The sequence below is a fragment of the Bartonella sp. AA83SXKL genome (genome assembly GCF_042196965.1).
Lineage (GTDB): Bacteria > Pseudomonadota > Alphaproteobacteria > Rhizobiales > Rhizobiaceae > Bartonella.
Window position 1 is genome coordinate 1 of sequence record NZ_JBHIRG010000005.1, and the last position, 115343, is coordinate 115343.

The 115343-nt window shown below is 37.4% G+C and carries 93 protein-coding genes, 4 tRNA genes, 2 other RNA genes and 8 pseudogenes (1 of these 107 running past the window's edge); 43 read left to right on the forward strand and 64 right to left on the reverse strand.

What is annotated here, in order from left to right:
• The 4 genes and pseudogenes from ACFINO_RS03620 to rpsL all read right to left on the reverse strand — a co-directional run.
• A pseudogene (locus tag ACFINO_RS03620) lies at window positions 1–76 on the reverse strand (elongation factor Tu); the annotation flags it as partial.
• Between the two features lie 62 nt (window positions 77–138).
• Window positions 139–2223 carry an elongation factor G gene (gene fusA / locus ACFINO_RS03625; protein WP_375655072.1) on the reverse strand — a complete coding sequence of 695 codons (2085 nt, stop codon included), beginning with the start codon at window positions 2221–2223 and terminating at the stop codon, window positions 139–141.
• 24 nt (window positions 2224–2247) lie between these two features.
• Window positions 2248–2718, reverse strand: coding sequence for a 30S ribosomal protein S7 (gene rpsG / locus ACFINO_RS03630; RefSeq protein WP_375632907.1), 471 nt, complete (start codon window positions 2716–2718; stop codon window positions 2248–2250).
• 18 nt (window positions 2719–2736) lie between these two features.
• Window positions 2737–3108, reverse strand: a complete 372-nt coding sequence (rpsL, locus tag ACFINO_RS03635; protein WP_005773262.1) for a 30S ribosomal protein S12 — start codon at window positions 3106–3108, stop codon at window positions 2737–2739.
• A gap of 488 nt (window positions 3109–3596) precedes the next feature.
• Between rpsL and xth the strand changes: the two genes are divergently transcribed.
• The 5 genes from xth (at window position 3597) to ACFINO_RS03660 (ending at window position 7780) form a co-directional block, all read left to right on the forward strand.
• On the forward strand, window positions 3597–4379 hold the full coding sequence (xth, locus tag ACFINO_RS03640; RefSeq protein WP_375655073.1) for an exodeoxyribonuclease III: 783 nt from the start codon (window positions 3597–3599) through the stop codon (window positions 4377–4379).
• 124 nt (window positions 4380–4503) lie between these two features.
• Window positions 4504–5409 carry a transporter substrate-binding domain-containing protein gene (locus ACFINO_RS03645; protein ID WP_375655074.1) on the forward strand — a complete coding sequence of 302 codons (906 nt, stop codon included), beginning with the start codon at window positions 4504–4506 and terminating at the stop codon, window positions 5407–5409.
• A 141-nt stretch (window positions 5410–5550) separates the two neighbouring features.
• Window positions 5551–6303 carry an amino acid ABC transporter permease gene (locus ACFINO_RS03650; protein ID WP_375655075.1) on the forward strand — a complete coding sequence of 251 codons (753 nt, stop codon included), beginning with the start codon at window positions 5551–5553 and terminating at the stop codon, window positions 6301–6303.
• A 2-nt stretch (window positions 6304–6305) separates the two neighbouring features.
• On the forward strand, window positions 6306–7022 hold the full coding sequence (locus ACFINO_RS03655) for an amino acid ABC transporter permease (RefSeq protein WP_375655076.1): 717 nt from the start codon (window positions 6306–6308) through the stop codon (window positions 7020–7022).
• Window positions 7023–7033: 11 nt separating this feature from the next.
• Window positions 7034–7780: an amino acid ABC transporter ATP-binding protein gene (locus ACFINO_RS03660; protein WP_375655077.1), complete on the forward strand. Its 747-nt coding sequence runs from the start codon at window positions 7034–7036 to the stop codon at window positions 7778–7780.
• Window positions 7781–7882: 102 nt separating this feature from the next.
• On the opposite strand, the pseudogene ACFINO_RS03665 reads toward ACFINO_RS03660, so the two are convergent.
• The 6 genes and pseudogenes from ACFINO_RS03665 to ACFINO_RS03690 form a co-directional block, all read right to left on the reverse strand.
• Window positions 7883–8674, reverse strand: a pseudogene (locus tag ACFINO_RS03665) (tetratricopeptide repeat protein).
• A gap of 1144 nt (window positions 8675–9818) precedes the next feature.
• The gene (locus tag ACFINO_RS03670) at window positions 9819–12542 is read right to left on the reverse strand and encodes a valine--tRNA ligase (protein ID WP_375655078.1); all 2724 of its coding nucleotides are present in this window, start codon (window positions 12540–12542) and stop codon (window positions 9819–9821) included.
• A gap of 148 nt (window positions 12543–12690) precedes the next feature.
• A complete protein-coding gene (locus ACFINO_RS03675; RefSeq protein WP_375632919.1) occupies window positions 12691–13245 on the reverse strand; it encodes a DUF2497 domain-containing protein in 555 nt (184 codons plus the stop codon).
• Window positions 13246–13497: 252 nt separating this feature from the next.
• The gene (locus ACFINO_RS03680) at window positions 13498–14790 is read right to left on the reverse strand and encodes a TolC family outer membrane protein (RefSeq protein ID WP_375655079.1); all 1293 of its coding nucleotides are present in this window, start codon (window positions 14788–14790) and stop codon (window positions 13498–13500) included.
• A 66-nt stretch (window positions 14791–14856) separates the two neighbouring features.
• Window positions 14857–15531, reverse strand: a complete 675-nt coding sequence (locus ACFINO_RS03685) for a protein-L-isoaspartate O-methyltransferase (protein WP_375613722.1) — start codon at window positions 15529–15531, stop codon at window positions 14857–14859.
• A 220-nt stretch (window positions 15532–15751) separates the two neighbouring features.
• Window positions 15752–15825: transfer RNA gene (locus ACFINO_RS03690), tRNA-Cys, on the reverse strand.
• A 184-nt stretch (window positions 15826–16009) separates the two neighbouring features.
• Here ACFINO_RS03690 and ACFINO_RS03695 point away from each other — a divergent pair.
• Window positions 16010–16084: transfer RNA gene (locus ACFINO_RS03695), tRNA-Asn, on the forward strand.
• A gap of 1393 nt (window positions 16085–17477) precedes the next feature.
• On the opposite strand, the gene ACFINO_RS03700 is transcribed toward ACFINO_RS03695, so the two are convergent.
• From ACFINO_RS03700 to ilvA, 3 genes are all read right to left on the reverse strand, one after another.
• On the reverse strand, window positions 17478–18860 hold the full coding sequence (locus ACFINO_RS03700) for a DEAD/DEAH box helicase (RefSeq protein ID WP_375655080.1): 1383 nt from the start codon (window positions 18858–18860) through the stop codon (window positions 17478–17480).
• 290 nt (window positions 18861–19150) lie between these two features.
• A complete protein-coding gene (locus ACFINO_RS03705) occupies window positions 19151–19681 on the reverse strand; it encodes a hypothetical protein (RefSeq protein WP_375607472.1) in 531 nt (176 codons plus the stop codon).
• Between the two features lie 35 nt (window positions 19682–19716).
• The gene (gene ilvA / locus ACFINO_RS03710; RefSeq protein ID WP_375655081.1) at window positions 19717–20994 is read right to left on the reverse strand and encodes a threonine ammonia-lyase IlvA; all 1278 of its coding nucleotides are present in this window, start codon (window positions 20992–20994) and stop codon (window positions 19717–19719) included.
• A 146-nt stretch (window positions 20995–21140) separates the two neighbouring features.
• On the opposite strand from ilvA, the gene ACFINO_RS03715 reads away from it, so the two are divergent.
• From ACFINO_RS03715 to ACFINO_RS03765, 11 genes and pseudogenes are all read left to right on the forward strand, one after another.
• Window positions 21141–21226 (forward strand) — tRNA-Leu (locus ACFINO_RS03715).
• Window positions 21227–21448: 222 nt separating this feature from the next.
• Window positions 21449–21727, forward strand: a complete 279-nt coding sequence (locus ACFINO_RS03720; RefSeq protein ID WP_375655082.1) for a hypothetical protein — start codon at window positions 21449–21451, stop codon at window positions 21725–21727.
• Window positions 21728–21753: 26 nt separating this feature from the next.
• Window positions 21754–22068, forward strand: a pseudogene (locus tag ACFINO_RS03725) (hypothetical protein).
• Between the two features lie 676 nt (window positions 22069–22744).
• Window positions 22745–23185 (forward strand): hypothetical protein, encoded by a 441-nt coding sequence (locus ACFINO_RS03730; RefSeq protein ID WP_375655083.1) that lies wholly within the window; start codon window positions 22745–22747, stop codon window positions 23183–23185.
• The gene (locus ACFINO_RS03735; RefSeq protein WP_375632931.1) at window positions 23151–23483 is read left to right on the forward strand and encodes a hypothetical protein; all 333 of its coding nucleotides are present in this window, start codon (window positions 23151–23153) and stop codon (window positions 23481–23483) included. The genes ACFINO_RS03730 and ACFINO_RS03735 overlap by 35 nt, the downstream gene beginning before the upstream one ends.
• A 171-nt stretch (window positions 23484–23654) precedes the next feature.
• Window positions 23655–24041: pseudogene (locus ACFINO_RS03740) on the forward strand (hypothetical protein).
• A 49-nt stretch (window positions 24042–24090) separates the two neighbouring features.
• Window positions 24091–24318: pseudogene (locus ACFINO_RS03745) on the forward strand (antitoxin).
• A gap of 60 nt (window positions 24319–24378) precedes the next feature.
• Window positions 24379–24633 (forward strand): type II toxin-antitoxin system PemK/MazF family toxin, encoded by a 255-nt coding sequence (locus tag ACFINO_RS03750; RefSeq protein ID WP_375632933.1) that lies wholly within the window; start codon window positions 24379–24381, stop codon window positions 24631–24633.
• Window positions 24634–24779: 146 nt separating this feature from the next.
• Window positions 24780–25100 carry a hypothetical protein gene (locus tag ACFINO_RS03755; protein WP_375655084.1) on the forward strand — a complete coding sequence of 107 codons (321 nt, stop codon included), beginning with the start codon at window positions 24780–24782 and terminating at the stop codon, window positions 25098–25100.
• 3 nt (window positions 25101–25103) lie between these two features.
• Window positions 25104–25682, forward strand: a pseudogene (locus ACFINO_RS03760) (hypothetical protein).
• A 586-nt stretch (window positions 25683–26268) separates the two neighbouring features.
• Window positions 26269–26947: pseudogene (locus ACFINO_RS03765) on the forward strand (phage antirepressor KilAC domain-containing protein).
• A gap of 244 nt (window positions 26948–27191) precedes the next feature.
• Here the strand turns inward: ACFINO_RS03765 and ACFINO_RS03770 are convergent.
• From ACFINO_RS03770 to ACFINO_RS03785, 4 genes and pseudogenes are all read right to left on the reverse strand, one after another.
• Complete coding sequence (locus ACFINO_RS03770; RefSeq protein ID WP_375632935.1) at window positions 27192–27722, reverse strand: hypothetical protein; 531 nt, start codon at window positions 27720–27722, stop codon at window positions 27192–27194.
• Window positions 27723–27758: 36 nt separating this feature from the next.
• Window positions 27759–28088, reverse strand: a complete 330-nt coding sequence (locus ACFINO_RS03775; RefSeq protein WP_375655085.1) for a hypothetical protein — start codon at window positions 28086–28088, stop codon at window positions 27759–27761.
• Window positions 28085–28351, reverse strand: coding sequence for a hypothetical protein (locus ACFINO_RS03780; protein WP_375655086.1), 267 nt, complete (start codon window positions 28349–28351; stop codon window positions 28085–28087). Before ACFINO_RS03780 ends, ACFINO_RS03775 begins: the two co-directional genes overlap by 4 nt.
• Window positions 28352–28487: 136 nt before the next feature.
• Window positions 28488–28936, reverse strand: a pseudogene (locus ACFINO_RS03785) (DEAD/DEAH box helicase family protein); the annotation flags it as partial.
• Between the two features lie 594 nt (window positions 28937–29530).
• Here ACFINO_RS03785 and ACFINO_RS03790 point away from each other — a divergent pair.
• Window positions 29531–30139, forward strand: coding sequence for a fumarylacetoacetate hydrolase family protein (locus tag ACFINO_RS03790; protein ID WP_375632937.1), 609 nt, complete (start codon window positions 29531–29533; stop codon window positions 30137–30139).
• A gap of 224 nt (window positions 30140–30363) precedes the next feature.
• Complete coding sequence (locus ACFINO_RS03795) at window positions 30364–30549, forward strand: LysE family transporter (protein WP_375633052.1); 186 nt, start codon at window positions 30364–30366, stop codon at window positions 30547–30549.
• Here the strand turns inward: ACFINO_RS03795 and ACFINO_RS03800 are convergent.
• Entirely contained in the window at window positions 30542–30754 is a 213-nt protein-coding gene (locus ACFINO_RS03800) for a hypothetical protein (protein WP_375632939.1), read from the reverse strand. The two genes, ACFINO_RS03795 and ACFINO_RS03800, sit on opposite strands and share 8 nt — an antisense overlap.
• A gap of 796 nt (window positions 30755–31550) precedes the next feature.
• Between ACFINO_RS03800 and ACFINO_RS03805 the strand changes: the two genes are divergently transcribed.
• Both ACFINO_RS03805 and ACFINO_RS03810 read left to right on the forward strand, forming a co-directional pair.
• Window positions 31551–32951, forward strand: a complete 1401-nt coding sequence (locus ACFINO_RS03805; RefSeq protein ID WP_375632941.1) for an amino acid permease — start codon at window positions 31551–31553, stop codon at window positions 32949–32951.
• Between the two features lie 1001 nt (window positions 32952–33952).
• The gene (locus tag ACFINO_RS03810; RefSeq protein WP_375655087.1) at window positions 33953–35344 is read left to right on the forward strand and encodes an amino acid permease; all 1392 of its coding nucleotides are present in this window, start codon (window positions 33953–33955) and stop codon (window positions 35342–35344) included.
• A gap of 115 nt (window positions 35345–35459) precedes the next feature.
• On the opposite strand, the gene ilvC is transcribed toward ACFINO_RS03810, so the two are convergent.
• The 3 genes from ilvC to ACFINO_RS03825 all read right to left on the reverse strand — a co-directional run bounded on the left by ilvC (window position 35460) and on the right by ACFINO_RS03825 (window position 39486).
• A complete protein-coding gene (gene ilvC, locus ACFINO_RS03815; RefSeq protein ID WP_375632945.1) occupies window positions 35460–36479 on the reverse strand; it encodes a ketol-acid reductoisomerase in 1020 nt (339 codons plus the stop codon).
• Between the two features lie 1065 nt (window positions 36480–37544).
• Complete coding sequence (locus ACFINO_RS03820) at window positions 37545–38279, reverse strand: pyridoxine 5'-phosphate synthase (RefSeq protein ID WP_375642938.1); 735 nt, start codon at window positions 38277–38279, stop codon at window positions 37545–37547.
• 85 nt (window positions 38280–38364) lie between these two features.
• On the reverse strand, window positions 38365–39486 hold the full coding sequence (locus ACFINO_RS03825; protein ID WP_375632949.1) for an ATP-dependent RecD-like DNA helicase: 1122 nt from the start codon (window positions 39484–39486) through the stop codon (window positions 38365–38367).
• A 1117-nt stretch (window positions 39487–40603) separates the two neighbouring features.
• On the opposite strand from ACFINO_RS03825, the gene ACFINO_RS03830 reads away from it, so the two are divergent.
• The 4 genes from ACFINO_RS03830 to ACFINO_RS03845 all read left to right on the forward strand — a co-directional run bounded on the left by ACFINO_RS03830 (window position 40604) and on the right by ACFINO_RS03845 (window position 43915).
• A complete protein-coding gene (locus ACFINO_RS03830) occupies window positions 40604–41446 on the forward strand; it encodes a D-2-hydroxyacid dehydrogenase family protein (RefSeq protein ID WP_375655088.1) in 843 nt (280 codons plus the stop codon).
• Window positions 41447–41677: 231 nt separating this feature from the next.
• Window positions 41678–41803, forward strand: a complete 126-nt coding sequence (locus ACFINO_RS03835) for a hypothetical protein (protein ID WP_375632953.1) — start codon at window positions 41678–41680, stop codon at window positions 41801–41803.
• 34 nt (window positions 41804–41837) lie between these two features.
• Window positions 41838–42887 (forward strand): MFS transporter, encoded by a 1050-nt coding sequence (locus ACFINO_RS03840; protein WP_375655089.1) that lies wholly within the window; start codon window positions 41838–41840, stop codon window positions 42885–42887.
• 200 nt (window positions 42888–43087) lie between these two features.
• The gene (locus tag ACFINO_RS03845) at window positions 43088–43915 is read left to right on the forward strand and encodes a TauD/TfdA family dioxygenase (protein WP_375655090.1); all 828 of its coding nucleotides are present in this window, start codon (window positions 43088–43090) and stop codon (window positions 43913–43915) included.
• Window positions 43916–44571: 656 nt separating this feature from the next.
• On the opposite strand, the gene ACFINO_RS03850 is transcribed toward ACFINO_RS03845, so the two are convergent.
• The 7 genes from ACFINO_RS03850 to ACFINO_RS03880 form a co-directional block, all read right to left on the reverse strand.
• Window positions 44572–46371 carry an acetolactate synthase 3 large subunit gene (locus ACFINO_RS03850; RefSeq protein ID WP_375655091.1) on the reverse strand — a complete coding sequence of 600 codons (1800 nt, stop codon included), beginning with the start codon at window positions 46369–46371 and terminating at the stop codon, window positions 44572–44574.
• A 270-nt stretch (window positions 46372–46641) separates the two neighbouring features.
• Window positions 46642–47514 (reverse strand): tRNA (adenosine(37)-N6)-dimethylallyltransferase MiaA, encoded by an 873-nt coding sequence (gene miaA, locus ACFINO_RS03855; RefSeq protein ID WP_375655092.1) that lies wholly within the window; start codon window positions 47512–47514, stop codon window positions 46642–46644.
• Window positions 47515–48287: 773 nt separating this feature from the next.
• On the reverse strand, window positions 48288–49811 hold the full coding sequence (locus tag ACFINO_RS03860; protein ID WP_375632961.1) for a Do family serine endopeptidase: 1524 nt from the start codon (window positions 49809–49811) through the stop codon (window positions 48288–48290).
• Between the two features lie 151 nt (window positions 49812–49962).
• A complete protein-coding gene (gene hflC, locus ACFINO_RS03865; RefSeq protein ID WP_375628861.1) occupies window positions 49963–50901 on the reverse strand; it encodes a protease modulator HflC in 939 nt (312 codons plus the stop codon).
• A gap of 2 nt (window positions 50902–50903) precedes the next feature.
• Entirely contained in the window at window positions 50904–52043 is a 1140-nt protein-coding gene (gene hflK, locus ACFINO_RS03870) for an FtsH protease activity modulator HflK (RefSeq protein WP_375632963.1), read from the reverse strand.
• A 119-nt stretch (window positions 52044–52162) separates the two neighbouring features.
• Window positions 52163–52672, reverse strand: a complete 510-nt coding sequence (locus tag ACFINO_RS03875; protein WP_375655093.1) for a dihydrofolate reductase — start codon at window positions 52670–52672, stop codon at window positions 52163–52165.
• Window positions 52669–53463 (reverse strand): thymidylate synthase, encoded by a 795-nt coding sequence (locus tag ACFINO_RS03880; protein ID WP_273722957.1) that lies wholly within the window; start codon window positions 53461–53463, stop codon window positions 52669–52671. Before ACFINO_RS03880 ends, ACFINO_RS03875 begins: the two co-directional genes overlap by 4 nt.
• 213 nt (window positions 53464–53676) lie before the next feature.
• Between ACFINO_RS03880 and ACFINO_RS03885 the strand changes: the two genes are divergently transcribed.
• The 3 genes from ACFINO_RS03885 to ACFINO_RS03895 all read left to right on the forward strand — a co-directional run bounded on the left by ACFINO_RS03885 (window position 53677) and on the right by ACFINO_RS03895 (window position 59210).
• Window positions 53677–54984, forward strand: coding sequence for an MFS family transporter (locus ACFINO_RS03885; RefSeq protein ID WP_375655094.1), 1308 nt, complete (start codon window positions 53677–53679; stop codon window positions 54982–54984).
• 955 nt (window positions 54985–55939) lie between these two features.
• Window positions 55940–57250, forward strand: coding sequence for an MFS family transporter (locus ACFINO_RS03890; RefSeq protein WP_375632969.1), 1311 nt, complete (start codon window positions 55940–55942; stop codon window positions 57248–57250).
• Between the two features lie 652 nt (window positions 57251–57902).
• The gene (locus ACFINO_RS03895; RefSeq protein WP_375636794.1) at window positions 57903–59210 is read left to right on the forward strand and encodes an MFS transporter; all 1308 of its coding nucleotides are present in this window, start codon (window positions 57903–57905) and stop codon (window positions 59208–59210) included.
• Window positions 59211–59278: 68 nt separating this feature from the next.
• Here the strand turns inward: ACFINO_RS03895 and ACFINO_RS03900 are convergent, their stop codons facing one another.
• Window positions 59279–59584, reverse strand: a complete 306-nt coding sequence (locus tag ACFINO_RS03900) for a DUF2853 family protein (protein ID WP_375618238.1) — start codon at window positions 59582–59584, stop codon at window positions 59279–59281.
• A 97-nt stretch (window positions 59585–59681) separates the two neighbouring features.
• On the opposite strand from ACFINO_RS03900, the gene ssrA reads away from it, so the two are divergent.
• From ssrA to ACFINO_RS03925, 5 genes are all read left to right on the forward strand, one after another.
• Window positions 59682–60038: a transfer-messenger RNA gene (gene ssrA, locus ACFINO_RS03905) on the forward strand.
• Between the two features lie 179 nt (window positions 60039–60217).
• Window positions 60218–60769 (forward strand): SspB family protein, encoded by a 552-nt coding sequence (locus ACFINO_RS03910; protein WP_375636796.1) that lies wholly within the window; start codon window positions 60218–60220, stop codon window positions 60767–60769.
• An 8-nt stretch (window positions 60770–60777) separates the two neighbouring features.
• A complete protein-coding gene (locus tag ACFINO_RS03915; RefSeq protein ID WP_375612011.1) occupies window positions 60778–60960 on the forward strand; it encodes a DUF4169 family protein in 183 nt (60 codons plus the stop codon).
• Between the two features lie 10 nt (window positions 60961–60970).
• A complete protein-coding gene (locus ACFINO_RS03920) occupies window positions 60971–61222 on the forward strand; it encodes a ribbon-helix-helix domain-containing protein (RefSeq protein WP_273788067.1) in 252 nt (83 codons plus the stop codon).
• A gap of 120 nt (window positions 61223–61342) precedes the next feature.
• Window positions 61343–63682 carry an ATP-dependent helicase gene (locus ACFINO_RS03925; RefSeq protein ID WP_375655095.1) on the forward strand — a complete coding sequence of 780 codons (2340 nt, stop codon included), beginning with the start codon at window positions 61343–61345 and terminating at the stop codon, window positions 63680–63682.
• 56 nt (window positions 63683–63738) lie between these two features.
• Here the strand turns inward: ACFINO_RS03925 and ACFINO_RS03930 are convergent, their stop codons facing one another.
• Complete coding sequence (locus ACFINO_RS03930) at window positions 63739–64368, reverse strand: DapH/DapD/GlmU-related protein (protein ID WP_375655096.1); 630 nt, start codon at window positions 64366–64368, stop codon at window positions 63739–63741.
• Window positions 64369–64504: 136 nt separating this feature from the next.
• Between ACFINO_RS03930 and ACFINO_RS03935 the strand changes: the two genes are divergently transcribed.
• From ACFINO_RS03935 to ACFINO_RS03950, 4 genes are all read left to right on the forward strand, one after another.
• Window positions 64505–65086, forward strand: a complete 582-nt coding sequence (locus tag ACFINO_RS03935; protein ID WP_375632977.1) for an SCO family protein — start codon at window positions 64505–64507, stop codon at window positions 65084–65086.
• A gap of 26 nt (window positions 65087–65112) precedes the next feature.
• The gene (locus ACFINO_RS03940; protein WP_375634617.1) at window positions 65113–65982 is read left to right on the forward strand and encodes a 50S ribosomal protein L11 methyltransferase; all 870 of its coding nucleotides are present in this window, start codon (window positions 65113–65115) and stop codon (window positions 65980–65982) included.
• A 27-nt stretch (window positions 65983–66009) separates the two neighbouring features.
• Window positions 66010–67836 carry an aminopeptidase P family protein gene (locus ACFINO_RS03945; RefSeq protein ID WP_375655097.1) on the forward strand — a complete coding sequence of 609 codons (1827 nt, stop codon included), beginning with the start codon at window positions 66010–66012 and terminating at the stop codon, window positions 67834–67836.
• A 966-nt stretch (window positions 67837–68802) separates the two neighbouring features.
• Window positions 68803–69405, forward strand: a complete 603-nt coding sequence (locus ACFINO_RS03950) for a hypothetical protein (protein ID WP_375655098.1) — start codon at window positions 68803–68805, stop codon at window positions 69403–69405.
• Between the two features lie 447 nt (window positions 69406–69852).
• Here ACFINO_RS03950 and ligA read toward each other — a convergent pair whose 3' ends face one another.
• The 25 genes from ligA to ettA form a co-directional block, all read right to left on the reverse strand.
• Window positions 69853–72012, reverse strand: a complete 2160-nt coding sequence (gene ligA / locus ACFINO_RS03955; RefSeq protein ID WP_375655099.1) for an NAD-dependent DNA ligase LigA — start codon at window positions 72010–72012, stop codon at window positions 69853–69855.
• A gap of 111 nt (window positions 72013–72123) precedes the next feature.
• Window positions 72124–73785, reverse strand: a complete 1662-nt coding sequence (recN, locus tag ACFINO_RS03960; protein ID WP_375655100.1) for a DNA repair protein RecN — start codon at window positions 73783–73785, stop codon at window positions 72124–72126.
• 6 nt (window positions 73786–73791) lie between these two features.
• Window positions 73792–74685 carry an outer membrane protein assembly factor BamD gene (locus ACFINO_RS03965; protein WP_375632987.1) on the reverse strand — a complete coding sequence of 298 codons (894 nt, stop codon included), beginning with the start codon at window positions 74683–74685 and terminating at the stop codon, window positions 73792–73794.
• Window positions 74686–74843: 158 nt separating this feature from the next.
• The gene (gene lpxC / locus ACFINO_RS03970; protein ID WP_375632989.1) at window positions 74844–75728 is read right to left on the reverse strand and encodes a UDP-3-O-acyl-N-acetylglucosamine deacetylase; all 885 of its coding nucleotides are present in this window, start codon (window positions 75726–75728) and stop codon (window positions 74844–74846) included.
• A 211-nt stretch (window positions 75729–75939) separates the two neighbouring features.
• Window positions 75940–77703, reverse strand: a complete 1764-nt coding sequence (gene ftsZ, locus ACFINO_RS03975) for a cell division protein FtsZ (RefSeq protein ID WP_375632991.1) — start codon at window positions 77701–77703, stop codon at window positions 75940–75942.
• A 65-nt stretch (window positions 77704–77768) separates the two neighbouring features.
• Window positions 77769–79070 (reverse strand): cell division protein FtsA, encoded by a 1302-nt coding sequence (gene ftsA / locus ACFINO_RS03980; protein WP_375613372.1) that lies wholly within the window; start codon window positions 79068–79070, stop codon window positions 77769–77771.
• Window positions 79067–79978, reverse strand: coding sequence for a cell division protein FtsQ/DivIB (locus tag ACFINO_RS03985; protein WP_375655101.1), 912 nt, complete (start codon window positions 79976–79978; stop codon window positions 79067–79069). The genes ftsA and ACFINO_RS03985 overlap by 4 nt, the downstream gene beginning before the upstream one ends.
• Entirely contained in the window at window positions 79966–80886 is a 921-nt protein-coding gene (locus ACFINO_RS03990) for a D-alanine--D-alanine ligase (RefSeq protein ID WP_375655102.1), read from the reverse strand. The genes ACFINO_RS03985 and ACFINO_RS03990 overlap by 13 nt, the downstream gene beginning before the upstream one ends.
• A 238-nt stretch (window positions 80887–81124) precedes the next feature.
• Window positions 81125–82102 (reverse strand): UDP-N-acetylmuramate dehydrogenase, encoded by a 978-nt coding sequence (murB, locus tag ACFINO_RS03995; RefSeq protein ID WP_375634623.1) that lies wholly within the window; start codon window positions 82100–82102, stop codon window positions 81125–81127.
• Complete coding sequence (gene murC, locus ACFINO_RS04000) at window positions 82080–83507, reverse strand: UDP-N-acetylmuramate--L-alanine ligase (RefSeq protein WP_375655103.1); 1428 nt, start codon at window positions 83505–83507, stop codon at window positions 82080–82082. Before murC ends, murB begins: the two co-directional genes overlap by 23 nt.
• Window positions 83491–84627 (reverse strand): undecaprenyldiphospho-muramoylpentapeptide beta-N-acetylglucosaminyltransferase, encoded by a 1137-nt coding sequence (gene murG / locus ACFINO_RS04005; protein ID WP_375655104.1) that lies wholly within the window; start codon window positions 84625–84627, stop codon window positions 83491–83493. Before murG ends, murC begins: the two co-directional genes overlap by 17 nt.
• Complete coding sequence (locus ACFINO_RS04010) at window positions 84620–85774, reverse strand: FtsW/RodA/SpoVE family cell cycle protein (protein ID WP_375655105.1); 1155 nt, start codon at window positions 85772–85774, stop codon at window positions 84620–84622. Before ACFINO_RS04010 ends, murG begins: the two co-directional genes overlap by 8 nt.
• A 143-nt stretch (window positions 85775–85917) precedes the next feature.
• Window positions 85918–87312 (reverse strand): UDP-N-acetylmuramoyl-L-alanine--D-glutamate ligase, encoded by a 1395-nt coding sequence (gene murD / locus ACFINO_RS04015; RefSeq protein ID WP_375655106.1) that lies wholly within the window; start codon window positions 87310–87312, stop codon window positions 85918–85920.
• 4 nt (window positions 87313–87316) lie between these two features.
• Window positions 87317–88387, reverse strand: coding sequence for a phospho-N-acetylmuramoyl-pentapeptide-transferase (gene mraY / locus ACFINO_RS04020; protein WP_375633003.1), 1071 nt, complete (start codon window positions 88385–88387; stop codon window positions 87317–87319).
• A 21-nt stretch (window positions 88388–88408) separates the two neighbouring features.
• Complete coding sequence (gene murF / locus ACFINO_RS04025) at window positions 88409–89830, reverse strand: UDP-N-acetylmuramoyl-tripeptide--D-alanyl-D-alanine ligase (protein ID WP_375655107.1); 1422 nt, start codon at window positions 89828–89830, stop codon at window positions 88409–88411.
• The gene (locus ACFINO_RS04030) at window positions 89827–91278 is read right to left on the reverse strand and encodes a UDP-N-acetylmuramoyl-L-alanyl-D-glutamate--2,6-diaminopimelate ligase (RefSeq protein WP_375634626.1); all 1452 of its coding nucleotides are present in this window, start codon (window positions 91276–91278) and stop codon (window positions 89827–89829) included. The genes murF and ACFINO_RS04030 overlap by 4 nt, the downstream gene beginning before the upstream one ends.
• 23 nt (window positions 91279–91301) lie before the next feature.
• Complete coding sequence (locus ACFINO_RS04035; protein WP_375642929.1) at window positions 91302–93044, reverse strand: peptidoglycan D,D-transpeptidase FtsI family protein; 1743 nt, start codon at window positions 93042–93044, stop codon at window positions 91302–91304.
• The gene (locus tag ACFINO_RS04040; protein WP_375634628.1) at window positions 93044–93448 is read right to left on the reverse strand and encodes a hypothetical protein; all 405 of its coding nucleotides are present in this window, start codon (window positions 93446–93448) and stop codon (window positions 93044–93046) included. Before ACFINO_RS04040 ends, ACFINO_RS04035 begins: the two co-directional genes overlap by 1 nt.
• Window positions 93445–94443: a 16S rRNA (cytosine(1402)-N(4))-methyltransferase RsmH gene (gene rsmH / locus ACFINO_RS04045; protein ID WP_375642927.1), complete on the reverse strand. Its 999-nt coding sequence runs from the start codon at window positions 94441–94443 to the stop codon at window positions 93445–93447. Before rsmH ends, ACFINO_RS04040 begins: the two co-directional genes overlap by 4 nt.
• A gap of 264 nt (window positions 94444–94707) precedes the next feature.
• Window positions 94708–95098, reverse strand: an RNA gene (rnpB, locus tag ACFINO_RS04050) — RNase P RNA component class A.
• 83 nt (window positions 95099–95181) lie between these two features.
• Window positions 95182–95691, reverse strand: coding sequence for a lytic transglycosylase domain-containing protein (locus ACFINO_RS04055; protein ID WP_375633015.1), 510 nt, complete (start codon window positions 95689–95691; stop codon window positions 95182–95184).
• Window positions 95692–96998: 1307 nt separating this feature from the next.
• A complete protein-coding gene (locus ACFINO_RS04060) occupies window positions 96999–97376 on the reverse strand; it encodes a hypothetical protein (protein ID WP_375618214.1) in 378 nt (125 codons plus the stop codon).
• Between the two features lie 1578 nt (window positions 97377–98954).
• A complete protein-coding gene (locus ACFINO_RS04065) occupies window positions 98955–99215 on the reverse strand; it encodes a hypothetical protein (RefSeq protein WP_375640432.1) in 261 nt (86 codons plus the stop codon).
• A gap of 650 nt (window positions 99216–99865) precedes the next feature.
• Complete coding sequence (locus ACFINO_RS04070; protein ID WP_375655108.1) at window positions 99866–100804, reverse strand: ArsR/SmtB family transcription factor; 939 nt, start codon at window positions 100802–100804, stop codon at window positions 99866–99868.
• 584 nt (window positions 100805–101388) lie between these two features.
• Complete coding sequence (gene ettA, locus ACFINO_RS04075) at window positions 101389–103038, reverse strand: energy-dependent translational throttle protein EttA (RefSeq protein ID WP_375655109.1); 1650 nt, start codon at window positions 103036–103038, stop codon at window positions 101389–101391.
• A gap of 162 nt (window positions 103039–103200) precedes the next feature.
• On the opposite strand from ettA, the gene ACFINO_RS04080 reads away from it, so the two are divergent.
• Together ACFINO_RS04080 and pncA are read left to right on the forward strand one after the other, a co-directional pair.
• A complete protein-coding gene (locus tag ACFINO_RS04080) occupies window positions 103201–103737 on the forward strand; it encodes a hypothetical protein (protein ID WP_375655110.1) in 537 nt (178 codons plus the stop codon).
• Window positions 103738–103783: 46 nt separating this feature from the next.
• Window positions 103784–104392, forward strand: coding sequence for a bifunctional nicotinamidase/pyrazinamidase (gene pncA / locus ACFINO_RS04085; RefSeq protein WP_375655111.1), 609 nt, complete (start codon window positions 103784–103786; stop codon window positions 104390–104392).
• A gap of 451 nt (window positions 104393–104843) precedes the next feature.
• On the opposite strand, the gene ACFINO_RS04090 is transcribed toward pncA, so the two are convergent.
• Entirely contained in the window at window positions 104844–105896 is a 1053-nt protein-coding gene (locus ACFINO_RS04090; RefSeq protein ID WP_375655112.1) for a DUF475 domain-containing protein, read from the reverse strand.
• 359 nt (window positions 105897–106255) lie between these two features.
• On the opposite strand from ACFINO_RS04090, the gene ACFINO_RS04095 reads away from it, so the two are divergent.
• The gene (locus ACFINO_RS04095; RefSeq protein ID WP_375611979.1) at window positions 106256–106795 is read left to right on the forward strand and encodes a helix-turn-helix domain-containing protein; all 540 of its coding nucleotides are present in this window, start codon (window positions 106256–106258) and stop codon (window positions 106793–106795) included.
• Window positions 106796–107186: 391 nt separating this feature from the next.
• The gene (locus ACFINO_RS04100) at window positions 107187–107366 is read left to right on the forward strand and encodes a DUF1508 domain-containing protein (protein WP_142416545.1); all 180 of its coding nucleotides are present in this window, start codon (window positions 107187–107189) and stop codon (window positions 107364–107366) included.
• A gap of 529 nt (window positions 107367–107895) precedes the next feature.
• Here the strand turns inward: ACFINO_RS04100 and ACFINO_RS04105 are convergent.
• The 4 genes from ACFINO_RS04105 to ACFINO_RS04120 all read right to left on the reverse strand — a co-directional run bounded on the left by ACFINO_RS04105 (window position 107896) and on the right by ACFINO_RS04120 (window position 109132).
• Window positions 107896–108066 carry a hypothetical protein gene (locus ACFINO_RS04105; RefSeq protein WP_375621377.1) on the reverse strand — a complete coding sequence of 57 codons (171 nt, stop codon included), beginning with the start codon at window positions 108064–108066 and terminating at the stop codon, window positions 107896–107898.
• A 52-nt stretch (window positions 108067–108118) separates the two neighbouring features.
• Window positions 108119–108430, reverse strand: a complete 312-nt coding sequence (locus ACFINO_RS04110) for a hypothetical protein (RefSeq protein ID WP_375613354.1) — start codon at window positions 108428–108430, stop codon at window positions 108119–108121.
• A gap of 306 nt (window positions 108431–108736) precedes the next feature.
• A complete protein-coding gene (locus ACFINO_RS04115) occupies window positions 108737–108991 on the reverse strand; it encodes a hypothetical protein (RefSeq protein ID WP_375634632.1) in 255 nt (84 codons plus the stop codon).
• Window positions 108992–109006: 15 nt separating this feature from the next.
• Complete coding sequence (locus tag ACFINO_RS04120; RefSeq protein WP_375613352.1) at window positions 109007–109132, reverse strand: hypothetical protein; 126 nt, start codon at window positions 109130–109132, stop codon at window positions 109007–109009.
• A 609-nt stretch (window positions 109133–109741) separates the two neighbouring features.
• Here ACFINO_RS04120 and ACFINO_RS04125 point away from each other — a divergent pair.
• The gene (locus ACFINO_RS04125) at window positions 109742–110056 is read left to right on the forward strand and encodes a helix-turn-helix domain-containing protein (RefSeq protein ID WP_007347852.1); all 315 of its coding nucleotides are present in this window, start codon (window positions 109742–109744) and stop codon (window positions 110054–110056) included.
• On the opposite strand, the gene ACFINO_RS04130 is transcribed toward ACFINO_RS04125, so the two are convergent.
• Together ACFINO_RS04130 and ACFINO_RS04135 are read right to left on the reverse strand one after the other, a co-directional pair.
• Complete coding sequence (locus ACFINO_RS04130; RefSeq protein WP_375633027.1) at window positions 109980–110171, reverse strand: hypothetical protein; 192 nt, start codon at window positions 110169–110171, stop codon at window positions 109980–109982. The genes ACFINO_RS04125 and ACFINO_RS04130 overlap by 77 nt on opposite strands.
• Before the next feature lie 1698 nt (window positions 110172–111869).
• Window positions 111870–111946, reverse strand: a tRNA-Ile gene (locus ACFINO_RS04135).
• A 170-nt stretch (window positions 111947–112116) separates the two neighbouring features.
• Here ACFINO_RS04135 and ACFINO_RS04140 point away from each other — a divergent pair.
• Window positions 112117–112860 (forward strand): SIMPL domain-containing protein, encoded by a 744-nt coding sequence (locus ACFINO_RS04140; protein WP_375633029.1) that lies wholly within the window; start codon window positions 112117–112119, stop codon window positions 112858–112860.
• Window positions 112861–112889: 29 nt separating this feature from the next.
• Here the strand turns inward: ACFINO_RS04140 and ACFINO_RS04145 are convergent, their stop codons facing one another.
• Together ACFINO_RS04145 and rpoD are read right to left on the reverse strand one after the other, a co-directional pair.
• Window positions 112890–113351 carry a YcgN family cysteine cluster protein gene (locus ACFINO_RS04145; RefSeq protein WP_375634634.1) on the reverse strand — a complete coding sequence of 154 codons (462 nt, stop codon included), beginning with the start codon at window positions 113349–113351 and terminating at the stop codon, window positions 112890–112892.
• A gap of 610 nt (window positions 113352–113961) precedes the next feature.
• Window positions 113962–115343, reverse strand: the 3' portion of a protein-coding gene (gene rpoD / locus ACFINO_RS04150; protein ID WP_375611971.1) for an RNA polymerase sigma factor RpoD. The gene runs 634 nt beyond the window's last position; the window shows 1382 of its 2016 coding nt (coding positions 635–2016); its start codon lies off the right edge, out of view — the gene reads right to left on this strand; its stop codon occupies window positions 113962–113964.

Sequence of the window (115343 nt, forward strand, 5' to 3'; positions counted from 1 at the left end):
TCTTCCCATGATCAACGTGACCAATCGTACCAATATTAACATGCGGTTTTGTTCGTTCAAACTTGCTCTTCGCCATTTGAGCTCTCCATTTTCTGTCCAAGCCAAGGACTAAGTTAAAAATTAATTACCAACCTGAAATTACGCGTATTTCTTTTGAATCTCCAAAGCAACAGCTGAAGGCACAGGCTCGTAATGATCAAACTGCATTGTATACTGCGCACGCCCCTGACTCATAGAGCGAAGAGTATTCACATAACCAAACATATTTGCCAAAGGAACCATTGCATTCACAACCGTTGCAATGCCGCGCGCTTCAGTTCCTGAAATCTGCCCCCGACGAGAATTGAGATCACCAATAACATCACCAACATAATCATCTGGAGTAACAACTTCCACCTTCATGATCGGTTCAAGAAGCTGTGCACCAGCCTTCTTTGCCCCATCACGAAAAGCCGCACGAGCAGCAATCTCAAAAGCCAAAACCGAAGAATCAACATCGTGATAGCCACCATCAATGAGAGTCGCTTTTACACCAAGCATAGGAAAGCCCGCAAGAGGACCTGACCCCATAACACTCTCAATCCCTTTTTGGACACCGGGAATATATTCTTTAGGAACAGCACCACCAACAATCTTTGACTCAAAAATAAAGTCATCACCATCATGAGGCTCAAAAACAATTTTCACACGAGCAAATTGACCTGCACCACCCGATTGTTTCTTATGCGTATAATCAATTTCCGCCATTTTAGTAATTGACTCACGATAAGCAACTTGAGGCTGCCCAACATTTGCTTCAACCTTAAACTCACGCCGCATACGATCAACAATAATATCAAGATGAAGCTCACCCATTCCAGCTATAATAGTCTGACCAGATTCCTCATCCGATTTAACACGAAATGAAGGATCTTCGGCTGCTAGACGGTTAAGAGCAATACCCATTTTTTCTTGATCTGCTTTTGTCTTCGGTTCAATTGCAATCTCAATAACAGGCTCTGGAAATTCCATCCTCTCCAAAATAACAGGCTTCAAAGGATCACAAAGAGTATCCCCTGTTGTCGTCTCCTTAAGTCCTGCAAGAGCAACAATATCACCAGCAAAAGCTTCTTCAATATCCTCACGAGAATTTGAATGCATTTGAAGCATACGCCCCAAACGCTCTTTTTTCTTTTTCACAGTATTCTCAAGAGAAATACCTTTCTGAACTTTACCTGAGTAAATACGACAGAACGTCAATGAACCAACAAAAGGATCATTCATAATTTTAAAAGCAAGCATAGATAACGGAGCATCATCAGAAGATTCGCGTGTCGTCTCAGCCCCATCCTTTACATCAATACCCTTAATCGCCGGAATATCAATTGGAGAAGGAAGATAGGAAACAACAGCATCCAAGAGTGGCTGCACCCCCTTGTTTTTAAAAGCCGTACCACAAAGAACCGGATGAAACTGAACTTCTACTGTCCCCCTACGAATGAGAGAAACAAGCTGCTCGTTGGTTGGCATAACACCTTCCAAATAAGCCTCTGTCGCAGCTTCATCAACCTCCACAGCCATCTCAATCAATTTCTCGCGATATTCTTCAGCTTTCTCCTTTAACTCAGAGGGAATTTCACTTATCACTGCCGAGGCACCAATAGAACCATCCCACTTTAAAGCCTTCATTTCTACAAGATCAACAACTCCTTCAAAGTCATTTTCAGCACCAATCGGCAACTGCAAAACAAGCGCTTTAGCACCTAACCGAGAACCAACCATCTCCACACTACGATAGAAGTCAGCTCCTATTTTGTCCATTTTATTAACAAAAACCATACGAGGCACGCGATACTTCTCAGCTTGCCGCCAAACAGTTTCCGTTTGAGGCTCCACACCAGCATTTGCATCCAACAAGGCTATTGCACCATCAAGAACACGCAAAGAGCGCTCAACTTCAATCGTAAAATCAACGTGCCCTGGCGTATCAATAATATTAAAGCGACGCTTCCGACCATCTTGCCCTTCCCAAAATGTCGTTGTTGCAGCAGACGTAATCGTAATACCACGCTCCTGCTCCTGCTCCATCCAATCCATTGTAGAAGCGCCATCATGGGTCTCGCCAATTTTATGATTCTTACCGGTATAGAACAGAATACGTTCAGTCATCGTAGTTTTACCAGCATCAATATGCGCCATAATACCAAAATTACGATAATCTTCAATTTTATATTCGCGAGCCATTATATTTGCCTTAGTTTAAAACTTCTACCAGCGATAGTGAGAAAAAGCACGATTAGCTTCAGCCATACGATGAACATCTTCACGCTTTTTCACGGCAGAACCACGATTATTAGCCGCATCCATCAATTCACCAGATAAACGCTCAACCATCGTCGTTTCATTTCGACCACGTGCCGCCGCAATCAACCAACGAATAGCAAGAGCCTGACGACGATCAGGACGAACATCAATCGGAACTTGATAAGTAGCGCCACCAACACGGCGTGAACGAACCTCAATATGAGGAGCAATATTCTCTAAAGCTCGATGAAATAGAGCCACAGGATCTGTTTTTACTCTTTTTTCCACAGAATCGAGCGCACCATAAACAATACGCTCTGCAACTGATTTTTTACCATCAAACATAATGGCATTCATAAATTTCATAATAACCAAATCACCAAATTTGGGATCTGGATTAATCTCACGCTTTTCTGCTCTATGACGACGGGACATTAGCTTTGTCTCTCAATATTATTTTGGACGCTTTGCGCCATACTTTGAACGACGCTGTTTACGATTCTTGACACCCTGCGTATCAAGTAAACCACGAATAATGTGATAACGAACTCCTGGCAAATCTTTCACACGACCACCACGAATCATTACAACAGAGTGCTCTTGAAGATTATGTCCCTCTCCAGGAATATAACCAATTACCTCAAATCCATTCGTCAAGCGAATTTTAGCAACTTTACGAAGAGCAGAATTAGGTTTCTTCGGTGTTGTTGTATAAACACGCGTACAGACACCACGCTTCTGCGGATTCGACTGCAGAGCAGGAACCTTATTACGTTTAACTGGCGCCACACGCGGCTTGCGAATCAACTGGTTTACGGTAGGCATGCAACCTTCCTCTTTTCGATCTACATTCGTCTCACCCAATCGGGCTTTTCTATTTTTATTTCTATCCACCCCAACAGAATCGGAACAGATATCTAAGTCTATACACAAAATCGGGCACACCTGCAAAAAACAGTTTACCCGACCATAAGCAGAGAAGGCAATAGCCTTTTGCACTAGCATTTGCTTTTAATCTTCTTAACACCTGTGAATGATCCGGTTCATATCCAAAACACCTGATTACATTCACATCGGTTATATCCATCTCTAATAGCGAGAACACGTACATTCGTCAAGAACTAAACAGCAGAAAGTTTTTAAAAATGAAAATAAATTAAATTTTAAAACTTTAAATTTGCTTTTATTGCTACTCTTGATAAATCAATTTACCATAGTAATATCCCCTATAAATAAAAAAGTAGCGATGTGACTGTAGTAAAACATACATGCAGTAAATTGAATTGCATATTGGATATCTAATGATGAGCGCCATGAAAATAGCAACGTGGAATATTGCCGGGATAAAAGCACGACATGAAACATTATGTCAATGGCTGCAGCAAAGCCAGCCGGACATAGTCTGTTTACAGGAAATTAAAAGTATCGATGAAAGTTTTCCACGCGATGCAATTGAAAGTTTAGGTTACCATATAGAAACACACGGACAAAAAAGTTTTAATGGCGTTGCGATTCTCTCTAAAAAAACACCAGATGAAGTGATCCGTCGATTACCAGGCAATGATAATGATAAACAAACACGTTACATTGAAGCTGTTTATTCAACAAACAAAGGTGTTGTTCGTGTTGCATCTCTCTATTTGCCAAATGGGAATCCTATTGAGAGTGAAAAATATTCCTATAAGATAGAATGGATGGAAAGATTATATACACATGCAAAATCATTACTTACGTATGAAGAACCTCTTATTCTAGCAGGTGATTATAATGTCATCCCCACTCCATTAGATGCAAAAAAACCTCAAGAATGGTATCAAGATGCCTTATTTCTTCAAGAAACAAGAAAAGCATTCCAACGTATTCTTCATTTAGGTCTTTACGATGCTATCCGGAATGTCACCGATACTCCCTCCTTCAGTTTTTGGGATTTTCAGGCAGGTGCCTGGCCTAAGAATAATGGGATTCGCATTGATCATTTATTATTATCACCAGAAGCTGTTGATCAATTAATTTGCGCTCATAGCCAAACAGAAGTAAGGGGATATCAAAAACCATCCGACCACGTTCCTGTTTGGATTCACCTTAATATCAATTAAGAAAGTAAAATCCTCATTTCATGAGACAACAAAAAAATTCCACTCAAAAATAATAACTATGCTACAGCATATAAACAGTATATCTTAAGCAAATAAAATAAAAATAAATGAATGGAGGACATAAATGAAGAAATCATTATTAATGCTTATTGCAGCAACGGCCATTGGATTCTCAAGTTTCGCGCATGCTGAACATGATACTCTTGAAAAAATAAAACAAACAGGTGAAATTACTTTAGGTGTCCGTGAATCATCTGGTTTAGCCTACGCCCTTGGTAATAATAAATATGTAGGTTTTCATACAGAAATGGCAGAACGGATCATTGATGATATCTCAAAAAAAATTGGTAAACCAATTAAAATTCATTATCTTCCCATCACTTCTCAAAATAGAATTCCTCTCTTAAAAAATAAAACCTATGATTTTGAGTGCGGCTCAACAACACATGATATTGCCCGCAGTAAAGAAGCAGCATTTGCTTATACGACATACATTGAAGAGGTTCGGATTGCTGTAAAGAAAAACTCTAACATTAAATCTCTTGAGGATTTAAATGGAAAAACAGTTGCAACGACCACCGGTACAACATCTGTTCAACTTATTCGTAAAAATAAACGTGCAAAAAACATTCAGTTTAAAGTTTTAAAGGGGAAAGATCACGGAGATAGTTTTTTATTATTAGAATCTGGTAAGGCAGATGCTTTTGTCATGGACGCTTCAATTCTTGCTGGACATATTGCTAAATCAAAGAATCCATCTGATTATGTCATTCTTGATACTGTACTTTCAGTCGAACCTATTGCCTGTATGCTCAGATTAAATGACAAAAAATTTGAACAAACAATCAACGATAGTATCGTACGTCAGATTAAAGATGAATCACTGGAAAAGCTTTATAATAAGTGGTTTATGAAACCGATCCCACCTGCTAACACTGTTATGAACCTTCCCTTGTCAAAACAAACAAGATATGCTTGGGATCACCCAAATAATAAGCCTCGAGAAAGCTACGCAGAAAAAGATTTATAGAATTTAATAAAGAAGAACCACACTCTTTTGAAATTGAGTGTAGTTTATATTTTAATTCACTTTTTAATAAATTTGGCCTATGTAGATGCGCTTGGTTTATTGCCCTATTTGTGAATGACTAATTTGAGGGAATATCAATTAATGGACTTTTCTTTCCTTTGTAGAGATGACCTTACTCAAACATTCGTAACAGGATGCTTGGGAACTCCCGGTGTGAGCCATACCTATTTAGATACACTTCTCGATGGCTTTAAAAATACGGTTATATTGTCTATCACTTCACTTATCTTAGCTGTATTGTGTGGTGTTATTATAGGAACAATGCGCACTTTACCCAAAACATCCATAATCAATTATATATTTCGCACTATCGGTACTATTTGGGTAGAGATTATGCGTAATATTCCCCTCCTTGTACAAGTGTTTTTGTGGTATTTTGTTGTTCCGAAGATTTATCCACCAGCGATGAAATTTTCCCCCATTCTCTTAATAACGTGCGCATTGGGATTCTTTACATCTGCACGCATTGCTGAACAGGTTCGTTCAGGCATTGAAGCGATTCCTTCTGGACAACGCTATGCTGCTATGGCAATGGGGTTTACAACTTATCAAAGTTATCGCTATATTATACTACCACGTGCTATACGTGCAATTATGCCACCTCTTACTTCAGAAGCAATGGGGATTGTGAAAAATTCGTCTATAGCATTCGCCGTTTCAATAAATGAGCTCATGCAATTTCAATACCAAGCAATTGAAGAGGTAAGCCATGTTTACGAAAATTATTTACTTGTTACGATCCTTTATATTCTAATAGCCTTATTCGTATTCATTGTGATGACAGTCATTGAACAAATACTCAAAATTCCTAATTTTCAAATAAAGGGAATTTGAATATGATGAATTTCATAAGCTCTCAGTTTGGACTTTATTTTCCTTTCAATTTTTCCGACTTTGATTTTTCCTTTTTTACCTTTGATGTATTTCGTTCTTACATTTTATCAGGTTTACTCTTTAGCGTTTTTCTAACTCTTTTTGCAACGATATTGGGGTTTGTTTTCGGCACACTTTTAGCAATGATGCGCCTTTCTTCCATAAAACTTCTTTCTTGGTTTGCAATCAGTTACATAACAGCTATGCGTTCAATACCACTTGTGATGGTTATCTTATGGTTTTTCGTGCTTCTGCCTTTTTTAACCGGTATATCCATTGGTGCAAATAAATCAGCACTCATTACCTTTACCGCATTTGAAACGGCTTATTTTGCTGAGATTATGCGTGCTGGAATCAATTCAGTTCCGCAAGGACAAAAATATGCAGGACAAGCTCTTGGAATGACATATTGGCAAAGTATGTACATTGTCATTCTTCCTCAAGCCTTTAGAGATATGCTTCCAGTCTTTTTAACACAAGTTATTATCCTTTTTCAGGATACAACCCTTGTTTATGCCATCAGTGGTCATAGCCTTTTGAATGGTTTTGATATTGCTGCTAATAATTTTGGTGTAAAGCAAGAAGCTTATATCTTAGCAGCTATTTTCTATTTTGTTATCTGTTTTACACTGTCACAAATAGTTTTGTATTTACAAAAAAAAGTATCCATTATTCGCTAACAGGAAAAAAAATGTCTAATCATATGATCGAAATAAAAAATGTTTCTAATTGGTATGGCGAAATTAAAGTCCTTAAAAACTGTACAACCAACATTAATAAAGGAGAAGTCGTTGTCGTTTGTGGTCCATCAGGCTCAGGAAAGTCAACACTCATTAAAACTATTAACGCTCTCGTCCCTTTTCAAAAAGGTGAAATTTGGATTAATGGAATACCTGTTCATTCAAAAAAAACGAATCTGCCTAAATTGCGAAGTCAGGTAGGAATGGTGTTTCAACACTTCGAGCTTTTCCCCCATTTATCTGTCACAGAAAATTTGACAATTGCACAAATCAAAGTCCTAAAACGAAGCAAAAAAGAAGCACTTGAACGTGGATTGTTATATCTTGAGCGCGTTGGCCTCATTGAACACAAAGATAAATATCCTGGTCAACTTTCTGGAGGGCAACAACAACGTGTTGCTATTGCACGTGCCTTAACTATGGATCCACTTGTCATGCTTTTTGATGAACCAACATCTGCTCTAGATCCTGAAATGGTAGGTGAAGTACTCGATGTCATGATTAGCTTAGCAGAAGAAGGTATGACGATGATTTGTGTAACCCATGAAATGGGATTTGCACAAAAAGTCTCTGAGCGTGTTATTTTCATAGATCAAGGAACAATTCTTGAAGACTGTTCATCTAAAGAGTTTTTTTCTGATCCGCAAGCAAGAAAACCGAGAACGCAAGAATTTTTGTCTAAAATCCTAAATCATTAGCCATTAGATTATCAAAAAAAGCTATCTTTACTATGAACTTGTATACAAGAAAACAGAGTTTAATATAAGATAAGAGAATGTAAAAATATTACAATCAGATGTTTAAAAACTGTTATTCTTTAAAATCTCAGCAACCAGTGAAATTGCTGTACGTCTCTCAGATTCATTACAAAGAGCAAAAGCCTGTTCTTGCAAAGGATGAATCCAATTTTTGTCTTTTACGTTAGCTTTTTCATAGGCAGCAGTTAACATTACTGCCCCACGGACAATTTTTCCTTCTTGAAGCAGTATATTTCCAAGCATTGCTTGGGCAGAAGGATTTCCTTTTTTTGCTGAAAGTTGAAACCATCGTGTTGCTTGTATAAGATTCTTCTCCCTTCCCTCTCCCTTTAAAAATATTTTTCCTAAATGATACTGAGCTTTAGGATTTCCATAGTTTACCGCAGCCTGCATATAAAGATGAACAGCATAAGAAGGATCAGGTTTCACAGGTGATTGAGGAATACCTTTTTTATATATCTCGCAAGTTTAACCAATGCATCAGAAACATAACTTTCATCCTCTGAACCAAGATCAGCACCTTTTTCAACAATATATGCAAAAAAATTATATGCCTTATAATCATTTTTAGGGACACCATCACCGTTTGCATAGATAGAGCCAAGTTTCCAATTCGCACCAATATGGACTCTCTTAGCAGCACAACGTAATGCTACAATAGCCTGATTTACATGCCCATTTTTATAAGCAGACATGCCACGTTTAAAAAAATAAAACGAACCATCATTCGCTTCTTGCAAGCTATTGACATCTATTACATAAACAGTCGAAAAGAATCCCCCCTAAAATCACAACAATCGTGACTTTTTTCCATATCTGAAACCTATTAACCATTTCCCTCCTATCTCAATTTTAATGATTATATCTGTTACAAATTTCTTTGTAGATATTTAAACTCTTTTTCTTAGTAAGAAGCATACGCGATTTTAAAGTAAAAATTTAAAAAAAAAAGACAAATAGATAAAAATCATCCAAAATGTTCGATAAAATTAAGTATCCATTTTTATATACAACAAATTGATTTTTAAATATAAATCATCATTCTATATTTTGTAACACATCCTTTAACATTCTAAGCTTTATCGATCTTAAAATTTTATACGTATGAGTAAAAATCGTTCAATAAAATAACGTGTATTAAACAGCAACTTGAGAATGAAGAGAATACATGATGAATGGTAAGCGTTTAAATATAAAAAACAATACAAAAGATGGATAAATATAATGATGATAGTTAACTTATAACTTCACGACTGCCTTACCACCTTAAAGATGAAGTTTTTTGTCTCCGTCAATCTATAAACAATACAAGCTTTTTGTTTAACGGATTGCACCTGACATCATTTCACATGGGGTTACTTCATACTTTACACACAAGTTCTACCTCAGAATACTCACCACTACATACAAAAAAATACCACATGTGTAATTTTACATGCCTTATATTGCTACTCTAAATGATGATATTTTACAGAAATAAAACAATGTTTTGATTTATAATGATAATTTACCTTTTTGCATATTGAATGAGGACCTCGAATATCGCAAGATTCTCTCATTCCAAACCTGTTCCATGTTAAATCAATCAAAACCATCCGCTTGCACATTACAAGCAGAGAGAGCTATGTGGATAAAAACTCTGTGTAAGAAAGAACTAAAAATGCCTCTTACGAACGGTTTGAGCTAAGGGTTGTCCGGATATTGGACAGAATGGTGCCCCCCCCCGGCGCTTGTTACTTCACAAGCATAAAGAAGGGGAGCTCAATGGATTTACCGTTATAGCATTCATGATTTCCGTCGTGAAATAGGCTCGAGTACCTTAAAAGATGTTCCTTTAATGATAAACATAAAACAATGGATTTCAGTAGAGATTTTATGATCGTTCATGAAAAACTAACAAAAGAAAAAGTTTCTTTAAAGAAGATCTACACCAGCCCTAATGGTATGAAATCATCCATCAAAAAATAAAAAGTTGAAATCAATCCAACCGCTCTAAAGCAACAAATATCTTCTTCTGCGCTGCACGCAGTTCTACAACCCTGTTCCGTTCACGCTCAACAATTTCTGCTTTTGCATTTGCTATAAATTGGGGATTGTTTAACTTAAGCGATATTTTTTCAATATCTTGTTCAATTTTACTGACATCCTTCCTTAAACGAACACGTTCAGCCTCCAAATCAATCAACTGTCCTAATGGTAAACAAAAAACAGCCTCTCCCAAAATCATTTGTGCCGATACTTCCGGAACTTTATCAGAGAAATCAATAACTTCAATACGCGCTAATTTTTTAAGAAGTGCATCATAACGCTTCACACGCTCTCGCGTTACTTCCCCTCCTTCGACAACAACAAGAGGTGCTTGTGTCGCCACTGGAATATTCATTTCAAAACGTACAGACCGAATCCCCGTGACGACATCAATAAGCCAATTAATATCATCAGCAGCTTCTTCATCTATCAATGTTTCCTCTGGCCATTTTGTCAATGCGAGCATATCCTCACGTTTGATGGCTTGCGTTTCTGTAAGAGACCACAACTCTTCCGTCATATAAGGCATAAAAGGATGAAGAAGTTTATAAACTTCATCTAAAACCCAAGCAGTACAAGCTTGAGCCTCATTTTTAGCATCTTCATTTTCCCCCTGAAAAATAGGTTTGAGAAGCTCCAAATACCAATCACATAATGTATTCCAAATGAAACGGTAAAGAGTGGCAGCTGAATCATTAAATTTATAGTGTTCAATACCAGTCGTAACTGCTGAAATTGTTTTAGATAACTCTGTTAAAATCCAACGATTAAGCGGCAATTTTGCTTGTTCTGGTTTAAAAGTTGGATCATGCTTCACACCATTCATCTGTGCAAATCGGGTAGCATTCCACAATTTCGTAGCAAAATTACGATAACCAGCAATACGGGAAACATCAAGTTTTACATCACGACCTTGTGCTGCCATAATAGCTAAAGTAAACCGAAGTGCATCAGCACTATATTGATCAATAAGCTCTAAGGGATCAATAATATTTCCCTTTGATTTTGACATCTTTGCACCCTTTTGATCCCGTACAAGAGCATGCACATAAACCGTTGGGAAAGGAACGTCACCCATAAAGTGAAGTCCCATCATCATCATACGAGCAACCCAGAAAAAAATAATATCAAATCCTGTCACAGATAAAGATGTTGGGTAAAAAGTAGATAATTCAGTCGTTTTATTTGGCCATCCTAATGTTGAAAAAGGCCAAAGAGCTGATGAAAACCAAGTATCTAAAACATCCGGATCACGGATTAATTCAACAACCTCACCATAATGAGCAAAAGCTGAATCTAAAGCCTCTTTTTCACTTTTTTCAACAAAAACCGTTCCATCAGGACCATACCAAGCAGGAATCTGATGTCCCCACCATAATTGGCGAGAAATGCACCAAGGTTGAATATTTTCCATCCAATTGAAGTACGTCTTTTTCCAGTTATCGGGAACGAACTGCGTTTTGCCTTGTTGAACAGCCTCTATCGCTGGCTTTGCTAATTCAGTAGCATGAACATACCATTGATCCGTCAAAAAAGGCTCAATAGGGACACCACTGCGATCTCCATGAGGAACCATATGGGTATGATCATCAACAGAAGCTAAATATCCCTGTTCTTCCATCAAAGAAACAATCTTCTGGCGAGCAACAAAACGATCAGATTTATCGAGATTTTCTACTAACATTTTTAATTCATCTGATAAAATCAAACCATCGAAAAATGCTTCATTTTCACGAAGAAAAATCTCGGCTTGCTGGGTAAAAGTATTGATCAAGCGTAAATGATTACGCTGTCCTACTTCAAAGTCATTAAAGTCATGAGCTGGTGTGATTTTTACAGCACCACTTCCAGCTTCAGGATCAGCATGGCTATCACCAACAATTAATAACCTACGACCAACAAGCGGCAAAAGAGCATTTTTACCGATAAGATTTTTATAACGCTCATCTTCAGGATTAACAGCAATTCCTGTATCACCAAGCATTGTTTCTGGTCGTGTTGTCGCCACTGTTATAAAAGTTGTCGCATCATTTGGATCAAAAATTTTACCTTCAAGTGGATATCTAAAGTGCCACAAACGTCCTTGAACTTCTTTTTGCTCAACTTCAAGATCTGAAATAGCTGTCAACAATTTAGGATCCCAATTGACGAGGCGCTTATCCCTATATATCAACCCTTGCTTATAAAGCGTGACAAAGACTTCACGAACCGCCTGCGACAACCCCTCATCCATTGTAAACCGCTCACGCGACCAATCACATGAAACCCCAAGGCGACGCAACTGGTTTGCAATAACGCCTCCAGTTTCATAACGCCATTCCCAAATACGCTCAATAAACTTTTCTCTCCCCATTTCTTGACGCGTTGGCTCTTGGCGTTCTGCAAGTTGACGCTCCACTACCATTTGCGTAGCAATCCCAGCATGATCCATACCAGGCTGCCACAACACATTTCTGCCACGCATCCGCTGAAATCTAACTATTATATCTTGAATTGTCGTATTGAGCGCATGCCCCATATGAAGTGAGCCCGTAACATTAGGAGGAGGAAGCATAACGCAAAAAGGTTCTGCACCGCTTTTAGAACCAGCTCCCGCTTTAAAAGCCCCACGAGTCTCCCATCTCTTTGCAACCCGTTGCTCTATAGAGGCAGCATCATAGTTTTTTTCTAACATTCTATCCATCCATAACGCCGCTGAAAAACACAATATATGATCAAAACCTGATCAGAATCTCGTGAATCTCAGCCATTCACTAGAGAGCTCGCAAAATCGCAGACAAAATTCTCATAAAATGAAAAACATAAAAATAATGTAAAAATAATTAAGACGATTTTTTAATCGCCTTCATAATCTCTTCACGCAAAATATCTTCCAGCAAAATAGGCAATTTAGACTGTAACCATTCTGCTATAGCAGGACGCAACACATCCTTTGCAATCTTTTCTGCAGAAGAAATACAATATGCAGACAATTCCACATGACCATCCCTTCCAGCGTCTGACTGTGATTTCCTTATCTCATCTTCATATTCTTTTGCTTTATAAACAGAATTCCGTTCTTCAGAAGAAAGCTTCATCTTTTGCATATCCATACCAACTGTATTATTTTCTGCCTCTATATCCTCTTTCTCTTGCGTTATCTTCCCTCCTTGATTTTCAGAAGAAAGACCAATACGATCAGCTAAAGCTTTCATAGCATCATCAACCGATAAGGTTGTATCATAAATACCCTCGGATGCCACTTCTGAAGCATTCACTGCAACATCTTCATTTAAAAAGTGATCAGATTGAACCGCATTTTCTTCGATTATTTCACGAATAGATGTTAAAATTTCATCCATACTTGGCTCACGTAACACGCTTGAACTCTGTACCATACTTTACAACCTCTCAAAGACGCAACAACAAATAGAATCATATTTTCAGTGTATGCAAAAGAATTATAAGATCAACATGCCTCCTACGATATTTTCAAATATGCTTGTCATAAAGAGGGCGCTACACACAGTTTTCTACACTTATAAAAATAATATCTCGCCGCAATATCTTTCAACATATTCAATTGTTGATTTACTAAGCTTTTAAAAACTAAAATAATTTAATAAGATTCAAAGAGATACTTTTATGTATTATCGGATATATTTAATTGTTTTTAAACCTAAATAACTTGCAGTCAATTTACCAATAGAAGATTGAACACTATAGCTCGCCACAACAGCATTACGCTCTGCCATTGCAAGCGCAATCTGAGCATTAATCAATAGAGTACGAGAATTTAAAACATCCAGCGTCGTTGCTTGCCCTACGCGATTTTCTTGAACACGACCTTTCAGAGCAATTTCAGCAGCACGAACACTTTCACGGTAAGCAATAACAGATGAGCGTGCGCCCTCCAACTGAAACCAAGCAGAAGTAAGTGCTTGTCGCGTATTACTATGCGCCAAATCGAGTTGAAGCTGCGCCTGTCCAAGCTGTTCCCTTGATTGGCGAATTTGCGCAGACGTACGCCCTCCTTCAAAGATTGGGACACTTACTGACAACACTATCGATTTAGAAATGCCATCTTCTCCAACCCCGCTGTAGATTCGATTATAAGATGCAGTTGCAGAAAAATCAACTTTAGGGAGCAATGCCCCTTCTTTCGCCTTTACATTATAAACACTCGCATCGACTAAATATTTAGCATAAAGGATTGCTGGATGCATCACAACGCTCATTTGGTAAGCCATATCAAGGTTGACGGGAAAATCTTTGGCTACAGGTGGGCGTTTTAACTTTTCAGGATCAGAACCAATAACTTGTCGATACACTGCCTCTGCTGCTTTTACATCAGCACGAGCAAGACTCAGCTCTGAAACCGCCACGGAACGTGCAGCTTGAGCTTGAGCAAGATCAACATGCCCTCCTTCACCCACATCAAATTTTGCTTTATTGGAACGAACTTGTTCCTCAAGAGCTGCCAAATTTTCTCTCCGAAGATCGGCAACACGACGTGCGTGATAGACATTAGCATAAGCGGTCACCGCCTCCAGAAACGTATTTTGTTCAACATTACGAAGATATTCACGCTGAGCCTGCAACTTAACTTGAGCTGAAGAAAAGATATTTTGCGTGATAAAACCATCAAATAATCTTTGATTTAATCTCACTCCTATAGATCCAGAAGTGACATAAGGACCTGTAAAAGACTTATTGCGCCCATAGTTCCCAACTCCCTCAACTTGTGGCAATAGCCCCGATCGCGCAATGACAACATCATCACTGGATATACGCACAGCTGCACGTTCACTATTCAACTTAGCATTATATTTATAAGCCTTAGAAAAGGCATCCATCAATGTTTCAGCACAAACAGCCTCTGATAGAAAAACACTCAACACCAGCAATAAACACGCCTGAAACTTCTTGTTTACTCTAAACATAATACACACAATAACAAACCCCAAATAAATTACAAAATTATCTTTTATTCACAAAACAAACAAGCACTAAAACACAAAACCAGGTGTTTTGAAAAAACAAGGAAGAGGCTTTACAGCGAGGTTAAAAGCACGACGAGCCGAGATGATCCCATCTTCTTTTATATAGATTTGTGCAACAGCAGCATTTCCATGCCCTTCAACCACAACAAGACGTCCACAGTCTTTCATTTGATCAAAGATACCTTGAGGAATAAAATCAACAGATCCCTCAATGAAAATCACGTCATAAGGTCCCTCAACGGCATATCCTTTCTCTAATGGACCATGAACGACAACCACATTATCACATTGATTCCGTTCTAAAGCTTCAAGAGCACGTTCAAAGAGAGATTTATCACTTTCCAGCGCAATCACAGACCCTGCAAGTTTTGCAAGCAACGCTGCACAATAACCACTATTTGCACCAATATCTAAAACAACATCTGATGATTTTACAGCGGCAAGCTGTAGTAATTTCGCTAGAGACGCAGGTTTCATCAAATAGCGTGCAGGAACCCCATCTTGCTCTGGACATAGAACAATATCAGTATCAAGATAACTTAACACTTTCATATCTTCCGATACAAAATCTTCACGAGATACCGTTAAAAAGGCTTCAAGAACTGATAAATCCGTTACATCGACTGTACGAATTTGATTGTCAACCATTTTGCGACGAAGCTCAGCAAAATCTGCAACCATAACGAATATTTTCTCCTAACCTACAAAAAACAAACAAAACAGCGACAATAAGGGATAAAGATCTCTTAAACTATGGGCGTTACAAAAAAGGATACTACAGTCAACAATTAGATTTTAACTGTATAATCTCTCATACAAAAGTGTCTTCACAAGAATAGAGGGAAATAATCTATTTTCCTATACCTCATCTCCCTTAAAAGCCGTTTCGTTTAAAATCGGCTGGAGGCCTCGCCCGGAATCGAACCGGGATACAAGGATTTGCAGTCCTCTGCGTAACCATTCCGCCACGAGGCCTCGTCAACAAACATAAAGGTTTCAATAAGGGAAGGCAACGCATCCGTCAAGGTGTAGAAATATTCTCTCGCCTTTTTTCCTCTTATTACACAATTTATCATATTTTTTTAAAAAAAGTAATTTTATCCTTTGCAAATCAGTATTGCTTTGCTATAGCCTTTTCAACGAGATGATTGGGCACCATTCCCCGGTAGCTCAGCGGTAGAGCAACCGGCTGTTAACCGGTTGGTCGCTGGTTCGAATCCGGCCCGGGGAGCCACTTTTCTTTTATTCCACGTAGTTTATTGTTTTTTCTAAAGTTTTTAGACATGAGGGATTCGTTAATAAAAGTAATGGAATAGGATTTTTACAATAAAGTAGAAACGCAATATCCTACGGGATGTGTTTTTTGCAATGAACGCAAAAAACTATTGATTCATTTTAAAATAGCACAAATAAGATTACTTTTCTCAAACCACCGCACCTCTATAAGAGGGCACTGCAATTATTTGCACATTATAAATTATAAATTACGATTTCTTTCATCAAAGATGAATTATTAAGCTCCATCAGCAATGAAACTGTCTCATATTTTTTTTCCAAAGAAAGAATGATTTATACTCAATAAAGAAATTAAACTTAAAAACGTGCTCATGAAGCAATCATTTTGAAAAATGGAAGAAACAATAATCAAGGTCATATATTATCTCCATACACCCCACATAACCTCCTCCCCATCCTAAAAGCAAAAAACATAAAACAAGTCTGTAAACACTCCAACGTCTTATCTAATAGGTTGCCTCCTGCTAGCCACTTCAACGCTTTACAAACAACCTTGCCTTGTTCACCACACTGTCATAAAACATTTAATACATAAAATCTTATAGGCTTTATAGCCCCCAAATACTTTATATCCCCCCAAATAATAGTGTTTTACAGTAAAAACCAAGATAACGAGCTAAATTGTTAAGAATCTTGAGAAAGCCTTCAGAAATCATGACATTCTCGCTATTGTATTATGCAGTCACATGCTTTTTTAAAGAGATATCTCTTAAATCCCCCAAGACTCTTTCACAATGACACCCCCGTAAATGGTATAAAATGAAATCGATTGATCAGCCCCATCTTTATTTATAATAAAAGCCATACCATCATACTATTTTCCAACTCTCAATCTCAGCAATCCCCCATTGCCTTTGAAAGAGTTTATAAAAATTATTTTATTTATTTTTCAAATGTTTATTTATATGACAACTTCACACATAACGTGCAAGCGAATACTTTTGATTGATCCGCATAAATAACTTAAAAATGAAAAAATACGATATAATGAATTATTAAATATATAAAACAATGAGTTATTATTAGACATCAATTTTTAAAATTAAAAGTTATCATTAAAGATAAAACACATCCTTTATAAAAATAGTTTTATATAAATAAAATCTACTTTTATTCCCATTTAAAAAAATAGGAATAAAGCAAATAAATAATTACCTCTACAATAAAGATTTTTAATAAATCCAAAAAGTTAGAAGTTTTCATTTCTAAAAAATGAAAACCTCTAAAGGATCTTCTTACTTTGACAAGAGTATTTTATAGCTCTTTTCAATTGAGAATAAATCAACAAAAGTAAAAAATCTCCAGTACATGATCTTTTTTCAAGACTTTATCTAAGCAGCCCTCTTAACTGATTTTCGAAAACGAAGAGGCTTTGCACGCTTTACTACTGCTTTTGCTTTTTTATGCCTCTCATTTTGAGGTGAAGAATTCTTCCGCTGCAACTGTGCGGTATCATCTTTTCGACCTAAAAACTGTTTTTGACGTTTAGATTTTTTAAAACGGCGTTCCTTATCGTTTTCTTTTTCTTTACTTTCTCGTACAATTGGCTTTTCTGGAAACGCTGCAAATTGTTCTGGAACAGCCTCAGCCACCAATTTCATACGAATCAAGCGCTCTATAGCACGCAAGCGGGACCTTTCTACCTTCTCATCAAAAAGCGTAAGTGCTACACCAGATGCGCCATTACGTCCTGTACGACCAATACGATGTACATAACTTTCAAATTCATCTGGTAAGTCGTAATTAATAACGTGGCTTATCCCTGGTATATCAATACCGCGTGCAGCAATATCTGTTGCCACTAGGATCTGCACAGATCTTTCACGAAAAGCTTTTAAAGCAGACTGGCGAGCACCTTGTGATTTATTTCCATGAATTGTTGCGACTAAATATCCTACCTTTTCTAAACTACGTGTGACAGCATCTGCCCCATGTTTAGTTCGAGTAAAAACAATAACCGAATCAAAAGCTGGATTTGTCAAAAGTTTACTTAAAACACTCTTTTTTTCATTCGTAGGAACACAATATAATTTTTGGCAAATCTCTACAGCCGTAGTACCTTGAGGAACAACTTCAATTTTAACCGGATCATTGAGTAAACATTTTGCAAGCACAGCAATTTCCCTCGGCATTGTTGCAGAAAAGAGTGCTGTCTGACGCTCTTGATGCAAAAGCTTTGCAATTTGCTTAACATCATGAATAAACCCCATATCCAACATACGATCTGCTTCATCCAAAATCAAAAAACGAGATTGGGAAAGATCAACACACTTTTCACGAACAAGATCTCTCAAACGCCCTGGAGTCGCTATCAAAACATCCACACCTGCTTCCATACGTTTAATTTGTTTTAAACGTGATACGCCCCCAAAAATAAGACATGTTGAAAGATGTGCTCCTTTCGCCGCAGTGCGAATCGTTTCATCAATCTGAACAGCAAGTTCACGCGTTGGAGCTAAAATCAAAGCGCGTGCAGTTTTAGGGCAGCGTTTATCACCTAAAGCCAAAATCTGACTTAAAATAGGCAAACTAAATGCCAAGGTTTTTCCAGAACCTGTCTGAGCAACACCTAAAATATCGTGTCCTTTCAACATAACTGGAATAGCTTGTTCTTGTATAGGTTTAGGTTTACTCATCCCAGCAATGAGTAAATTTTTAATCAAAAGAGTAGGCAAACCTAACTTTGTAAAAACATTTTCTTCTTTTATAGGCAAAATAAAATCTTTCCTTAGCTGAAGAACTCAAAAGAAGTAACCATCTGAACTCTCCACTCAAGAATCCGCGCAAGAGAAATCCCTGACATTTTAAATGAAGCAACGCCTAAAAAGCGGCTTGCGCAACTCATGAACACCTTGAAATCAAGATAAAGGCGTATAAACTTCACTTTACAAAAAGCCAACAAACCAGCCTAAATGCCTTCACCTCTATTATCTTTGGATTATGATAAAAAAGCAAGAACTTTACGAAATACATTTATCATGAATAAAAACAATATTTAGATCGTTTACTTTTTGATGATTGTGTCCATCGGTAAATGTACCTTGATAAAATCAGGATAAATCTCGAGAAAAACTGGATTTTGTAAAGTTTTTTGACCGCCATAAATTAAATACCATTGGTTTTTATCAAAAATCGCCAAAGTTTTATATTGAATGATGCGATCTTTCATCTCAAGAACTGTTGGAATTAAAGCATACAAAGTACCGTTATCAGTTTGTAAATACTCTATATTTTCTTTATCTAAATAATAAGCACCAGAAGGCAACCCCTCAAATTTCTTATGCAACTGTTGAAGAAAATCACTACGTAAAGCACTCTCTGTTGTATTCAATCGATGTGCCATCTCTTTATAAAGCCGCTCAGGCATATAACGAGAAATAGGCATAAAATCCCCATTTTTTATAGCATTATTAACATCAACAACGACTCTTGAAAGTTCATCTTTTTGTACTATTGTTGGCTGAGATGCTAAACTCTGTTGATTAACAATCAAAAAGAAAAATAGACTCAGCACCGAATAAAAAATAGGTTTCATCATTATACTTCTTGTTTTAGTAAAATTTCAGTTTCTCAAATAACAAAATCAAATAACGTTTGATCATCAGTAATATCACGATAACGCCAACCTAACGCTTGAAATTTTTCCTCTAAAAGACAAAAATTACCGTATTTTTTTGTTTCAATCGCAACCAATACAGAACCAAAGTTTCTCGCTGACTTTTTAAGATATTCAAAACGTACGATATCATCATCTGATGATAATGTGGAAAGAAAATGACGCAATGCACCAGGATGTTGCGGAAAACTAAAAATAAAATATTTTCTCAGCCCTTGGAAACGTAAAGAACGCTCTTTAATTTCTGGCAAACGCTCAAAATCAAAATTACCTCCTGAAATAACGAGAAGAATTTTTTTCCCCTTTAACTCTTGAGGAGGAATACTGTTAAGCGCATCAATCGATAAAGCACCAGCCGGTTCAAGAACCACACCTTCAACATTAAGCATTTCAACCATCGTAGAACAAACGCGGTTTTCAGGAACCGTAATGACAGAATCAGGGGGAAATTGCTTTAGAATTGTATAGTTTAGAGCACCAATTTCAGCCACAGCAGCACCATCTACAAAAGTGTCAATGCTTTCAAGCTTGACGCGTTTTCCACTCTCCAAACAAGCAAGCAAACTTGCAGCTCTTTGCGGCTCAACAAAACGAAGCTTTGTTTTCCAACCATATTCATGTAAAAACTTGCTCACTCCACTTGCCAAACCACCACCCCCTACCGGCACAATCATCAAATCTGGCTCACTTTCTCCATTGAGTTTTTTCCATTGTAAAGCAGCTTCACAAAGCACTGTTGCCTGCCCTGTAATAATGCGAATATCATCGAAAGGTGGAGCCATTACACCACCGCTCTCTACGACAAAGGATTGCGCAGCTTCATAACATTGATCAAATGTTTCACCAACCAAACGAATATCAATGAATTCTTTACCAAAAATACGTGTTTTTTCAATTTTTTGTTGTGGCGTTGTCATAGGCATGAAAATCACGCCTTTACGTTTAAAATAACGACAAACAAAAGAAACCCCTTGCGCGTGATTCCCCGCTGAAGCACAAACAAATGCAGAATCTGGTGATATACAGCTAAGCATTTCTGAAACAAAATTGAAAGCACCACGAATCTTATAAGACCGCACCGGTGTTAAATCTTCACGCTTTAAATAAATTTCTGCATCATACTTTTGACTAAGAAAATCATTTCTTTGAAGTGGTGTTTCAGCAAACACGTGATGCAATCCCACCATAGCTTTTGTGACGTCTTGAATAAATTGACTCATAACACTAATCATTTCATACTTTATTTACATTATAAAAGCTTTTTCTATCGATAAAGGAAACTATTGTCAGTCAAAATTTCACTAAAAAATGAAAAATGTTTCTTTTGTCATTAATTCTTGATTCAATAAAAGATATAGCTTATGAGAGAACTCACATCGCGGACGTGATGAAAACGGTAAACATAGCAGACTTAAAATCTGCCGGTCGAAGACCTTGCGGGTTCAAGTCCCGCCGTCCGCACCAGATTATCTTAATCTCTCTTATTTTCCAATGATTTATTAAAAGTCAAAAAAAATTAAAGCACCTTCTAAACCACCTTTCGTAACTTTATTATAACGCTATAAGACGGCACCGCGGTGGTACTAAAATACGAATCATTGCTGCTTTTTGAGGTACCTTTTTAGCACTTTGACCTCCTCCTCGTCTTTATAGGATGGAGAGGCAATCAGTATTGCTAATTTGGGATTGGCTTATACTCTTCATGACTCTTGTAAAACGACGCAAAAGCTCAGAAAAGAGATAGATGCAAAAGACAAAATAATAGATAAAGAAGCTGAAAAAATACGTGTACAAAAAGATGTGATTCAAAAACAAGAAGAGTTAATTCGAAAATCAACTGCTTCTAAGATTATTTTTCCTCGAATGGCAGTAAAAAATTGGCCCAAAAGTAGTTTCAAGTACTTTCTCACGACCATTTTTTCAAGACAGGCAATCACAACACGCTCTGTCATAGCGCACATATAAATACGCAACAGCCTTCATGGGGGAAGATGATCATCAATACACAAACCGTTCTCTGCCTTGATCTAGATCTAAGACAGGCTGGGCGATTTCTCGTGTAGACAGCAGTATAACAAGTAGCACTTGTCAATTTTGAATTTTGTCGTTTTAAAGGCGATAGTATGCGCTATTTGCGTTTTCAGCAATGGCTTACAAAAATGAAAATCACAATAGATAAAGTCAATGCCTCACAAGAAGAGATGATTAAGACGGTGTGTGCAAAAGGATACAATCCAAAAGATGACAACGAAGCAAATGCTTTAGCAATTTTATATTTAGTTAAAGAAGGAAATGCGCATGTCTAATGCAATGCCATGGATAAGATTCCTTTTGAATGACTGGAACAGTGAGATCGATGGAATGACATGAGAGCAAAGGGGCATTTATATAACGCTTTTCATTCGCATGTATGACAAAAAAGCACCAATTAAAACAGATTTTGAAATGCTTGCCCGCGCTTGCAATTGCTCGCAAAAAAGTTTGTAACTATTGTCGAATATCTCATAAAGAATGATAAACTTATTGAGAAAGATAATGGTTTGTCGAATACGCGCGTTGAAGAAGAGCTAAAAGATTTTACTGATAAAAAAGTGCACATATCGCAAATTCATAGTGAGGCTGGAAAAAAGGTGCACAATAAAAAACGCTATAAAAACACTTTAATGATTTTGCTGAAGCAAACGCTAAGCAAAACCAAGCTATAAAGAAACAGAATAAGAATATATATAAACTAAAACTATCATTTTAGTTAGCAAAAAAAACTGCTTCTGAAAATTTAGAAACAAACGAACAGGTTGACGAACCAACAGAGGTTGCTGCTGTTGAGACCACATCAGAGCAAATCGAAACGGGTGTAGAAAAACAACCTTCCATTCACGAGCAAGAGAACATTACGAAAAAGCTAAACGGGTTAGAAATGACAGTGGCTGTCGTACCCCTGATGATTTCGAACCTGTTTATGATTTCGCAATCGAAGAGGGATTGCCTCCAGAGCGTGTCAAAGCCGAAATGGCAAAATTTCGAGATTTTTGGAAAGCTAGAACAGGCAAAGATGCACGCAAAACGGATTGGAAAGCAATGTGGCGCAACTGGGTGCAAAAAGCTATCGAGGATTTAGAGAACGGAAAAAACTATGGAAATCACTCTCAAAGGCAAAAAAGTGTAGATGAACGCATCTCAGACAGTATCCTTGATATCGGGCCTCGAGGTCACTTTGAAACACATTCACGAGATGATAACTCCGGAGTTTCCTTTAGTTTTGAAAAGTGGCAAGCATTGACACAACAGCAGGAAGCGATTGCCTTAGAAGCGTGTGATCAACTTCACGAATTGTTTTCAATAAAAGTGAGTAAAGAGGACATAACCAAGGCAATTTGGATGCTTTCGTGTGGTTCAAAAAATTTCGCAACAGGCAGATCATGAAGGTATGGCGCTTACCTATGGAATGGTTTTGGAAAGTGTTTCTGCGTGGTCACTCATAAAAACGGTTAAACGGATTTTATGCGATGAGGTAGAAGGTTTATCGGATACGTTTTTTCCAAACACTCGTGAGTTAGTAAAATTATGTCGTGATTTGGAAAATAGTCTTTTGACAAAAGCCAATCTTGTACACCAGGCTGTTTTGAACACCCGTGAAAAAAGGCTGAAAGAAAAGGCAATGAGAGAGAATTCAAGACCACTCACGTTGGTTGAAAAGCAAGTGAAAAACATTGCAGGTTAGCAAACTAGTGAAAATTGCTGATCATTTTGTGATTGGATGTGCATTTAAATCGACAAAATGGCACCGTACAGAGTGATTTAAAGATTTTATGATAAAAAATCTATCATATAAAACGCTCTGTACGGTCAAATTTGAGGCAAATAGACAAATTTGTAAAATTAGGATTAAAGCATGTTCATTTTAAAACATCTATTCTTAAAAAACCATAAACAACCCATGGAAAGAGGTTTGTTGCAACGGCAGTGGGTATGCCCCATGGGGGATGAGACAGAGGAGTATTTTTACAACCTCTACGAATACGAAGACGGCACAAGAGAGTGTGAAAAGTTTGATGGTGGTCAGTATTACAAAACACCTAAGAATGCGGATTTTAGCACCAAAGCGCAAGTAAAAGCATGGGTTTACGGTGGTGATATTCCGAAAAGCATTCTCAATTACGAACCTCTTATAGACGAGATCAACAGAGAGATAAAAAATATTGACTTTATTCAGAGTATATTGCGTATTGCTCTAAATGCGCTTCTTAAACATTTACACAAAAGCATAAAAAGCTATTGAATCATGGGCTTTATGTTATATTTTTATATAATATTAGAGAGGGCGTTTTATGCATACAACGAAATTACGTAAAGTTGGAGGATCAGTTATGCTCTCTACACCGCCTGCATTGCTTGATGTTCTTCATCTTACTGAAATATGCAAGTGGGTTTGGCTATAGATATCGCAAAATTACACTCTTGAAGAATTGTTAGCCCAATGTAATACTTCGGACGATTTTGCGGATAAAGATGTAGAGTGGTTTGATACTAAGCTTGTTGGGAGAGAGCTCTTGTAATGAAGCGGGGTAAATTTGGTTTGTATCGCTTGACCCAACCTCTGTCTATGAGAAAAATGAATGCATCCTGTACTGATTGTGTCACCGGAGGCGTTTAATCGTTTAACAAAAACACTCATTGTTTTGCCCATTACGAGTGGAGGAAATTTTGCTAGAATAGCAGACTTTGCTGTTTCATTGGTGGGAACAGGGCTGCATACAACAGGTGTGATATGCTGCGACCAACCGCGTTCTTTAGATATAGTAGCGCGTAATGGGCGAAGTCTTAGCAAAGTTATCAACATTTCTTACTTGAATTTTTTCTACAATTTTTAATGTTTAAAAACACCAACTTTAGGTAAAAAGTAAAAAAGCATAAGATCATGATTTTTTCTGTTGACAATCGGCTAATCAATTTTTCACAGAATAAAAATCAATATTTGACTAATGATGTCATTAATTATGACTCAAAAGGAGCCATAATGAAAGCTGTCATCACTAAGCCAATGTGTGTTGTTGGCGACAATAAAAGCACTGTTCGCTTTGAACCATCAACACCCAATAATCCATTTGTTGAAGTTTCTAATCAGATCTACGCACGTCTCAAGCGCGCCAATGCTGCAAAACTTCTTGTTGAGGCCAAGATGGTAGCAAAGCCTGACAAAGCAATTGAACAAATTAAGCAGATAGAACAAGAAGCCACACAAACATCATCTGAACCAATGACTGAAGAAACCTCTCTCGAAAAACCAAAAGCATCTAAGGTCTCTCAATCATCAACACCTACTCTTAAAAAGGCTTAGAAGTTGAAGTTAATCATCTACCCAAAATGGTATCTTCAACAGGTAAAGGATACCTTCACCAGTCTTCAAGCACCACGCCTTAATTGGGCTTTGCGTAATGCTCTAAACACCGCAGTAAAACAGTCGAACGCTTTACTGAAAAGCAAATTGCCGACATCTCATCAGCCCAATCAAAGCGTGTTAAGCAAGGTGTTTATATTAAAGAAAAGGCGACAGCAAGGTTTCTTGAGATAGATATCATTCGTTCTGGAACACCGATACTTCTTAAATTTTTTAAAGCAAAAGAACAAAACGCGGCGTGACTTACACAACTGTTTGGAAAAAAACAAATCTTGCCCATGTTTTTATCAAGGATGGGAGTTTTCCAAAGCGTGTTGATTTAAAAAAGCTGAATGGTAATGTATTTCAAAGAGCGGATGGAGATCAATTCCCCATTGCAAAACAAGAAGGACCTTCAATTGCTAAAGTGATGTCTAAGCCAGAAATTGCAAGTGCTATTGTAAAAAAGCTAATGAGAGATTAATTGCCAATATACAGTGCCAACTTGCTCGTCAAGAATACGCTGCCAACAAGAAAAGCTAAATTATGTTCTTAAGCTTTATCTATCTATTCCATATCCTTATGAGTTATGTATTATACACTTTGATTGCAATTTTAAGAACAGATTATCACTTATGTTTTGTTTTTTCCATAAAAAAGTCAATAAAATCAATTCAAAATGTACTTCCCAGCGGGTTGGCTTCGTTGCGGGGCAGACTAGTGCGAACTATCGCTAACGACAGAATTTTCAATTTGACTGTACATTTTACACTTAGCTCATTGATAAATAATAATTTCAATATGTACACTGTACAATATGTGAAACGTTTTCTTAGCAAAAAGTAATTCTTGTTGCTGGAAAATTCTATAGTAATAGGTATTTTCGAATCAGGTGCCTCAAAAACACCTTAAAACAACTAGCGGATTAGTTGCCGAAATAACTAATCTTCCGCAATTTAAAAGCTTTAACTCATTGTGTGCTACATGCATATAATAGCTTTGTCAGGTGTGGCTATGCCATATACCCCCTTCGGGGAAAGGCGTAACGACGGACTAGATGCCGTGTTTCTTAGTGCCCAGCACTCTTTTAGAATGTCATTAAGGAACGTCTAACATCTAAGAATTCTTTATGAATACCATTATTAAAATTACTGAATTATGTGGCAAAAGGCATGACGATATTATGCGTGACATCAAGAAAACGCTTGAAGAACTTAACGCCCTCAAATTTAAGGAGGTTGATTTTGGTGGGCACTACCTTGATAACAAAGGTGAAAGCCGCCCTTGTTATAACCTGCCAAAGCGTGAATGCTTAATTCTTGTTTCTAGTTACAGCACTGCCTTACGAGCAAAGATAATTGACCGTTGGAAAGAGTTGGAAAGACAAGTAGTTATTCCACAAATTGATTACTCCAAACCCGAAGTATTATTTGGCGCCTTAAATCATCTACAAAATCAAATTAAGCAGAAAAACTATGTTATTTCAGAATTAGCACCAAAAGCAAAAGCTTTAGAAGGCTTAAAACGCTCTGATGGTTTGTTTGGTTTGATTGAAGCCGCGAAGATGTTGGAGATAAGACCAAAGGATTTAACAGATTACTTGCGTAAAAATGATTGGGTGTATCGACGTGCTCCAAGTGGTCCATTGTTACCTTTAATCAGGATAAAATCAAAAAAGGATTCATGGACTGTTCTGCCATCACCATTCAAAAACCGGATGGAACAGAAAAGGTGCTGCCTTCAACAAAAATCACACCTAAAGGATTGGCGGCATGTTTGAGAGAAAAATCCATGGAGGTGTGCAATGAAGGTAAATACTAACTTCTTATGCGATTTATGGATGGCATTATCTCAATTTTCTAGGCATGAAAATATGAGTGATAAGATTGTGCTGCTCTGGTTGAGATCATGAGTTTAGTAGAAAAAGCTTTGATTTTAAAACTTCACGATGAAGTGCCTATCCTTCTTTCGATATCTTTCTCATCTGACGCTCCATAAAAAAAGCCCCACAAAAGTGGGATTGGATAAAATGATGTTCTAATCAATCTCGCGCTAATTATAATAAAGTGGCTCGCTACATCCACGGGCGCCTATTTTTTCATCTTCTACATAACGAGAATGCGCAAAATTCCGTACAAGATGATCATTGTTAGAGCCACCAGTCCAATCGCCTCCTCCCAACATAACATTTATGTCTACACGTAAACTGCTTCCTTGCTCCCCTGTATGCCATTTAGTCACGGGATAACAACCAGACAAATATTGCCAAACATAACCGCAACCATCCTCACAACCGATATGCGAAATCATCCGTCTATTGTTTGTATCAACGTGTCCTCCAGACGTCTTAGGAGAAGGCGCTTGATTGCCGACAATACTGGTTGCTTGATTACTTCCATACATGCATGGCGAAAACTCATCACTCGTCAAAAATCTCTTATTAACAGACCAAAAATCAAAGGCATGATTCGCATAGCTACGATTGCTCGTTATCGGAACACCATATGCCGACTTTGCATTTACACCTGTCCCTGATTGAAGATAAATATCAACCCAAATATTATGCCACGGATTGTAAACCATCCCTTCTGGACTACTACGTGGGCGGTGATTTAAACATCAAACAGAATTGGGCAAAACATCCCCCGCTTGATAACCCGATAAGAGATGACCTTCAATCTCACCAACATCCGCACATAGCGTATGAAATCCACTGATCTTTTCAGAATTATCCTCTGTATAGCCATCAGGAGCCGTTGGATTTTGCGAAAGCTCAAAGGATAGCTCATTCGTCTGATCTTTTAAGATGAGATATATATAATAATCCTTTCCTGCTTCAAGATCTTCGTCAAAAGTCATCCTTCCACGCACTGGAATGCGGTAAAAGATGGACCTATCCCCATTCTCACCACCATGATGAACGCGAAAACATGCCCCTTCATTGATCACAAAAGACCTTTTCTATTTTCCGGATCGGCTTCCAGAAGCCTGTAAAGCTGATCAAAACGCACATCCTCTAAAAAATTAGTGGAAAGAGAACCTACCTTACTTTGAAGTTCAGAAAGACTGTCACTGTTCCTCTGTGCCTTCTCTTGAACTTCTATCAATGCACTCTTCGCTTCTTCCGCTAACACTTTTATCTCAGAGGCGGCTGTATTCGCAGAATTTGTCGTTGCTGTCGCCGTGTCTAATGAACTCTTGACCTCTTTCAAGCCCTTACTTCGTCGTATCAGCTTCTTCTTTTGCTTGCTCCGCAACACTCTTCGCTTCTTCCGCTGTTGTCTTCGCAGTCTCAGCTACTTCCTTGGCTTCTACAACCAAAGGTTCTACTTTATCTGCCTTAACCTGCGCTGCTTCACAAATGATCAGATCAAATTCTGATAAACCGTATTTCTTTTGCGCATCCGCAATCACTTGGATTAATTGGTAAGTAGCAAACACCACGGTCATTGCATTTACTAAGACTTTATTTGCTTTTTTTCAAAGCTTTTGAACATCAGTTGATAGCTGATAGAGCGAGATCTGAGACATCGAGTTCGGCAGCAGCTTCTTTGTTTTTACGACGCTTGCCAACTTATGTATCAGAATACACCACAAAGGAACGAAACGGCACTTCTGTATAGCGTGTCCATTCTCTTATCGTTTTGTGACATCAAAGCCAGAAAAGGCACGAAAAACAAAACACGCTTGCCAGTTCTGGTTATTTGTTGTGCTATCTTAAAGCTGATAAAAATCTTCTCCGTTCCACATGCCACAATAAGTTTTCCACGATCTGCTTCTTTTAAACCATCACAGACTTTCTCATATTTTTGGATTTGTTGAAAAGTTATCCCTAATTGATGCCCTAATTGCTTTTACGACATTCCCAGCATTTTTCTTTGAAAGCGATTTTTTGCCTATAGAAATGCCGTTAAAATGTAGCTTTTTGCTTTTCACTCTTAAGCTCCACCCGCTGGGTGCGAGCACCCTCGCATTAGTATTCCGAGAGCCTGAAAGTATTGAATACGAAACAGATTTTTGCTTTTAGTGCTCATAGCACCTAGACATAGAAAAATATCCCATAATTCCGAGACACCCACAGAGTGGGCTCATTTATGATCGAACTTTAGGACTTTCAGACCCTACTAATCGCTGCGTAGACGAGCAAAATCACTCTTTAAGTAATAAAGTAATTTCAGAAAATTGGCAATCAAAATTAAAATAATCTCAAAGACTATAAGATTGGGCACTCTTCAAAAGAGGATAATGCGAAGAGCTGTCATCGTGGTTAGTCATCAACCCACATAATGCTTCTTTTCCAGAAAACGCAAAACGCGATATAAGAAAAAATGTTGTTTGCAAAGTTTTCTCTTGCCTATACAAAGAGAAAATAAAAAATTTGGAGGGCTCCCATGATAAATGACATCTACTGTGTTGGATACAATTATGTTGAACATGTTCATGAACTAGGCAATGTTGTTGAAGATGAACCCGTTATCTTTAGCAAACCAAAAAGTTCACTCGTTTTAGGTAATGAAATTTATCTCCCTGATTTTTCCAAAGAAATACATTTTGAAACTGAAATTGTGCTCAAAATCTCAAAGGACGCTTTCATGATCATGGAGGCAGAAGCAAAAGAATGCTATGATGCCGTAGCAATAGGTCTTGATCTCACCGCGCGGGATTTGCAAACAAAACTGAAAGGAAAAAGGCTTCCTTGGCTTTTATCGAAAGGATTTAAAGGCGCTGCATACGTCTCTGACTTCATAAACAAGGAAAAAATAAACAACCCAATAACCTTTGCAATGAAGTTGAATAGCGAAACAAGACAAGTTGGCAATACGAAAAATATGATCTTTAGCTTTGAGAAGATAATCTCATTTTTAAGTCACTACATTCAGCTAAGACGTGGTGATCTCATATACACAGGCACTCCACAGGGTGTCGGAAAACTTTCTCAGTTTGACAGAATAGAATTGTATCTCGAAAATCAATTAATTTCAGAGCTAAAAGTAAAATGAATCATCAAATACTGACCTTTTTCATTGTTTCATTTTTTTAGTCATCTCACCGGGGCCGAATATGGCCCTTATCATCGATAATGCAACGAGATTGGGAAGAAAGAACGCATTTGTAAACGTTTTAGGATTGTGTACAGCAACATATGTGCATGGGGCATTTTCCACACCTAGGTGTATCAGCGCTCATTCTCAACAACAAAACGCTGTTTTTTTTAGTAAAACTCATGGGTGGCAGCTATTTATTATACATGGGCTTTAAATCAATTAAATCTGGAATACACAGCTTAAATTCAAAAGAAAGAAGTTCAACGAATGAAAAGCATGCTACGAGTGAAACAAAGCTTTTAACCAGCTATATGGACGGTTTTTTGACACAAATACTAAACCCAAAGTATCTATATTTTACATAGCAACTTTTCCAAAATTCTTAGCTTCTGGTGGTAGCATTAAAAAAGGTTTTGAACTTGTAACCATACATTCTTTCAACATCTTTGCATGGTTTACTTTAATGACCATTTTTATATCATTTGCCAGTACCGCCTTAAAAAAGCAGCGGGTAAAAGGCTCGATTAACATTGCGACAGGAACAGTTTTATCTCTGTTTTCTTTTTTCATTTTCTTTGGATAGTTTTATCTTTTGATAACAAATTGTAAAGTTAATAGAGCAATCTTTTCCTGATTCTGTCTCTCACTATGAATAGCTCAATCTCTAACAGAACTTATACAATCCCCAGTTCTTTTTTTCTTTGTATAACTGAATTACGTTGCATTTCTTTATCATACTCTCAAGGACGTTTGTGTAAACAATGTGAGTTTCTCGCAATATTTTATAAAATGTTACCAATATCTAAACAAAATCCTTATTCATCACTTTAAAAAATAAGCTATGATATTCCTCTTTTCGTTTATGAAACATAAAGTAACTTTTTGATTTATGATAGCACCATACAAACAAAAAAATGATTTTAAAAATCATTTTAATTTTCCATTACAAATTGTTCTTAAACTAAGATGAGAACTCTCGAGTGCTATTTGAGCAAAAATTAAAACTCTCACCATTATGAATAATAATAAATAATGCACTGATTACAAATAATAAGTTTCAAAAAATTATAAAAACTCCTGACAGTTTTCTGAAATAATTTTAAAAGCCCCACGTCTTTTAAAGAACAATTAATTTGTTATTAATAACAATAAAAAGCCCCCTATTCAAATATCTGTTACGTTATTTAAGAGAAAAACATTCTCTTTTTTCAAAACCATATTCCTAAAACATATTCTTTTCTTTATCCACACAAAATCATAAAAAACGTTTTTTTCCTTTACACCTCATTTATATCATGCTTCGATACAGAACAATGCATTTTTAGTGTAATTTAATCTCAAAATAATTAAAGGGAACCCCCAAAAAATGAGCTATAAACAAAATTTAAAAGATGGTCCTCAGATGAAACTACAACGTGGCCTAGATAACCGTCACGTACAACTTATAGCCCTCGGTGGAGCTATTGGAACAGGACTCTTCATGGGATCAGGAAAAACAATTAGTGTAGCAGGCCCTTCCATCGTACTCGTTTATGCTATTATTGGATGTGCCCTATACTTTGTCATGCGTGCTATGGGAGAATTATTGCTTTCTAATTCACAGTACCGGTCCCTTATTGATTTTTCAACCGATATGCTAGGACCGGGAATCGCTTTCTTTGTAGGCTGGAGCTATTGGTTGAGCTGGGTTGTAACTGGAGCTGCAGATATTATTGCCATCATCACTTATATGCACTTTTGGTGGCCAACGCTTAATCCATGGATTGCCGTTTTTTCTTGCATTGGTTTCTTTTTAATTTTTAATCTCTTTGCCGTAAAATTATTTGGTGAACTTGAATTTTGGTTTGGTCTTATCAAAGTCGTAGCAATTTTAGCATTAATTGTTGTTGGTTTTTATATGATCGCTACGAGCTTTACTTCTCCCAATGGTACTGTTGCTTCTCTCAATCACGTATGGAACGATGGAAATATCTTTCCGCGAGGAATGACAGGTTTTTTTGCTGGATTTCAAATTGCCATTTTTTCTTTTGTTGGTATAGAAATTGCAGGAACAACTGCAGCTGAAGTCAAAAATCCTAAAAAAGTTCTACCAAAAGCAATTAATGCAATACCAGTACGTATTGTACTCTTTTACATCTTCTCTCTCATCGTGATTATGTCAGTCACACCTTGGGATCAAATTGTTCCAGATAAAAGCCCCTTTGTTTCGATGTTTTGGCTTGCTGGTATTCCGATAGCTGCTGGTTTGGTAAACTTTGTCGTTCTCACCTCGGCTGCTTCTTCGGCAAATAGTGGTATTTTTTCTACTAGCCGCATGATATATGGGCTTGCAACACAAAAAGGTGCTCCTCCAATTTTAGGTAAGCTTTCCAAATATCATGTTCCAGCCAATGCTCTATTCTTTTCCTGCTTATGTATTTTAATAGGGTATACAATTGCCTCACTCTCTCCAAGCCTCATAAGTGCTTTCACAATTGTGACGAGCATCTCAGCTATTGCATTTTTATTCGTATGGTCTGTAATTTTGGTTAGCTATATTGTATATCGTCGCAATCACCCTCATTTGCATGCTGAATCCGTCTACAAAATGCCAGGAGGAGTTATCGTGTGCGGGATAATTTTAGTTTTCTTTGCTTTCATGCTCTATTTGTTAACGTTAGAAGAAGACACCCTAACAGCTTTAAAATACGGTATATTCTGGTTTATTTGCTTAGGCATAACCTATTTTACATTTGTAAAGAAAAAAATGACTCAAGGTAACAAATAAAGTCTATACATAAAACATCTCAAAAAAGGGTAATTTTAGTTACCCTTTTTCTACTTAACCTCCTCCCCAAACATCAAAAAACGACGATTCCTACCAGCGCCGGTTTGTGAACAATCCAGCTTATTAAGAGGGAATGCTGCTGATCATTTATATGGTTCACCTACATAAGGCTCTATGGGCTAGCCCTGCCCTGAACACTCACCACACATTCTAAAAATACTTAATGTGTAAAATGTTATATGCTTTATATCACTACTCTACACAACAGTATTTTACTGTATAATAGGATAAGAACGAGCTATTCTGTAAAGAATTCTCTATAAACTTCACTGACATTGTTTACTAATAAAACATGAGATTTTATCTAAAACTTCCCCCCTCAAAAAAATTTATATTCAATTTTTTATCAAAATTAAAAATGTAGCTCTAAACAGAATATATCTTAATAGCTATCTGCAATAAAAAAAGATTCTATGAAAATATTTTTCTATTTGTAATAAATTTTAAATATTAATAATTAAATGTAAATTTTAAATATATTTTTTAATTATTTAAATAATAGTTTAACAATTTAAACTTATTTTATTTATAAATAAAGTTTTATATTTAATAAATTTACAATTTTATTTATATTTTTATATATAAAAAATATAAATAAATAAATAATTTTAAATATAAATATATTTATAAATAAAATTACTATAAATAAATATAATTATTATTTATTTACAAATAATAATTATGTATAAAATAAATTATATTATATATAATTATTATTAATTATGTATAAAACATAAAAATTAAAAAAAATATAATACAATTTATCTTTTGTTTCTTATATATAAAATAATTATTCCATTAATGAATAATGTTCTTGCTTTATTCACATATAGTCATAGAAAAAAATTCCTTTACTCCTTAACCATAGCGTGTTCCGATAGAAGGAATTACCTTTTTTAGGGTAATTTTATTTAAAAATAACTAAGGAGAACTCCCCAAAAATGAACAAACAAAATTTAGAAAAAAAACCTAAGAAGAAATTACAACGTGGACTACATAACCGACACATACAACTTATAGCCCTCGGTGGAGCGATTGGAACAGGTCTCTTCATGGGATCAGGAAAAACAATCAGTGTAGCAGGGCCTTCGATTCTACTTGTTTATGCAATTATTGGTTGTGCTCTATACTTTGTCATGCGTGCTATGGGAGAGTTATTGCTTTCTAATACACAATACCGATCTTTTATTGACTTCTCAACCGATCTTCTAGGGCCATGTGCCGGATTCTTTATCGGCTGGACATATTGGTTGTGTTGGATTGTCACTGGAACTGCTGAAATTATTGCTATTGTCACTTATACACACTTTTGGTGGACTGAACTCAATCCGTGGATTCCTGTTATAATTGGTCTTATGTCCTTTTTAATTCTTAACCTCGTCGCAGTAAAACTATTTGGCGAACTTGAGTTTTGGTTTGGTTTTATCAAAATCGTAGCAATTCTAGTCTTAATCGTTGTAGGATTTTATATGATCTTTACCGGTTTTGTCTCTCCAAACGGTACGGTTGCTTCTCTTAGCCATATATGGAACGGTGGGAATATTTTTCCGCGAGGAATTACAGGCTTTTTTGCTGGATTTCAAATTGTTATTTTTGCTTTTGTTGGCATTGAACTCGCTGGAACAGCTGCTGCTGAAGTAAAAGAACCTCAAAAAGCTCTACCACAAGCTGTTAATTCAATACCAATCCGCATTGTATTCTTTTATATATTCTCTCTTCTTGTGATTATGTCTGTGACGCCGTGGGATCAAATCAGTCCAGAAAAAAGCCCATTTGTAACAATGTATGCACTTATTGGTATTCCAACTGCTGCAGGTTTGATGAACTTTGTTGTCCTCACAGCTGCCGCATCTTCAGCAAATAGTGGAATTTTTTCTACCAGCCGTATGATATATGGGCTAGCAACACAAAAAGGTGCTCCTAAATTTTTAGGAAAACTTTCTCGTAACCACGTTCCAGCTAACGCATTATTCTTTTCATGTATATGCATCTTATTTGGTTATGCAATTGTATCGTTATCTCAAACACTCATAGCTGCTTTTACAATTGTTACGACAATTGCCGCAACTTTGTTTATATTTGTATGGTCTATCATTTTGATCAGCTATATCGTCTATCGCCGCAATCGTCCTCTCCAGCATACTGTCTCTCCTTATAAAATGCCTGGAGGTGTTGTTATGTGTTGGGCGCTTCTTATTTTCTTTGCATTCATTATTTATTTATTGTCATTAGAAGCTGACACTGCCATAGCTTTAAAATACACTCCAGCGTGGTTCATATTTTTAGGAATTGTATACTTTCTTTTTGGAAAAAAGAATTATGCAAAAAATTAAAAAATAAAGCTTATGTTTCCAAAAACATATAAAAAAGGGTAACTAAAGTTACCCTTTTTTTGATATTTATCTATAAAATTATAAAAGCTATTGACAAAATATCTCTGTAGAAGCTTCAATTACGCTCTTTATCAACCAAAGCGTTAGATTTTATCCAAGGCATCATAGAACGAAGTTTTTTACCAACTTCTTCAATAGGATGATTATCATTTAAACGCCGCATACTTTTAAAATGAGCAGCACCAGCTTTATATTCTTGAATCCAATTCGATGTAAATTTACCCGTTTGAATATCTTTCAATATACGTTTCATTTCTGCTCTAGTTTCATCCGTAATCACACGTGGACCAGAGATATATTCACCCCATTCAGCTGTATTAGAAATCGAATAATTCATATTTGCAATGCCCCCTTCATACATGAGATCAACAATCAGTTTCACTTCATGTAAACACTCAAAATAAGCCATTTCCGGCGCATAACCTGCCTGTGTTAATGTTTCATAACCTGCTCGAATCAGTTCAACAAGACCTCCACAGAGAACCGCTTGTTCACCAAAAAGATCAGTTTCGCACTCTTCTTTAAATGTTGTTTCAATCACCCCAGCACGTCCACCACCAAGTCCACACGCATAAGATAATGCTACATTATGTGCATGCCCTGAAGCATCTTGCGCCACCGCTATTAAGCAAGGAACACCACAACCCCGTTGGTATTCATGACGAACTGTATGCCCTGGACCTTTAGGAGCAATCATCACAATATCAACGTTTTTTTTAGGTTCAATCAAGCCAAAATGAATGCTCAAACCATGCGCAAAAGCAATCGCTGCCCCATCGTGTAAATGATCATGAATATGTTCCTTATAAATATCAGCTTGCAATTCATCTGGTGTTGCCATCATGATGAGATCTGCCCATTTTGCTGCTTCAGCAACACTCACCACTTCAAAACCATCAGCCATGGCTTTTTTAACTGTTTCCGACCCTGAACGCAAAGCTATTTGCACATTTTTAACACCAGAATCTTTCAAGTTTAAAGCGTGTGCACGCCCTTGAGAACCATAACCAACAATGGCTACTTTTTTCCCTTTAATGAGATTAACATCCGCATCACGATCATAATAAACACGCATAAAAAAATTCCTTCTTTCTCTATTTAAACTGGATTTCAGATTATTTTTATTCAATAAGAAACATTATCTACAGTGCATCACACACTTATAAAGACAAAAAACACCGCTTATAAGAACACAGCAATTGAATAATTTTAAAGTTTACATATTGCATAGAAAAAACTGTAGTCCCCAAACATTCCTAAAACATATACGGATCCCCAAATAAACTTCAACTGCTATTCTACAAAAACAATAATTACACAAAATAAGATTTCTAAAGAAAATTTAGCTAATATTCTACTCTTTTATCGTGCAACAAAACGCTATATTCTAAAAATTAAGATACAACATACAATTTTTAACATGAACCAAATCAATACAGATAGCAAGAAAAATTACAAAATAACAAGTATTGTGTTAATACAACTTTCAAAAGCATATACAACAATATCTTTAGAATAATAAAGAGGATGTTTTTACTTTTTACGTTCTTTAATATCCACGCCTCTCACGCGAAGAAGCCCCCCATACGTCCATTATGTTATCCATTTATGGCGCCTTATAAAAAAATTTTAATATGCTCAAGCCCTTTTCAAGAATTCCCTATAATAGTGTAAGATTTATTGCACATCACTCTCTTTACTTCATAAAGCTACAAGTCGATATCATCATTCTATTTAACAGCTCCTATTGCATTAAGCTTATTCATAAGGAGATTTTACGTTATACTATTTACAGATAACCCAAAAATGAGCTCAAATATCAAGAAAATTTGTGTATTGATCCATTAAAATCCTACGCACTCCTTTATAATGGAAATACTTTCAAAACCCTATTTCTTCTCCATTCAAAGAAATTATAATAAGAAGATTTTAAAACTTCCTCATAATGGATAGTACAAATAAAAAACATCGCATACACTCAAAAACAAAAGATAGAAAGCAACCAATAAATAGAGGAACAATAGAATATTTATAATGCACGATAATAGTGCTATTTATCTAAGCAATATATTGTTTTTTTAAGATAAATTGGCAAACCTCTATAAAAATTTCTTTTCCAATTTTTATAGAGAGAAAAAGATTACGATAATAACCGGATAAAACGCTGAACAGTCTCATGTATTCCATACTCTAATGCATCAGCAATGAGCCCATGGCCAATAGAAACTTCATTAAGCCAAGGAATATTTTTGACAAGAGCAGGAAGATTCATAAGTGTCAGATCATGCCCTGCGTTTATACCTAACTGCAACTCTTTTGCTCTTCTTGCTGCTAAAACAAGTTTATTGAGCTCTTGATCTTGTTTTGTTTTATCCTGAAATGCACCACCGTAAGGTCCCGTGTAAAATTCCACACGATCAGCGCCCATTGCTTTAGCAATATCAAGACCATCGACAGTAGGATTAGCAAAAAGGGATACACGAATCTTTCTGTTTTTTAAATTCTGAATAATAGGTGCTAAAAATTCTGCATCATGAGCAAAATTCCAACCATGATCAGACGTTGACTGATCTGGATCATCAGGAACAAGGGTGATCTGATCCGCATAGTTTTCAGCGATATCCAAAAATTGATCACTGGGATAACCTTCAATATTAAACTCAGCTGTAGGAAAAGTGTTCTTGATTAAACAGTATATATCTGGCAAATCCGCAAAACGAATATGCCTTTCATCAGGGCGTGGATGAACCGTCAAACCTGCTGCTCCAGCAGCAAGCGCTATATGCCCAATATTCGTTATACTTGGCCACGGAAGATTACGTCGATTACGCAAAACAGCAACAGCATTAAGATTAACCGAAAGTTTTACCGCCATGCCCATTTCCATTTTTTTATAGTATGTAACAAGATAGAAAAAAGGCATTTTTCATCTGAAACTTAGATGATATACACATTTTTTTCTATCGAACAATCGTTAAACGCTCTGCTGCGCGCGTAATTCCCGTATAAAGCCAGCGCGCATACATATCACGAAATGCAAAACTTTCATCAAACAAAACGACATTATTCCATTGAGAACCTTGCGCCTTATGAACCGTTAATGCATACCCATAATCAAAATCATCATATCGCTTTTTTAATTGCCATGAAATTTCTTGATCAGGGTTTTCAAACGCTGCTTTTAAAAGTTTAATCTTTGCTACCCCACGCTCACTTTCTTCTGGTTTCACAAGAAGATTAATACTTGGTTTAACGGTCTCCTTCTGTGAAGTCATCACCTTCCATAAAGAGCCATTCAACAAACCTTTAATAGGATCGTTTCGCAAACACACCAGCTTATCTCCCGCTTGCGGATAATCTGCTGTAAATCCCTTTAACACACGCAAACGCTGATTATAAAGGTGGCGTGTACGATTAACCCCTACCAAGACCTGATCAGCATCCAAAACCAATTGTTGATTGACCTCTTTACGTGTCACAACGCGCGCTTCTCCATAGTCACCATAAGCAATATCGCGTCCTTCACGTACATCCATAGCAAGACGTATAATCGGATTGTCGCGCGCTTGCCGATGAATTTCTGAAAGAAGAAAATCTGGTTTCCCATTAGAAAAAAAGCCCCCACCAGATATAGGAGGCAATTGACCTGGATCACCAAGAACAAGAATTGGCGTTCGAAAGCTCATTAAATCACGCGCCAATTGTTCATCAACCATCGAGCACTCATCAACAATAATGAGTTTAGCTTGTGCAGCAGCACTTCTTCGATTTAATGTAAATGTTGGAGCAATAGACTTTTTTCCTGTTATTTCATCGGAAACTTCCTCTTCTCCACGCGGACAATAAATCAGCGAATGAATCGTACAAGCATTGCTTGCACCTTTAGAACGCAAAACCTGCGCCGCCTTCCCTGTAAAAGCAGCAAATTGAACAGAACCATCAACTGTCTCTGCAAAATAGCGCGCAAGCGTCGTCTTACCGGTCCCCGCATAGCCAAAAAGGCGAAAAAGAGGAGAACGCCCTTCCCTCAACCACGCGGCAACAGCCTTTAATGCATTATCCTGTTCCCGTGAAAACTGCATAGCTTACCAACATAAGATTTGCATAAGAAGAGCAGTATTTTGAAAAAAAACGACTATCAAGAAAAACCTTTTTATTAAGAATTGCTGACACACGCCCATCTAACAACCTTCGTAGCACAATTATCAATTATTTACCCATTGCTTTTTCAAGATATTGTAAAAATCTAAATTTTATCTATACATCGATCTTCTTGGTAACACCTTATACTTATCAAATAAAATATCATTTTTTACAACAGTAACACCAACAATGGAATATGCATATCTTAAATTTAAAATAACACCTATATACGCTTTTTTTAACCAAAATTTAGAATAAGAAAAAGAGCATTGCAATTGCAAAAATCTCACTAGAAAAAATGTCCTTAACAGGATAAGAATAATGTCATTTTATGAATACTATTTTACACAATCAATCAGCTTTCTTGCACATAAAAATAAAGTACATCCACTATTACGAAATAATAATTAAATATATCAAAAACCTTTTAGCAGAAATAGCTCTCAACAAAACTACTTAATCCTATGATGATACACCTATAAAGTTCCTATCGTCCTCTTATCATGATTTTAATAAATTTACTCTTCATGCTACAAATATGTTATATCTCAACGCATAAAGAGAGATATCACACTTATATGAAGCACGCTTTATCTCGCACAAATATGTAGTTTTTTCTGTTTCAACAATAAAATATGGTTCGTAAGTATGACCTTCTTGGTAGTCTATTATAGAAAACTGGAACATGGTTTCAGTCCAGCGTAGCACTTCAGATTCGTCCTCTAGAATATGAGAAAAGCGCAATTCTTCATCTATTGAGTCAAACTTTTTCTTTTTGTCGCAATGTTTTAAAGTTTATAAAAACTAACTGATTAATGCTGTTCTTATTGCTAGAAATAACAATAAATCAAGGGGTATAATTTGTTAATAGGCTTGGCGTTATGTCAAAATATCAGCGATGAGATTGCTTTTTGGTTGTTTTAGAAATGAAATAATGAGCTCAAATATTGATGAATGAAACGGAAGGTTTAAATTGAAAATATTAATTCCAGATGACTATCAAAAAGCCACTCTAACATTACAGTCTATTACAAAATTAATGACATCACATGAAGTGTGGTTATAAATAATTTAGCTAAAGAATGTGATTTAGAAGATAAGCTCAAAGAGATCGATATTCTTATCTTAATCAGAGAGCGGACTATAGTTGATAGAAATCTTCTCCTGAAACTGCCAAATTTAAAATTAATCTGCCAAACAGTCCCTATAGGTTCACATATTGATATAGAAGCTTGTAGAGACTTAGAAATTGAAATATTAGACGGTGGTGGAGATCCAACTTCTGCTGCTGAATTTGCGTGGCTCTTAATTATGTCTGCGCGTAGAAAACTCTGTAAATCTGTATCTGATATGAAAAAAGGACGATGGCAAACAACATTTGGCAACCAAATGAAAGGGGCTACTCTTGGAATATTCGGGTTTGGGCATATTGGTAAAATGGTTGCTCAATATGCTCAAGCTTTTGGCATGTCCATTTTGGTTTATGGGAGCGAGCGTTCAACGCAAGAAGCAAAAAATTTAGGTTATCATTTTACGCATTCAAAAGAAGAATTTTTTACACGTCCTGACATTATATCCATCCATTTACGTTTAAGTGATAAAACTAGAGAAATCATAAAATTAGATGATCTATTGAGCATGAAACCTCATGCTATTTTTGTCAACACAGCGCGTTCAGCTTTGGTTGAAAAAGGGGCGATAGAAAAAATACTAAGTTTGGAAAATTCAACTTACTTTGCACTGGATGTTTATGACAGCGAACCAGTATATGAGAGCAAATTATTGCAATCAGATCGAGTTCTTTGCACACCGCATCTGGGCTATGTGACTGAAGAAAGCTTTGAGAATTATTTTGAAAAAGCTTGCCAAAATATAGCTTCTTTTATGAAGAGCACTTAATGCCGGCTGAGCCAATGTTTGTAAAATTTATCTTATGTCGCTAGCGTATCAAATTTGCACGACACATAATAGCTTATTTCCTTAAATGAAGCATATTCCTTAGCTTTCACATTAAGACAAATCGTATTGACAGATTTTTATGTAATCAGCATAAAATACCTAATTTATTGTTGCAAGCATTATTAAAAAAGGCTACTTTATTGGAATACAATTTAATTGGAGGGGGGCTGAGTGAGCAATAATAAATTTATAGAAAAGAATTATTATAGATGGATTATATTGCTTGTTGCCACTATCGCTCAAGCATCAGCTTGCTTCTTTGTTCAAGGGATTGGTCCTTTAGCTGAATTTTTTTAAGAAGGATTTCTCGCTTAGTGACTCTCAAATAGGTTTGCTGTCTTCAGCAGCGCAGTTCCTACCTATTATTGGATTACTTGTAGCTGGTGAATTACTAGACAAGTTTAACGAGCGCTATATTGTTGGAGTTGGCGCACTCGGCGTTTCTATCGCTCTTTTATTGGGAGCAATTGCAGAAAACTATATTTCCCTTTTGGTTTGTTTGCTCATTGTAGGGGGATTTTATAGCTCTGCTCAACCTGGTGGTGCTAAATCTGTTTCTGCATGGTTTCCACAATCGCAACGCGGATTTGCAATGGGAATAAGGCAAGCGGGGCTACCATTAGGTGGGGCATTAGCTGGGATGGTTCTTCCTGCAAGTGCGCTTGTCTATGGCATACAAGGTGCGTTTTTGGTCGGTGCCATCGTTTCTTTTTTAGGGGGATGTATCTTTATTATTTTTTATCACGCACCAGCAAAAGTTGTCGCTATCGTTCCAAAAAGCAAGGCAAAAGTTTCGTTCTATGCAAATGTAAAGTCTCGTCTTGCGATGTTAACTGCACCACATATGAAGAATATTATTTTTTCAGGCGTTTCACTTGTGATCGTTCAATATGTTTTAACCATTTTTATAACGATTTATTTTTATAGAATCTATCAGCTGTCCTTAAATAAAAGTGCTTATTTGTTTTTTGTTTCACAGGCTTCTGGTGCCTTAGGAAGAATTATTTTAGCAGCGTGGAGTGATCATTGTAGAAAAGGACGATTTTTTCCTGTCTTGTTTTGCATGATTGCAGTCGTTTTTGGATTTTTAATATTAATTTTAGGCATGAGTGGATCCATAATTTATTTAACTATTTTATCTGCTTGGTTAGTTTTTTTTGGATTGGGATGGTATGGCCCTTGGGTCGCCTATATTGTAGACTCTTCACCAAAAGAAAGCGTTGGCTTTTCTCTGGGGTTAGCAATGTCTATAAATCAAATCGCAATTATTACTGCTCCACCATTATTTGGATTAATCCAAGATTTTACAGACACTTATGTACTAACATGGCTGATTTTAATTTTAATTATTATTTTTTCACTTTTCTTAATAAGAAAGTAGGGAAAGATAATTGGGGAGGAAATTATAATGATAAATGAAAATACTTTTGAGTTGAGCAATCTCGAAAGAGACAAACTTTGGGAGGCTTTGGACCATGTTATTTATGATCCATACGGTGGTATTGAATATTCGGTTAAGCTAAAAAAATAGCATTTTCGCTGCTACCCCATAGAATATTGACAATTCTTATGAATCAAAAGATGTCTATTACCCCTAGAGCATATTTAATCTTTGAAAACCTTCCAATTGATAGACAAATTAATACGTCACCTAATCCTTATAATTTAGATGCGTCTTGTAAAAGTGGCTATATTAGCGAAAATTTAATTATGATGTTTTCTTTATTAATCGGAGAGCCTTATTCAATTAAATTTGAAGGCGAACATATAGTAAACAACCTAGTTCCTTTAGAGGATAATAAAAAAGATTATACAGGATTAGGATCTGAAGTTGAGTTAGATTTTCATATAGAAAATGCTGCACTAAAATTTATAAGAGGTTTAAATTTATCTCCTAAAGTGATCCTTTTATCTGGTGTTCGCAATGATGTTGATGGCCCGTTAACGAGAATATCTGATGCACGTCTCGCTCTAAAACTTTTAAATGAGGAGGATTTGAGGAGCTTAAGGGATAATTTATATATAATTAATGTTCTCTATAGATGGAGAAAAAATGGGGTAACCTCTACAAGTAAAGTACCCCTCGTTCAAGGGGACGGTGAATTCCCAGATATCAGCGCTGTTTTTTATCCAGGCATGTTAGAACCACAGTCAAAAAAAGCCAAGGAAGCTTTAGATCATTTTTATGAAGCTATTAAGGCTGTATCTTTTGGAATTGATGTACAACCAGGAAGATTATTATACATTGATAACAGAATGGCTCTACACTCTAGAGATAAATTTTCTGGATCATTTGATCGTTATAAAAATCCAATGCGGTGGATTCAAAGAGTGTTTGTGTCTGCAGATTTATGGAATCATAGATATGTAGAACAAATAAAAGAAAGAGTATTTGATTTTCAATGTTAATGTCCTGATAATGATATGGTGTTGAGTATTATTCTGGTTTATATATTGACTACACACCTCATATGTATAGGTTTCTCCCACATAATCATACCTGATTATAAGCTATGGTGGCCAATTGATTTTCCATGGCTGTATTTGATCTTTGTTATTTTTTCCCTTCCTTCAGTCCGCTAGGGGGATTCTCCTACCAAGCCCTTGAAAGAGCGATTTGAAGTAATTTCATAATGCGAAATCAAAACATAGTGACAAACTTTTCTATTGTTTTCACAAGTATGACGGTTTGCATGGTTGCACCCTTCAAGCACAGTGGATTTTTCTTGCACGATGGAATCTTTCATATATGAGACAACATAATTAATTTATAACAGATAATTCAATGTATTATCTAAAAAATGCAACGAAATAGCTATTAATGTGAACATATGAATTAAAAAAACAAACATCGCGTACAAATAAATTCAAACATAATTGGGCACACGACTTATAACATTTTTTAGATGAACAAATAATAATACACCCCATGTCTTTAAACACAGAATGAAAATCATAAAATGAGCTCTAAGGATAATAGAAACTCTCCACAAAGAAGAGAAAGAGATGAAGACTCCAAAGACTTCATCATCACCATCCTTCACTATTTTATTAATATATTCATTTTATACAAGAATCTTTCCCTCAGAAGAAATAGCATTTGCAATAGCTTCTTCGCTTGCCTCATCGGGTAATAACATCTCATTATGGGCACATCCTGATGGGATCATAGGAAAACAATTTTCTAAATGATAAACACGACAATCGAAAAGAACAGGCTTATCACAGTCAATCATTTGCTGAATTTTATCATCAAGTTCATCGGGTTTTGAACAATGAATTCCTACGGCTCCATAAGCTTGTGCCAATTTTACAAAGTCAGGCATAGATTCCGTATAAGAATGAGAAAGACGATTACCATGCAGCAATTGCTGCCACTGGCGAACCATCCCCATATACTGATTATTTAAAATGAAAATTTTCACCGGTGTGTCATGCTGAATAGCTGTTGCAAGCTCTTGAATATTCATCTGAATGGAGGCATCACCAGAAATACACACAACAAGCGTATCAGGATGCGCTATTTGAACACCTATAGCAGCAGGTAAACCATACCCCATCGTTCCAAGACCACCAGAAGTCATCCAATGTTTTGGTTCATCAAAATAATAATACTGCGCTGCCCACATCTGATGCTGCCCGACATCCGTTGTAATATAAGCATTCGCATCTTTGGTAAGAGCATAAAGTCGTTCAAGAGCATATTGCGGCATAATGACATCTTTTTTCTCCGCATATGCCAATGAATTACGAGCTTTCCAACGGTTAATTTGCGTCCACCACGCCTCACGGACTTCACTGTTAAACGCTGGTTGCTGTATCTTTAAGAGTTGCGTCATATCTCCTAAAACACAAGCCACATCACCAATAATTGGAACTTCTGCTTTTACAATTTTATTGATAGAAGAAGGGTCAATATCAATATGAATAATACGCGCATGAGGTGCAAATGCATCAAGGCGCCCCGTGATACGATCATCAAATCGTGCTCCAACAGCTAACATGACATCACAATCATGCATGGCCATATTAGCCTCATAGGTTCCATGCATTCCAAGCATTCCAAGCCAATTTTTACCGGAAGCAGGATAAGCACCAAGTCCCATTAATGTTGAAGTAATCGGAAAATCCCCCAATTGAACCAAATTACGTAAAAGCTGTATAGCTTTCATCCCCGATGAAATAACACCACCACCAGAATAAATAATAGGGCGTTTTGCCTCAACTAAAAGAGAAACGGCAGATTCAATAGCCTTAGTATTCCCTTTCATCGATGGAAAAGAATGTAAAAACTCCTGAACTTGAGGTGCTCTATAAAATCCTGAAGCAAATTGAACATCCTTAGGAATATCAATCAAAACCGGACCAGGACGACCTGATTGAGCAAGAAAAAAAGCTTCATGAATAATAGCCGCAAGATCATTGACATTTTTAACCAGCCAATTACGCTTCGTACAAGGCTTTGTAATTCCAACTGTATCAGCCTCTTGAAAAGCATTTGTTCCAATCACCGTTGTTGACACCTGCCCAGAAAAACAAATAAGAGGTATCGAATCCATAAGAGCATCTTGCAAAGGTGTAACAGCATTCGTTGCCCCTGGACCAGAAGTCACAAGCATAACCCCTACCTTCCCTGTGCTGCGTGCATAGCCTTCAGCCGCATGCCCTGCGGCTTGTTCATGGCGCACCAAAATATGCTGGAGTGTATCTTGGTGATAAAGAACATCAAAAATAGGCAAAACAGCCCCACCAGGATAACCAAAAATATGTTCAACGCCTTGATCTATAAGAGCTTGAACCACTATTTCAGCGCCCGACATTATTTTTCCATCTGCACTCTCTTGCTTTCTTGGATCATTTCTCATTTTTCCCACTCACCTACTTTATAGGACAATAAAAAAGCCCCTAACGGAGCTCATAAAAAAAGCCCCCAAAGGAGCCCATTACACAACACATACTGTATGATTACCCCCATTATGCCAACGTATAAAATATATAAAAAATTCCTTGTAGGAAGATTTCTAATTCCATTGATACCATTCGTCAATAAAAAATTATATTTTCTAAAAAAATTCTTTTTCACGAATTATCTTTTATCTTTCGATAAGTTTCTTTGCAAAGCTCTAACTCTTTTATCAAAAAGTAAGCACCCATTCTTCATCAAATTGATTACGAAACCATGTCATTTGTCTTTTTGCATATCTCCTCGTTTGTATTTTCACCGCTTCAAGAGCATTCTCAAAGCTTCTATATCCATCCAAATAAGCCATAAACTCAGGTATACCAATAGCCTTCATTGCTGGTAATGAAGAGGAAAGTTTAAGTTTTTTCATAGCCACCACTTCTTCTAAAGCTCCTCTTTCAATCATAGAATCCAAGCGTTTATGAATACGTTCATAAAGCAGAGGACGTGGTGGCATGAGAAGAATTTTTTCGGTCAAATTCGGCGCAATGATAGGTGTTGTTTTTTGTTTCTGCCACCAACTGAGCGTCTTACCGGTTGCATCATAAACTTCCAAAGCACGTACAATACGCTGTCTATCGTGCGAAGAAATTTTTTCAGCAACAACAGCATCAATCTGCAACAACTGGCGATAAAGACTTTCAGGTCCCTCTTTATCAAGCAGCAAACGCCACTTCTGCCGCACAACATTTGGAACATGAGGGATTTCCGAAATCCCCTCTAAAAGAGCACGAAAATAAAGTCCTGTCCCACCAACAAAAATAACTGATCTTAAAGAAAAAATAGCCAATAGCTTCTCGACATCACACAACCATTGCCCTACTGAATAATTCAAAGTAGGACTCACATGACCATAAAGATAATGGGGAACAATCGCGGTATCAGCCTCCCCCGGCCGTGCCGTTAAAATATTTAAAACATCATAAACCTGCATTGAATCAGTATTAATAATGAGAGCATTCTTTTCTTGAGCCATTTGCAAGGCAAGTTCTGACTTCCCACTTGCCGTTGGCCCCGCTATTAATGTAACTGTTCTCTGTGTCATGAATAGCAATTTCTCCCAATCAATAACTTATTGCAACATGCAGACACCACCAAAGCCCCCTATGAAATTTATAAAAATGGGCTTAATAACAACACCAAAGGAATTTCCAAGCATTTTTGCTATCATAGTTCAATAGTAAACTACAGCCATAATCATTCTGTCCGTTAGTCCATTAAAAACAAACATATTCTTTGTCATCATTTATGAAAATAATACTGAGCTTAACCTATACAATCAAACAGCTTTATTTTTTCCTATAAAAACAGTATACTAATCTGATTTATAGTAGGAGATTTAGAAATTGTCTTCTTCACGCTCTCTTTTTTATAACTATTTCTTCATCCATCACCAAGAAAGGTGTAAATATATATAACTAATTTAGTCTAATATGATTTTTCTCTAAGATAGTTTTTTTCAAACTGAAGTGAAAAAAAACGTTCTCCATAGCACATAAAGTACAATCACAAAGGACTAAAAGTCTCACTAAATAAAACATTATTTATAATAATAATTGACTTAAACACAAAACATAGATCTCTTATGCAGCATTTCAAAGTCTAGGCTGTTGCAAGATTGGAAACTAGCAAATCTATGATGGTACCAACTTGTACTTTTATTTAACGTAGAAACAGAGCTGCCCAATGGATTTTATATTGCACACCCCATGCTCTCTATCGTGAAATGAGCTTGAGAAACATTGGACATCACATGCCTGACTTGCAAAATATCCCATTACTAAGGCTGATAAAAAACAAAAAAATAATTTTTAAGGATCAATCCATTAGGAGCGTTACGAACCGTAACTCTCCATCTGGACGCGCTACAATAAATAGAGCATTTTTGCGTCCAGCTTCACGTAATTTATGAATACGTTTTTTAGCCTCATCAATTGTTGTGATAGAACTCTGATTGATATCAACAATCACTTCACCAACGCGAATACGCTTTTTATCCGCTGCACTATTTTGTGCAACAGCTGTCACCACTAATCCTCGAAGTTTATCTGAAATTGAATAACGATGACGCAAATCCTCTGTCAGTTCAGATAACGTCATTCCCATAAATTGCATTGTCACGTTTTTCGACAGATCTTGATTTTTTTTATCAGCAACTTCTTCTGTATCTTCATTTGGATCTGTTTCAATCAAACGTCCAAGCTTAACTTTTACTGTTTCTTCTTGCCCATTGCGTAAAATAGTAACGTCCACCACTTTTCCTTCTGAACTTTCTGCAACTAAACGCGGCAAATCACGTGCATGCTTAATTTTGGAATTACCAAAGGAAAGAATAACATCTCCAGTTTGTAACTGGCTATTATCTACATTATTTTCTTCCGTCTGTTCTATTTTACCAGCCACCAATGCTCCCACAGCATTGTCCAATTTTAAACTTTTTGCAATATCCTCTGTTACCGGCTGAATACGAATAGCCAACCAACCACGCCTTATTTCTCCAAAATCACGCAATTGATTAATAACAGAAAGAGCCATATCCGATGGAATAGCAAATCCAATACCGATAGATCCTCCCGAAGGTGAAACAATTGCTGTATTAATGCCAATGACTTCACCATTTCTATCAAATAACGGACCACCAGAATTGCCCCGATTAATTGCTGCATCTGTTTGAATAAAATTATCATAGGGACCAGCATTAAGATCACGGTTACGTGCAGAAATAATACCAACCGTCACACTTCCACCAAAACCATAAGGATTACCAATAGCCATAACCCAGTCACCAATACGTGCTTTTTCTGAGTCACCAAAACGCACAGCTTTTAATTTTTTACTTCCTGCATCGACTTGAAGCAACGCCAAATCAGTTTTGCTATCCTTTCCAAGAAGCTTTGCCTTTAGTTTTGTACCATCCGTAAAATTAACTTCAATATCATCAGCATCTACAATAACATGATAATTTGTAACAATAATCCCTTTTTGCGCATCAATCACAAAACCAGACCCTAAAGAACGCACCTTTTGAAATTGACTATCTTTTTGACCATCCTTGGGTATAAAAAAATCACTAAAATATTCCTCCAGCAATGAATCTTTTGGGATAACGGGTACCGAGGTGTTTGCATCCTGTTCTGTTCCTTCAACAGTCTGCGCCGTGGAAATATTCACAACTGTTTCCAAAAGCTCAGAAGCTAAATCAGGAATAGAAAGCAATGCCTTGCTTGTCTCGGCTCCCCAAGACAAACTCACTGATCCTGATAGAAACAAAGTCACACAAAAAACAACTCTTGTGATAAAAAACTTTAAAAACGTATTTTTACTCACGACACTTCTATCCATGACATGCCTTTAATCAAAGATGCAAAGAGCCCCACTAAATTTATATACGGAAAACCAGCACGGCTCGATACTCTCTACCACTTTTACCATAAAAGAAAATGGTCACAGATCATTCTTTTCATGCAAAATCTCGTATCTGCAATCCATTATTTTATCTATTCTCTCCCGATTTTGGATCAGTTTTACTGAGGCCAGTATTCATTGTCGGTAAGAATGCTTTATTTGCCTGCGGCGGATTACGAAAATAGAAAAAGAAATCCTCATTTGGAGAAATCACCATCGGTGTTTTCTCTAAATTCTTGTATTGTTCCATCGCCAACCAAAAATCGTAAAAAGACGGATTAGCCTCCCTCGCATTCAATAAAAGACGAATACTTTCAGCTTGACCTTCACCACGGGTAATTTCAGCATCACGCTTTGCAGCTGCTACAATTTCTTCATATTCACGATTAGCTTCTGCCACAATACGATCTCGCTCCTGCTGACCACGGGCCCGAATATTTTCCGCAGCAGCTTCACGTTCAGCTGCCATTTGCCGATAGACATCTTCTGAAACAGCATCAGTCAAATCGGTTTTACGAATACGCACATCAACAATGGCAATACCCAACGAACCTGCATCTACAGAAAATTGCTTCTGTACTTCAGCCATCATCGCGCCTCGTTCATCCGATAAGGCTGCTTTAAATTCTCGCTTACCATAAACAGCACGCAAAGCGTCAATAAACCGTGGTGCAAGGTTTTCACGTGCCGCAATTTGTGGACGCCCAGAAGCAATGCGCTGTAAAAACAACTTAGGATCTGTAATACGGTAAATAAAGAACGCATCCACCTCATAATACGCACCACCACGAACCTGTACAGATTGTGTAGGAACATCGTAACGCAATAACCGATTATCAACAATGATCATCTTATCGATAAAGGGCGCCTTGAAATAGATTCCAGGATTAGATTCTACCTGAACAATTTGTCCAAAACGCTTAATTGCTACCTGTTGACGAGGATAGACGATAAAAACGGACATCCACAAAATCATCAAAACAAACACTATAGCACTAAAAACAAACAAAAAGCGAGATTGCTGCATAATTAATCTCCTCCAGAAATACGAGAATCTAAGAGTAACGCAGGACGCGCTGATGTTGCCTTTACTTTTTCCGATGACTTGCTACGCAACAATTCGTTCAAAGGCAAATAAGGCATCGCTGGAGAATTTGCCTGATCAAGAACCAGCTTATTTGGTGAAGAAAGAATCCGCCCCATCGTCTCCATGTAGAGACGGTAGCGAGCAGCTTCTGGTGAAATCGCAGCCTCTCGAGCTATCGCCTGAAAACGTTCAGCACGCCCTGTTGCCTCTTCAACCATTTGTGCCTTTTCACCTTTTGCGATTTCCCGTGTGCGTGAAGCTTCACCATTTGCTAAACCAATTTTCGTAAAACGCACACGATTCCCCTCTTCAATCATTCTTCCACGTTCCTGCTCCGCCTGCTGAACAGAATTAAACGCAGCAGCAACCTTTGTCGGAGGAGCAGCTTCACTGATAGAAACACGGCTTATTTCGACACCAAGTTGATATTTATCCACAGTCAACTGGATAATCTTTCTAACGTCATTAGCAACTTCTTCTTTCTTGTCACGTAAAACATCATCAACCGGCCGCGAACCAATGACCTCACGCATTGCACTCTCAGCAACTTGGCGGACAGTTCCCTCTTGATCATTCACATTGAATAAAAACTGACTAGGGTATGAAATCCGATAATAAACGGAAAAATTAACATTAACGATATTTTGATCACTCGAAAGCATTAAACCATCACTTTGTTGCGCCTGACCGGGCTTCCCACCAATCGCGATTGTTTTTTCCGTTAAAGGTACTTTCATATAGGTCTCAATTGGCCAAAAATGAAAATGCAACCCATCACCAATAATGCCTTCTTTAGGGATGCCAAAGCGCAACTCTACCGCTTGTTCATTTTGCTGAACAATATAAATTGACTGGTATAGCCAAAAAAACACAATAAGCAGAAGGAATAAAACAGAAAAACTGCTTCTCCCGAATTGTTTAAACTGATCCTGCCCTTTGCGCAAAATTTCATTAAGATTAGGACCATTTTCACCACCATTACCGCCACCAGAACCAAAGAGATTCTTAGCTGGTGTTTTTTTGTCACCACTGTTTTTATCGCCACTCCACGGGCCACCACCATTTTGATTTGTCCAGGGCATTATCACCTCTTTAACTGATTACCACTACTCGAACACCAACCATTTGCTTGATCTTATAGGGTGTCTCTTACCTCATTACAATACAACTGATAAACCCTTCCACTTCATATTACAAAAAATTATTTCCGCTCATAAACAACAAAACGTGTCGGATGACTATCTTTATCCCCTTTTGGAATATCTTGTGTTTGCACAATAGTCCACTTTTCTTTATCAAAAACAGGAAAAAAACTATCACCTTCTATAGAAGCTAAAACTTCTGTAAGGAATATTTTATCAGCCATATGCAACCCTTGTTGAAAAATTTCACCCCCACCAATAATAAAAATTTCCTCTACATCATTTTGAGAAGCAACATTTGTTGCAAGAGAACAAGCTTGCGATAAAGAGTGAGCAACAACAGCCCCTTCAGCACAAAAGGTACAATCACGCGTAATGACGATATTTGTACGCCCTGGTAAAGGTCTCCCAATAGAATCCCAAGTTTTTCTTCCCATAATAATGGGCTTACGCAACGTCAAAGCTTTAAAGCGTTGCAAATCCGTCGATAAATGCCACGGCATTGCACCTTCACGACCGATAACACCATTTTCTGCAACAGCAGCAATTAAACAAATGGAAATCGTCATATTGCTACCGGCGCTTTAATATGGGGTTGTGCTTCATAATTAAGCAACTCAAAATCCTCAAATTGAAAAGAAAAAAGATCTGTTACCGCTGGATTTATGCGCATACATGGCAAAGCATTTGGTATACGAGACAATTGATATTTTGCCTGTTCAAAATGATTAGAATAAAGATGAGCATCTCCCAGAGTATGAATAAAATCGCCTACTTTAAGACCGCTTACTTGCGCAATCATCATCGTTAGCAATGCGTAGGATGCAATATTGAATGGAACACCTAAGAAAATATCCGCCGAACGCTGATAAAGTTGACAAGATAATTTCCCCTCCGCAATGTAAAATTGAAAAAGACAATGACACGGAGGCAACGCCATTTCCTCTATTAATGCAGGATTCCAAGCTGACACAATCAAGCGACGAGAATCTGGCGTTTCCTTAATCATCGTTAAAAGATTGTTAATTTGATCAATATGGCGTCCATCAGGAGCAGGCCAAGAACGCCACTGATAACCATAAACAGGACCAAGATTTCCCTTTTCATCAGCCCACTCGTCCCAAATTGACACACCATGCTCTTTCAACCAAGCGATATTTGTATCGCCTTTAAGAAACCACAAAAGTTCATAAATAATTGAACGTAAGTGTAGTTTCTTTGTTGTCAACAACGGAAATCCTGCTTGTAAATCAAAGCGCATCTGATACCCAAAAATAGATCGCGTTCCAACACCCGTTCGATCTGTCCGATCAATACCCTGATTTAAAACGTGAGATAAAAGAGCAAGATATGATTTCATAGGGCTATTATGACCGATTCTTCTCATTATAGAAAATAAAAACTGTAAAATCCGTACAAAGATAATTCAAATCTTTTTCCAAAAACATCTTACACAAGAAATTATCATGATCTGACTAAATTTTTGATGCAAAAGATAAAATACTATAGACAGCTTCTAAAAAAATGACATAAATGAACAAAGATGGATGAACATGAAATAAAGGGATCGACTATGGAAAAACAAGAAGCTTTAAAACCACATGATACAAGAAAACGTATCTGGGCTATCGTGTCCAGTGCATCAGGTAATCTAGTAGAATGGTATGACTTTTATGTTTATTCCTTTACATCTATTTATTTTGCATCACAATTCTTTCCCTCAGATGGCAATGACGTTACGCAACTTTTAAAAGCGGCGGGTGTTTTTGCTATTGGTTTTCTTATGCGCCCAATCGGCGGATGGCTTTTTGGCTTCATTGCCGATCGTTATGGACGCAAACGCTCAATGCTTATCTCTGTTTTTATGATGTGTGGTGGTTCGTTCTTAATCGCCCTACTTCCTACCTATGAAACCATTGGAGTGACAGCAGGAATTCTTTTACTTTTACTCAGAATGCTTCAGGGGCTTTCTGTCGGTGGTGAATATGGTACAACAGCAACTTATATGAGCGAAATCGCCCTCAAAAATCGCCGAGGATTTTTTAGCTCTTTCCAATATACCACACTGATTGGTGGTCAACTTCTAGCCAGTCTCGTTATATTCATTTTAGCGCTTTATCTCACCGAAGATCAGCTAAAAGCGTGGGGCTGGCGTATTCCATTTGCCATTGGTGGACTAGGAGCAATTGTTGCGATTTATCTACGCCGCACACTCCATGAGACAACGACCAAAGAAAGTCGTTCTAGTGCACAAGCTGGTAGTATTAGGGGACTTCTGAGCAACCACCGAAAAGCTTTCTTTCTGGTTATTGGCTTTACAGCTGGAGGATCGCTCACATTCTACACCTATACGACTTACATGCAGAAATATCTGATCACAACCACTGGCTTTGATAAACATACAGCCACAACAATCATGACAGCTGCACTCTTTGTTTTCATGTTACTCCAACCCCTCTTTGGTGCTCTTGCAGATAAAATTGGAACAAGAACTTCACTCCTTATTTGGAGTGTCTTATCTATTATCTTTACCATTCCTGGACTTAATATGATTGGTAGTACTGATAGTACATGGATTGCTTTATCAGTCATTACTGGAATGCTCTGCATTATGAGCTTTTATACATCTATCTCTGGCATTGTAAAATCAGAAATGTTTCCCGCTTCAGTACGAGCAATAGGAGTTGGGCTCTCTTATGCTATTGCCAACGCACTGTTTGGCGGTTCTGCTGAATATGTCGCGCTTGGATTAAAAGATCTTGGATATGAATCTGTCTTCTATTTTTATATAACCGGCATGATGATTATTGCATTCATCGCTGTTCTCTTAATGCCAGATGCTCGCAAAAAAGGGTATTTACAAGGAGACGATATTCATTAACCTTTAATGTTAACAAACAAGGATTTTAACAAAAAAGCCTAGTATTCTGGGCTTTTTTTTATATCCTTTCCGATAGCAGTTTAAAGCTCACAATTTTTTTATCCCTTCAAACACTCTAAAAAAGCAATGTTCCCTCCTGCGCACACCGCTTATAAAAATAAATGGCTTCATATTATTATGTAATAAATACTTCTTTTGCTGAATTTAGTTCACTGAAGATAAAAAACGTTTGATTTATTTTAATATTCCCATTCCCACTCAAAGTCGAAGACAAGTGATTATCTTTCAAGAAATTTTATCAATAATAAAGATTACACTCATGATTTTGTTTAATACGTTCTTAATGGTACCCCTCATGCAACACAAATCCTTTCATGAAAAATAGAAAATACCATTATATTATGAATTCACACACTTTTTTGAGAAACATTTCTCAATGCACCCAACTCCATTTCACAACGGCACTCGTGAATGACATAACGTAAAAGCCCCGTAAAGTATAAACATGGGCACTACTCTCTTTATAATTAATAAAAGTGCAAGCCGCTATCATTATATTATTGATGAACTCTTAATATTGTACTCCCCCTTAACACTTAAGATCATTCATAAAAAGTATTTTAACAGATACACCAACCTTGCATGCAATAGTCAATAACATCATTTTACGAAACAACATCAAGCATATAAACTAAAGAGTATCATATCTTCATAAACACTCTACATATGCAAATAATTCACAATCAAACAAAAAATAATATTTCCTTAAGGATAGTAAAAAGCGTATGATTTACGCAATATAACAACACCATGAGCCCAAAACACCACTGATAGCTCTAGAAAAAATCTTTATGTTTCCCTAAAAAATTATCATGATACAATGGCGTTTTTATAATGCACATCGTAAATAGCTTTAAAAAGAAGAAAAGTTATAAATCTAAAAGGGGAATACTTCATGAATAATCAAACAACTTTAGATCCACATGATACAAGGAAACGTATTTTTGCTATCATATCCAGCGCATCAGGAAATCTGGTAGAATGGTACGACTTTTATGCTTACTCCTTTGCATCGGTTTATTTTGCATCACAGTTTTTTCCTGAAGATGAAGATATTGTTACACAACTGTTAAAAACGGCAGGAATCTTTTTTATTGGCTTTCTTATGCGTCCAATTGGAGCATGGCTCTTTGGCTGCATTGCCGATCGTTACGGACGCAAACGCTCAATGCTTATTTCTGTTTTTATGATGTGTGGTGGCTCTTTTCTCATTGCCATACTTCCCACTTATAAAACCTTGGGAATAACAGCAGCATTTCTTCTCCTTTTAGTCCGTATGTTTCAAGGACTTTCCGTTGGCGGTGAATATGGTACAGCAGCAACTTATATGAGCGAAGTTGCACCGAAAAATCGTCGCGGGCTCTTTGCTTCTTTTCAATATGCAACAACGATCTCAGGTCAACTTCTCGCAAGTTTTATAATATTTATTTTAGCCCTTTACCTTACTGAAGATCAGTTAAAAGCGTGGGGATGGCGTATTCCTTTTGTGATTGGTGGCTTTGGAGCAATCGTTGCAATTTATCTGCGTAGTTTGCTCCATGAAACAACAACCCACAAAAGCCGCTCTGAAAAACATGCTGGTAGTCTTCGAGAACTTTTTCGCAATCATAAAAAAGCTTTCTTTTTGGTTGTTGGCTTTACAGCTGGTGGATCACTCACATTTTATACATACACCACTTATATGCAAAAATATCTGATCACAACCACGGGCTTTGATAAACAAACCGCAACAACGATAATGACTGCCGCCCTCTTTGTTTTTGTGCTACTCCAACCCCTTTTTGGTTCCCTAGCCGATAAAATTGGAGCAAGAGCTTCACTCATTAGTTGGGGGGCATTATCCATTATCTGCACCATTCCTGTACTTAAAATGATCGGTAATGCCCATAATCCATGGACAGCACTCTTAATTATTATTGGAATACTCTGTGTTATGAGTTTTTATACGTCCATTGCTGGTATCATAAAAGCAGAATTGTTCCCTGCTTCAATCCGAGCAATTGGTGTTGGATTTGCTTTTGCCATTGGCAACGCACTCTTTGGCGGTTCTGCTGAATATGTAGCGCTTGGATTAAAAAATATGGGATACGAATCTGTTTTCTTTTTTTACATCGTTGGTATGATGGTCATTGCACTCATCTCTATTCTTCTTATGCCCGATATAGATAAAGGAGGATATCTCGATAAAGACGATAGACTTCATTAAACTTATTTTCTTGATAAAAAAGCCCAAGAAATTGGGCTTTTTTTGATCTCCTCTCCACCCTAGTAAAGAACGAAAAGCCCGCCCTACATTCGTCTTACAAACGACTCAGTTTCTCTTAAATTGTCTATAGTTACTGCCTCTTTATGTAATTTACTTGATAAGATTCTATGGGCAGCCCTACCCTAAATATTTATCACGATATCTAAAAAACACCTCATACGGAAAACCTTATCTGAGGCTTACCTCACCCTCCTAAATGATGATATGTTATGATACAATAAGATAAGTAAGGACACAAAATCCCCTTTTACATTACTTAAGCTTTATGAAATATTTTCAGTTTTTGGGCTTTCTGTTCATAAAGACCATCTCTTCTATGATCTTCCGGTATGATTCCAATAATTGCATTCTTCTCATAAAGTTTAAAGGTATCTTGATCTACTTTTCAATGTTCTCTCCCTTTAAATGCAATATGATAACTTTTTATTCTACAACACAAGTAAAAATCTTAAAACGAATGACAACATAACTCTAATAAATCATCTTAAAGAGTTTCCCTAAGAAATTGTTATAATACAATTGAATTTTTCTGGAAATCATAAACAATTATGTTTAGAAAATATGAACTATAAATCCAAAAGGGGAACAATTCATGAAAAATGAAACAACTTCAGCATCACAGGATGCAAGAAAACGTGTTTTTGCTATTATAGCAAGCGCATCAGGAAATCTCGTAGAATGGTATGATTTTTACGTTTACTCATTTGCATCAATTTATTTTGCATCACAATTCTTTCCCTCCGATGGTGATACGATTACGCCACTGTTAAAAACCGCGGGTGTGTTTTTTATTGGCTTTCTTATGCGCCCTATTGGAGCTTGGTTTTTAGGGTTTGTCGCCGATCGTTATGGACGTAAACGCTCGATGCTTATATCCATTTTTATGATGTGTGGTGGCTCTTTTTTCATCGCCATACTTCCCACCTATGAAACCTTAGGAATAACATCAGCAATCCTTTTACTTTTAGCTCGGATGATGCAAGGACTTTCAGCAGGTGGTGAATATGGTACAGCAGCCACTTATATGAGCGAAGTTGCCCTCAAAAAACATCGTGGGCTTTTTGCTTCTTTCCAATCTGCCACCCTTATTACAGGTCAACTTCTTGCCAGCTTCATTATATTTATTCTAGCATCTTATCTCTCTGAAGATCAGTTAAAAGCATGGGGATGGCGCATTCCTTTTGTAATTGGTGGATTCGGAGCAGTGATTGCGATTTATCTGCGTCGTTCTCTCCACGAAACAACCACGAAAGAAAGCCGCTCTCACAAACACTCTGGCAGTCTTAAGGAACTACTCACCAAGCATACAAAAGCAGTTGTCATAATTGCATGCTTTGCATCAGGAGGATCACTCACATTTTACACCTTTACGACTTATATGCAAAAATATCTGATCACAACCACCGGCTTTGATAAACATACCGCAACAACGATTATGACAGCTGTACTATTTATTTTCATCCTATTCCAACCCATAGCTGGTATCATAGCCGATAAAATTGGAACAAAAACTTTACTTATCATTTGGAGTATACTCTCTGTCATCTTTACATTTCCTGGACTCTGGATAATCGGTAATACGCATAATATATGGATTGCCTTTTCCGTCATTATTGGCTTGCTCTTCATTATGAGCATGTATACATCCATCTCTGGTGTCGTAAAATCAGCAATGTTTCCCTCTTCAATACGCGCATTAGGCGTTAGCATCTCTCATGCCATTGGTAACGCCTTATTTGGTGGTTCTGCTGAATACGTTGCGCTTGGATTAAAAAAGTACGGTCATGAATCACTCTTTTATTTTTATATAACCGTCGTGATGATCATGGCATTCATTGCTCTTCTCTTTGTCCCAAGTATGCGTAAAGGAGGCTACCTCCAAGAGGATGAAAAACATTAATCCTTTTTATCAACGAAAAAGCCCAAGAAATTGGGCTTTTTTTATCATTATCACAAATTTAATATTGTTTAAATTTTATGAAGTGCATTAAGTTGCTTAGCAACTAGATAATAGAAAGTCATACGACTTTTTCTACGCTCTCCAGACATCATCTCAGCCACTTTTGAAACAGCCATTTTAGCACTCTTCTCATCAGCTTCTAAAACATCTTGAACCCATTTTTCAACACGTTCTAACTCTTTTGGATCCGACGTAGCAACAAGCGCTGCATCCTGCTTTTTCATCACCAAAGCTAAACGACGGCTAAGTCGTTCTACTGCTGCTTCATCGGGATTTGAATCATATAGTTTAATATCTGCTAAATTATTTGTCATTTTGCATCATCTCCTCTCCAAAAATGAGCGGACTATATTTTACAGCCGCACCATATAGCTCCATAAATAATTAGAGGATTAAAAATATTAACAACCCCCCCTTTTCCTAAGACTGTTCTTCATCTATATTTAGAGTGCTGGTTTACCAGCTATGGTAATAAATGGACGATGAAATAAACCTATTGGACCCGGGGGCGGTACCCGGCGCCTCCACCAAAATATAAGAAACCAAAGTTATATTTTGGTGGGGGCGAAATAGGATCGACAAGGGTGTAAAGATCGCTCTTTTACTCGGCATTGTACCACCGTTATCGGGCTAAATGAGTAGTTGCAAATGACAACTATGCGGAAGCACGTCTCGCCGCTTAAGGTGGTGTGAATGTTTCAATTTAAGTCTTAAACCGTCGCAGGTTTAAGCGGGGTTCGGAGGCACCTGGCAACAGAAGCCTTCACTTTTTTAAATGTTGTTGATTGATCTTTCAGACATTATCAGACATTATTTACCATAGAGTTTCGTATTTATTCGATTTATTGAGGTGTATCGTAGAAAAAATCTGCTAATTTAAAATATATTCTATCACACAATATCAATACGCCCCATTCTGCTACGTGAAATAAAAGGAATAAACTTCGATGGTTAAAGATCAAATCCGTTACGATATTCTCGTTCAGGATGCGCTTCGTGGAGTTATCCGTAAAGTTTTATCGGAAGTTGCCAAAGCAGGTCTTCCGGGAAATCATCATTTTTTTATAACTTTTTTGACAAATGCCCCAGGCGTTAAAATTTCTCCTCGGCTAAAAAATCGCTATCCCGAGCAAATGACAATCGTCTTACAACATCAATTTAGAGATCTCAGTGTTTCAGAAACAGCTTTCGAAGTAACCCTCTCTTTCAGGGAAATAACCGAAAAGCTCGTGATTCCTTTTACTTCCATTCAGGTCTTTTATGATCCTGTAGCAGCATTTGAAGCAGCATTTGATCTGCCCTCAAATCTAACCTCTGGAGAAAGTGAAAATTCAGAAAATACCTCAACTACGCCCATTACCTTATCAAACAAACAAAAAATAGAAAATACGCTTACAAAAGAACAAAATCTCAGTACAAATAAAGAACCTTCAAATAACGATGCAAAACAAAATCAAAGTGCTGATGTTGTCTCTTTAGATTCCTTTCGGAAAAAATAATTTTTTTCATGACTGAATTGATTAATCTTCGCCAATTTCGAAAACAAAAAAAACGTACAGAAAAATCTCTTTGTGCTGAGCAAAATCGTTATCGTTTTGGACGAACAAAAACTGAAAAAAATTTTGAGCAGCAAAAATCTTTAAAAATGCAAAAATTTCTTGATCAAAATCGTTTACGAAACGACGAATAAAGGTGGAAAAATGCACGAAAATAATTCTATCGATTGGTCAAAAGTCATTCCACGAAAGATATCTGTTCGCGTTGATGGACACGCAACAAGCGTCTCTTTAGAACCACCATTTTTAGATATTCTAAAAGATATAGCCCGCAAAAAAGGACAATCTTTAGCCTTTATTATCACCGATATTGATAGCAAAAGACCACAACAAGTAAATCTTTCAGCTTCGTTACGCGTTTATGCCCTTCAAAGCGTTCTCACCCAACGCCTTTAATGTTTGTGCTTATTTTTTTACGTTCTCTTTCTGTCTATTCAACTGAAACTGTTGTGACTTTTTAAGAGGAGTTTTTTTAATCTAGAACTTCAATAAAAAAAAGACTACAAAAGAGAGATAATGAGTAATTTTTCTGATCACACCATACCTTTCTTTGAAGAAGATTCCCCTCCAGACCATGATAAGAAGAGCTCTGGTTTTTTCTCCCATACTCTAAAAGAACAAAAATCATATAACACAGACTATTTAGAACAACTCAATCCAGAACAGCAACAAGCTGTTATGAATACTAAGGGACCTCTTTTAGTTCTTGCAGGTGCTGGTACAGGAAAAACGCGCGTTTTAACAACCCGTATTTCTCACATTTTACGCTCTGGACTTGCCTCTCCTCAGCAAATACTTGCTGTCACTTTCACCAACAAAGCAGCACGTGAAATGAAAATACGTATTGGTGAACTTATTGGAGAAGTTGTTGAAGGTATGCCTTGGCTTGGAACCTTTCATTCCACTGGAGCTAAAATTGTACGCCGTCACGCAGAGCTTGTTGATTTAAAAAGAAACTTTACAATTCTCGATAGCGATGATGTTCTTCGACTTTTAAAACAACTTATTCAAGCTGAAGGATTAGACGATAAGCGTTGGCCCGCACGAAACCTTGCCATGATGATTGATTCTTGGAAAAATCAAGGACTTTCACCAACACATATCTCAAAAAGTGATGCTCATTCCTTTGGTAACGGCATGGGACGTGAACTTTATCACAGTTATCAAAATCGATTAAAAGATCTTAATGCTTGTGATTTTGGTGACCTTCTACTTCATTCTATCTCTATCTTCCAACATAATCCAGATATTCTTCGCGAATACCATTCTCAATTTCGTTATATTCTTGTCGATGAATATCAGGATACAAATACAGCACAATATCTTTGGCTTCGCCTTTTGGCCCAACATCCTCAAGGTCAACATGTTAATCTTTGTTGTGTTGGTGATGATGATCAATCCATTTATGGATGGCGTGGTGCAAAAGTCGAAAACATATTACGTTTTGAAAAAGATTTTCCTTCTGCTAAAATTATTCGTCTAGAACGCAATTATCGCTCAACATCTCATATTCTTAAAACCGCCTCCCATCTCATTGCTCATAATGAAGAAAGACTGGGAAAAGTCCTTTTTTCTGCTCAAATAAAGAGTGAGGAAGAAAAGGTAAAAATTCATTCAGCATGGGATTCGGCAGAAGAAGCTCGAGCAATCGGAGAAGAAATCGAACGCGCACAACAAACCGGTCATGCATTAAATCATATGGCTATATTGGTACGCGCATCATTTCAAATGCGTGAATTTGAAGATCGCTTTGTAACACTTGGCCTTAATTATCGCGTCATTGGTGGTCCTCGTTTTTATGAGCGAATGGAAATACGTGATGCCATGGCTTATTTACGCGTTGTTGTCCAACCTACTGATGATTTAGCTTTTGAGCGTGTTATTAATACACCGAAACGCGGCATAGGAGATGCAACCCTGCGCATTCTTTATGAGAGTGCACGTGCACGTGCTGTTCCTCTCTTTTCTGCTGCCGCTGACATCATTGAAACAGATGAATTAAAGCCTAAGGCACGCAGTGCGTTACGAAGCCTTATTGAAAACTTCCGCCGCTGGCAAAATATGCTTCAAGACACTCCTCATAGAGAACTTGCCGAGATCGTCCTTGATGATTCTGGTTATACAACCATGTGGTTAGAAGATCGTTCACCAGAGGCTCCTACAAGACTAGAAAATCTTAAAGAAATGATTCGTTCCATGGAACAATTTGAAAATCTTCAAAGTTTTTTGGAACATGTTGCACTCGTTATGGAAACGGAAAATAATGAAAATATGGATGCAGTCAACATCATGACACTTCATTCAGCCAAAGGGCTTGAATTTGAAACAGTTTTTCTTCCAGGTTGGGAAGAAGGACTCTTTCCCCACCAGCGCTCATTAGATGAAGGTGGACTTTCAGGATTAGAAGAAGAACGGCGTCTTGCTTACGTAGGTCTAACAAGAGCAAAAAAACATTTGCATATATGGTTTGTATCGAATCGAAGAATTCATGGACTTTGGCAACCTGCTCTTCCCTCCCGTTTTCTAGATGAATTACCAGCAGAACATATAGAAGTTGTAGAAATGCAAACATCCTATGGTGGTTATGGAAAATCTTCCTTTCAACATCACGATTCCTTTTATAATGACTATGCAACAGCAAGACAAAAGCGTGCACAAAAAAACAAGAATATTGAAGGGAAAGTTATCTCTCAATCAATCTCTCATGTACCATCAGATTTTTCTGTCAATGATCGGATTTTTCACATAAAATTTGGTTATGGTCGTATTACAACAATAGACGATCATAAATTGACAATAATGTTCGAAAAAGCCGGAGAAAAGCGTGTACTAGACAATTTTGTAAACAAAGCTTAATTACAAGTAAACCACGATCAGTTTTTTCAAGAAACCACTTTATTTTATTCTGAATGTCATTTCCATTTACGAACAAAAGCTTCAATGGGCAAATTTTGCATATCAGGCAATGCGTTGTGAATTTTATCAAGCGGCCAATCCCACCAAGCCATATCTAAAAGGCATTCTATGACATGATTGGGAAAACGCATCCGCAACCGTTTAGCAGGCACCCCAACAACAATCGTATATGGCAAAACATCTTTCGTTATAACAGCGTTCGCGCCAATGATAGCGCCATGACCAATTGTCACCCCAGGCATAATAACCGCACCATATCCAATCCACACATCATGCCCAATAATAACACGTTTTGCACAACGCCTTTCACGAAAACCACTATCTAATGCCATATAACGAAAATATTCGTTTGGACGATAGGTTATTTTATGCGTTGAAACGCGCTCCATAGGATGCTCCAACGCATTCATCCGTACATGAGATGCAATAGAACAAAAGCGCCCAATATCGCTATAAATAGCCTCACTATTACGCTCTAAATAAGAAAAATCTCCAACGGTTACATCCCGTAAAATCACCCGCTCATTAATTTCCACATAGCGCCCTAATTTACAACCATGCAGCCGCGCTGTCGTATGGATACGAGGCTCACTTTCATGAAATCGAAGATATTTCTCAATATTCATACATCTTTCACCAATGTTTCATCAATAGATATGGAAAGACATACCAATAAAGCCAATAAAATCAACCATGAAACAAACATTGCAAAACAAACCTGCCGATGTTACAATTTCTCGATCTATCTAAGAGAGTCAAACTATGAAAAATGTAATACGCATCTTGGGGCTGACAATCATATTTCTTGCAGGTGTTTTTATTTATGATACGCTGACAAATAAGCCTTTAGGTGATAACTTTACTCTCACTGATTCTAATGGAAAAAATATTACTGAGGCTGATGTTCGAAGCAAGCCTTCAATAATTTTTTTCGGCTTCACTATGTGTCCTGAAAGCTGCCCTACCACACTGATGAATCTTGATCGATGGCTTACAGCCCTTGGTCCTGAAGCTGATAAATTAGGTATATGGTTTGTGACTGTTGATCCTGAACGTGACACACCAAAAGTACTCCATGATTATCTCAGTAATTTTAACAATAAAATTGTTGGCATTAGTGGAGATCCTGATAAAGTTCATAAAATGGTCAATTCTTTCAACATCGTTGCTGAAAAAGTTCCTGAAACAGATGGAAACTATACATATAACCATACAGCAGCAGTTTTTTTACTCAAAAAAGGTGGAAAATTAGCTGGCGTTATCCGTTATGACACGAAAGAAAGCGATAGCGAATTAAAAGATGAAATCGCCATTGAACGGTTAAAAAAACTCATCTTAAACTAAAAAAGCCGATCAAAAGAAAGAACAGCATGTCGCAACAAATTCGCCTCTATTATACTGCTTCTAAAAATGAAGCAGAACGGTTCTATACCCTTATAGAAACAGCCTTTGACGAAGAAGGTTATCCTCTTGCTCTTACAGAGATAGATGAACAAAATGCTGTATATGAGCTTTCTCTATATGTCGATCAAGACAATCAAGAGAACGCATTGAAACGTTTTGCCAAAATTCTTTCTATAGATTTTGATAAAATTAATATGGAAGTTTTACCCAACATTGATTGGGTACAAAAAAGCCTAGAAGGACTAAAACCTGTGCAAGCTGGTCCTTTTTTCCTTCATGGAAGTCACAACCGAAACGCCATTCCAGCAAATGTTCTCCCTATTGAAATTGAAGCTAATCAAGCTTTTGGCACCGGACATCATGGAACAACAGCCGGTTGTTTAGAAATGATCGCCAAAGTCATGAAACACGAAAATCCCCAAAATGCCCTTGATCTTGGTACTGGGAGCGGTGTACTAGCCATTGGCATAGCAATGCTCAAACCAATTACTGTGCTTGCATCCGATATTGACCCAATTGCTGTTCAAGTTGCACAACACAATATCGAATTCAATGATGTCAATGAATATGTTACAGCTATTACAGCAACAGGTTTTGCCCATGATGCAATTGCATCACGAGCCCCTTTTGATCTCATTGTTGCCAATATCCTTGCTAATCCGCTTATTGAACTTGCGCAAGAAGTGGTAACGGCACTTCAAAAAGAGGGGTCACTTATACTCTCTGGAATTCTTGAAGAACAACATGCCCATGTTTTGGAGACTTATATAAAACAAGGACTGAAGCATATCGAAACATACCACCGGCAAGGATGGGTTACGATACACCTGAAATAAAATAAAAGAAAAGAAAAGGACGTCGTTATGTATCAATCTTTTGAGGCGACAACAAATCCTGCTTATGCAGCAGAACGCATTTCTTGCCTTCGTAAAAAACTCAATCACCTTGGACTCGATGGTTTTCTTGTTCCGCGGTGCGATGAGCATCAAGGAGAATATGTCCCCCCTCATGCTCAACGTCTTAGCTGGTTAACCGGCTTTACTGGCTCAGCTGGGATTGCACTGATTTTAAAAAACAAAGCCATCATATTTACAGATGGGCGATATAAGCTCCAAGTTCGCCAACAAACTGATCCTGATATTTTTAATTATGAAGATCTCATAACTTGTCCTCCCTCACAATGGCTTGAAAAAAATGGTCAAAAACTTTCTATTGGCTTTGATCCATGGCTCCACACGATTGCTGCCACCGATGCATTGAGAAATGCATTAGAAATGAAAGCAGGTGGAAAACTTGTAGAAGTTCAACATAATCCCATTGATCTGCTCTGGCATAATCAACCAAAATTACCACAATCTGCCTTATCAATTCACCCTCTCAAATATGCTGGGTGCGATACAAATGAAAAACTCGCTTTGATTTACAAAGATATACAGCAAACTCATGCAAATGCTTTTATTTTTACAGACCCCTCTTCCATTGCATGGACATTCAACATACGGGGCAATGATGTTTCCAACACGCCTTTTTCCCTTTGTTTTGCTCTCATTCCACTTAACGAAACACCAGCTTTATTCATTGACAGCAAAAAACTTGGTGTAGAACAGAAACAATATCTAGAACGTTATGCAAAATTATATGAACCAGAACAGCTTATTCCCAAGATCAAAGAGTATGTTCAAAAAGGGACAGTGTTTGCCTTAGATCCACAGCTAACATGCGAAAAATTACGAACTGTTATTGAAGAAAAAAATAGCTCTTTTATCACACTTACTGATCCTGCTGCTCTACCACGTGCCATTAAAAATGACACAGAACTCAATGGCACACGCAAAGCGCATCTACGCGATGGTGTTGCCCTAACCCGTTTTTTTTCTTGGTTAGATAAACAAATACCAGGGTCAATAAGTGAAATTTCCGCTGCTCAAAAATTAGAAAAATTTCGCATAAATACAGCAAAAGAAATGGGAGAAAAACTTAAAGATCTTTCTTTTGATACAATTTCAGCAGCAGGAGAAAATGGTGCCATTATTCATTATCGTGTAACAACGCAAACAAATAAACAACTCAAAGCCGGTGAACTTTACCTCGTTGATTCAGGTGGACAATATCGTGATGGTACGACTGATGTCACACGCACCGTAGCAATTGGGAATATTGGAGAAGAAGAAAAACACTGTTTTACGCTTGTTCTCAAAGGCATGATTGCTCTTTCAACTATCAGATTTCCAAAAGGCACACGAGGACAAGACCTTGATTCTCTTGCACGCATTGCATTGTGGAAAGCTGGTTTTGATTATGCTCATGGCACCGGTCATGGTGTTGGATCTTATCTTTCTGTCCATGAAGGACCGCAAAATATTTCTCGCAAAGGGTGCCAAGAACTCATCTCCGGTATGATTCTTTCAAACGAGCCAGGCTATTACCGCGAAGGCGCTTTTGGTATCCGTCTTGAAAATTTGATGATTGTGAAGCCAGCACAAAAAATTGATGGTGGAGATATAGAAATGCTCTCGTTCGAAACACTCACACTTTGCCCCATTGATCGACGGTTAATCCTTCCAGAGCTTTTGACACAAGAAGAACGGCAATGGCTTAATGATTACCATGCGCGCGTTTATCAGATGAATGCACCTTACTTGAACGAAGAAGATAAAAAATGGGCAAAAGAAGCAACAATGCCCCTTTAAATGAAGCAACGTATAACTTTTACTCTTTCTACAAAACACAGGATCTTCTCTTTTTAAGGGAAAAATATGTATCTGCATCAGGAAATACAAAAAATATTTCTACAAGATACTTCAAGTTTTTTGCTGGTACGGTAAACGCTAACCTCGGTGAAGCAAGATGAGATACACCTATACGTGGTAATACTTATCTTGGCGATCTCCATCTAGGCATTATTATATCCCTATTTCTTTTATATGGAAACTTTCGTTATATTTTGTAATCCTCCGCATCGTATTTCTAAAACACCTATTATAACCAGCTTATTACGCTGTTTGGATTCAAAAATTCTGCATATTTATTCGAATAAATTTTACCTTTTTGTTTGCTTCATAATGATAATTTATATTTTTAAATTCTTGAGTTATTTTCAACAGCTGTAATTCCTTATAATACATATTGCTAAAATAAAATAGAATCTGCTATGAAATAAAAGTTAAGTATTTAGAATTTAAAAGAAAGAGTATGATGATAACATCAGCGTTAAGGTTTTTTATTTATTTGCATAGTTAACAGTACAATATTATTTTCTAGACTATTACTTATTGTTGAAAAACGTTATCCACAATATAAATAGTTTCCAACTGTACAGTATGAAAACAACATATATGGAGGTATATGTTTTTACCTGAACATGTCATTCAGCTAAAAAATTAACAACAATAACAGAGTATATGAAAAACTACATAACACAAAAACAGTCACATAAATAAAGGAGATTCAAGCTCTCTACAAAATTTCACAAATACTTTGAAAAAGACACAATAAAGCGTGTATCTTATAGCTTGTTAGTTAACAAAATCTTAAGCACAGATCTTAATAAGCTATATCCTTATCCAGTATTTTAGAAATAAAGTGATTATCCTAATGCATATAGTTTTATTTTGTTCCATAATATTATTTTTGGATACTATATTGGGCCTTCTGTATTGAAGGAAATTACTAAATTTAAGCGAGTTCCTATTGCTGTATTTTCTGAAAATCAAGTCATTACTCCAAATAAGTACGATAAATTATACGAAGAGTACGTAAAGACACAATATCCTGATAATATATATGAAGAGCGTCTAGAAATTGCGAAAAAATATCTGGATAATAAGAGTTATGGTGTATATCATGTTCTAACCCCTGGTATGATAGTGCTAATTCCTGAAAATACAAATCTTATCCATGCGAAAGTTGTTTGGTGTGCATGCCTTGTGGACTTATTACAGAGAGAGTATAATAAAAAATTTTCAGCATTATCCCTACCTACCTACATACATAAGTTACGTTCTCAATATAATTGGAAAAAAAGCGATTTCATTTGGGCAAAAAATTTGGTCATGAACTCGACAGATCCAATGTTTAGATATGCACGAATGGTATTTAATTCTGAAATATTCTCAGTCCAAATACTAGCTCTAATAAACGAAATTTCCTATGCTGAGAAATTTGAGAGAGATGAAGGAAGTCAGAAAAAAATTATGCTGCTAGACGCATTAGCGAATATCCGAAATTTTGTAATGAAATTGGACAAGTGTACCATCTAATAATGCCTGATAAGCATAGATACCAGTAATCTTTTATAAATTCAACATAATAAACAACTCGCAGTTATATCCCTTATTCATTTATAGCGGAATGTTTTATTATATTTTGTAATCTTCCGCGTTATATTTCTATTACGTCATTATAATTGGTTTATTACGGCATTTTGGATTAAATTATACATATTTGTTCAAAAATTTTACCTTTCTTCACAGTAATAATTTATATCTTTTACTAATAATAACCTTGTATATTCTTCATCATAATAGTTTAAGTTTAATATTTAAGTTCAACGTTAATCATTTTTAATAACTTAATAAATATCAAAATATATGGCGCTCTGTTTTTGCAAAAAACAGCCCCTATTATCCCCCTTTTTGATTTCATCCCCCCAAAAATGTAAGAGAGATAATCATACAAACAGCATACGATCTTCTGGAAAAATCCCTCTAAACATTATGTTTCTCAATCAGCTGTAGCCAAGCCTCTTCATCGATAACCTCAACACCTAATTCCTCAGCTTTAGCCAACTTGGAGCCCGCTCCAGGTCCTGCAACAAGAAGATCTGTTTTTTTAGAAAGTGAACCAGATGTTTTAGCCCCTAATCGCTCTGCCAATGCTTTTGCTTCATCGCGTGACATATGCGCCAAAGTTCCTGTAAAAACAATGATCTTCTCTGCTATTGGTGAAGAATCTGCTATGATAGGCTCCTCATCAAGAGGTATTACTTCTTCAAGCAAAACAGATAAAATCTCACGGTTATGCGCTTCTTGATAAAAATCAACAATTGCGCTCCCTACCTGTGGTCCAATTCCTTCGATATTGGTAAGCTCTATCCAAGCCTCATTTCCTTCTTCATTTTCCTTATCACATGGCATAAGTGCTTCCATAGCCGCAGTCTCAAAAGCTGTATAATTTTTATAAGCGCGTGCAAGGCGGCGTGCATTCACTTCGCCAACATGACGAATCCCCAATGCAAACAAAAAACGACTCAACGGAATTTCTCGGCGCGCATTAATGGCATCATACAATTTCCGCACTGAAACAGTACCAAAACCTTCCATATTTTCCAAACGTATCAAAGATTTTTCTTGGCGCCGTTGTAAAGTAAAAATATCGGCTGGTGTATGAATACAAAGCGCCTCATCTTGAACATGGAAAAAGAACTCTACCTGTTTTTTACCCAAGCCCTCAATATCAAAAGCATTGCGTGAAACAAAATGACGAATACGTTCAATTGCTTGTGCAGGACAAATAAGCCCCCCTGTACAGCGACGCACGGCTTCTCCCACTTCACGAACAGCATGACTCCCACACACGGGACACAGATGAGGAAACACAAAAGTAGAAGCATTTTTTGGACGCTTTGCAGCGACAATATCAACAATTTGAGGGATCACATCACCAGCGCGTTGTACAATCACGGTATCGCCTACACGGATATCACGCCCTTCACGAATGGGCTCTCCTTTATGACCAATTCCCTTAATATAATCCTCATTATGCAAACTAGCATTGGTCACCACCACTCCACCAACAGTAATAGGCGTAAGACGTGCAACAGGTGTCAAAGCTCCCGTGCGCCCAACTTGAATGTCAATATTCTCCAAAAGCGCTATCGCTTTTTCTGCTGGAAATTTATGGGCGATAGCCCAACGCGGCGAACGAGAAACAAACCCCAAGCGCTTTTGGAGCATCAAATCATTAACCTTATAAACAATGCCATCAATATCATAGCTTAAAGAATGACGGCATTCTTCGATATCGTGATAATAGCAAATAATGTCTTCTACTGTCTTAAAGACTTTTGTTAATGGATTGATAACAAAGCCATACTCTTTTAGCTTTTTCATCATCTCCATTTGACTTTCTGCCAATATTTCACTCACCTCACCACAAGCATAAGCAAAAAATTGAAGTTTTCTGCTAGCGGTTATCCGTGAATCAAGCTGACGGAGAGAACCAGCCGCCGCATTTCGAGGATTGGCAAAGGTTAACTTGCCCTTCTCTTGTTGGTTGATATTCAGTGCTTGGAAATCCTCCCGCCCCATATAAACTTCACCACGCACCTCAATGATATCAGGAAAATCACCTTGCAAAACTTGTGGAATATCAGCAATTGTTCGGGCATTTGCCGTCACATTTTCACCGACAGTTCCATCCCCACGCGTTGCCGCACGCACAAGCTGCCCCTTTTCGTAGCGCAAAGACAAAGATAAACCATCAATTTTTGGCTCCGCTGTTATTTCCAACACTTGTGTTTCTGGAAGCCGTAAAAAACGACGAATACGCTCAACAAATTCAGTAACATCTTCAGAGCTAAACGCATTATCAAGTGAAAGCATAGGCTGTACATGAACAGATTTTTCAAATTTTTCAGAAATTGCTGCTCCAATTTTATGTGAAGGAGAATCAATACGTATAAGCTCTGGAAAAAGAGCTTCAATTTCTGCATTACGACGACGTAAAGCATCATATTCTGCATCAGAAATTTCAGGCTGATCATCACGATTATAAAGCACATCATGACGTGCAATCTCTTTTGCCAACCACTCTAATTCACGTTCTGCTTCAACAGCTGTGAGATTTTTATATGCATCTTTGTTCATAAAATCTATTCCAAATTACAAGCGCTGCCACAAGGGCCTCCCACGCCTCCTCATCAAGTGAATCTCAATAAATATAAGCTTTCTAGTATTTTTATCGCTGACTAATTACCTTTATGCGAGAAGCTTTTGAGCCGCTGCACGCGCTTCTTCAGTAATCTGTTCTCCAGCCAACATACGGGCAATTTCTTCTGCACGCTCATGCTCTTTCATTTTATGAATCGCAGTAACAAAGCGTCCTTTATCATGACTCTCAATTTTTGAAATAAGAAAATGACCATGCGCTTTCGATGCAACCTGTGGAGCATGCGTAATAGCGAAAACTTGGACATGTTCTGATAAGCGTTGCAACCGTTGCCCAATAGCCGCTGCAACAGCCCCCCCAACACCTGTATCAATTTCATCAAAAATCAGCGTCGGTGCTGATCCTCGATCAGATAAAACAACTTTTAATGCCAGCAAAAAACGAGATAATTCACCGCCAGAAGCCACACTAAGCATCGGCCCAGCACGTGTTCCAGGATTTGTCCGCACCCAATATTCAATACGATCACATCCCTCTGCACTCCGCTTTTCCACATCACTTTGCATTTCAACAATAAATTCAGCCCTCTCTAACTTCAATGCCGGCAACTCAGCCATAACACTTTCAGATAAATGCTTTGCTGTCTCCCGACGCTTTATTGTTAAGGCTTGCGCCAATGTATCATAATTTTTCTTTGCCTGCTCTGCCTCATCTTCAAAACGTGTCAATATAGTCTGAGCCTCTTCAAAATCAGCGAGTTCTGCGTCCATTTTATCGCGTAACTGAATCAATTCATCCGCAGAAACTTGATATTTACGAGCAAAACCCCGAAGAGAAAAAAGACGCTCTTCTATCCGTTCCAATTCATCAGGTTCAAAATCTAATGCTCGTATTGCCGTCTCAATACCTTCTTGTGCTGTTGCAAGTGCATGCAATGCCTCATCAATAGATTTCACCACAGGTGCAATAAGTTCTTGCGCCTCAGGAATTTTCCGCTCCAAACGCCTCACCAAATTAGAAAGCACTGGGATTGGTGATTTTTGACCCGTTAAAAGATCATCCGCTTCTTTAATATCTGTTGCTATTTTTTCTAATTTAAGCATATCAGCACGACGAAGAGAAAGAGCTTCCTCTTCACCAACTTTAAAATCAAGCTTTTCAAGCTCTTCTACACACGCACGAAGATAATCAACCTCCCGTACAGCACTCTCTACTTTAAGACGCTGCCGTTGCAAACGCTCCTCAAATTCACGCCATGAGTGATAACACTGACGCAAATTTTCCACTTCATCTTCAAGACCACCAAAGGCATCTAATAATTGGCGATGTGTAGCAACATCAACAAGCGCACGATCATCATGTTGTCCATGGATTTCAACCAGCAAACGGCCAACACTCCGCATCAATGCAACACTAGACACCTGATCATTGATAAAAACACGGCTACGTCCATCACTTGATTGCACACGTCGTAAAATAATATCACCCTCATCATCAAGACCATTCTCACGAATAAGTTGACGTGCAGGATGTGAAACAGACACATCAAAAACAGCTGTGACCTGCCCGCGGTCAGCCCCATGACGCACAAGCGAAGCATCACCCCGCCCCCCTAGAGCAAGTGATAAAGCATCAAGGAGAATAGACTTCCCCGCACCCGTTTCTCCAGTTAAAACCGTCAACCCCGCTGTAAAATGAATATCGAGCGTTTCGATCAAAACAATATTATGAATCGAAAGCTGTACCAACATAGAGAATCAACGTATCCTCTTCTTGTCACCACCTAAAGCATTTGAGATCCAAGAAGATTTATGCTCACGTGGCGATATTTTATTCTTCTGCAAGAGATTATAAGAAAATTTATACCACTCACTTTTGGGATAATTACGTCCTAAAATAGCTGCTGCCGTCTGTGCTTCCGCCGTTAAGCCGAGAGCAAGATTAACTTCAGTCAAGCGGAAAAGTGCTTCTTCAATTTGATTTGTATCAGAATACTCCTCAACCACGGTACGAAACCGTCTACTTGCCGCAAGATAGCGCCGTCCCTCTTCATAATAACGGCCAATCTGCATTTCTTTACCAGCCAGTTGTTCGCGACCAAAACGGATTTTATCCTTAGCATCCTTGACATACTCAGAATTAGGATAACGCTCTATAAGAAGCTGCATAGCAGCAATAGCACGTTTCGTGTCACGTTGATCACGCGTAACATCAGGAATCCGACGGAAAGAAGAAAGACCAATAATATAGTATGCATAAGCCGAGTCAGTCGACCCTGGATAAAGAGTAATATAGCGTTGAGCCATACTAATTGAATCATCATACTTTCCGAGTCGATAATTAGTAAAAGCACCCATGACCAAAGATTTACGTCCCCAGTCTGTATAAGCGTACTGTTTTTCAATCTTCAAAAACTTCTTCGATGCGTCCCCAAGCCGCCCACTTTCAAGGCTAGCAAGCGCCTGATTATATAAAACATCTGGTGGCTCTATTTTCAAAACATAAGCAGATGGATCAAGGGTATTTTTCTCTTTAAAGAGGCATCCCGCTAACATACAGGTGCTTCCCAAAAGCACCACCCCCAATATCTTGCGTACAATGTTAGATTTTCTATATGTCATATTTCCAATGCACACATGAGATTTTTTCATAGTTTTTCCGGCCTCCACAGAATATCACCTTGTAGCAAAAACAATTTATCAAAGGTTTTATACCATATCACTTTAAAATCCACATAACCAATTTAGCAGTTTAGGTCAATCATCCCCTTAAAAATCAAATAAACGATAAAAAAATCTTGTCAATTTTTTTACTCTTTCTCTAAAAAGCTTTTTTCATAATATGATTCGTCTGCCAAAACAGCCTTCACCAATTGCGCATTAATTCTATGCCCACTACAATAAGAACGAAATAATCCAATAAAAGGTGCCCCAAGCAAAGCAGTATCACCAATCGCATCAAGCATCTTGTGCCGAACACATTCATTCTCCCAATAAGGACCATCGGGATTTAAAATTTTATCATTAAGGTCGATAACAAGAGAATTTTCCAAAGAAGCACCTCTCGCCTTTCCAGAAAGCCTTAATTCCTCCACGTCTTTGATAAAACCAAAAGTGCGCGCACGTGACAAATCATCCCTAAACCCTCGTGTGGTAAGATCAAAACTGAAATGTTGCTTACCAATAGCAGAAGAAGGAAAAGAGATCGTTATATCAAAACGACGTCCATCGAATGGCAAAAGCTCTGCAACACCATGAGCTCCTTCAACCCGCACCGGCTTTTTTATAATGAAATAAGAACGCAACGCATTTTGCTGTACAATACCAACATCTTCAAAAGCTTGGCAATATAGCCACGCTGAACCATCCAAAATAGGAATCTCATTATGTGACACTTCAATAACAAGATTATCCAAATTATAAGCAGCAATTGCCGCCATCAAATGTTCAATTGTTTCAACTCTTACATCTTCATCTCCAAGTACTGTTGATAATTCAGTTTCTCCTGTTTGCGATGCATGGGCTTGAAATATTTTCTCTGTTCCGTCTAATCCACAACGCTTAAAAACAATACCACACCCAACATCCGCTGGACAAATCTTTACCACAGACAAACAGCCACTGTGAACGCCAATCCCCTTAAATGTTACTGCTTTTTTAAGAGTAGACTGATATTTTGGTACTAAATTCATCATATCATTTTATTAAATTGCTTGTACATCTTTTAACAAAATTTATAAAACTATAAAAAATATTCATAGTAAATAATAAAAAAACCGCTTATTATAAGCGGTTTTTTTTAACAAAGTATTTTATCCAAAAAACAGTAATATATTTTACTGTATAATTTTTGTCTGATCATTAAAGAAATAATAAAATTTCTTACTTTACCTCATTTTTCATCAATTAATTTGCCTGACGACGTAAAAATGCTGGTATTTCCAACTGATCTTCTTCACTTATAAAAGTACGCTGATCTTGTGGTACCTGAGGATGCAGCTCACCAGAACGACGTGGAACATAAACAGAAGCATCTTGAGAAAGCGCCTGAGAATTTTTATTGTAAACATGAGACTCTTTCTGCTGAGACGATCTAACAGCAGGCTCCAGCCTCGCTTCTGGCTCAGCTTCTTCACGATGTGTCAAGCTCTGTTTCAAACGCTGCCAAAGATTACGAGGACCTTGATCAGTCACAAATGTTCTTTGACTTTGTCCATGAGCAACAGGTGGAAAATCCTTTAACTCAGGCATACGCATTGGAGCGCGCGCTTGCATTTGTTTTGGTTGCACTGGCTTTTCTTTTTGCTTCACAAGCCCTGTCATCTCATCAAGAACATGCGCTGTTGCCTCCATACTCACAGGAGCCGTCATCGCCTGTTGAGAACCACGGCTTACTTGCATACGAGGCACATTTGATCTCTGTTCCTGAACAGCATTTGAACCATACGCAACAGCATTCGTCGCACTTCGTGTCGTCATTGAGTCTGCAGGATGTGCAAAAATTTGACTTTTAGGACGGAACTGTTCTCCGGTTGATTTACCCTTCTCTATTTCAAGTGATTCGATTACTTCTACCATTGACTCAGAACGCAGAGGCGAAGATTGAACATGAAAAGAACTGTGTGACGTTCCAGGATCGCTCTTGCGTATTGAAGAAGCAGTCCTTTGAATCTGAGGATGAGAGGACTGAACCACATCACTAACTTCACGATCAATACCGGTGGCAACCACAGAAACACGAATAACACCTTCCAATGACTCATCATCAATAGCGCCAAAGATCACATTCGCATCAGCATCTACTTCTTCACGAATACGATTAGCAGCTTCATCAACCTCAAAGAGAGTCATATCACGACCACCCGTAATAGAAATCAATAAACCACGCGCCCCACGCATAGAGGTATCATCCAACAATGGGTTTGCAATAGCAGCTTCAGCCGCAGCCAAAGCACGCCCATCACCAGATGCCTCACCCGTTCCCATCATGGCTCGACCCATTTCGTGCATAACAGAACGAACATCAGCAAAATCAAGGTTAATCAAACCCTCTTTAATCATCAAATCCGTAATGGAAGCAACACCAGAATAAAGCACTTGGTCAGCCATAGCAAAAGCATCAGCAAACGTTGTCTTATCATTTGCAATACGGAAAAGATTTTGATTGGGAATAACAATCAATGTATCGACAGACTTTTGTAATTCTTCAATACCAGCCTCTGCCGTTTTCATACGACGTGCGCCTTCAAACTGAAACGGCTTTGTCACAACACCAACAGTCAAAATACCTTTTTCACGCGCTGCGCGAGCAACAACGGGAGCAGCTCCTGTTCCAGTTCCTCCCCCCATACCAGCAGTAATGAAAACCATATGAGAGTCTGCAAGATGATCAATAATTTCATCAATACATTCCTCCGCCGCCGCTTGTCCAACTTCCGGCAAAGCCCCAGCACCCAAACCTTCTGTCACAGCTGCCCCAAGTTGGATAACACGTTCAGCCTTTGACATAGCCAAAGCCTGTGCATCCGTATTTGCAACAACAAAGTCAACTCCCTGAAGACCAGCATTTATCATATTATTCACGGCATTCCCGCCACCACCTCCAACACCAAAAACGGTAATGCGTGGCTTCAATTCCGCGATATCTGGCCGATGCAGATTAATCGTCATTTTCTTTTCCTTCTCATAAGACACCGCAAGCCAAAGCGATGAAATTTATCCAACTAGACACTTAACTAAAAACTCTCACGCAACCACTGACCAACACGCTGAAAATATCCACGCGTGCCCATCGATAAATGATTTCCTGCCGCCTGCATTGTTTTTTCTTCAAACCCCACCAATTGCGGATAAATTAACAACCCAACAGCAGATGTAAACGCCGCCCCTTTTGCAAGAGAAGGAAGCCTCGAAATACCTAAAGGCCGCCCGATACGAACATTTCTTCCTAATATAGTACGTGCCATTTCTGGCAATCCTGTTAACTGGCTTGCTCCCCCAGTCAAAATAACACGTTTACCAATGATGTGACCAAAACCAGAACGATTTAAACAATCACGGACCATTTCTAAAATTTCTTCAACACGCGCACGAATGATACGCCCAAGAACCGCGCGAGGATATTGAGTTTCACGCTGTTCACTCCCAATTTCTGCTACATTAATCATTTGCCGCTCATCAGCACTTGTTAAAAGTGCTGAACCATAAACAACTTTTAAACGTTCCGCCTCTGTTAAAGACATAGAAAATCCGCGCGCAACATCAAGAGTCACATGATGCCCCCCAACAGCAAGAGCATCCGCATGAATAAATTTCCCCTCAAAAAACACTGAAAATGTTGTTGTTCCACCACCAAAATCAATACATGCAGCCCCTAAACGCGCCTCATCATTCATCAAGACAGCAAGACCACTTGCAAAGGGAGTAGCAACCATTGCTTCAACACTCAAATGTGCACGATTAATACAAGTTTCTAAATTACGCAAAGAGGCTGTTTCTGCTGTTACCACATGCACGTCGACACCAAATGTTTCCCCTGCCATGCCAATAGGATCAAAAATTCCTTTATCTCCATCCAATACATAAGAAACTGGAACTGAGTGCATAACATGACGTTCAGCATCAAAGGCTTTACGCGAAACATCTGAAAAGGCCATACGCATATCACGCTTGGTGACTTCACGACCATTCAAATGGACCTTTCCATTAATCAAAGCACTTTGTAATCGACTTGAGGAAAAATTCACAATCACTGAATCCACCACCAAACCCGCCATTTTTTCTGCCGCATCAACAGCCAATCTTATGGATTGTTCTGCTGCAAACATATCCATGACAACACCAGATTTAATACCACGTGAACGCTGCACTCCAAAGCCTAGAATTTCCGTAGAATGTGTACGACCATGTAAATAGTGCGCATGCTTCAAAGGACGCAAACAAGCAATAAGACAAACAATCTTACTTGAACCGACATCAAGTACCGTTAAAAAACGTGTTTTACGCCCCTTCAAATGATGTGATCTGAGCAGCATCATAGGCTTCCTGCCTTTCGCGCTTTTAAAATACGTTTTTCTTCTGCTACAGTAGTATGATAACGCTCCAACGTTTCATCTGATAAAGAAACAGTAATTCGATCAGCAAGACGTAAATCAACACTGAGAATATCGCGAGATAAAAGATCTTGCATTGTACCGGACGAAAAAAGAGAAGAAAGCCTTTCAAGAGCACCATTTTCAGGCAACATAACGCGCATTCCATTATTCAAAACAAGATCCCAACGTCGATCACCTACCCGCACAAAAGCACGAATACGATCATATACTTCCGGATAAACTGACAGCGCTTGAATAAACACTTTAGCAGCATTTTGTGCACCCTGCCCAACCACAAGAGGTAAATCCCGAACAATTTCCCCTTTAAAAGGCACAATGACACGACCTGTATTATCAACAATATCCATTATGCCATCATGTTGCCAAATGGCATAGGGTTCACGCTCCACAATGGAAATGCGCATTCTATTGGGATAAATTTTCTGAACATTAGCCGATTGCACCCAAGCCTGTTTTTCCAAAAGAGAACGTGCTCTTTCAACATCAAAAGTGAATATAGAAGGCGCAACATCAAGTTTTAAAATTTTAAAAATATCCTGCTTTGCCAAACGCTTATTACCGCTTATATCGACATGAGTGACCACAAAACTACTATCCAATATGATCGTATTTACGATCACAGCCATCTGACCACTTGATGAAAGTCCATAAAAAGCCGTAACAAAGAAAAACCATACAACAGCAAAAGAGCCGAAATGGCGTGGAATATGAATATTGACAAAAACAAACTCAAACATAAACCGGAGAAAACGACGATAAAGACGTGGCAAAGCCGGCACTGAAAGCACCTCCATCGGAACATTTGTTTTATTAACATTCAACGCATACATGATGCGTCCTCCACCATCCATTGAACAATATCGCCGTAAGTACGGCCGCTCGCTTTTGCAATATCAGGAAGAAGAGACGTCGATGTCATACCGGGTTGCGTATTAATTTCAAGCCAAACCAATTCTCCCGTTTTCTCATCAAAACGAAAATCAGAACGGCTAACACCTCGACACCCTATCGCCTGATGGGCTGCTAAAGACATTCTTTGCACACTTTGGTAAATATTTAGTGAAAGTTGTGCAGGACAAATGTGAAGAGAACCACCCGTTTTATATTTCGAGCCATAATCGTAGAATGGAAAGTGTTTATCGGGAAGAATTTCACACACATCCAGCACTTCATTCCCCAAAACAGCACAAGTCAATTCACGACCAGGAATATATTTTTCAATCATCACCTCATCAGCATACCCCCACTCAGCTCCCCCAATACTATGCGGCGGTGCTGCTTCATTTTCCTGGACAATGACAACACCAAAACTTGATCCTTCACACACAGGTTTAATTACATAAGGAGGCTCCATGGGATGCGTTTGTCCCAAAGCAAAGCGGCTCATGATACGAGAAGGAGCAACACAAACCCCAAAATTTTCAACGATAATTTTTGCACGTCCCTTATCCATTGCCAAAGCGGATGCCATCACACCAGAATGGGTATAAGGAATTTTTAAATATTCAAGAATCCCCTGGATCCGGCCATCTTCACCAAATGGACCATGCAATGCATTGAAGGCAATATCGGGCTGCAACTGTTCAAGAACAGAAGCAATATGAGCGTCAACATCCACGCGGCTCACGCGATACCCCTGCACCTCTAGAACATCAGCACACGCCGCCCCCGAAGATAAACTTATAGACCGTTCAGAAGAAAAACCTCCCATTAACACAGCTATATGTTTATCTTTCATAATAAATCACCCTCTTTCGCATACTATATGTAGTCTATATAGAATACATCAGCACCACATACAGGAAAAACAAAGTTTATCCTTGCGAATCAATAACCTAGCATTTTGCATAATGAATCAGACTCAAAAGCCTGATGCAAGAGATTCTTTGTTAATTTATTGATTCTTAATAGAATTTTTTTATTATCTCTTTGAAATGACTCAATTTTTTATTTTCACTTTTTTAGTGAACAATAAATCAATGAAATGGATCAAAAGGAGAAACACTTCGACCACGCTCAAATTGACCAATACGCTCTATTTCCCATTGTAAAAGGTGGGCTGAATTTGCAAAAACACGCGCACGCACTGTTTCTCCCAATGCTTCAAGATCATATCCTGTTGCTTGCCCTGTATTAATCATAAAATTACAGTGCATTTCACTCATTTGAGCGCCACCAATCTGTAAACCACGACACCCTGCTTCATCAATCACGCGCCACGCGGATGTATTCTCAGGATTTTTGAAAGTTGACCCCCCTGTTTTTTCGCGAATAGGTTGCACTGTTTCTCTGTGGAGGGCAACTTCATCCATAGCAGCACGAATATCATCTTTATTGCCGAGTCTTCCTTCTAATAAAGCAGCCGTAAAAATAAAATCTTTAGGAATATCACAATGACGATAGGAATAATGCATATCTTTCACACTCAAGATATGACGTTGCCCTTTACGATCCAGCGCATAGACCTCGACAACACGCGCTGCAGTTTCAACACCATTCGCACCCGCGTTCATTTTGAGAGCTCCTCCAAGACCTCCAGGAATACCATGATAAAAATGAAAACCTGCAATCTCAGCTTCTAAAGCGGCAGCAGCTAAATGTTTATCCGCCGTACCAGCACCAACTAAAAAGCCTTTTGGAGAAACTTGCTTCACTTGCCCAAATTTTTTTGGCGAAAGACGAATCACAACACCAGGAACCCCCCCATCACGCACCAGAAGATTAGAACCAATACCGACAATTGTCACAGGAACAAATTCAGGCAAATTTTGAAGAAAGAGAGCCAAATCTTCTTCATCAACAGGCTGATAAAAAAGCTCTGCCAACCCGCCCGTGCGAAACCACGTTACCTTACGCATCTCAACATTAGGTGTAAGCTTTCCTCTCACGCCACCCAACAGTGGTTGCAATTGCGCCAATAGCGCCTCACCATCAATGTGCTGAAAATTTACCATGACCATCCAATACCGCTAATTGATGAGGCAACGCACAAGCCCATTGTGTGATATTGCCAGCACCAAGAAAAACAACATAATCCTCTGCCTGAGCAAATTTTGAGACAAGAGACACGACATCTTCCAGACTATGTATCAAGCGCACATCACGATGACCCGCCATTTTAATATGCTCTACCAATTCTTGAGAACCAAATCCTACAATAGGCTCTTCACCAGCCGCATAAACGGGCGTAATCAACACTGTATCTGCATCATTAAAACAAGCAGAAAAATCATCAAATAAATGATACAAACGTGAATACCGATGGGGTTGTGCAATCGCAATAACACGCCCTTTTGCACTCTCACGTGCTGCACGCAAAACAGCCTTTATTTCAACAGGATGATGTCCATAATCATCAAATATTTCAATGCCACGCCAATTTCCTGTTCGCGTAAAACGCCGTTTTACTCCGCCAAATTCTGCTAAGCCCCTTTTTATAGCTTCATTTGAAATGCCTAGTTCATGCGCAATAGCAATCGCCGCCGTTGCATTAGCAACATTATGCTGCCCTACCATGGGCAAAAGCAAATTTTTCAACTCAATCTTTCTTCCTGTTTTGCGTGAGCGAACAAGAACATCAAAATGCGTTTTTTGACCATCCATCGAAAGATTAAGAAAACGAACATCCGCTTGTGGATTTGCACCATAAGTGATCACCCAACGATCATCAATACGGCCCGCCAATGACTGAACCTCTGGATGATCAAGACACAAAACAGCAAAACCATAAAAAGGAACATTTTCTACGAATTGCCGAAAAGCCTCACGCACAGCATCAAAACTTCCATAATGATCCAAATGCTCAGCGTCAATATTAGTAATAACAGCAATATCAGCAGGCAGCTTTAAAAATGTACCATCACTTTCATCAGCTTCAACAATCATCCAATCGCCATCTCCTGTACGAGAATTCGTACCATAAGCATTAATAATACCGCCATTAATCACCACTGGATCAAAATGACCAGCATCAAGAAGGGCTGCGACCATTGATGTGGTTGTTGTTTTACCATGTGTACCACCCACCGCAATTGCACGCCGAAACCGCATCAGCTCCGCCAGCATTTCTGCACGTCTGACAAGCGGCAAATGTCTTTCCTTTGCAGCAATATACTCAGGATTTGTTTTTTTAACGGCAGTAGAAAAAACAACAACCTCTGCATTCCCTAAGTTTTCAGCACAATGACCTATATGAACGTTAATTCCTTTTTTCCGCAAACGTCCAACATTTGCACTTTCAACTTGATCTGACCCTTGAACTTTATAGCCAAGATTATAAAAAACCTCCGCAATTCCACTCATACCGATCCCCCCGATTCCGATAAAATGGATAACGCCTATATCAAGTGGCATTTTCATTAAAAAGCTCCTCTTTTATATCTGACAACAATCGCCCTGCAATTAAGGACTCAGCCATATCAGCAAGGCAACGGGTTGCATGAGGTTGTCCAACTTTTTTTGCAGCAAGCGCTTGTTTTTCCAATAAATGGGGCGCACAACAAGCGTGCATTAAAAGAGAAAAAAGCTTTTGTGCATTTAAATCTTTTTCTGATACAATTTGCGCACCACCTACACGAGCAAGCAGAGCTGCATTGGCAGCCTGATCATGATCTAGAGCATGGGGATAGGGAACAAGCAAAGCAGGTCTACCAATCACCGCTATCTCACAAACGGACGAAGCCCCAGCGCGCGACAAAATAAAATGAGCATGTGCCATACGTTCAGCCATATCATCAAAGAAAGGAGCAACTTCTGCTTGTACGCCCATATCACGATAGATTTTGATCAACCTTCCTGCTTCACCGCGGACTTGCTGTACAATTCGTAAACGTTTACGGTTCTTATCATCAAATAAAGCAATAGCTTCTGGAACAATATGTGAAAAAGCAGAAGCCCCTTGGCTACCTCCAAAAATCAAAAAATTAAATGGCTTTTCTCCCTCTGAAGAATGATAAGGAATTTTGGCCGCCTTCAACACAGCCTCACGGACAGGATTCCCCGTCAAAAGTATTTTATGATCATAAGCGCCTTTTGGCGACAACAAACCACCAGCGATTGCACGCACAAAAATTGCCAACACCCGATTGGCACGCCCCATAACAGCATTTTGTTCATGAATAAATGTTACACGCCTCGTTAAGGCCGCAATAAAAAGAGGAGGAAAGCTCGGATACCCCCCAAATCCTCCAACAAGAACAGGACGTAATTTATAAAACAACGCCAACGATTGCCCCATCCCCCTTAGCAAAGACCAAAACGTCTTTATCAGAGCAAAAGGATGGCGTCGTGTAAATGTTGCCGATGAAACGATATGAATATGCCCTTCATCAAAGCACCGAACAAAAGGTCGTGCTCTTTCATCTGTTATTAAATGAACATCATATCCACGCTGCCTTAATTCAACAGAAAGGGCTTCAGCAGGAAAAAGATGTCCACCTGTACCACCAGCCACCAAAACAATAACTTTTTTATCATTCATAAGGGGTATCCAAGACAGAAGAGGAAGAAAAAGCTGAAAGGCGCGCTTCTGGCCAACGACGTGTTAAACTGAGCAAAATTCCCATTGAAAACGCAATCGCCACCATCGAAGAACCACCATAAGAAATAAAAGGCAATGTCATGCCTTTTGGAGGAATTAAGTGAAGATTAACGGCCATATTAATCGCTGATTGAAAGCCAATCATCATTGCTATGCCAGTAATACCAAGACGTATAAAGGAATCACGTGTATTCATGGCTATATACAATGAACGCATAACGATAAAGCCAAAAAGCATCATAATTAATAAACAAAGAATAATACCATATTCTTCAGCAGCAACGGAAAATACAAAATCTGTATGGCTATCAGGAATGATACGTTTTACTGTTCCCTCCCCAGGTCCTTGCCCAAACCAACCACCATTCAAAATAGCCTCACGTCCTACATCCACTTGAAACGTATCCCCTTCACCTGTCAAAAAACCATTAATACGCTCGCGCACATGATGCAGAAAAAGATAAGCTAAAATAATTCCTACAACGCCTAAAATGAGAAAGAGAAAAATAATGGTAAGAGGTACACCAGCAATAAAAAATAGCCCCCCCCATGTTGCACTTATTAAAACTGTTTGTCCAATATCAGGCTGCAAAACCAGAAGCACACAACAAATGGCATAAAGTAGAATCGCTAACGTATAACCCAGAATTCCCCTCCTGCGTATCTGTTCTGAAAAAAGCCAAGCGGACATAACCACAAAAGCTGGCTTCATAAACTCTGAAGCCTGTACAGAAAAACCAAATAGTAGAATCCACCTCCGTGCTCCCTTTAATTCTGGACCCCAAAATAAGGTTGCAACCATAAGAGCAAGCGTTACAATGAGCAAAAGAGCACATAAACGACGAAGATTAGAAAGCGAAAAAAAGGAAATGGTAACCATCGTAAAAAATGCTGAAATGCTAAAAATGATATGCCACCGAACAAAATAAAAACTATCAGCAATTCCGATTTTTTTTGCAATAATAGGGCTGGCAGCAAAAGACAGCATAATGCCAATTCCCATTAAAATTAAACAAGCTGCAAAGATAGAGCGATCAATCGTCCACCACCAATTAGCAATTGGATCTCTATCTGCACGCGTCACCATGATATCCACCTTATCCATTTTATAAATTATCTCAAAGTGATATGGTTCCCCAGCCTGTTTAACAAACACTTTAAAAACTAAATTACACAAAAAAAGATTCTGGAGTCTTAACGCAAAAATATTTTTTTATAACTGATGCTTTTTTATTGTAACTGCATCACAAAAGAGACAAATGCTTCGCCTCGCATTTCATAATTTTTAAATTGGTCATAACTTGCACAAGCAGGTGACAAAAGAACCGTCACCTCTTTTTCCTTACAACCCATTGCGTCAACAGCTGCTTCACGCACCGCATTTTTCAAAGTTAAACTCATAGAAAAGGGAAAAGCAGATCCAATAGTGCGAGCAAATTCTTCTGCCGCGCTCCCAATCAAATAGGCTTTACGAATTTTAGGAAAAAATTCTCTAAGAGACTCTATCCCTCCCTTTTTTGCCTGTCCCCCAACAATCCAAAAAATATCATTAAAGGTGGAAAGCGCAGGAGCTGTTGCATCTGCATTAGTAGCCTTGCTGTCATTGATAAACAAAACCGCCCCCATTTTACGCACCTGCTGCATACGATGATCCAACCCTTTATAACTTGCTAAATGCTTGTTCACAGAAGGATCAGTTATTTTTAAAGCCTGCAATGTTGCTAATGCCATAAGGGCATTTTGCGCATTATGACTCCCACGTAACACCGCCATAGGAGCAAGATCTGCAAGCATATGGCGCTGTCCTTGACGAACAGAAAAGAGCTTGGTCCCATCTGCATAAAAACCATTTTCAACAAAATGATCCTTGGAAACTGCCTCAATTTGCTTCCCATCATGAAGTAACTGTTGATATAAAACCCGACAAGCTGCATCATCAACTGAAATGAAAGCCTGAGAAGCCTGAGCAATCAGATGCCTTTTGGTTTGCACATAACAGGCAAAACTCCCATGTCGATCAATATGATCAGGTGTTAAATTCAATAAAAGTCCAATGGTCGGCTGAAGAGAGGGAGTAAGATCAATTTGAAATGATGAACATTCAATCACATAGATACGTTTTTTAACAAATGGCTTAAGCATCAATATTGCCTTTCCGATATTCCCCCCCACCTGCACATCATAACCCATTTTTTCCAACAAATGCGCAAGTAAAGCCGTTGTGGTTGACTTTCCATTCGTCCCCGTAATCGCAATGAAAGGAACATCTTGGTCACAAAAACCATAATGCTGTAAAAAATGCTGGCGCGCACGAACAAATAATTCAATATCACCGATAATTTCTATATTTTTTTTTCGTGCTTTTTCAACAACCCAATGGGGTTGAGGATAATTTAAAGGAACTCCAGGAGCTACAATCAATGCAACAAATTCTGACCAATCTTCATAACGGAGATCTCGCGTTGGAATATTGTGCCGAAAAGCCATCTGCACGCTTGAAGGACTATCATCCCACGCCACCACTTCTGCACCGCCACGCATCAATGCTTGTGCTGTTGCTAGTCCAGACTGTCCCAACCCAAACAGAGCAACTTTTTGACCTTTATAACACGTAACAGAAATCACATTCTCACCGCAATTTAAGTGTTGAAAGACCTATGAGAGCGAGAACAATTGAAATAATCCAAAAGCGTATCACGACTTGGCTTTCAGTCCAGCCTTTTTTCTCAAAATGATGATGTATCGGTGCCATAAGAAACACTCGTTTTCTTGTTAATTTGAAATAACCAACCTGAATAACGACTGAAAAAGCTTCCACAACAAAAAGCCCACCAATAAGAGCCAAAACAATTTCGTGCTTCGTAGCGACTGCAACAGTCCCTAATAATCCTCCAAGAGCCAACGAACCAGTATCTCCCATAAAAATAGCTGCAGGTGGTGCATTAAACCATAAAAAACCAAGCCCTGCCCCAACAACAGCTCCCAATAAAACAGCCAATTCACCTGCTCCCGATACATAATGGATTTGGAGATAATCAGCAAAATTCATATTACCAGAAAGATAAGCAATCAGAGCAAAAGATAAGGCTGCAACCATCACAGGAACAATAGCAAGGCCATCAAGTCCATCCGTCAAATTAACTGCATTACCCGTCGCGACAATAACAAAAGCAGAAAAAGGAATAAAAAACCAGCCCAAATTGATAAGATAATCTTTCAAAAAAGGCAAAGCGAATCCAGATGAGCCAATTTGTAGGATGACAAAAGCAGCAATTGCGGCAACACAAAACTCCAAACTTAACCGTGCTTTCCCAGAAAATCCTTTGTCTGTTTGTTTTGTGACCTTAAGATAATCGTCATAAAATCCAATTGCCCCAAAAGAAAGCATAACCAATAGCGATACCCAAAAATAAATATTCGATAAATTACACCACAAAAATGCCGATACCACAATACCGGTTAAAATCATCAATCCACCCATTGTAGGTGTTCCAGCCTTTTTAAAATGTGTTTGAGGACCATCCGCACGAATCGGTTGCCCCTTACCCTGCCGCAATTTAAGAGAAGCAATGATGCTAGGTCCAAACAAAAAGACGATGAGCCCCGAATTAAGCATAGCCGCTATCGTGCGAAAAGTAATATAACGAAATACATTCACACCTGGAAGCCAATCACTAAACGAAGAAAAAAACAGCATCATGGTACAAAAAACCTCTTAAAACTATGAAGAAACCGCTTTATAGCGGTCAAGCAATGCAGTCACAATATTTGATGAACAAAGGCTATTGGATGATTTAACCATAAGCAGATCCCCAGAAGAAATTTCTGCTAAAAGGAGAGATAAAATTTTCTCAATATTTTCAGCATAATGAACCTTAACACCAGCAGACAAATCACTGACTAAAGATTTCATCGCCTCACCAAATAGAAAAACCGGATTAGCACCGGAAAGACGTATTAGCTTTATTAAATCACGATGAAGCTTTTCACTATACTCGCCTAACTCTAGCATATCTCCTAAAATAGCAATTCGCCGCCCCTCTTCCCCGACTGGTCCTGTAGCAAGAAGCTCAAGCGCAGCACGCATAGAAGCAGGATTTGCATTATAGCTTTCATCAATGAGATAAAATTCACCCCCATTTGATAAAGACAGTCGATAACGAACACCTCGCCCCTTTTGAGAAGAAAAATAGCGAAAAGAAAGAAGAACAGGCTCTAACTCAACTCCCATAGCATCACAAGCAGCAATAACCCCTAAACTATTTTGCACAATATGGCGTCCTGGAGCACCAATTTGAACCTTCCTATCCCGCCCCCCAATACGCACAATCATAGAAGTACTATCAGTTAGAAGACGTATATCTCGCGCTTGATAATCAGCATCTTTAGTCTCACCAAAGCTTAAGATCTTCTTTACACCGCATTTCTTTGCTTTTTGAACGAGATAAGAAAAAAAATCACTATCCGCATTTAAAATGGCAATTCCTTTTTCATCTAATCCTTCAAAAATTTCAGCTTTTGCCTTTGCTATTTCTTCAAGATTTTTGAAAAAACCCATATGTCCTGCACAAATATGCGTAATGAGAGCAACATGCGGACAAACAAGTTTGACCAGAGGGCGAATCTCATCTCTATGATTCATGCCAATTTCAAAGATACCATAATCACTCTCCATAGGCATCCGCGCTAAAGTGAGTGGAACCCCCCAGCAATTGTTTAAAGAAGCGAGATTCGCATGAACATTCCCAACCGTTGCAAGTGCTTGTTTCAAAGCCTCTTTTGTCGTTGTTTTTCCCACCGATCCTGTTATCGCGATAATCTTAGCTCTTGAACGTTTGCGTGCAGCTTGTGCAAGTTTTTCTAAGGCTTGCAAAACATCAGGAACAACAATAAGTGGAGCCGATATCTTTTTCATATCCCTCAAACGGTGTTCCGCAACGATAAGAACGCCTGCACCTCGTTCATAAGCTTGCGCAGCAAAATCATGACCATCAAGATGATGCCCTTTAATGCAGAAAAAAACATCCCCTTCCGCAAGAGTACGGCTATCAATGGAAACCCCAGAAAAAGTTTCTGGCAGGCTTCCCATTACAACACCATTAACTGCAGCAACAAGTGCTTGCTTATCCCATAAAGTTGTCATTTCTTTCGGTCCTCTAAAGCTTCTATCGCTTTCAGACGATCTGAAAAAGGATAAGTTGTCTGCCCTATAATTTGGCCATCCTCATGACCTTTTCCAGCAATGATTAATGTATCACCAACTTTCAAAAGCTCCACCGCGTAAGAAATAGCCTCTCCACGATCTGCTATCTCTATTGCTGTTGGCACCGCCTGTAAAATATCCTTGCGTATTTTTTCTGGCATTTCTGTGCGAGGATTATCATCCGTTACAATAACAATATCCGCTTTATCCGCCGCAATTTTTCCCATCAAAGGTCTTTTTCCTTGATCACGATCTCCTCCACAACCAAAAACAACGATCAAACGCCCTTGCGTAAAGGGACGAACAGAAAGCAAAACCTGCTCCAAAGCTTCTGGTTTATGGGCATAATCAATATAAACAGGCGCATTATTTTCTGTCTTTCCCACAAATTCCAACCGCCCAGGTGCCCCCTGCAAAGTTTCAAGCGCAGAAAAAACCTTACGAGGTGAAACACCAGTTGCAATTGCTAACCCCGCTGCCATAAGCGCATTGGCTACCTGAAAATCTCCAGCCAAAGGCAAATCAAATGTATAAATATTATTTTCCACACGACACTCAATACACTGTTTTGAGCGTTGATGTTCAACACGATTAATCGTGATAAATTGCCCCTTACGACCAATTGTCAAGACACGGCGGCGTGCTTGTGTAACAACATCAATAACCTTTTGTGAATAAACATCATCAGCAAAAATCAAAGCAGGAGCAGATACAGGCAAAAGTGTATCAAACAACCTCATTTTAGCCCGCAAATAATCCTCTACCCCCGTGTGATAATCCATGTGATCTCGCCCTAAATTAGTAAAGGCACCAGCCGTTAAACGGACTCCATCAAGTCGTTCTTGATCAAGCCCATGCGAAGAAGCTTCAAGAGCTGCATGAGTCACACCTTCATGAGAAATTTCATAAAGAAGACGGTGCAAGACGACCGGATCAGGTGTTGTGAGAGAACCATAAACATTCCGTTTAGGAGAAACAACACCAACCGTTCCTATACTCGCAGCACAAAATCCAGCATAAGTCCAAATTTGCCGAAGAAAAGAGACAACAGATGTTTTACCACTTGTACCAGTCACAGCAACGACCGTTTCAGGCTGAGAACCGTAAAAACGTGCAGCTGCCAACGCTAAACTATGACGAACATTAGAAACACGTAAAATGGGAACAGATAAATCCTCAAGAACAGCATGACAGTCTGTAACGATTGCTCGTGCGCCACGCTTTATCGCATCATCTATATAGTGTCTTCCATCACTTTTTTTCCCTTGAACAGCGACAAAAACATAGCCCGGCAAAACTTGCCGAGAATCCACACTTATTCCTGTTATTTCTATTGAAGAAAGACTTTCATCTTCAACACATTCTGTAAAAACTGTTCCAAACAACATAACGATGCACCTTTGTATTTATTTTACTGTTGTTTAACGAAACTTGAATTGCTCTTTTTACTTAAAAGAAGCTCATATTCTTTTTTAAAATCGGGTTTTACACCAAGAAAACTAGCTGTGCGACGAATAATATTAGCAAGCATTGGTCCAGCATTCATTCCCGCTGTTGCTGAACGCTGTCCCTCTGCAGGCTTTGGTTCATCAATAATTGTTAAAACAACATAAGCAGGATCTTCAATAGGAAAAGCAGCAAGAAAACTATTGAAATTTTTTGTTTTAGAATATTTTCCATTTTCAACTTTTTCAGCTGTTCCTGTCTTACCACCTACACGATAGCCTTCTACTTTTGCATTACGTCCAGAACCAATATCACTATTTAATTGATAAAGGTAACGCATATTTTGACTTGTTTTAGCCTGCAAAACCCGTTTTGCATGGTGCAGAGTTTGTTCTTTTGTCCGTTTTAAAAATGTCGGAGCAATTAACCAACCACCATTCATTAAAGCAGCAGCCCCGACAGCTGTTTGCAAGGGTGTTGTTGCCATACCATGCCCAAAAGAAATCGTCATAGAATGGATATCCTTCCAATGATGTGGTACAATAGGGTGGGCAACTTCAGGCAACTCTGTTGTGAGACGATCCAGTAATCCAAGTTTTTGCAAAAAACCACGATGTTTATCAATCCCTATCGCCAATGCCTCTTTAGCAGAACCAATATTAGAAGAATAAATAAAAACCTCCCATAACGTTAAGGGTCGATTTTTTCCATGAAAATCATGAATAGTATACCCACTACTTGTTTTTATTGGCTTTGAAGCATCAATAATACTGTTTAAATAAAAAATATTGGAATCAAGTGCCATGGCTGTCGTAAAACTTTTAATAATTGATCCCATTTCAAAAGCTCCTGCCGTCATCCGATTGAGACGATCACTTTTTAAAGCTTCGATAGGATTTCCAGGATCAAAATCTGGTAGTGATGCCAAAGCCAAAACTTCCCCCGTATGTATATTTAAAATAACAGCTCCTGCAGCAATTGCCTTATAACGCTTCATAGCCTGAATAAGTTCATCATGAACAATTGCCTGAACACGCACATCAATCGAAAGCTGAACTTGTTTTAATGATTCTTCCATGGCAAGACCAGCGGCACGCAAAGCACTCAACCCCGCATCATCAATATATTTTTCCATACCTGCAATGCCCTGATTATCAACATTCACCATACCGAGAATATGGGAAGTTACAGGTCCATCAGGATAAAAGCGACGAATTTCAGTCCGAAAACCAATTCCTGGTATACCAAGAGCCATAATTTGCGTCTTCTGCATTGGTGTTAACCCCCGCTTTATCCAAGAAAAACTAGATTTTCTTTTTAAGCGCTTATAGGTTTCCTGCCAATTAAGATCAGGCAAAACTGTTGAGAGCAATTCAATTGTTTCATCCACATCAATAATACGTCGTGGCTCAGCAAAAAGTGAATAAGTTTTAATATCTGTTGCCAATAAACGACCATTACGATCAACGATATCAGGCCGTGCCATCAATTGAAGAACTCCTGGCCCTTTTGCTTCTTCAATCTGTCCACCTTCCAACCCATAAGAAATAAGGCAAGCCCCCATGATGCCATATAAAATTAAAAAGCAGAACAACGAAAAAAGCAAACGTGGACGACTAGAATAGGGACGACGAACAGAAACATTATGATTATTCAACGAATTCTTTAAGCGCTTTTTCTTCTGTGAGAATAAAAAAGTCGATTTCATTACTGCGCGCCTTTTTGGACAACACTATTGATCTGAGAAGCCCGATTATTTGTCAAAATATTTTGATTATCTTCCAAGATATTTTGTTTAATCACTTCTTCAATTTGATCATGTACCCATACCGGAATGTCTTTAAACTCCACGATTTGACGGGGCTGTATAACCTCTAACCCAAGTTCTTTCTGATAACGTTTCGCAAGTTTTTGCATGCGTGAAGGACTTATCATCACAGCCCACTCAGCATGAAGCAAACTTACCGTATTTTTTGCTGCAGCAATTTCATGCTCAAGATGAAGAACTTCGTTCATTCGTTTTTGAACATCATATTTTACCTTATAAGTAAGTCCTGCCATACAAATCATAATCAACACTAAAATCATATCAAATGTACGAAAAACTGTCATTTTTTGCTGCCTTCAAAACTGGCAATCTCTGCTAAACCAAATAATTTCATATCTGCTGCAAGAGCCTCTGCTTCAGTCCGTACACCAATACGCAACCTCGCAGAACGTGAACGAGGATTTTTCTGTAACTCCTCTTTAGTTGCCGTGATCCCACCTCTAAACAAAGGAAAAAATGTTGCTGGAGCAGCCTTTATTTCTGGCAGATAGCGTGATCTCATACATTCTCCAGAACGAGCCGAAAAAAATCTTTTGACCATACGATCTTCAAGAGAATGAAAACTGACAACCCCCAAACGGCCTCCAGCTTTTAAAACGCGTTCAGCAGCAAATAAACCACATGCCAATTCACCAATTTCATCATTAACATAGATACGAAGAGCCTGAAATACACGTGTTGCCGGATGAATACGATCTCCCGGTTTACGTCCTATCAACGTTTCGATAGCATCCGCCAAATCACCTGTACGCAAAAAAGGCTGCACAACACGACGCTTTTCAATCATCCGTGCAATTCGCCCCGCATAACGCTCTTCCCCTAATATCTTAAAAATACGTGCCAAATCCCTTGCTTTTAAATGATTGACAACATCGCTGGCTGTAAAACCAGTCTGAGCCATTCGCATATCCAATGGACCATCTTTTTGAAAAGAAAAACCTCTTTCTGCTTCATCAAGCTGCATTGAAGAGACACCAATATCCAAAATAACTGCATCCACCTTCTCTTCAACGACACGATCGAGCTGTGAAAACGCCATATGGACCAAACGAAGGCGTGGAAAAAATTCTTCAACAAGCGATTGTCCTGCACTTATAGCATGAGGATCACGATCAAGAGCAATCACCTGTGCCCCTGCCTTTAACAAAGCGCGCGTGTAACCACCAGCACCAAAGGTGCCATCAATCACTTTTGCTCCAACCAATGGCATAAGCCCAGCCAAAACTGGCTGTAACAACACTGGAATATGGCGTTCAGCTCTTTGATCCTGCTTTATCAAAATAATCCGTCTTGAAGTTAGGCTGTCTTAAATCAACAGCTCTCTCATGGCAACTGATCTTAGAATAACCTGGCCTTCAACTTTCACATTAATCACAATGAACGAAAAAACTAAAGTTATCCCAAAACAGATCCTAACGCATTATACTTAAAGAAATGTTATAATTTTTTAAAACACTCTTTGCTCAAGTGTCCATTTCAAACACATAGACTCCATAAAAGACCATATATAATTGATCTTATAAAATATCGCGTATCATCATGAAATATCAGTCGGCCTATAAGCCGGGTTCTGTAGAGTAAAGCTTACACTTTACATGGCAACCATTCATCTGGGACGGATGTTACCATCCGCCTCGTGCAACCTACCCGAATGACTCGCCCGGAAATCGGCTGCAAATTAAATTTTGCACGTCATTTCTATTTGGTCTTGCTCCCGGTGGGGTTTACCTTGCCACATTCATTACTGAATGCGCGGTGGGCTCTTACTCCACCCTTTCACCCTTACCTATAAAAATAGGCGGTTTACTTTCTGTGGCACTTTCCCTAGGGTCACCCCTGCCGGGTGTTACCCGGCACCGTCTTTCCATGGAGCCCGGACTTTCCTCACCTGCCGTATTTCAGTATCAGACAAGCGCGGCTGCCCAGCCGACTGACATACTAATTTATAAAACATTTTCTGCTCCGTGAAAATAGCATCTTAAAATATTTTATGACAAACCTCTCTCAACAGATGTTTTTATTTTAATGAAGCCAGATAAGTCTTTACTTTTGCGCAATATTTCGCTGAAATAGAATTCATTTTTTTTGCAGCATGGCCTGCATTATATTTAAGGATTGTACCACATGTACTTCCACCACTGAGTTTATAGGCCCGTGCCAAATAACGCATACCATATTCAAGATTGGTCGCAGGATCATACAAATCCTGTACAGAACCACTAAAGCCCAACCCTCGTGCCGTAGAGGGTTTAATTTGCATCAAACCTATTTCGCCAGCAGCCCCCTTTATACCTGCCTTATAATTACTTTCAACTTTTACAACAGCATGTGCTAAATTAACGGGAACATTATATTTATTCGCAAGTTTCTGAATAAGAAACTCATAAGGACGATCAGGAATCTTAGAAGCAACAATCACTGAGGATTCTCCTGATTCCGCAACATTTAAGACACTATGAGTCCAACTTACATCAAATACAAAAAATACAGCACACGCTGTATTTAACAAGATTTTCAAAAATTGCATTTTCTTTCTCTTTACTCAAACATTCTCAAATTCTAGCTGCAAATAATTTGCAAACGTATTGTACAAAAAAAGAAAGCAAAAGAACGGCTTTAAAAAGGAAATAGTAAGAAAATTTCAAGATAAAATTCTGCAACAAAAGAAAATCTCTTTATGCACAAATTATAGATTTATCTATATCATAAAGTAAAAAAAATAAAGAGACTATAATTAATCTTATATCGTATTAAATAAAATGATATAATTTGTAAATTTCTGCTATCACTATTGTATCACTCAATTTTTATATTAAAAAAATAGCATCTTAAAGAGAGACAAGAACATCTTTTTACCGAAGATCCTCAATATCAAAAAAGTTTCACAAAAAATATAAACTGTTATCAACACTTCTCTCTGGTTAATAAACACCCACAGCACTCTTTATGTCCGATAAAACCCCAACAAATCATAAAACAAATCCCCGCTCCCATCATTGCGCATAAAAAATTCATAAATATACTAAAACCATCATACTCTTTACCAATTCAAAATATTGCAACAGACTTTTAGCTCTCAAGATGCCTCAAAGAAGCTTTTTACTTCTTTTTTTGAAAGAGCTTTTATCCACACAAGCCTCTCACTTGTAGTGCACAAGAAAGTGATTTTGATTTTTTCACCATGAATAAATTTAAAACGAGAGAATTTTGCAATTCTTAAGATTCTCACTTAATATGAAAATGACAAATTATCATTATAAAACAATATGCTAAAAAAGCTATATCCGTCTTTATCTCTACAACAAAGCTTAACAATTACTTTTGTCTGTTTTTTTGAAAAATGTTAGGAAACTCAATACCCCAAAGCCTTTTAAATAAAAATAAACCCTCATCTTCATTCAAATATTTTTTTCTTTGTCACAGACTACCATCTTATCAGCCTTGCACCTCATTTTCAGAAATCATACAAGTGGATAAATATCCTAAAATCCGTAGAACAAAGAAAGCTTAAATCCTTTAAAAAATTTTTATTTTCTCATATCAAATAAAAAAATAACCAGCATATAAAACACGGTTAACGTGTTTTTTCATAGTCAATACTGCTTTTGTCATTGTAGCGATTGATAATGCAATTAACTTGGACCAATACCCTTGATAGACTTTCTATCACTCCTGTAATGATTGCAACATTACCCTTATACTCCAATTGCTTACCTTTTGAGAGATAAATTTTGTTAATACCTTACAAATTAATTATCTCCTCGCACTTTTCAAGACTTCACGAAAAGCTCTTGCTCCTTAAAATAAAACCCAAAAGCGCGATTAAAAAAATAGCTAAAAATAAGCATTAGCAATGGAAGGACGAGAAATCGCTTTTGAAAGAGCCATAGCAACAGTTTCACCAGATTTGTGAGCCTGCTCACGACTCTGACCACTTTTAAAAGCAAGCGCAATTACATCACGACGCAGCTGCGCAATAAACACCTCTTGCTGTTGAGGACTCATCTTAGAAAGATGCTTGATAATATCTGGAAAAGATACAGACAATCTCTCTAACAACTCCTCCTCTGTTACATCAAGCTTCTGAGAAGAAAAAGAAGAGCGACCGGAAAAAAACTGATAAACAGCACTACTTTGAGAAGCAAAAAAGACAGCGCCAAAAATAAAAAATACAAATAAAATAAAAACAATACGACGCGAAAAAGATTCCATTATCTCTTACCTAAAGATCATAGAACACAAACATAGATTCCTTTTATGATTCTCCTTATAGCATTCAACGATGCCTCAATAAAGAAAAATCAAATTATTGAAAATGAATACGCTAACACTATCCGCCCAACAAAAACTGCCCCTCTATGTATTTAGGTAGTATAGGCGAAACAATAACAGATCTTACACTTCCCCCTAATAACACGCTACAACATCCCCCAAAAAAATTATAAAAAGCCTGACTGAGGAAATCCTCAGTCAGGCCAGACAATCTAGGGGATCCACGCGGGGGGGGGAGGAGGTTCCCCGATCGTCCTCTCACATCAACCACTAAGATAGCCGATGCAATATTCTTGCTATGGAATAAAATTCTTTAAACAACAAGAAATTCTTATCATCTTCTACGCAAAAAAACATATAAAGAGTTATAAATTGTTTAAAAATGTTTAAATTTAGGCAAAAAAAGTTTAAAATGACCCAATTTGAAGCAATTTTATTTCAAGAAGCATCAATTGGAATCTACGATCATTATAACTTTTAAATAGTTTCTTTCATAACTCTGATAATCATAATCAAAAAAAACCGTAATTTCTACGTATCCACCCTATAAAAATCAAACTATATAAAAGTAGAATCACTTTTCCAACAGCAATCACCACAAAAATAAAAATGTAGATTTTTAAAATCTTATCTATCTTCATAAAAAATTCTGTAAATGATTATTAAAATATTGTCGCATCTCTCATGTAACAATCAATGAAGAATTTAAACAGCTTAATTTTATGAAAAAATGAGAACTCTGAAGGTATTTGTTTCGAATCACGTCCTATAATCATTCCAAATAACGATAAACTATTTTACAATAACCAACAGGCTCTAACGCATTTTAACATAACAAACCGAGATCAATGCAGACCGTTTCTCTTAATCTCTATCATTTAAATGATCCCGTAAAATAATACACACAGTAGTTTCTATGCTCAAAAATTGTTATAGTCTGTTCTTCTAACGTAAATAATGCATTGATTTACAATCATAACTCATCATTTTACAACTTACATGAGAGATCTCAAGAACGTGAGATTCCCTTATTTTAAACCTTCGTCTATTGAATCAATGAATAGCCATACTACGGCACATCACAAACAAGAAAAAGCATATGGATAAAAAACATAAAACGATGATGCCCTATCAATTTTACGCTATACTAACGGGCTGCATCATAAAATGAGCAGTAAGCATAAAAAGAAAAAATCACTTTTGGCAAGAAAAATGGACTTATTTAATAACCTTTTTAATAACCTTCATACTTCTCATAATAAAGAGATACGAAACTTTAGTGTAATATCACGCTTTTCTTTTCTACTTTCAGCCACGGACTATCCATAGATTATCGTCAATCTTATTTTTATGAATATAATGAAAAACACATAGACAAACGCCATATATGAATGCTTGTAAGAAGAAATAAACGTAAAGTCAGATACGCTATTATAACCATTGTTGTACAAAATATTTTTAAAATTCAGAATATCACTCCAATCCATTACTAATTTATGAGTAATTTTATGGCGTCATCTACCAAGCTTTTACGTTTGCTATTACTTGTAAATCAACACCTGCTCCTAACATGGCAATATGCTTGAGATAAAGACTAGAGCAAATGAGAACCATGTAAACAGTCCCAGCTTTTATATGCCCAATTAGAGTAAAAATATTTACGTCTGTTTGAGTAATCTTAAAAAAGCCATCATTTATTTTGAACGAAACATAAAAGCCCAAAGATAAAAACCTATTGCCATCTTTACCATCCCTTTCATTTGCCTTTACGACTTTCAAACACGCTCATAACGCTGTGTTTTAAATAATGAAAATCATGCATTGTCTTACCCTTTTACCCCTTCGTCTTTTTAGAGCATCTTTTTGCACCCCTCACTAAAAATTCCAAGGTACTTCTTATCTAAGCACCTGTTTAAAGAAACATCGTAAGATCTATTGGGTACCACCATTTTTGACATTTATGAAGGTATGAGCCATCACTATATTATATTGTGCGCTATTACATCATATCGCCGCCGCTCTCATATTTAGAAATATGTATTTCCTTTTACAAACGGTATTATTTAGATAAATATCTTCTCTTGTAACAAACAAACAGACTCTTTTGGATTCTGCAACAGGAAATTTGAAATGAAAAAATATTCCTATATTCGAGCCTCTCATTGAAATCTAAAAAATCAATATATTGGCTAATAAAACAAATATGATATCAAGACACCTTAAATAACGATCCTCATAGGCTTAACTCTATAGAAGATGCTTTCATTACACAGTACACAGCCACCAAGCCCCTGTAAAACACCAATACTCTCATATAAAAACATAATACAAATGTAAAAAACAATAGATTATCAATGATTGAATAAAGTTTTATCTCTACGCTATTCCTTAAGAAAAATCAGAGAATAAAGCAGGTCAACAAACGCGATTTATGCAAAATTGACTTGTTTATCTTTGATATCGTCAACTAATAAACGCGGATCACGAGCAAGCCAAAGCGTAACCATACCTTTCTCACTGTTTTCATTTTGTATAGGAGTAAGACAAACCGTTTGTTCTAGAACAAGTCTCGTATTTTTAAGCCATTGTTCTATTTGTAAAGCCGAAAATCCAAAACGCGTATGTGCTTGATCAGAATATGAAGACTCAATTTCATGATAACCAAAATCCACAATCAATAAACGTCCATGAGGACGCAAAACACTTGATATCTCATGAAGGAATATTTCAGGGTTTTCAAAAAAATGTAAAACCCAATGAAGAATAACTAAATCAAAAGTTGTATCTCCAACAGACAAGTGAAAAACATTGCTATCAAGCACGACTTGAACCGCATGCGTATAAAGATTAGAAAACAATTTTAAGATAGAGTCTTCACCTCTTCCAATATTCAGCATCGTCTGAAATGGTTTATCGCCAATGATTTCAAGTAAAGCGTTTTCTACACCATGATCTGCCATATAAGATGACCGTAATACATCCCGTTGCAACGCATTTTGTAAGAAATACTTCTTCCTCGTTTTTTGACGCTGCTTTTTAACATCCTTCAAACGTTCTAAATCATGCGCTAACAACACATCATTCTTTGGCAAAGCCGAAAGAACACCCATCACAATGTCTTTACCCCAAAAATCATGACAAAGCTTAAAATAAAGGCTATCCCCCTTCTGATAACGCTCAATCAATCGTGCTTCGTACAATAAACGTAAATATCGTGATATACATGCTTGCGACTGATCAAGAATAAAAATAAAATCAGAGATTGTTAAATCTTCATGATGTAAGAGCCTAAGAACACGTAAATGGCTTACTTCTGCGACCGCTTTCAGCAGCTCAACCATTGCATCTAAACTTGCACTTTTTTTCATAATTATCCCCTCAACATTCCTATAAACATTTGTTTATAGGAAAAAAAGTCAAGTATACAACGCATATTCTCATCTATTTTGTGCTCTCTATTTTATCATACTATGAAAAAATAGGCTAATGTAAAAACGAACAGATCTTATCCATCTGCTTCTCGTTATAATATTCATGATAAATCAATCCAAATCATTCTCTTACAGCTCATAAACGGAGGGGACATATAGATAAAAATATCTTTTATGCCCACCTCAAAACAAAAACTGTATACCATTGAGAAAAAATAAATAACATGATGATGCCAGCTTGCATTTTTATTAAGTAAAGATGGTAATGCTCAATGACCAGAGCATTTGTAGAAGTAGTACTATACTCTTCATCTCCTCCTTTTCATTGCAATTTTACAAGCAATAACCGGTTATATATCATGATTAGAACAACCCTATTTAGGCTATAATTTCATAAAGTGTCTCTTACTCTTTTCAATGAATAAAAACTTCCACAGAGTACACACACACTTTATTTATGAAATAACAAACGCAATAAAATACACTATTATTCCAACAAAGTTGAGATAAGATAAAAAATTCTAGCGTGTAAGAGGTTTATAATTTGCATGCTTAGGATTAAGAGATTCCGCCCCAAGACGACGAACTTTATCAGCCTCATATTCAGCAAAATTACCTTCAAACCATTCTACATGACCATCACCTTCAAAGGCTAAAATATGTGTTGCCAATCGATCAAGAAACATACGGTCATGCGATATGATAACTGCACAACCAGCGAAATTTTCCAATGCATCTTCCAATGCACCCAATGTTTCAGTATCAAGATCATTTGTCGGTTCATCAAGAAGAAGCACATTCCCCCCCTCTTTTAGAAGTTTTGCCAAATGTACGCGATTGCGCTGCCCTCCTGATAAATTTGCCACCTTCTGCTGCTGATCTGCTCCCTTGAAATTAAAAGCCCCGCAATAAGCGCGGCTATTCATCTCATATTTGCCTAATTGAATAATGTCATTTCCACCAGAAATTTCCTCCCAAACAGTTTTATTCCCCACCAAGGAATCGCGACTCTGATCCACATAACTCATGTGAACTGTTTCACCGATACTTATCTGACCTGAATCGGGCTGTTCCTGTCCCGTCAACATTTTAAACAAGGTTGACTTTCCCATACCATTGGCCCCAATAACGCCGACAATACCACCAGCAGGAAGTTTAAAAGAAAGAGAATCAATCAATACACGTTCACCATAAGCTTTAGAAAGATTATCAACTTCAATAACAACCTGTCCTAATCTTTCTCCAATAGGAATAATGATTTGCGCCTCTCCAGGACGGCGCTCACGTGCTGCTTGAACCAACTCATCATAAGCCTTAATCCGAGCTTTTGACTTTGCTTGTCGCCCTTTTGGACTAGAAGCGATCCATTCTTGCTCACGTGATAAAGCACGTTGACGCGCTACCTCTTCACGACCTTCTTGAGCCAAACGCTTGGCTTTAGCCCCCAAATAAGCAGAATAGTTCCCCTTATAAGGAATACCTCTACCGCGATCTAACTCTAAAATCCAACCCGTTACATTGTCGAGAAAATAACGATCATGGGTTATCAAAAGCACGGCCCCAGGATATTCACGTAGATGCCTTTCAAGCCAAGCGGTCGTTTCAGCATCTAAATGGTTTGTCGGTTCATCCAAAAGTAATAAATCAGGTTTTGACAAAAGCAATTTACAAAGTGCAACACGCCGCTTCTCACCACCCGAGAGTTTTGTTACATCCCCATCGGCTGGCGGACAACCAAGAGCAGCCATAGCCATTTCCACTTGACTTTCTAAATCCCAAAGATTCTGACTATCAATAATGTCCTGAAGCCGCGCACTTTCATCAGCCGTTTCCTCGCTATAATTCATCATCAATTCGTTATAACGCTCAAGAATTTCTTGTTTATCTGCAACACCTTCCATCACATTGCCACGCACATCTTTGCTCGCATCAAGCAAAGGTTCTTGTGGTAGATATCCACAGCGTGCTCCTTCAGAAATCCATGCTTCTCCCGTATATTCCTTATCTAGCCCAGCCATAATACGTAAAATAGTTGACTTCCCTGCACCATTCGGCCCTAAAATACCGATCTTCGCATCTGGATAAAAAGACAAATGAATATTTTCTAGAACTTTTTTATTGCCGTAAGACTTGTTAAGCCCAGCCATATGATAGATAAATTGACGTGCCATAAATTTCTCTTTATATTGTGCGATATTAAAGATTAGGATTTTGAAAAAAACTGCTTTTGCTTTTTGAAACTGTACAGTAAATAGCACTTACATCGTATCAAAAGCTTTTCGCTTTATATTGGTACATTTTTTCTAATCTCACAAGCCCCAGTATGGTTCTGAATGCAAAAAAACATCCCCAAAAAAAGCAAAAAGCAAATCTTTTTAGCTGTACCTGAAACCTGTTATCAAACATTGCCTCTCTTTTCCATACCAGATATAACATTGTATTTTTATCGTATTAAACCAACTTATCAATGTAATATGGTACCAAAAAGAAAAGCAATTCTCTATGCACCTTCTTTTTTCGCTTTATGGGCTTTATATTACGCAGTAAAAAATCCTTCCCTTTTTTCATCGATTTTTTGCTACGGGAAACAATGGTCTTCCCCCCTTGCCTTGATATGGCTTAAATTACGTTTACAAAATGATCGCCGCCTTATGGGATCTGACGTTCCAAGCCCAATGATCATGAAAGCTTTGCATCAACACGTAGCAACAAATGACTACAGTGCACTTCCCATTGGTACGTGGTTACAATTCGTAACAAACTATAAAACCAATTGTAAAAACTTATCCATCCCCCTCTTTTGGCTTGATAATTATAAAAATAATATCAATATTCAGCAAATCATTTCAAAACTTCAAGACGAAATATAGCTTTTTAAAAATACGATAAAAGATCATCTCATATAGGAATATATTTATGGAAAAAAAAGCCTTAATCGTCATTGATGTTCAAAATGACTTCTTACTAGGTGGAGCACTTGCCGTACCACAAGGTGATGCTATTTTACCCGCCGTCAATAATCTCATAAATCATTTTGACCACGTTATCTTAACCCAAGATTGGCACCCAAAAAACCATTGCAGCTTTGCTTCCTGCTATCCTGAAAAAAAGCCCTATGATACCATCATTCTTGACTACGGTCCTCAAATACTTTGGCCTGATCATTGCATACGAGGAACACAAGGAGCAGAATTTCATCCATCTCTTAGAGTGGAAAAGGCACAACTTATCCTTAGAAAAGGCTATAATCAAAAAATGGATAGCTATTCTGCTTTTCTTGAAAATGATCAAAAAACACCAACAGGTTTACAAGTTTATCTTAAAGAACATGGTTTTACTAAGCTCATTATGTGTGGCTTAGCAACTGATTTTTGTGTCGGATTTTCTGCTCTTCACGCTATGCAATGCGGTTTTAAAGTCAGTGTTTCATTAAATGCCTGTGCTGGTATTGATGTAAACGGATCACTAAACACTATGCTTAAAACAATGAACGAAGCCGGTATAGAACTTTTAATGGTCTCTTAAAATATCCTTCTCTAATCTACCATTATAATACACTGATTTATAAAGGATAAATTATTTTGCACATATTTAAGTAAGAGTTCAGAATATCGTAAATTCTCTCATTTCAAACCTGTTTCAAAACCATTCTCTTACACGTTACAAAGAGAATCCAATGTATGAATAGAAATCATTCAAAAAAACAGCAAAAAGGCCTCTTATGAACCATTAATGCAAAAGCTTGTCATAATATTGAAAGCTGGTAAAAAGTATAGCATCAGCTTTCTGTCTTATATTTAGGTCAAAAAGTATCCTAGAGATTGTATATTATTCCCTTCATGGGTAGTATTATGCAATAAAATCAACTTAAAAAAACGCAAATAAGCAATAAAATAGTATTTTATTTTGCATAAAAGACCTCTTTCTATTCAAAGATATGCGATAAACAAAAGTTTGAAAAAGGAAGAGATCTCCATTACTTAGATACAACATGTTTATCCAATTGACGATGCTTAAAACGAATCGAAGAATATAATGCCATTCCAATAATACAGACTCCCACAAGTCCTGTTAAAATTTCAGGAACCGATATAATCGTTTGCAGATACATAATCACTGCAAGAACTAGAATTGCATAAAAAGCACCATGCTCTAAATAACGATAATGCAATAACGTTCCTGATTCAACCAACATAATTGTCATAGAACGAACGTAAAATGCTCCGATACCAAGACCTATCGCAATAATAAAAAGGTTGTGTGAAAAAGCAAAAGCACCAACCACGCCATCGAAAGAAAAACTAGCATCAAGAACTTCTAAATAAAGAAACGCCCCTACTCCCCCGTGAGCTACTGTTGTTAAAGTCTTTTGAGGAGTATCCAAAAGATGACCGACAACTTCAACACCGATAAAGGTCAAAAGTCCATAAAGTGCTGCCAATAAAAAAGTTATTTTATTTTCTGCGTCAATCTGACCTGAAACCAATAAGATCAAAATCAAAACAATTGCAATATCAATTCCAACAAGCGCCCCAAACTTTTGAGCAGGTCTCTCTATAACATTAAGCCAATGCACTTTTTTTTCAGAATCAAAAAAATATTTTAAGCCAACCATCATAAGGAAAGTTCCTCCAAAAGCAGCAATCCCCATATGCGCATCGGTTAAAACTTCAGCATATCGATGTGGTTCCCATATCGCTAATTTGACTGCCGCAATTGGATTAATCCCAACAGCAACGACAACCACCAATAATGGAAAAACAATTCTCATCCCAAATACAGCTATCAAAATGCCCCACATAAGAAAACGACGACGCCACAATGGACTCATTCTACTAAGAACACGCGCATTGATAATAGAATTATCAAAAGATAAAGAAATTTCCAAAACTCCTAAAACAAAGCAAATAAAAAAATATTTAAGAAAACCAGTAATACTTTCCGTTTCAAACCAACCAATAACCCCTCCTAAAAAGACACCAATAATCGTGAAAAAAAAAGCAAACCCAAAATAGCGTAATAGGGCCATGATCATTCCTCAAAGTTTATTTTCTACTTCATCTAAGCACACCCAGTACCAATCCAAAGTTTGCATCTCTTTAAAGTTGCATCTATTAATGCAGAGGTGTATAGAATATATATGGTAAAGTTACATGAAAATTCTCTCAAAAAAAGCAAGAGACAAATGTAGCAACAAGGAATTTTGTTTTGAAGTGAATATCAATTGTCAATACAATAAGTGCAAGATTGCTTTCTATCTACACAAATAAAAAAAACAACAAGAAATTAAAGCTATAATATTGACATTATATCATAGAATATTAATACATAGTGTGCTTTTATTATTTAATGATTTATACCATGATGATTTACCGAGGGAGATAATTCGTGGCACGTCCTGAAACTGAATCAAAAACCATATTTGGAAAACGTTTACGTTATGTACGTCTTGCTTTAGGCGATCCATCACGTGAAACCTTAGCTAAAAGTTTTAGCATGACAAAAAATTCCATTGCTTTTTATGAGCGTGGAGAGAGAGAACCCAATCTTAGTGTCTTACAAACATACCGCACGTTATATGGTGTCAATATTAATTGGCTTTTAACTGGACAAGGAAAAATGTTTGACACCGAATATACAAAAGGTGATTTTGACTGGAATTATTTTATTAAAAAAATCGAGGGGCTGGAAGAAACTCTTGCCGATAGTGATCGTAACGAAAAACTAAATCAAGAAAAAATCGACAGTTCTTATGAAAAATTGCAGCAATATTTGTCAAGACAAGGTTTATCAAATGGTTTTAACCCTAAAACTACAACCTCTCTTATCGATATGAAAGCTAAAATGGCCAATTCTTATACCCTTAGCTTATTCATTGATTTACTCATTCGAAGCGTATCCCAAAAAGAGGTTATAGCTAATCAATAAACGTCTATTTAAAAAGAAAAAACAAGAAATGATTAAACTCTACCAGTATGGAAAAAAGTATTTTTTACTTTATCCTTGCTGGTGAAATTTTATATAATTTATAAACTTTTTTTCTGTAACGACAGAAAAATATTTGCGTTGTAAATGAAAGTATAGTGTCTTTAAATTAAAAAAAATAATTTTATAGTATAAAATTCTCATTCATATCTTATTGACAATAAATTTTTTCTTGTTAAAAGAATAATAGCTCTCATAGAAATTATTTTTTAAGGTCAGAAAATTTAAGGGGAATATATTGACGACTTCCTAGAGAGACATACATTAATGTTTACAAGCGGATTAGTTAAATATTTATCCTGAAAATTATCAGCTATTTTATGAGGTGGGAAGCATGTATTTTGAGGTGTTTCAAGGAGTTCACAATCAATGGTACTGGCGTTTAATCTCAGGAGATGCACAAAAAATTGCTTTTTCTAGTAAAGGTTATCCAACAAAACAAGATATCCTAATCAATATTGAGCAAATAAAAGAAATTACACATAAGGCTCTTATTAGAGAACTACAGTCCTAACGTTCTTTACCATTAAAACAAGCGTCTATTTTGTATAATGGTATGGGAGTCACTTTTGTGATAAATGAAAAGTGATTGATTTCCCCTCAATGAGAGGAAGTTCTGTATTATTTCTGACACTCACAAATAACAGTCATATTCTTACAGATTATATGTTTATTTTCAATCATACTCAAATCTCTATAGCCTTTATCAAAAAGAAAATCTTTTAAGTTTTGTATTTTTCATAAAAAATAAACGCACATGAAGAGAAGATAAATCATCAATGAGAAATATATGTACTCTACAAGATATTAATATCTTTTACGTTCATATTCCTCTTCTGTATCTGATAATCATAACTGACTTACCCATTTCATCTTCATAAAAAGCAAATATCTCTTTCTTTCTATTATCATGCAATTTTTTATACCTATTAGCTGAAACTATCGTAGCATTTATACCTTACATCTAAAAAGAACGTGCAAAATTGTTTCCAGTAATAATATAAAATTGCTGGATTGTATAGACGCGCTTTTTAATAACCAGCCTACCTATAAACTGGTTTATCATCATAAACTCTTATTTTATGATCAACGACGCTCTGTCTTATAAACTTAAATGTTGTCATAAAATCAGAGTAAACTTGAATATTCTCTTCCAATACAATCTCTCCATCAGCACCATAATTGGCTTCATTAAAGTTTATCTCTCTCGTCATTCCAATCTTCCTAACACATTTCCAAACCCTTTAATGCAAAATATGAATACAATCACTCTTTATCATCTTCAGATTTAAGCATTTTTTTATATTTCTTTTCATTTTTTTCATATTGCTTAATTTGTTTTTTCAGTTTTTCAATTGCTTGGTCACGTCTTTTAATCACCATACTTTGCTCTCTAATAGCCCTATCTCGTTCTTCAGTCATCTTCATAGAATCTCTTAAAAACTCATGCTTTATTCTTCTAGATTCCTCTTTTAAAATTTTCACTTGACTGCGATAATATAAAGAAAACCGAAATATAACCCCACTGCACAACAAAACAACAATCATTGCTCCCAATAAAATTTCGTTTACACTCATTTGGATCTCCCTTAATTGTCGCTCAAGTGATCATCTTGACCAATTTGTTTCATCCTCAATCAAAAAAAGAATGCAATAAATTGCATTTTCCAAGTGTGAACAGTCACTCTCGGCGTTCTTATTTTCTCCATTAAAGCATTGATAAATGACGCAAACAAATCTCTGAAAGCGGCTAAATCTACACTCACACCAATTATTTGCGACACGTTTATTGACACAAAATACAAAAAATAAGGAACGTCAAATAAAACTAACGACGCAATCCAATCATACAAGCCTTGCCCAAATCGTTCCTATCTTCCTTTTTTACGCCATGAGGAATGCGGCTATATATGAAAGTTTTTCATTATTACAAAAATCTTCAGTGTCACAAAGCACAGCATTTCTGTAAAATTTTTCCTTCCCACAAATCTTTACATCACCACAAACTAAAGCATCATTATAAACTCGAGCCTTTCTAAAATCACGAGTATCACCACAAAATTCAATACATTGAGCATTCAAAACTTGATCAAAAAAGACCGCATTAGCATAAACATATGCATCTCCACTCATATTCAAATAACGATAAAGTTCTTATTTTTCATAAACATGCGAACTCTTACGAACAACTAAACAACCATATGTTAATGCATTGTTATCAATAACAATATCATTATAAACACAGACTTCATTATAAACCGCAGCATCATAAAAACACATTCATCGCCATAAGGGCATTGATCGAATGTACAATTCTACCAAACAACCACCTTTGTGGATCAGATTACCTTCCTGTTTAATAAAATATCCAAGATCACTTTTTTGATATTTCCCATTTTTTTACGCATATATACGATATACCATCTGATAGTGATCTAATTTATTACAATAAAGAAGAAATCAGTATTCTTTGTCTATGCAATTTACATTTTTTCTACAGCCATTATCCTATCTCTTAAGGCTCTAAAGCTTCGTTATATTCACACACTACCTCAACGCAGAATTTTTTTTACAAATTCTGATGTTGGGGTATATCTTGATTTATAATGCTGCTACGTATACTATCATAGTGAAATCTCATAAACATACGAGTGTGTATCGCCCTTTCTGGTATACACATTTACTTTTTCACAACCGTGGAACTAAGCAACCATTTTTATTGATTCGAATCTGAAAGTGTATGGGGACATTTTGTTATTAGTTAAAAACAACTCTATATGCTTCCTTAGCGAAGAGCTACACATGGATATTTTCACGCTCCTTGTATCATATATTCTGGATTCGCAACGCAATATTAACGCTATAGCGTAAATATGTAAAGGTCTAAAAATGACAAAGACTGAAAAAGATTGGTTCCAACGCTTAGTTGAATTAATAAAAAGTGACGGACGAACAATGATTGAAATAAGCAGAGCTGCAGGCTGTGGACAAAATTACGTCCAACAAATGATAAATGGAGGCAAGAGGCCTTCTGTAGATAAACTCATGGCTATTTTGAATACACTGGGAAATGCTAGTGCCATATATGTAATAACTGGTTTCAACATCTCCGATGAAGACTTAAAACTCATAACTTTGATTTCGTCTGGAGATAAAAAGAAGATTGAAGCCTTAAATGTTCTGTTGAATGAGCAGAATCTGTAGAATCTGTAGAATTTTCTACTTTATCCAATATCGCTTGCTTTTGAGACGTCGATAAAGACTCCCATTTCACAATAATATCAGATAAAGTTGTTTCAAATTTTTTATCATTCTTCATAGTCATACTCCATGTAGTCACACTATATAACGCTAAAGCGTTTAAAATATATCTCATACCTTAGAAAAAAATATTTGCAATAGGCAGTATGGAAGCAATTGTGTACAAACTTATTTTACAAAATCAGATGAAGTTCTATTAGTCATGCACCATGGTGAAACAGAAAGCATCACACGATCCAGACCTTCTTATGAAAATTGGTATAATCTATCAAAAACGCGAATAATGTTACGCAGATCTTGCGATTCGGACCAATAAAAACTAATGTGAAAATATCCCTGAAGACACTCCTGAACTCTATATAAGAGAACACGAAAAAGCTTTTTGAAAAAAATACATCACAATTTATTCTACATAGCACCATCTATATTTTTTTAACAATATTGCAAAGCAAGAATATAACAATGTTATAGGAATAAATTCTTATAAACAGAGCCACATTACCTAAAACTCTGTAACACGTTTACAGGTAACCTCCCCTCTAAACGCCCCTTGTAAATACTAATATAAGTCTCTATCATAAGCAAAAATGATACTATTAAAAAATAAAACGAATCACCACGCACAATCTTTGTACGTAAATTTTATACAGATTTACAACAAGAGAGAAATTCCCTTATGCAAATTATGAAGAATTATATTTTCAAAGTATGACTTTGAAGAAAAAGTATACTTTTCCAAAAAAACACCCTCCCTGCCAATAATTTTTCATAAGAGAAAAACTCATAATAAAGATAAAACTTTCTATACGATCAATACGAGAAAAATGTTAGCAATACAAAAAAGTGCTAGGGTTACCGCAATATTGCCAATTCCTTATGAGAGTAAAATCAAAAAAGACGTCTGTTCTTCAATAATAATTCGGATCACATGAAAACTCTATAATTTAAACATTAAGCAAAAAATACACAAAAACAGAAAATGGCATTTTAATGAATTTTCCAATATCATAGAAAATATTTCTTACAGAATAATAAAATGCTTATTACAATAGAATCTGGATGATGCAAAGCGATAGAAATAATCACTCAATTGACTTTTCAAAGAACAATTAATAAAATTCTTTTCAGAGAACACGCCACCGTTACTATGAACAATATTTCTCAAAATATCAAATAGAATTCCTTTCTTGGGAAAAAAATATCAACAAATGTTATTATCATCGTTGCCCCATGATACATATGAATGCCCATAGATCACATTCTCTTATACACTAACCTTTCATCACGATGATGCTATTCGAACGTCTAAAAGACCTTAGCATCACTTAAGAAAAAAGCAAATTTACACTAAATGTTTTTTGAGCCATTTGTTCTGAACAGGTCCAATCTTTAAAATTGGTTTTATTGAGGTCTATTTATTTGCAGAACAAGTATAAATAAACTTATCCAATGAAGCTTTTAGCCTTCTATTTTATGAAGAACACCACACAGAAAAAGTACAAAACAGTATATGAATTAAGAAAGTAAATAGCGCCCCATATCAGTTAATCCAAATGCTAAAAGGTTGCAAATGAGAGAACTCCTTTGATGAGACTAAGAAAACATACCATCATATTAAAGCGACTGAGAGAAAAAACTGCAACAAACAACGACCAAAAGCTTCTAAAACAAACAGGAAAATAAATAAAAAACAAAAAAGGTAGAATCTCAAAACTTTTATATAAGCGATCCATTTTTCTATTGGACATTTCCCTATTGGTGGGCCCGGAGGGACTCGAACCCCCAACCAAGCGGTTATGAGCCGCTGGCTCTAACCAATTGAGCTACAGGCCCCACATAGGTTGTTTCTCTCTAAACTAAAATGCCCTATGATACAAGAGCTGACAAAGATTATAACCCATCTTTTTCTCTTTTCTATTGGTTTTTTTTTCAGTGCTCTAATTTCTTTACAAAAACTCTTAAAAATGAGAGAATAATTAACTGACAAATATAAAGGTATAGATATGATAGAAAAGAAAATTCAACCACTGAAGGGTTCTCTGGTTAAAACAGTTATATTAGCATTTACACTCTTAGCCACATCGTTGACTGTACGTGCTTATGCTGAAGAAAATAAAATGAAAAATGCAACGATTACAGTGACAGCAATCGGAGAAAGTCAAGCAGCACCGGATATGGCCATTATTAATCTAGCCGTTGTTACCTATGACAAAACTGCCCAAAAGGCATTAGCTTCCAATAATCAATCCATCAATGATATTATAAACGCTTTTAAAAACAATGGCATCCAAGAAAATGATTTGCAAACATCAGGCTTATCCATTTATCAGTCGACCTCTGATAAACACCACGAAAAAAAGAATAATGAAAAACTCTATCATGTTTCAAATTCTTTAACCGTGCGCATTCGTGATCTTACCAATGCTGGTAAAATCTTTGATCAAGCGATGACACTAGGTGTTAATTCAGTTAACGGCATTACTTTTACCAACGCAGATACAAAGCCATTTTATCAAGAAGCACGTAAAAAAGCCATTACTGAAGCCATTGAAAAAGCGCAAACGATAGCGCAAGCAGCCGATTTAAAATTAGGAAAAATTATTGAAATCAATGAAAAGGATGATTACTATCACCCAACACCACGGCTCATGAGTAGAGCAGCAGATGTAAGCTACGCAAATACAAATTTTGCAGGTGGTGAATTAAATTATAACGTGAGCGTCACTGTAGTCTTTGCGATCGATTAAGTCACAAACAAGTTGTATAAAAAATCATATTACTGGCCTTCACGTAGAAGACCAGTAATATGATAAAGATAATCTTCCTCAGATAATAATTCGTCTTCGTAAATCTCTATTTGTCCGCGTGCAGAAATATGCGCTGTATGTATCGTCTGACAATCCCCTGATACCAATGGATGCCACCAATGAAGATCTTTTCCCTCATAAATTAATCTATAAGCACAACTTTCTGGAAGCCAACGCGCTGTTTTAACTATCGTAATATCTAGCGATATACAATCTGGTACAATTGATTTACGATGAGCATAATCTCGACACCTGCAAGTTTGCCCATCTAAAAGACGACAAGCAATACTGGTTGCATAAAGGTCACCCGTATCATCGTCCTCAACTTTATGGAGACAACAACGGCCACAGCCATCACAAAGGCTCTCCCACTCAGAAATGGAAATCTCTTCTAATTTTTTTACTTTCCAAAAGGGAAGTTCTCCACTCATAAACTCAGACACACCTTTTTTAATTAAGACGATCTATAAAAAATGAAACGTTTAATTTCTATAATTTCATCTATTTCTGTCTCTTAAAAAGATTCAACTCAATGTATACTTTAAACCATGTTCTTAAAAGCTATCTGAATAAAAAGAGAATATTCAAAAATAGCGCATATAAATGAACATAACCTATTGAAACATCTCTTTGTAAACTTAACGAAGAATAAAATGCGTCACCTAAAATGATAGAAAAATTCCGCAAAGAATATACATTTTTCATCAAAAAGTCCGTATGTTGCAATATAAGTTTATTCCTAATAGATCTCATTTCTTAAAAACGAGCCGCGCTATACACAAGGTAATGTTTTTATCGTTCATTTCTTGAAAGCCCCCTACTCTCTACTCCATAACCACCCTTTGCCCTATATCTATTCTTTTGAGACAGAGAAGTATAAAGCCCCAAAGCTAAGAAAAACATTAAACATCGCAAACTTTCTAGATTGTTCAAATTCTTCCTATGTTTTTCTCAAGAAAGTATCCAAGTACAACATGAAACACCTCCCCCCTTCATTAAGAAGAAGGAGGAAGTTATTAAAATGCACACGAATTCCTTTATTTAAGAATCGAGAAAACTGCGCAATTTTCGTGAACGGCTAGGATGTTTCAATTTACGAAGTGCCTTTGCTTCAATCTGACGAATACGCTCTCTTGTAACTGAAAATTGTTGTCCTACTTCTTCCAACGTGTGATCTGTATTCATCCCTATTCCAAAACGCATCCGCAAAACACGTTCTTCTCGCGGTGTTAATGAAGCAAGAACGCGTGTTGTCGTATCTCGCAGATTAGCTTGGATAGCAGCATCAATTGGTAATAACGCATTCCTATCCTCAATAAAATCACCCAAATGGGAATCATCTTCATCACCAACAGGCGTTTCGAGAGAAATAGGTTCTTTTGCAATTTTAAGAACTTTTCGTACTTTTTCTAACGGCATAGAAAGCTTGCTAGATAATTCTTCTGGTGTTGGTTCTCGTCCAATTTCATGGAGAATCTGACGCGAGGTACGAACAATTTTATTAATTGTTTCAATCATATGAACAGGAATACGAATTGTACGTGCCTGATCAGCAATTGAACGTGTAATAGCTTGACGAATCCACCATGTTGCATAAGTTGAAAATTTGTAGCCGCGCCGATATTCAAACTTATCCACAGCCTTCATCAAACCGATATTGCCCTCTTGAATAAGATCAAGAAACTGCAAACCACGATTGGTGTATTTTTTTGCAATTGAAATGACAAGACGCAAATTAGATTCTACCATCTCTTTTTTTGCAATTGTTGATTCGCGTTCACCTTTCTGCACCTGCATAACAATCCGACGAAATTCACCAATCGAAATAGCCGTTTCTTGCGCAAGATTTTGTATCTCACTTCGCAGTTTTTGGATTTCTTTTGCTTCACGCACCGAAAACTCTTTCCAACCAGGTGTAGGCAAAGCAGCAATATAATTCATCCAATCTGCGTCCAATTCACGCCCTTGGTATTCTTTTAAAAAGTCCTCATGGCCAATGCCATAGCTATTGGCAATCCGTTTCAGCTTACCTTCATTATGAATCAATCTCTTATTGATGTCATAAAGCTGTTCAACCAAAGCTTCGATACGATTTTGGTTTAAAGAAAGAGATTTTACTGCTTGAATCAACTCACCCTTTAATTGAATATATTTCTTCTTCTGAGAAGATGTAAGGGCCCCCTCTTTACGCTCTGCCAAACTGCTTTCAACATGCTGATCTTGTAATTTTCGTAATTTTACATAGGTTTGAGCAATAAAATCCAATGTTTCCATAACTTGAGGACAAAGTTCATTTTCCATTGCAGCAAGCGATAAGTTAACATCGTCCTCGTCCTCTTCATCATCGTCTTCAATGTTTCTCTCTCCTGCGCTCTCCCCCATATTACGTATACCAGAAGACATTTTTTCTTCTACGGTCTTAT

Excerpts from the sequence above, each read along its gene's own strand:
- hflC (WP_375628861.1), bottom strand. The coding sequence starts at position 50,901 with ATGCAGCAATCTCGCTTTTTGTTTGTTTTTAGTGCTATAGTGTTTGTT.
- ACFINO_RS03655 (WP_375655076.1), top strand. The coding sequence starts at position 6,306 with ATGATGAATTTCATAAGCTCTCAGTTTGGACTTTATTTTCCTTTCAAT.
- ACFINO_RS03880 (WP_273722957.1), bottom strand. The coding sequence starts at position 53,463 with ATGAAATCATATCTTGCTCTTTTATCTCACGTTTTAAATCAGGGTATT.
- ACFINO_RS03930 (WP_375655096.1), bottom strand. The coding sequence starts at position 64,368 with ATGAATATTGAGAAATATCTTCGATTTCATGAAAGTGAGCCTCGTATC.
- mraY (WP_375633003.1), bottom strand. The coding sequence starts at position 88,387 with ATGATGCTGTTTTTTTCTTCGTTTAGTGATTGGCTTCCAGGTGTGAAT.
- ACFINO_RS03940 (WP_375634617.1), top strand. The coding sequence starts at position 65,113 with ATGTCGCAACAAATTCGCCTCTATTATACTGCTTCTAAAAATGAAGCA.
- ACFINO_RS03850 (WP_375655091.1), bottom strand. The coding sequence starts at position 46,371 with ATGAGAAATGATCCAAGAAAGCAAGAGAGTGCAGATGGAAAAATAATG.
- ACFINO_RS04060 (WP_375618214.1), bottom strand. The coding sequence starts at position 97,376 with ATGGAATCTTTTTCGCGTCGTATTGTTTTTATTTTATTTGTATTTTTT.
- ACFINO_RS03795 (WP_375633052.1), top strand. The coding sequence starts at position 30,364 with ATGGGTGGCAGCTATTTATTATACATGGGCTTTAAATCAATTAAATCT.
- xth (WP_375655073.1), top strand. The coding sequence starts at position 3,597 with ATGAAAATAGCAACGTGGAATATTGCCGGGATAAAAGCACGACATGAA.
- ACFINO_RS03790 (WP_375632937.1), top strand. The coding sequence starts at position 29,531 with ATGATAAATGACATCTACTGTGTTGGATACAATTATGTTGAACATGTT.
- ilvA (WP_375655081.1), bottom strand. The coding sequence starts at position 20,994 with ATGATTAGTGTTATGAGTCAATTTATTCAAGACGTCACAAAAGCTATG.
- ACFINO_RS03820 (WP_375642938.1), bottom strand. The coding sequence starts at position 38,279 with ATGGCGGTAAAACTTTCGGTTAATCTTAATGCTGTTGCTGTTTTGCGT.
- recN (WP_375655100.1), bottom strand. The coding sequence starts at position 73,785 with ATGTTGGTACAGCTTTCGATTCATAATATTGTTTTGATCGAAACGCTC.
- ACFINO_RS03860 (WP_375632961.1), bottom strand. The coding sequence starts at position 49,811 with ATGGATAGAAGTGTCGTGAGTAAAAATACGTTTTTAAAGTTTTTTATC.
- murF (WP_375655107.1), bottom strand. The coding sequence starts at position 89,830 with ATGACAACTTTATGGGATAAGCAAGCACTTGTTGCTGCAGTTAATGGT.
- ACFINO_RS04070 (WP_375655108.1), bottom strand. The coding sequence starts at position 100,804 with ATGAAAAAAAGTGCAAGTTTAGATGCAATGGTTGAGCTGCTGAAAGCG.
- hflK (WP_375632963.1), bottom strand. The coding sequence starts at position 52,043 with ATGCCCTGGACAAATCAAAATGGTGGTGGCCCGTGGAGTGGCGATAAA.
- ACFINO_RS03645 (WP_375655074.1), top strand. The coding sequence starts at position 4,504 with ATGAAGAAATCATTATTAATGCTTATTGCAGCAACGGCCATTGGATTC.
- miaA (WP_375655092.1), bottom strand. The coding sequence starts at position 47,514 with ATGACACAGAGAACAGTTACATTAATAGCGGGGCCAACGGCAAGTGGG.
- rpsG (WP_375632907.1), bottom strand. The coding sequence starts at position 2,718 with ATGTCCCGTCGTCATAGAGCAGAAAAGCGTGAGATTAATCCAGATCCC.
- ACFINO_RS03650 (WP_375655075.1), top strand. The coding sequence starts at position 5,551 with ATGGACTTTTCTTTCCTTTGTAGAGATGACCTTACTCAAACATTCGTA.
- ftsA (WP_375613372.1), bottom strand. The coding sequence starts at position 79,070 with ATGATGCTGCTCAGATCACATCATTTGAAGGGGCGTAAAACACGTTTT.
- pncA (WP_375655111.1), top strand. The coding sequence starts at position 103,784 with ATGGAAAAAAAAGCCTTAATCGTCATTGATGTTCAAAATGACTTCTTA.
- ACFINO_RS03915 (WP_375612011.1), top strand. The coding sequence starts at position 60,778 with ATGACTGAATTGATTAATCTTCGCCAATTTCGAAAACAAAAAAAACGT.
- ACFINO_RS03985 (WP_375655101.1), bottom strand. The coding sequence starts at position 79,978 with ATGTATGCGTTGAATGTTAATAAAACAAATGTTCCGATGGAGGTGCTT.
- ACFINO_RS03800 (WP_375632939.1), bottom strand. The coding sequence starts at position 30,754 with ATGAAAAAAGAAAACAGAGATAAAACTGTTCCTGTCGCAATGTTAATC.
- murC (WP_375655103.1), bottom strand. The coding sequence starts at position 83,507 with ATGAAAATGCCACTTGATATAGGCGTTATCCATTTTATCGGAATCGGG.
- ACFINO_RS04090 (WP_375655112.1), bottom strand. The coding sequence starts at position 105,896 with ATGGCCCTATTACGCTATTTTGGGTTTGCTTTTTTTTTCACGATTATT.
- ACFINO_RS04030 (WP_375634626.1), bottom strand. The coding sequence starts at position 91,278 with ATGTTGTTTGGAACAGTTTTTACAGAATGTGTTGAAGATGAAAGTCTT.
- ACFINO_RS04140 (WP_375633029.1), top strand. The coding sequence starts at position 112,117 with ATGATAGAAAAGAAAATTCAACCACTGAAGGGTTCTCTGGTTAAAACA.
- ACFINO_RS04010 (WP_375655105.1), bottom strand. The coding sequence starts at position 85,774 with ATGGTGACGCGTGCAGATAGAGATCCAATTGCTAATTGGTGGTGGACG.
- ACFINO_RS04040 (WP_375634628.1), bottom strand. The coding sequence starts at position 93,448 with ATGACAGTTTTTCGTACATTTGATATGATTTTAGTGTTGATTATGATT.
- ACFINO_RS03680 (WP_375655079.1), bottom strand. The coding sequence starts at position 14,790 with ATGTTTAGAGTAAACAAGAAGTTTCAGGCGTGTTTATTGCTGGTGTTG.
- ACFINO_RS03845 (WP_375655090.1), top strand. The coding sequence starts at position 43,088 with ATGTCTATTACCCCTAGAGCATATTTAATCTTTGAAAACCTTCCAATT.
- murG (WP_375655104.1), bottom strand. The coding sequence starts at position 84,627 with ATGAATGATAAAAAAGTTATTGTTTTGGTGGCTGGTGGTACAGGTGGA.
- ligA (WP_375655099.1), bottom strand. The coding sequence starts at position 72,012 with ATGAACAAAGATGCATATAAAAATCTCACAGCTGTTGAAGCAGAACGT.
- ACFINO_RS03675 (WP_375632919.1), bottom strand. The coding sequence starts at position 13,245 with ATGGTACAGAGTTCAAGCGTGTTACGTGAGCCAAGTATGGATGAAATT.
- ACFINO_RS03885 (WP_375655094.1), top strand. The coding sequence starts at position 53,677 with ATGGAAAAACAAGAAGCTTTAAAACCACATGATACAAGAAAACGTATC.
- ACFINO_RS04125 (WP_007347852.1), top strand. The coding sequence starts at position 109,742 with ATGACAAAGACTGAAAAAGATTGGTTCCAACGCTTAGTTGAATTAATA.
- ACFINO_RS03770 (WP_375632935.1), bottom strand. The coding sequence starts at position 27,722 with ATGGTTTACAATCCGTGGCATAATATTTGGGTTGATATTTATCTTCAA.
- ACFINO_RS03705 (WP_375607472.1), bottom strand. The coding sequence starts at position 19,681 with ATGAAACCTATTTTTTATTCGGTGCTGAGTCTATTTTTCTTTTTGATT.
- ACFINO_RS03805 (WP_375632941.1), top strand. The coding sequence starts at position 31,551 with ATGAGCTATAAACAAAATTTAAAAGATGGTCCTCAGATGAAACTACAA.
- ACFINO_RS04100 (WP_142416545.1), top strand. The coding sequence starts at position 107,187 with ATGTATTTTGAGGTGTTTCAAGGAGTTCACAATCAATGGTACTGGCGT.
- ilvC (WP_375632945.1), bottom strand. The coding sequence starts at position 36,479 with ATGCGTGTTTATTATGATCGTGATGCGGATGTTAATCTCATTAAAGGG.
- rpsL (WP_005773262.1), bottom strand. The coding sequence starts at position 3,108 with ATGCCTACCGTAAACCAGTTGATTCGCAAGCCGCGTGTGGCGCCAGTT.
- ettA (WP_375655109.1), bottom strand. The coding sequence starts at position 103,038 with ATGGCACGTCAATTTATCTATCATATGGCTGGGCTTAACAAGTCTTAC.
- lpxC (WP_375632989.1), bottom strand. The coding sequence starts at position 75,728 with ATGATGAATTTAGTACCAAAATATCAGTCTACTCTTAAAAAAGCAGTA.
- fusA (WP_375655072.1), bottom strand. The coding sequence starts at position 2,223 with ATGGCTCGCGAATATAAAATTGAAGATTATCGTAATTTTGGTATTATG.
- ACFINO_RS03900 (WP_375618238.1), bottom strand. The coding sequence starts at position 59,584 with ATGACAAATAATTTAGCAGATATTAAACTATATGATTCAAATCCCGAT.
- ACFINO_RS03660 (WP_375655077.1), top strand. The coding sequence starts at position 7,034 with ATGTCTAATCATATGATCGAAATAAAAAATGTTTCTAATTGGTATGGC.
- ACFINO_RS03750 (WP_375632933.1), top strand. The coding sequence starts at position 24,379 with ATGCATCCTGTACTGATTGTGTCACCGGAGGCGTTTAATCGTTTAACA.
- ACFINO_RS03895 (WP_375636794.1), top strand. The coding sequence starts at position 57,903 with ATGAAAAATGAAACAACTTCAGCATCACAGGATGCAAGAAAACGTGTT.
- ACFINO_RS04105 (WP_375621377.1), bottom strand. The coding sequence starts at position 108,066 with ATGACGAGAGAGATAAACTTTAATGAAGCCAATTATGGTGCTGATGGA.
- ACFINO_RS03890 (WP_375632969.1), top strand. The coding sequence starts at position 55,940 with ATGAATAATCAAACAACTTTAGATCCACATGATACAAGGAAACGTATT.
- ACFINO_RS04110 (WP_375613354.1), bottom strand. The coding sequence starts at position 108,430 with ATGAGTGTAAACGAAATTTTATTGGGAGCAATGATTGTTGTTTTGTTG.
- ACFINO_RS04055 (WP_375633015.1), bottom strand. The coding sequence starts at position 95,691 with ATGCAATTTTTGAAAATCTTGTTAAATACAGCGTGTGCTGTATTTTTT.
- ftsZ (WP_375632991.1), bottom strand. The coding sequence starts at position 77,703 with ATGACGATTAATCTGCATCGGCCAGATATCGCGGAATTGAAGCCACGC.
- ACFINO_RS03670 (WP_375655078.1), bottom strand. The coding sequence starts at position 12,542 with ATGTTAGAAAAAAACTATGATGCTGCCTCTATAGAGCAACGGGTTGCA.
- ACFINO_RS03910 (WP_375636796.1), top strand. The coding sequence starts at position 60,218 with ATGGTTAAAGATCAAATCCGTTACGATATTCTCGTTCAGGATGCGCTT.
- ACFINO_RS03755 (WP_375655084.1), top strand. The coding sequence starts at position 24,780 with ATGAAAGCTGTCATCACTAAGCCAATGTGTGTTGTTGGCGACAATAAA.
- ACFINO_RS03685 (WP_375613722.1), bottom strand. The coding sequence starts at position 15,531 with ATGGTTGCAGATTTTGCTGAGCTTCGTCGCAAAATGGTTGACAATCAA.
- ACFINO_RS03925 (WP_375655095.1), top strand. The coding sequence starts at position 61,343 with ATGAGTAATTTTTCTGATCACACCATACCTTTCTTTGAAGAAGATTCC.
- ACFINO_RS03945 (WP_375655097.1), top strand. The coding sequence starts at position 66,010 with ATGTATCAATCTTTTGAGGCGACAACAAATCCTGCTTATGCAGCAGAA.
- ACFINO_RS04130 (WP_375633027.1), bottom strand. The coding sequence starts at position 110,171 with ATGAAGAATGATAAAAAATTTGAAACAACTTTATCTGATATTATTGTG.
- ACFINO_RS04080 (WP_375655110.1), top strand. The coding sequence starts at position 103,201 with ATGCAAAAAAACATCCCCAAAAAAAGCAAAAAGCAAATCTTTTTAGCT.
- ACFINO_RS04120 (WP_375613352.1), bottom strand. The coding sequence starts at position 109,132 with ATGTGTTTTTATGATGCTGCGGTTTATAATGAAGTCTGTGTTTATAAT.
- ACFINO_RS03990 (WP_375655102.1), bottom strand. The coding sequence starts at position 80,886 with ATGAAAGATAAACATATAGCTGTGTTAATGGGAGGTTTTTCTTCTGAA.
- ACFINO_RS03920 (WP_273788067.1), top strand. The coding sequence starts at position 60,971 with ATGCACGAAAATAATTCTATCGATTGGTCAAAAGTCATTCCACGAAAG.
- ACFINO_RS04035 (WP_375642929.1), bottom strand. The coding sequence starts at position 93,044 with ATGAAATCGACTTTTTTATTCTCACAGAAGAAAAAGCGCTTAAAGAAT.
- ACFINO_RS03875 (WP_375655093.1), bottom strand. The coding sequence starts at position 52,672 with ATGACGATTTCCATTTGTTTAATTGCTGCTGTTGCAGAAAATGGTGTT.
- ACFINO_RS04145 (WP_375634634.1), bottom strand. The coding sequence starts at position 113,351 with ATGAGTGGAGAACTTCCCTTTTGGAAAGTAAAAAAATTAGAAGAGATT.
- ACFINO_RS03965 (WP_375632987.1), bottom strand. The coding sequence starts at position 74,685 with ATGAAAAAATCTCATGTGTGCATTGGAAATATGACATATAGAAAATCT.
- ACFINO_RS03810 (WP_375655087.1), top strand. The coding sequence starts at position 33,953 with ATGAACAAACAAAATTTAGAAAAAAAACCTAAGAAGAAATTACAACGT.
- murB (WP_375634623.1), bottom strand. The coding sequence starts at position 82,102 with ATGGTAAATTTTCAGCACATTGATGGTGAGGCGCTATTGGCGCAATTG.
- ACFINO_RS03825 (WP_375632949.1), bottom strand. The coding sequence starts at position 39,486 with ATGCAGTTTTCACGGGAACAGGATAATGCATTAAAGGCTGTTGCCGCG.
- ACFINO_RS03935 (WP_375632977.1), top strand. The coding sequence starts at position 64,505 with ATGAAAAATGTAATACGCATCTTGGGGCTGACAATCATATTTCTTGCA.